Source organism: Syntrophorhabdaceae bacterium, from assembly GCA_036504895.1.
Classification (GTDB): Bacteria; Desulfobacterota; Syntrophorhabdia; order Syntrophorhabdales; family Syntrophorhabdaceae; genus PNOM01.
The window spans coordinates 57,672-160,360 of sequence record DASXUJ010000088.1 but is presented as its reverse complement, the minus strand read 5'-3'; the positions used below and the strand labels follow the sequence as shown (position 1 = coordinate 160,360).

At 55.5% G+C, this 102,689-nt stretch carries 93 protein-coding genes and 1 tRNA gene (1 of these 94 only partly in view); 59 read left to right on the top strand and 35 right to left on the bottom strand.

All coding sequences use genetic code 11. The annotated features are described in order from the left end of the window. From VGJ94_13055 to VGJ94_13040, 4 genes are all read right to left on the bottom strand, one after another. A partial coding sequence (locus tag VGJ94_13055) for an ATP-binding protein (GenBank protein ID HEY3277542.1) occupies positions 1-1,995 on the bottom strand: 1,995 nt, incomplete at its 3' end. Between the two features lie 2 nt (positions 1,996-1,997). Further along, a complete protein-coding gene (locus tag VGJ94_13050; GenBank protein HEY3277541.1) occupies positions 1,998-2,558 on the bottom strand; it encodes a YfiR family protein in 561 nt (186 codons plus the stop codon). 10 nt (positions 2,559-2,568) lie between these two features. Then, positions 2,569-4,635 (bottom strand): TonB-dependent receptor, encoded by a 2,067-nt coding sequence (locus VGJ94_13045; protein HEY3277540.1) that lies wholly within the window; start codon positions 4,633-4,635, stop codon positions 2,569-2,571. Positions 4,636-4,812: 177 nt separating this feature from the next. Next, complete coding sequence (locus tag VGJ94_13040; GenBank protein HEY3277539.1) at positions 4,813-5,871, bottom strand: tRNA-dihydrouridine synthase family protein; 1,059 nt, start codon at positions 5,869-5,871, stop codon at positions 4,813-4,815. A gap of 125 nt (positions 5,872-5,996) precedes the next feature. On the opposite strand from VGJ94_13040, the gene VGJ94_13035 reads away from it, so the two are divergent. Both VGJ94_13035 and pbpC read left to right on the top strand, forming a co-directional pair. After that, positions 5,997-11,723 (top strand): MG2 domain-containing protein, encoded by a 5,727-nt coding sequence (locus VGJ94_13035; GenBank protein ID HEY3277538.1) that lies wholly within the window; start codon positions 5,997-5,999, stop codon positions 11,721-11,723. Positions 11,724-11,880: 157 nt separating this feature from the next. Further along, a complete protein-coding gene (gene pbpC, locus VGJ94_13030) occupies positions 11,881-13,980 on the top strand; it encodes a penicillin-binding protein 1C (GenBank protein HEY3277537.1) in 2,100 nt (699 codons plus the stop codon). Here the strand turns inward: pbpC and VGJ94_13025 are convergent. From VGJ94_13025 to VGJ94_13000, 6 genes are all read right to left on the bottom strand, one after another. Further along, the gene (locus VGJ94_13025; protein ID HEY3277536.1) at positions 13,964-14,449 is read right to left on the bottom strand and encodes a DUF192 domain-containing protein; all 486 of its coding nucleotides are present in this window, start codon (positions 14,447-14,449) and stop codon (positions 13,964-13,966) included. The genes pbpC and VGJ94_13025 overlap by 17 nt on opposite strands. Further along, on the bottom strand, positions 14,446-15,096 hold the full coding sequence (locus tag VGJ94_13020; GenBank protein HEY3277535.1) for a DedA family protein: 651 nt from the start codon (positions 15,094-15,096) through the stop codon (positions 14,446-14,448). The genes VGJ94_13025 and VGJ94_13020 overlap by 4 nt, the downstream gene beginning before the upstream one ends. A 271-nt stretch (positions 15,097-15,367) precedes the next feature. Beyond that, positions 15,368-16,639 (bottom strand): fibronectin type III domain-containing protein, encoded by a 1,272-nt coding sequence (locus VGJ94_13015; protein HEY3277534.1) that lies wholly within the window; start codon positions 16,637-16,639, stop codon positions 15,368-15,370. A gap of 440 nt (positions 16,640-17,079) precedes the next feature. Then, positions 17,080-18,246, bottom strand: a complete 1,167-nt coding sequence (locus VGJ94_13010) for a hypothetical protein (protein HEY3277533.1) — start codon at positions 18,244-18,246, stop codon at positions 17,080-17,082. 230 nt (positions 18,247-18,476) lie between these two features. After that, positions 18,477-19,679, bottom strand: coding sequence for a Xaa-Pro peptidase family protein (locus VGJ94_13005; GenBank protein ID HEY3277532.1), 1,203 nt, complete (start codon positions 19,677-19,679; stop codon positions 18,477-18,479). Beyond that, complete coding sequence (locus VGJ94_13000; protein ID HEY3277531.1) at positions 19,654-21,363, bottom strand: proline--tRNA ligase; 1,710 nt, start codon at positions 21,361-21,363, stop codon at positions 19,654-19,656. The genes VGJ94_13005 and VGJ94_13000 overlap by 26 nt, the downstream gene beginning before the upstream one ends. A 661-nt stretch (positions 21,364-22,024) precedes the next feature. Between VGJ94_13000 and VGJ94_12995 the strand changes: the two genes are divergently transcribed. The 5 genes from VGJ94_12995 (at position 22,025) to VGJ94_12975 (ending at position 27,946) form a co-directional block, all read left to right on the top strand. Beyond that, positions 22,025-22,888, top strand: coding sequence for a helix-turn-helix transcriptional regulator (locus VGJ94_12995; GenBank protein HEY3277530.1), 864 nt, complete (start codon positions 22,025-22,027; stop codon positions 22,886-22,888). A gap of 346 nt (positions 22,889-23,234) precedes the next feature. After that, positions 23,235-24,053 carry a 50S ribosomal protein L11 methyltransferase gene (locus tag VGJ94_12990; protein ID HEY3277529.1) on the top strand — a complete coding sequence of 273 codons (819 nt, stop codon included), beginning with the start codon at positions 23,235-23,237 and terminating at the stop codon, positions 24,051-24,053. A gap of 270 nt (positions 24,054-24,323) precedes the next feature. Continuing rightward, on the top strand, positions 24,324-24,971 hold the full coding sequence (locus VGJ94_12985; protein HEY3277528.1) for a hypothetical protein: 648 nt from the start codon (positions 24,324-24,326) through the stop codon (positions 24,969-24,971). A gap of 26 nt (positions 24,972-24,997) precedes the next feature. Further along, complete coding sequence (locus tag VGJ94_12980) at positions 24,998-26,839, top strand: PEP-utilizing enzyme (protein HEY3277527.1); 1,842 nt, start codon at positions 24,998-25,000, stop codon at positions 26,837-26,839. 42 nt (positions 26,840-26,881) lie between these two features. Next, a complete protein-coding gene (locus VGJ94_12975; protein ID HEY3277526.1) occupies positions 26,882-27,946 on the top strand; it encodes a PEP/pyruvate-binding domain-containing protein in 1,065 nt (354 codons plus the stop codon). A 311-nt stretch (positions 27,947-28,257) separates the two neighbouring features. Here the strand turns inward: VGJ94_12975 and VGJ94_12970 are convergent, their stop codons facing one another. From VGJ94_12970 to VGJ94_12960, 3 genes are read right to left on the bottom strand one after another with little or no spacing between them, the layout of a single operon-like run. Further along, on the bottom strand, positions 28,258-28,503 hold the full coding sequence (locus VGJ94_12970) for a type II toxin-antitoxin system HicA family toxin (protein ID HEY3277525.1): 246 nt from the start codon (positions 28,501-28,503) through the stop codon (positions 28,258-28,260). Then, positions 28,500-28,709, bottom strand: a complete 210-nt coding sequence (locus tag VGJ94_12965; GenBank protein HEY3277524.1) for a hypothetical protein — start codon at positions 28,707-28,709, stop codon at positions 28,500-28,502. Before VGJ94_12965 ends, VGJ94_12970 begins: the two co-directional genes overlap by 4 nt. Positions 28,710-28,716: 7 nt before the next feature. Beyond that, positions 28,717-29,253, bottom strand: a complete 537-nt coding sequence (locus VGJ94_12960; protein HEY3277523.1) for a ferritin — start codon at positions 29,251-29,253, stop codon at positions 28,717-28,719. 525 nt (positions 29,254-29,778) lie between these two features. Between VGJ94_12960 and VGJ94_12955 the strand changes: the two genes are divergently transcribed. Beyond that, a complete protein-coding gene (locus tag VGJ94_12955; GenBank protein ID HEY3277522.1) occupies positions 29,779-29,958 on the top strand; it encodes a DUF1059 domain-containing protein in 180 nt (59 codons plus the stop codon). 8 nt (positions 29,959-29,966) lie between these two features. Here the strand turns inward: VGJ94_12955 and VGJ94_12950 are convergent, their stop codons facing one another. From VGJ94_12950 to VGJ94_12910, 9 genes are all read right to left on the bottom strand, one after another. Next, entirely contained in the window at positions 29,967-31,064 is a 1,098-nt protein-coding gene (locus tag VGJ94_12950) for a DnaJ domain-containing protein (protein ID HEY3277521.1), read from the bottom strand. Positions 31,065-31,322: 258 nt separating this feature from the next. Beyond that, positions 31,323-31,883, bottom strand: a complete 561-nt coding sequence (locus VGJ94_12945) for a hypothetical protein (protein ID HEY3277520.1) — start codon at positions 31,881-31,883, stop codon at positions 31,323-31,325. Positions 31,884-31,939: 56 nt separating this feature from the next. Beyond that, positions 31,940-32,314, bottom strand: coding sequence for a glycine zipper domain-containing protein (locus VGJ94_12940; GenBank protein HEY3277519.1), 375 nt, complete (start codon positions 32,312-32,314; stop codon positions 31,940-31,942). Between the two features lie 134 nt (positions 32,315-32,448). Further along, on the bottom strand, positions 32,449-33,399 hold the full coding sequence (locus VGJ94_12935; protein HEY3277518.1) for a permease: 951 nt from the start codon (positions 33,397-33,399) through the stop codon (positions 32,449-32,451). A gap of 43 nt (positions 33,400-33,442) precedes the next feature. Continuing rightward, complete coding sequence (locus VGJ94_12930) at positions 33,443-34,144, bottom strand: cytochrome c biogenesis protein CcdA (GenBank protein HEY3277517.1); 702 nt, start codon at positions 34,142-34,144, stop codon at positions 33,443-33,445. A gap of 18 nt (positions 34,145-34,162) precedes the next feature. Next, the gene (locus VGJ94_12925; GenBank protein ID HEY3277516.1) at positions 34,163-34,582 is read right to left on the bottom strand and encodes a thioredoxin family protein; all 420 of its coding nucleotides are present in this window, start codon (positions 34,580-34,582) and stop codon (positions 34,163-34,165) included. 17 nt (positions 34,583-34,599) lie between these two features. Beyond that, a complete protein-coding gene (locus tag VGJ94_12920; GenBank protein ID HEY3277515.1) occupies positions 34,600-34,974 on the bottom strand; it encodes a putative zinc-binding protein in 375 nt (124 codons plus the stop codon). Positions 34,975-35,043: 69 nt separating this feature from the next. After that, the gene (locus VGJ94_12915; protein HEY3277514.1) at positions 35,044-35,274 is read right to left on the bottom strand and encodes a thioredoxin family protein; all 231 of its coding nucleotides are present in this window, start codon (positions 35,272-35,274) and stop codon (positions 35,044-35,046) included. A 39-nt stretch (positions 35,275-35,313) separates the two neighbouring features. Continuing rightward, a complete protein-coding gene (locus tag VGJ94_12910; protein HEY3277513.1) occupies positions 35,314-35,637 on the bottom strand; it encodes a metalloregulator ArsR/SmtB family transcription factor in 324 nt (107 codons plus the stop codon). Positions 35,638-35,844: 207 nt separating this feature from the next. On the opposite strand from VGJ94_12910, the gene VGJ94_12905 reads away from it, so the two are divergent. From VGJ94_12905 to VGJ94_12835, 15 genes are all read left to right on the top strand, one after another. Further along, positions 35,845-36,216 (top strand): metalloregulator ArsR/SmtB family transcription factor, encoded by a 372-nt coding sequence (locus VGJ94_12905; GenBank protein HEY3277512.1) that lies wholly within the window; start codon positions 35,845-35,847, stop codon positions 36,214-36,216. Positions 36,217-36,220: 4 nt separating this feature from the next. Continuing rightward, the gene (gene arsB / locus VGJ94_12900) at positions 36,221-37,315 is read left to right on the top strand and encodes an ACR3 family arsenite efflux transporter (protein HEY3277511.1); all 1,095 of its coding nucleotides are present in this window, start codon (positions 36,221-36,223) and stop codon (positions 37,313-37,315) included. A 16-nt stretch (positions 37,316-37,331) separates the two neighbouring features. Then, on the top strand, positions 37,332-37,769 hold the full coding sequence (locus VGJ94_12895; protein ID HEY3277510.1) for an arsenate reductase ArsC: 438 nt from the start codon (positions 37,332-37,334) through the stop codon (positions 37,767-37,769). A 140-nt stretch (positions 37,770-37,909) separates the two neighbouring features. Then, on the top strand, positions 37,910-38,119 hold the full coding sequence (locus VGJ94_12890) for a hypothetical protein (protein ID HEY3277509.1): 210 nt from the start codon (positions 37,910-37,912) through the stop codon (positions 38,117-38,119). Positions 38,120-38,613: 494 nt separating this feature from the next. Beyond that, entirely contained in the window at positions 38,614-38,808 is a 195-nt protein-coding gene (locus tag VGJ94_12885; GenBank protein ID HEY3277508.1) for a hypothetical protein, read from the top strand. Between the two features lie 51 nt (positions 38,809-38,859). Continuing rightward, positions 38,860-39,366, top strand: coding sequence for a putative zinc-binding protein (locus VGJ94_12880; GenBank protein HEY3277507.1), 507 nt, complete (start codon positions 38,860-38,862; stop codon positions 39,364-39,366). Positions 39,367-39,395: 29 nt separating this feature from the next. Continuing rightward, positions 39,396-40,010: an RNA polymerase sigma factor gene (locus tag VGJ94_12875; GenBank protein HEY3277506.1), complete on the top strand. Its 615-nt coding sequence runs from the start codon at positions 39,396-39,398 to the stop codon at positions 40,008-40,010. Between the two features lie 273 nt (positions 40,011-40,283). Further along, positions 40,284-40,595: a cytochrome c3 family protein gene (locus VGJ94_12870; GenBank protein ID HEY3277505.1), complete on the top strand. Its 312-nt coding sequence runs from the start codon at positions 40,284-40,286 to the stop codon at positions 40,593-40,595. 15 nt (positions 40,596-40,610) lie between these two features. Next, positions 40,611-41,171 (top strand): 4Fe-4S dicluster domain-containing protein, encoded by a 561-nt coding sequence (locus VGJ94_12865; protein ID HEY3277504.1) that lies wholly within the window; start codon positions 40,611-40,613, stop codon positions 41,169-41,171. Positions 41,172-41,179: 8 nt separating this feature from the next. After that, a complete protein-coding gene (locus VGJ94_12860) occupies positions 41,180-41,452 on the top strand; it encodes a hypothetical protein (GenBank protein ID HEY3277503.1) in 273 nt (90 codons plus the stop codon). Between the two features lie 10 nt (positions 41,453-41,462). Then, positions 41,463-43,811, top strand: a complete 2,349-nt coding sequence (locus tag VGJ94_12855) for a molybdopterin-dependent oxidoreductase (protein ID HEY3277502.1) — start codon at positions 41,463-41,465, stop codon at positions 43,809-43,811. Then, complete coding sequence (locus VGJ94_12850) at positions 43,702-44,676, top strand: molybdopterin dinucleotide binding domain-containing protein (protein HEY3277501.1); 975 nt, start codon at positions 43,702-43,704, stop codon at positions 44,674-44,676. The genes VGJ94_12855 and VGJ94_12850 overlap by 110 nt, the downstream gene beginning before the upstream one ends. A 102-nt stretch (positions 44,677-44,778) precedes the next feature. Then, positions 44,779-44,852 (top strand) — tRNA-Arg (locus VGJ94_12845). A 189-nt stretch (positions 44,853-45,041) separates the two neighbouring features. Continuing rightward, positions 45,042-46,760 (top strand): hypothetical protein, encoded by a 1,719-nt coding sequence (locus tag VGJ94_12840; GenBank protein ID HEY3277500.1) that lies wholly within the window; start codon positions 45,042-45,044, stop codon positions 46,758-46,760. Between the two features lie 124 nt (positions 46,761-46,884). After that, entirely contained in the window at positions 46,885-47,190 is a 306-nt protein-coding gene (locus VGJ94_12835) for a hypothetical protein (GenBank protein HEY3277499.1), read from the top strand. 39 nt (positions 47,191-47,229) lie between these two features. On the opposite strand, the gene VGJ94_12830 is transcribed toward VGJ94_12835, so the two are convergent. Next, on the bottom strand, positions 47,230-48,441 hold the full coding sequence (locus tag VGJ94_12830) for a hypothetical protein (protein ID HEY3277498.1): 1,212 nt from the start codon (positions 48,439-48,441) through the stop codon (positions 47,230-47,232). Positions 48,442-48,710: 269 nt separating this feature from the next. Between VGJ94_12830 and VGJ94_12825 the strand changes: the two genes are divergently transcribed. From VGJ94_12825 to VGJ94_12815, 3 genes are all read left to right on the top strand, one after another. Beyond that, complete coding sequence (locus tag VGJ94_12825) at positions 48,711-49,970, top strand: aconitase X catalytic domain-containing protein (protein HEY3277497.1); 1,260 nt, start codon at positions 48,711-48,713, stop codon at positions 49,968-49,970. Positions 49,971-49,993: 23 nt separating this feature from the next. After that, positions 49,994-50,506, top strand: a complete 513-nt coding sequence (locus tag VGJ94_12820) for a DUF126 domain-containing protein (protein HEY3277496.1) — start codon at positions 49,994-49,996, stop codon at positions 50,504-50,506. Between the two features lie 408 nt (positions 50,507-50,914). Further along, positions 50,915-51,373 (top strand): cache domain-containing protein, encoded by a 459-nt coding sequence (locus VGJ94_12815; GenBank protein ID HEY3277495.1) that lies wholly within the window; start codon positions 50,915-50,917, stop codon positions 51,371-51,373. Between the two features lie 60 nt (positions 51,374-51,433). Here the strand turns inward: VGJ94_12815 and VGJ94_12810 are convergent, their stop codons facing one another. Both VGJ94_12810 and VGJ94_12805 read right to left on the bottom strand, forming a co-directional pair. Beyond that, entirely contained in the window at positions 51,434-51,949 is a 516-nt protein-coding gene (locus VGJ94_12810) for a DUF2284 domain-containing protein (GenBank protein HEY3277494.1), read from the bottom strand. 132 nt (positions 51,950-52,081) lie between these two features. Next, positions 52,082-52,633 carry a hypothetical protein gene (locus VGJ94_12805; GenBank protein HEY3277493.1) on the bottom strand — a complete coding sequence of 184 codons (552 nt, stop codon included), beginning with the start codon at positions 52,631-52,633 and terminating at the stop codon, positions 52,082-52,084. Positions 52,634-52,800: 167 nt separating this feature from the next. On the opposite strand from VGJ94_12805, the gene VGJ94_12800 reads away from it, so the two are divergent. From VGJ94_12800 to VGJ94_12740, 13 genes are all read left to right on the top strand, one after another. Further along, complete coding sequence (locus VGJ94_12800; GenBank protein ID HEY3277492.1) at positions 52,801-53,373, top strand: proline iminopeptidase-family hydrolase; 573 nt, start codon at positions 52,801-52,803, stop codon at positions 53,371-53,373. After that, on the top strand, positions 53,370-53,678 hold the full coding sequence (locus VGJ94_12795) for an alpha/beta fold hydrolase (protein HEY3277491.1): 309 nt from the start codon (positions 53,370-53,372) through the stop codon (positions 53,676-53,678). Before VGJ94_12800 ends, VGJ94_12795 begins: the two co-directional genes overlap by 4 nt. A 180-nt stretch (positions 53,679-53,858) precedes the next feature. Continuing rightward, positions 53,859-54,686 (top strand): DUF6599 family protein, encoded by an 828-nt coding sequence (locus tag VGJ94_12790; GenBank protein ID HEY3277490.1) that lies wholly within the window; start codon positions 53,859-53,861, stop codon positions 54,684-54,686. A 9-nt stretch (positions 54,687-54,695) separates the two neighbouring features. Continuing rightward, positions 54,696-55,586, top strand: coding sequence for a DUF362 domain-containing protein (locus tag VGJ94_12785; GenBank protein HEY3277489.1), 891 nt, complete (start codon positions 54,696-54,698; stop codon positions 55,584-55,586). A 130-nt stretch (positions 55,587-55,716) separates the two neighbouring features. Then, on the top strand, positions 55,717-57,744 hold the full coding sequence (locus VGJ94_12780; GenBank protein HEY3277488.1) for a urocanate hydratase: 2,028 nt from the start codon (positions 55,717-55,719) through the stop codon (positions 57,742-57,744). A gap of 3 nt (positions 57,745-57,747) precedes the next feature. Continuing rightward, positions 57,748-58,644, top strand: a complete 897-nt coding sequence (gene ftcD / locus VGJ94_12775; protein HEY3277487.1) for a glutamate formimidoyltransferase — start codon at positions 57,748-57,750, stop codon at positions 58,642-58,644. A gap of 80 nt (positions 58,645-58,724) precedes the next feature. Further along, positions 58,725-59,930: an imidazolonepropionase gene (gene hutI / locus VGJ94_12770; GenBank protein ID HEY3277486.1), complete on the top strand. Its 1,206-nt coding sequence runs from the start codon at positions 58,725-58,727 to the stop codon at positions 59,928-59,930. Continuing rightward, the gene (locus VGJ94_12765) at positions 59,915-60,550 is read left to right on the top strand and encodes a cyclodeaminase/cyclohydrolase family protein (protein ID HEY3277485.1); all 636 of its coding nucleotides are present in this window, start codon (positions 59,915-59,917) and stop codon (positions 60,548-60,550) included. Before hutI ends, VGJ94_12765 begins: the two co-directional genes overlap by 16 nt. Positions 60,551-60,559: 9 nt before the next feature. After that, positions 60,560-61,426 (top strand): branched-chain amino acid ABC transporter permease, encoded by an 867-nt coding sequence (locus VGJ94_12760; GenBank protein ID HEY3277484.1) that lies wholly within the window; start codon positions 60,560-60,562, stop codon positions 61,424-61,426. A gap of 6 nt (positions 61,427-61,432) precedes the next feature. Beyond that, positions 61,433-62,317 carry a branched-chain amino acid ABC transporter permease gene (locus VGJ94_12755; protein HEY3277483.1) on the top strand — a complete coding sequence of 295 codons (885 nt, stop codon included), beginning with the start codon at positions 61,433-61,435 and terminating at the stop codon, positions 62,315-62,317. After that, positions 62,314-63,081, top strand: a complete 768-nt coding sequence (locus VGJ94_12750) for an ABC transporter ATP-binding protein (protein HEY3277482.1) — start codon at positions 62,314-62,316, stop codon at positions 63,079-63,081. Before VGJ94_12755 ends, VGJ94_12750 begins: the two co-directional genes overlap by 4 nt. Next, positions 63,071-63,781 carry an ABC transporter ATP-binding protein gene (locus VGJ94_12745; protein ID HEY3277481.1) on the top strand — a complete coding sequence of 237 codons (711 nt, stop codon included), beginning with the start codon at positions 63,071-63,073 and terminating at the stop codon, positions 63,779-63,781. Before VGJ94_12750 ends, VGJ94_12745 begins: the two co-directional genes overlap by 11 nt. Before the next feature lie 24 nt (positions 63,782-63,805). Beyond that, a complete protein-coding gene (locus VGJ94_12740; protein ID HEY3277480.1) occupies positions 63,806-64,963 on the top strand; it encodes an ABC transporter substrate-binding protein in 1,158 nt (385 codons plus the stop codon). A gap of 81 nt (positions 64,964-65,044) precedes the next feature. On the opposite strand, the gene VGJ94_12735 is transcribed toward VGJ94_12740, so the two are convergent. Beyond that, on the bottom strand, positions 65,045-65,380 hold the full coding sequence (locus VGJ94_12735; protein ID HEY3277479.1) for a hypothetical protein: 336 nt from the start codon (positions 65,378-65,380) through the stop codon (positions 65,045-65,047). Positions 65,381-65,703: 323 nt separating this feature from the next. Between VGJ94_12735 and VGJ94_12730 the strand changes: the two genes are divergently transcribed. After that, positions 65,704-68,397, top strand: coding sequence for a UPF0182 family protein (locus tag VGJ94_12730; protein ID HEY3277478.1), 2,694 nt, complete (start codon positions 65,704-65,706; stop codon positions 68,395-68,397). Positions 68,398-68,493: 96 nt separating this feature from the next. Here VGJ94_12730 and VGJ94_12725 read toward each other — a convergent pair whose 3' ends face one another. Beyond that, positions 68,494-69,105: a DedA family protein gene (locus VGJ94_12725; protein HEY3277477.1), complete on the bottom strand. Its 612-nt coding sequence runs from the start codon at positions 69,103-69,105 to the stop codon at positions 68,494-68,496. A 152-nt stretch (positions 69,106-69,257) separates the two neighbouring features. Further along, positions 69,258-69,425: a hypothetical protein gene (locus tag VGJ94_12720; protein HEY3277476.1), complete on the bottom strand. Its 168-nt coding sequence runs from the start codon at positions 69,423-69,425 to the stop codon at positions 69,258-69,260. Positions 69,426-69,621: 196 nt separating this feature from the next. Here VGJ94_12720 and VGJ94_12715 point away from each other — a divergent pair, with 196 nt between their 5' ends. Then, the gene (locus VGJ94_12715; protein HEY3277475.1) at positions 69,622-71,214 is read left to right on the top strand and encodes an HD domain-containing phosphohydrolase; all 1,593 of its coding nucleotides are present in this window, start codon (positions 69,622-69,624) and stop codon (positions 71,212-71,214) included. 35 nt (positions 71,215-71,249) lie between these two features. Here the strand turns inward: VGJ94_12715 and VGJ94_12710 are convergent, their stop codons facing one another. Further along, positions 71,250-71,984, bottom strand: a complete 735-nt coding sequence (locus tag VGJ94_12710) for a S24 family peptidase (protein ID HEY3277474.1) — start codon at positions 71,982-71,984, stop codon at positions 71,250-71,252. Between the two features lie 436 nt (positions 71,985-72,420). On the opposite strand from VGJ94_12710, the gene VGJ94_12705 reads away from it, so the two are divergent. Together VGJ94_12705 and VGJ94_12700 are read left to right on the top strand one after the other, a co-directional pair. Further along, entirely contained in the window at positions 72,421-72,924 is a 504-nt protein-coding gene (locus VGJ94_12705; GenBank protein ID HEY3277473.1) for a host-nuclease inhibitor Gam family protein, read from the top strand. A gap of 46 nt (positions 72,925-72,970) precedes the next feature. Next, a complete protein-coding gene (locus VGJ94_12700; protein ID HEY3277472.1) occupies positions 72,971-73,249 on the top strand; it encodes a Mor transcription activator family protein in 279 nt (92 codons plus the stop codon). Between the two features lie 142 nt (positions 73,250-73,391). Here the strand turns inward: VGJ94_12700 and tpx are convergent, their stop codons facing one another. Continuing rightward, on the bottom strand, positions 73,392-73,901 hold the full coding sequence (gene tpx / locus VGJ94_12695; protein ID HEY3277471.1) for a thiol peroxidase: 510 nt from the start codon (positions 73,899-73,901) through the stop codon (positions 73,392-73,394). A 151-nt stretch (positions 73,902-74,052) separates the two neighbouring features. Here tpx and VGJ94_12690 point away from each other — a divergent pair, with 151 nt between their 5' ends. From VGJ94_12690 to VGJ94_12645, 10 genes are all read left to right on the top strand, one after another. Then, positions 74,053-74,532 carry a pentapeptide repeat-containing protein gene (locus VGJ94_12690; GenBank protein ID HEY3277470.1) on the top strand — a complete coding sequence of 160 codons (480 nt, stop codon included), beginning with the start codon at positions 74,053-74,055 and terminating at the stop codon, positions 74,530-74,532. 164 nt (positions 74,533-74,696) lie between these two features. Then, positions 74,697-74,900: a hypothetical protein gene (locus VGJ94_12685; protein ID HEY3277469.1), complete on the top strand. Its 204-nt coding sequence runs from the start codon at positions 74,697-74,699 to the stop codon at positions 74,898-74,900. A gap of 12 nt (positions 74,901-74,912) precedes the next feature. After that, positions 74,913-76,016 (top strand): FIST N-terminal domain-containing protein, encoded by a 1,104-nt coding sequence (locus VGJ94_12680; GenBank protein HEY3277468.1) that lies wholly within the window; start codon positions 74,913-74,915, stop codon positions 76,014-76,016. 425 nt (positions 76,017-76,441) lie between these two features. Then, the gene (locus VGJ94_12675) at positions 76,442-76,588 is read left to right on the top strand and encodes a hypothetical protein (protein HEY3277467.1); all 147 of its coding nucleotides are present in this window, start codon (positions 76,442-76,444) and stop codon (positions 76,586-76,588) included. 80 nt (positions 76,589-76,668) lie between these two features. Next, on the top strand, positions 76,669-77,895 hold the full coding sequence (locus VGJ94_12670) for an ABC transporter substrate-binding protein (protein HEY3277466.1): 1,227 nt from the start codon (positions 76,669-76,671) through the stop codon (positions 77,893-77,895). A 230-nt stretch (positions 77,896-78,125) separates the two neighbouring features. Further along, on the top strand, positions 78,126-80,012 hold the full coding sequence (locus tag VGJ94_12665; protein HEY3277465.1) for an AAA family ATPase: 1,887 nt from the start codon (positions 78,126-78,128) through the stop codon (positions 80,010-80,012). Positions 80,013-80,027: 15 nt separating this feature from the next. Next, positions 80,028-81,542 carry a hypothetical protein gene (locus VGJ94_12660; GenBank protein ID HEY3277464.1) on the top strand — a complete coding sequence of 505 codons (1,515 nt, stop codon included), beginning with the start codon at positions 80,028-80,030 and terminating at the stop codon, positions 81,540-81,542. After that, the gene (locus VGJ94_12655) at positions 81,539-83,470 is read left to right on the top strand and encodes a vWA domain-containing protein (GenBank protein HEY3277463.1); all 1,932 of its coding nucleotides are present in this window, start codon (positions 81,539-81,541) and stop codon (positions 83,468-83,470) included. The genes VGJ94_12660 and VGJ94_12655 overlap by 4 nt, the downstream gene beginning before the upstream one ends. 137 nt (positions 83,471-83,607) lie before the next feature. Continuing rightward, positions 83,608-86,283 (top strand): GNAT family N-acetyltransferase, encoded by a 2,676-nt coding sequence (locus VGJ94_12650; GenBank protein ID HEY3277462.1) that lies wholly within the window; start codon positions 83,608-83,610, stop codon positions 86,281-86,283. A gap of 126 nt (positions 86,284-86,409) precedes the next feature. Beyond that, the gene (locus VGJ94_12645) at positions 86,410-87,531 is read left to right on the top strand and encodes an HD domain-containing phosphohydrolase (protein ID HEY3277461.1); all 1,122 of its coding nucleotides are present in this window, start codon (positions 86,410-86,412) and stop codon (positions 87,529-87,531) included. 19 nt (positions 87,532-87,550) lie between these two features. Here the strand turns inward: VGJ94_12645 and VGJ94_12640 are convergent, their stop codons facing one another. The 3 genes from VGJ94_12640 to VGJ94_12630 all read right to left on the bottom strand — a co-directional run bounded on the left by VGJ94_12640 (position 87,551) and on the right by VGJ94_12630 (position 93,410). Next, positions 87,551-88,879 carry a metallophosphoesterase family protein gene (locus tag VGJ94_12640; GenBank protein HEY3277460.1) on the bottom strand — a complete coding sequence of 443 codons (1,329 nt, stop codon included), beginning with the start codon at positions 88,877-88,879 and terminating at the stop codon, positions 87,551-87,553. A gap of 43 nt (positions 88,880-88,922) precedes the next feature. Beyond that, positions 88,923-90,683 (bottom strand): alpha-glucan family phosphorylase, encoded by a 1,761-nt coding sequence (glgP, locus tag VGJ94_12635; GenBank protein HEY3277459.1) that lies wholly within the window; start codon positions 90,681-90,683, stop codon positions 88,923-88,925. A gap of 120 nt (positions 90,684-90,803) precedes the next feature. After that, positions 90,804-93,410 carry a PAS domain S-box protein gene (locus VGJ94_12630; GenBank protein HEY3277458.1) on the bottom strand — a complete coding sequence of 869 codons (2,607 nt, stop codon included), beginning with the start codon at positions 93,408-93,410 and terminating at the stop codon, positions 90,804-90,806. A gap of 229 nt (positions 93,411-93,639) precedes the next feature. Here VGJ94_12630 and VGJ94_12625 point away from each other — a divergent pair, with 229 nt between their 5' ends. From VGJ94_12625 to VGJ94_12615, 3 genes are all read left to right on the top strand, one after another. Continuing rightward, positions 93,640-96,600 carry a DUF748 domain-containing protein gene (locus VGJ94_12625; protein HEY3277457.1) on the top strand — a complete coding sequence of 987 codons (2,961 nt, stop codon included), beginning with the start codon at positions 93,640-93,642 and terminating at the stop codon, positions 96,598-96,600. A gap of 10 nt (positions 96,601-96,610) precedes the next feature. Next, positions 96,611-97,960 (top strand): YihY/virulence factor BrkB family protein, encoded by a 1,350-nt coding sequence (locus tag VGJ94_12620; GenBank protein ID HEY3277456.1) that lies wholly within the window; start codon positions 96,611-96,613, stop codon positions 97,958-97,960. 69 nt (positions 97,961-98,029) lie between these two features. Then, a complete protein-coding gene (locus VGJ94_12615; protein ID HEY3277455.1) occupies positions 98,030-99,064 on the top strand; it encodes a tetratricopeptide repeat protein in 1,035 nt (344 codons plus the stop codon). 58 nt (positions 99,065-99,122) lie between these two features. Here the strand turns inward: VGJ94_12615 and VGJ94_12610 are convergent, their stop codons facing one another. Next, complete coding sequence (locus tag VGJ94_12610; protein HEY3277454.1) at positions 99,123-100,121, bottom strand: GGGtGRT protein; 999 nt, start codon at positions 100,119-100,121, stop codon at positions 99,123-99,125. Positions 100,122-100,132: 11 nt separating this feature from the next. Then, a complete protein-coding gene (locus VGJ94_12605) occupies positions 100,133-100,825 on the bottom strand; it encodes a hypothetical protein (protein ID HEY3277453.1) in 693 nt (230 codons plus the stop codon). A 228-nt stretch (positions 100,826-101,053) separates the two neighbouring features. On the opposite strand from VGJ94_12605, the gene VGJ94_12600 reads away from it, so the two are divergent. The 3 genes from VGJ94_12600 to VGJ94_12590 form a co-directional block, all read left to right on the top strand. Further along, positions 101,054-101,902 (top strand): sugar phosphate isomerase/epimerase family protein, encoded by an 849-nt coding sequence (locus VGJ94_12600; GenBank protein ID HEY3277452.1) that lies wholly within the window; start codon positions 101,054-101,056, stop codon positions 101,900-101,902. Between the two features lie 294 nt (positions 101,903-102,196). Further along, a complete protein-coding gene (locus VGJ94_12595) occupies positions 102,197-102,535 on the top strand; it encodes a circadian clock KaiB family protein (GenBank protein HEY3277451.1) in 339 nt (112 codons plus the stop codon). A gap of 136 nt (positions 102,536-102,671) precedes the next feature. Further along, a protein-coding gene (locus tag VGJ94_12590) for a response regulator (GenBank protein HEY3277450.1) crosses the window boundary here: on the top strand, positions 102,672-102,689 show its 5' portion. 273 nt of this gene lie beyond the right edge of the window; the window shows 18 of its 291 coding nt (coding positions 1-18); it begins with the start codon at positions 102,672-102,674; its stop codon lies off the right edge, out of view.

Genomic DNA, 102,689 nt, shown 5'->3' with positions numbered 1-102,689 from the left:
GGTCTCTCTTCCTCCTGACGGCACTCTCCTTTCGCCTGCCTCATCGTCTTCCATCCCGGACTTCACGAGAGGGAGATAGATCTTGAAAGTCGTGCCCGACCCGGGTTCGCTAAAGACTTTTATATTTCCATTATGCTGCTTTATGATGCCGTAGACTATGGAAAGGCCGAGACCGGTGCCTTTGCCGACTTCTTTCGTGGTGTAAAAAGGCTCGAAAATGTGTTCGATGGCCTTTTTACCGATTCCTCCCCCCGTATCCGATACTGTGACAAGGGCATACTTCCGGTTCCGTTCATGTGCTCCTTCCTCTCCGAACTCATCGGCCCTCACGCAGCTCGTGGTGATGGAAAATGAGCCCCCGTCGGTCATGGCGTCCCGCGCATTGGTGGCGAGGTTGATGAGTACCTGTTCCATCTGGCCCTGATCGGCAAATACCATCATGGGGTTGCCGTCGCAGGCGGTGATGAGCTCGATATCCTCGCCCATGAGCCTTACCAGAAGCTGCTCCACTTTCTTGATTGCCTCGTTGAGGTCCACGTTCTTAGGCGCGATGACCTGCTTTCGGCTGAAGGCCAGAAGGCCCTGGGTGAGGTGGGTTGCCCGCTCCGAGGAGCTGAGGATCGATTCGACATATGATCTATGAGGATCATGGGCCGTCATATCCATGCGGAGCAAACTCGCATATCCTATGATCGTAGTGAGGAGATTGTTGAAGTCATGGGCCACACCTCCCGCAAGCTGCCCCAAAGCCTCTATCTTTTGTGATTGAAGAAGCTGGGCCTCCAATTTCTTCTGATCCGTAAGGTCGAGAAAAGAGCCTACCGCCTTAGTGGAACCGGGGATGAGTGCGGCGCTCACATAGACATCGTGCACCAGCCCCTCCCGGTCGATCAGGTGGGCCTCGTAGCCTTTCGGCATGAATTCCGAGTGTTCCCTTTTCCGGGCGTGGACGCTTTTACTTTTCATCTTCTCGAGTTCTTCTCCCCTGAAGAAATCCATCCACGTCATCCTGCCCTCGAGCTCTCCCCTCGAATATCCCGAAAGATGTTCAAAAGTGGAATTGGTCATGAGGATAATGCCGTCTTTCTCGACCATGATATTGGCGGTACCCGATGTCTCGAAGATGGTGCGGTATTGATGTTCCGATTCGACAAGGGCCTTTTCGGCTTTCAGGCGATCGAGGAGCTCCTGATGGAGCCTGTTATTGGCATCCGTCAACTGAGCAGTGCGTTTCCCCACGAGGTCCTCGAGGTTTTTACGGTACTGTTCGAGTTCTGCATCCCTGGCCTCTATATTTGCGACCATCCGGTTAAAGCCTTCAGCCAGGGACCCTATTTCGTCCTTCGCGCTCACGGGCGCCCTGAGGGAATAATCTTTCTTTATGGAAATAGTCTTCATTAACCGTGAAAGCTCGAAGATCGGTCCGGTCACCGACGTCTGAAGCCGGGTGAAGAGAAAATAACTCATAATGAGGCAGACGATGATCACAGCCAAAAGGGTATAGGCGTAACGGACCACCCGGGCATAGAAATCTTTTGTATCCGACCGCAAATAGACGGTGCCGATAATCTCCCGGTCCAGCATAACCTGGCGATAAAGGTCGATATAATGGAAACCTACACGATCGAGATTTTTCAGCGGTATCGGCGCGGGAGGGACCGGGGTGGTGCCGTTCCTCCGGTAGAGTGCAAAGACTCTGCCGTCTTTGTCATAGACTGCCGCAATTATGATACTGGACTCGGACCCCAGGGTTTTGAGGACCTCCTCGGCATCTCCTTTGTCGGAAAAGGCGAGTGCCGCTTTCACATTCGATCCGACCGTATCCGCAAGGGCGATGAGCCTGTTTACCATTGAATATCGAAAGGAGACAAGCTCCGCGGCGATAAAGATAAAGCTCGCAAAAAAAAGGGCGCAGGCAGTAGTCCCTATGCAGATGAGAACCAGCTTTGTCCTTATGGAAGCATCCCTGAGGAATCGCAATCCTGTCATACCCATACCTAATCGCTCCGTACGATCCTGGCCAATTTCAAAAGCTGGGCGCTGATGGTGAGGCCCGAGCGTTTGGCGGAATCGGGATTGGCTTCAAAACGCACTTTTTTTCCGTCCATATAAAAATTTATCATCACGCCCCGTTGTCCATAGCCGCTCGTATCTCCCATGGTGAGAACGCCCGTGCCTTTCAGGCTGTCCACAATGTCGGGCACTCTTTCTTTTTCAGAACCGCTTATGAATACAATATTGCAGCCTTTTGAATTTTTTATTGAAGAGATCTGCCGCACGGACAACCTTCTTCCCTTCACGAATTTCCCATTGATCTGGTCGAAGACACCGCTGAATTGATCGATGCCCAGGAGGCAAAGATCGATGCCCTCCCGGGCATCGGCTGCTCCTTTCTCGGGCCATTCCACAAATTTTGCCATGTTGAATACAAAGGCGGCCTTTACCTCGTATTCCGTAAATTGTTGTTCCCTTCCGTAGCCGGGGGAGCCGGCGAGGAGCAGAGAAAGGCAGAGCAACGAAAAGATGATCGACCGGATTCTTCGTGGCGGGTCTTTCATTCCATCACCGTTAGAACCTGTAGGTGAACTTTAATCTGAAAGTTCTCCCATCCTGACCTATGATATTCTGCCGGTGCTCATTCGATGCCGGGTCGCCGTAATCCCTGTCGAAGAGGTTGTAAATGCTCCCGGAGATCTCCAGGTCCTTTATCAGCTCCCGGCTGAGAAGGGTCAGGTTTGCGACGCCGAAACCTCCGGTAGTCTGATTCTTGTAGGTCCGTCGCGAGCTCGTGTATTGGACCTCCAGGCCCGCGGAGAGTTTCTGCCCGATAAGAGGCACAAAGATATTCAGTTTCCCGAGATGCTTCGGCGAATTGGTAAGTATCGCACCCGTATCCTTGTCCGTGCTTTCCTGGATCGAGTAGCTCGCCCGGGCGGCAATGCCGTTTGCCCATTTCCCTTCGGCCTCTATCTGGCCGCCTTTCGATTCAGTCTCGCCGACGTTCCGGAATACGAGAAGGCCGTCCGTCGGGTCCGTCTCCTGGGTGATAAGGTCTTTGGTTTTGTAGTAATATCCCGATGCGGAAAAACGGTAGTTCTTCACGTACTGTTCCAGCACGATCTCATAGGTCTTAATTTTTTCCGGATTGAGATTAGGATTCGCTTTTTGGGTCGAATTCCCGTCGTTATAGTAGAGCTCATATGCATTGGGCGACCTGAACGCTTCGCCGTAAAGGAGCTTGACCGTGGTATCTTTGAAAGGATTATAGATAAGGCCGAGCCTGGGACTTGTGCTGCCGCCGAAGGTCTTGTAGTAATCGTACCTTACCCCTGCGTTGAGAATCAGGTTGTCGAGTATGGTGAATTGGTCCTGGAAATAAGCGCCCCAGTTGTAAGAGCTGGTGGAATCATTCAAATATTGCGAATAGGGGCCGATATCGTAATTGCGCTGCTTCTGCATGAAATAGTCCTGATACTCCACTCCCGCGACCACCTTATGTTTCTCGAAAAACTTCCGCGTCACTTCCACCTCGCCGCCCCACCATTTGCCCGTCGAGACGTCCTTGTTTATAGTAGCCGGAGGATAATTGAACGCGTAGTTGCCCTGGTACGAGTAATAGTCATAAAATGTCCTTGCCCGGACACGGGTATTTTCGCTTAATTCCTTGTTGTACTTAAGATCCACATAGCCGCGCTCGTCGGTATTCTTTGTCTTGTCGTCATTAAAGATCGTGCCGAAGGATCCGGTGGGTACCCCCTTCTCACGGGAGCCATAGGCGCCCTGGAGGGTAAAGTCGGCATATTTGAAGTTTGCGAAGATATCGTTATACTTCTCGTAGTCGGAGGAATCCGCCCGGCCGAGATTGGTGGCGGGAGCGGTATACTCCTTGAAGTAGAGGCTCTGTCCCTTACTGTTCGAGTTGGAGCCGGACAAGACCATCTCAAATCCGTTCCCATATTCTTTGCCGTAGGTGACCCTTTCCTTGTAGGTATCGAAGCTGCCTGCCGATCCCGATACCTCCACGCCGTTATAGCTGCGGGCCTGCCTGGTGGTCACGTTGATCACCCCGAAGAAGGCGTTGTTTCCATAAAGGGAGGCACCCGGGCCCCTGATGAATTCAACCCGGTCGATGAGGTCGACATCGAGTATGAAATCCGTCCCTATGGGCGCCTGGTCGTAGATGTTGTCGTTGATCCTGTGGCCGTCCACCAGGAGGAGCAGTCTCGTGCTGTAGTCGCCGGGCCGCGAGAACCCCCGCACCCCCGCATACTCGTAGGCGCGGTCGTAGGTGGTGTAAAACCCCGGAACGGACCGTAATATCTCGGCAAGGGTCCGGTAACCATATCTTTGAATATCAGTCCTGGTGACGATACTCACGGAGGCAGGGGCCTGGGTGACCTTCTGCTCGAATCTCGACGCGCCGTATACCGAATCCACCTCGATCTCCATAAGCTGCTCGATGGTAAGGTCGGTAATGGAGGTTCGGGTATCGGCGCCATCGGCTACTGCGGCGCGCACATTTTCGCCGCTTATTATGAAGAAGAGGGAGAGACAGAGGGGGACGATGCACACAACCCGCCGGATCAGTTGAATGGAGCATGAAACCAATATCTTCGTTGTGCGTGGCTCGGCCAAAATTAATGCTCAATTGTATTATCGGCTAATATTATGCGAATCAAAGATGGGTATTAATATAAATAATGTTTAACGCGATATGTCAAGATCGATTAACTCATAAAAAGAACAGGGAATGAATATTGCCGGTGATGTAGGCATCCGAACGGCCGGCCGGACCGGCTCTGCGTCTGCCATTTAAGCATCGTTTTCGTAGGTTTTGAAGAAAATACCTGCCCTTTCACTCGCTTCTTCCATATCTCTGCTGCTTTGGACCCCGGAGATGAGTACGAGTCCGAATTTGAAGTTCCCCGCAAAATAGTGGGTAAATTCCTTCAGCCTTCCAAGCCGGCGCTCGGGCCGAAAGAGCTCGTTTAAGTGATCTATGAAGGCGCCGTAGACCATATGAGGGGAGACTGCCGGTTCTGCAACGGCGCAGCCGTAGACCTCCCGGGCGATGTCAGCGAAGAGCCAGGGACGGGTCACTGCTCCGCGGCCGAGCATGAGCCCGTCGGCCCCTGAGGCGGCAAGACAATCGCGGGCGTCCTGTACGGTCAATATCCCGCCGTTGGCAACTACCGGTATCCGGAGCCATTCTTTAATCCTGGCGATCCACTCCCACCGGGGCGGTCTGGCGAAGGATTCCCGCTTCAGCCGGGCATGGACCGTAAGCATATCGATACCCTCATCTTGAAGCATGGTGCAGAAATCCTTGAGCGGCCGCTCGTCGAGTTCGACACCGAGCCGGATCTTGGCGGTGAGGGGCCCACGGGTATGTTTCCTCGCCTCCCTCACGATACGGCGGCCATTTTCCGGCTGCTCCATCAGGGCAAACCCACCACCCCGGTTGGTGACCGACCGCTGGGGGCAGCCCATGTTGAGATCGATCGCATCGGCGCCGAATTTGTGGAGGGCATCGATGGCGGGACCCGTGTCGCTTACCACAGGCACGAGGAGCTGGTAAGAGAGCGGTCTTTCGGAAGCGGTCCTGATGAGATAAGGAGAGATTCCGGGATTCTCGGAAGGCAGGCTCCGGGCCCGGAGCATCTCGGTCGACAGGAGCCCCACCCCTCCGAATCCAAAGATAATCTGCCGGAGCGCACTATGGGTAAGCCCCGCCATAGGAGCCAAAAAAAGGGGAGGATCGATGACAAGATCCCGGATTTGAATAGAATGGAGTGGTAATGTTTTAATCGGTCTTACACTGCCTTTTGGGTACTGGTTTACACGATCCCGGATTTCATGGCATTGTACCATAAAACCCCTGCTCCTTTCTCCAACCCCCCTCAAATTTTCTTTTCAAAACACCCTTTTTAATCTATTATTTTGGAATAGCATTCCTATCGCCAAACCAACTGAATGGTAAAATTTACGGGGGATATATGAAGAGAAATGCGCGTGCGCTGTGGATGTGGGGGATCCTGCTTTGCTTTGCCGGGTTTGCCTTTGCGGCCGAGCCGTCGGTCGAGCGGTTTACGCCTTCCGGGACGGTGAAGGACGTGCGGCAGGTCACGGCGCGCTTTTCGGACCAGATGGTCTCCTTTGGCTCCCCTGAATTGGGGGACCCCTTTGCCATAGACTGTCCCGCGAAAGGATCGGGGCGGTGGGCGGACCCGAAGGTCTGGGTCTACGATTTCGACGAGGACCTGAAATCCGGGCTTCGCTGCACGTTCACGTTAAAACCCGGCCTTACGACCCTCGCGGGCGCGAAGGTCACGGGGAAAAGCTCCTTTGCCTTTTCCACGGGTGGGCCCAACATAAAGGACAGCCATCCTGCGAAAGGCGGCTCCTCGATGGCGGAGGACCAGATCTTCGTTTTCAGGCTCGACGGCCCGGCAACGGAGGAGTCGATCCTCCGGAACTCCTCCTGCTTTATTGAGGAGACGAAGGAGCGCGTGGGTGTCCGGGTGGTGAAGGGCGCCGAGCGCGAGAAGGTGATGGAGGGGCTCAGGGAGCTGGACCGGGCGTGGACCCGGGGCAAGACCTTGCCGGAAGATATGTACGCGCTCCAATGCAAGAGGCCCTTCCCGAGCGGCGCAACGGTCCAGGTTAAGTGGGGTAAAGGCATCGCGAGCCCGAGCGGGGTGGCGACCACAGCCGACCAGGTCTTTACCTTTCAGGTCAGGCCCCCTTTCGAGGCGACCTTCGGCTGCAGCAGGGAGAGGCCGGAGTCCGACTGCATTGGGCTCCTGCCTTTCTCTCTCTCCTTTTCCGAATCGATCTCAAAAAACCTTGCCAGGAGGATTACCCTCAAAGGCAAGGAGAAGGGGTACCCGTCTCAAATCGAAGATGAAGGCGACGACCGTTACGTGAACAGGGTAACCTTTAAAGGCCCTTTTCCCGAAAAGGCCGCGCTTACGCTCAGTCTGCCCCGCGATCTCAAGGATGATTCGGGAAGGACCCTCTCGAACAGGGGCATATTCCCCCTCACGGTGAAAACCGGCATTTACCCGCCCCTTGCAAAATTCTCCTCCCGCTTCGGCATTATCGAGCGGGCGGACCCTGTGCTTCCCGTCACCGTACGGAGCATCGGGGCCATGGTGCAGGGTAAGATGCACGGCATGGGAGAGGAGGCGGCCAGACCCGGGGTGACGGGTCAAAAAGGGAACGCCCTGAAGGAGCAGATCACCGGCAGGATGCATGAAGCCTCGACCGACGGGCAGATCATATCGTGGCTCAAGAAGGTGGGCACCGTGGGCCGTTCGAGGTCACTCCTCACGGGTGACGCAGGCGCGAAAGGATTCTCCGTGCCGAAGCCCGCGAAAGATAAGGATATGGAGGTAATCGGCATACCTCTCGGTAAGACGGGGTTCTACGTGGTGGAGCTTAAGAGCGAGATCCTGGGCGCTGCCCTCATAGGGCCGAAGAAGCCTTTTTTCGTGCCCACCGCGGCCCTAGTGACCAACCTTTCCGCCCACTTCAAGTGGGGGAGGGATTCTTCCCTCGTCTGGGTGACCAGCCTCGACAAGGCGGAGCCCGTTGCTGGCGCGGCCGTGTCCATCAGGGATTGCAACGGAAAGGCGCTCTGGCAGGGAAAGACCGATAGCCGCGGCATCGCCTATGTGGGCAAGGCCCTGCCTCCCGCTGAAAAGCTTGCCCAGTGCGCGATGGAGCAGGACGAGGACGCCTATTACGACGGGCAGCAGATGCGGGCCCTTATGCCCATGAGCTCCGGCCTCTTTGCCTTCGCGAGGACCGCCGATGACATGACCTTCGTCCATTCCGGCTGGGACCAGGGCATAGAGCCGTACCGGTTCAAACTCTACTCTCACGAAAGTAACGATAAAATCATCGCCCACACAGTCTTCGACAGGACACTCCTTCGCGCGGGAGAGACGATCCATATGAAACATATCCTCCGGAAGGCCGTCATGTCGGGCCTCAGTTTTCCCAGCGCGCCTCTTCCCGATCTGGTCCGCATCGAGCACGCCCTTCAGGAAGAGAAATACGAATTTCCGCTGCGCTGGGACGTGTCGAAGGGGGTAGCCCTCACCACCTGGACCATCCCCAAAAATGCGCGCCTCGGAAACTATAGCGTCACGTTGCTGGGAGAAGCCAAGGAGGATATAGGGGACTGGGGAATAAATGTCCCCTCCGGTGGATTCCAGGTCGCAGAGTTCCGGGTGCCCCTCATGAAGGCGAGCCTCAATCCCCTTGATCTCCCCCTCGTAAACCGGCAAAGTATGGGAGTGGATCTCTTCGTGGAGCACCTCTCCGGGGGCGGCGCCACGGACCTCGCCGTAAAGCTCCGCTCGAAAGTCGAGCCCGGGAGCGTCACATTCGAAGACTACGAGGGCTTCACTATCGCCGCGGGGGACGTGTTGGAGGGAGTGGAAAAACGTACACGCGGATTCGATGAAGGGGAAGGGGAAGAAGCGGAGGCCGGCTCCCGCGGGAAAGAGCTCCCCTCTCTGGAGCTCAAGCTCGGCGCGGGCGGCATGGCGAGGACAAGGGTCGCGGGCCTTCCCTTATCGTCCGCCCCCCAGGACCTGATTACCGAGCTGGAGTTCAGGGACCCGAACGGCGAGGTCCAGACCGTATCGCGGCGGACCCCGCTCTTTCCGGCTGCGGTGCTCGCAGGCGTGGAGGCCGAGGCAGGGGAGACACAGGGCATGATCAGGATAAAACTCCTCTCCCTGGACCTTAAGGGAAAGCCGCTGGCCGGAACGCATATGAAGGCGGACCTTTTGAGCAGCTCCTATTATTCCCACAGGACCCGCCTGGTGGGGGGATTTTACTCCTATCAGAATGTGAAGGAAGTGAAGAAGATAGGCCCTGCCTGCGAAGGGACGACCGATAAGAACGGTATGGTGCGGTGCGAGGTAAAATCCCCCGTCTCCGGCCAGGTCATCGTCAGGGCTTCGGGGGCCGACGGGCACGGAAATAGGTCTTTTACCCATGATTCCGTATTCGTGCCGGGCAAGGACGAGTGGTGGTTCGACCAGGGCGGGAGCGACCGCATCGATCTCATCCCGGAGAAGAAGCGGTACGAGCCGGGTGAGACCGCTTCCTTCCAGGTGAGAATGCCCATGAGGGAAGCGACCGTGCTCGTCACGGTGGAGCGCGAAGGGGTGATGGAGTCCTTCGTCACCCGCATTTCGGGGAAAAATCCGACGATCAAGGTGCCGGTCAAGGGCTCCTATGCGCCCAATATATTCGTATCCGCCCTTTGCGTCAGGGGGAGGATTGGAGACGCAAAGCCGACGGCCATGGTGGACCTCGGCAGGCCTGCCTACAAGCTTGGCATTGCCGCCCTGTCGGTAGGCTGGGCCGCCCACGAGCTGAAAGTCTCGGTCACGCCGGGAAAGGCGGTCTACAAGGTGAGGGAAAAGGCCGAGGTGCGGATAAAGGTGACGGGGCCTAAGGGCAAGGAGCTTCCCAAAGGGGCGGAAGTGGCCTTCGCGGCGGTCGACGAGGGCCTCCTCGAGCTGATGCCGAACCTGAGCTGGAACCTCCTCGAAAAAATGATGCGGAAACGGGGGTACGAGGTTGCCACGTCCACGGCCCAGATGCAGGTGGTGGGCAAGCGCCATTACGGACAGAAGGCGCTCCCCAGGGGAGGCGGAGGCGGAAAGAAACCGACGAGGGAGCTTTTCGACACCCTCCTCCTATGGAAGGCGGCGGTTGCCCTGGACGAAAAGGGAGAGGCGTCGGTGACGGTGCCCCTCAACGATTCCCTCACGAGCTTCGCCCTGGTCGCGGTGGCAACCGGGGGAAAAGACCTTTTCGGCACGGGAAGGGGACGAATACAGACGAGCCAGGATCTGATCCTCTCCTCCGGTCTCCCGACCATGGTGCGCGAGGGTGATCGTTTCAGGGCGGGTTTCCTCATGAGGAACACGACCCAGGCGACCCTCGAGCTTGACGTTGCCGCCGGCTTCACCTCCGGGAAAGAGAGGACCGCCATGTCCCCTCTTCGAGAGCATTTGGGGGCAGGGGAAGCCAAAGAGATCGGCTGGGACGTGGTCGTGCCCGTGGGGGCTCCTTCCCTCGCGTGGGACGTGACTGCCCGCGCCGGGGACGGGTTGGAAGGCGACTCGCTCAAGGTAACCCAGAAAGTCCTGACCCCCGAGCCGGTCAGGGTGGGCCAGGCGACCCTCATGCAGCTCACCGGACCGCGCACCCTCAATGTCGAGGCGCCGAAAGACGCCATCCCCGGCAGAGGCGGGGTAAGGGTGGCCTTGAAGCCCAGGCTCTCGGATAATGTAAACGGCATCACGGAGTACATGGGGAGGTATGCCTTCACCTGTCTCGAGCAGCAGGCGTCGAGGGCCATAGCGCTTGAAGACCAGGCCATGTGGGCAAGGACGACGGCGGCTATGCCGACCTATCTCGATCATGACGGGCTCCTGAAATACTTTCCCTCTCAGGATGTGGGAAGCGACGTGCTCACGAGCTATATCCTGGCCATAGCCCACGAGGCGGACCGGGAGATACCGGAAGCAACCCGATCCCGCATGGAGGAGGGCTTGAAGGCATTCGTCGGGGGGAAGCTCATGAGGGCCCAGCCCATACCCACGGCCGACCTCGCCATACGGAAGATCGCGGCGGTCGAGGCCTTGTCGAGAAGAGGGGCCGTAGAGCCGAAACTTCTCGATTCCATCCCCCTGGACCCCAATCTGTGGCCCACTTCGGCGGTGCTGGACTGGATAAATATATTGACACGTGTGAAGGCCATACCCGAAAAAGATAAGAAACTTCGCGCTGCGGAGCAGATCATAAGGTCCCGCCTCAACTTCCAGGGGACGACCATGGGCTATTCCACGGAAAAAGGGGACAACCTCTGGTGGCTCATGACCTCGGCGGACGTAAACAGCGTGCGGACCGTCCTCACCTTCCTCACCAACGCCGCGTGGAAGCAGGATATGCCCGGCATCATGCGGGGCGCCCTCGGACGCCAGCGTTCCGGCAGGTGGGATACGACCGTGGCAAACGCGTGGGGAAGGATCGCCCTCAAGAAATTCGGCAAGGCCTTCGAGGCGGCCTCCGTCACGGGCGTCACGGTTGCCGGGCTGGGGAAAGAGAAGAAGGAGCTCGATTGGGCCGGCCACAAGTCTGGCGGCGCTCTTCTATTCGGCTGGCCAAGGGGGCAAGCAAGCCTCACCCTCTCCCATAGCGGGAGCGGAAGTCCATGGGCGACCGTAGAAAGCCTCGCGGCGGTCCCGCGGAAGAAGCCCTTTTCAAGCGGCTACACGATCAAAAAGAGCCTGATTCCTGTAAGCAGGAAGGTGGAAGGCAAATGGAGCGTGGGCGACGTGGTGCGGGTGCGTCTCGAAGGGGAGGCCCAATCCGATATGACATGGGTCGCCCTCATGGACCCCATCCCCGCGAGTGCTACCATCCTGGGCAGCGGCCTGGGAAGGGATTCGGCCATACTCACCTCAGGGGAGACCCTAAAGGGCACAACCCGGCCGATCCACGAAGAGCGCTCCTTCGAGGCATTCAAGGCCTATTACCAGTATATGCCGAAAGGAAAATGGTACGTGGAATACACCATGCGCCTCAACAACCAGGGCACCTTCCTGGTACCGGCAACAAGAATGGAAGCATTATACACCCCGGAGATGTTCGGCGAGATACCGAATGCCAGCTTCGAGGTGAAGCAATGACAGGTTCTTATTCAGCTCGCACCGCGAGCGAGAGGGGGAGCCTCACCCGGCTTTTGCCGGGCGACCAACAGAAGGCGCCTGAAGCGGGGGGGTGACGTGAGCCCCTTTAACTGCTTTGAGGTTAAGTAGAATAAAATGTTTTTTATACGCCGCGGGCTTGGTATCCCTGGCCGCGGCCGGGGTGCTCGTTGCGGTTTTTCTCATCTGTTCGTCCCCCCCGCGGATGGGCTCTTTTGCCCATGTCAGGGATACCTACCGTGTCTCCGAGGCAGTCTTAAGGGACAGAAATGGGGTCGTGATCCACGAGATGCGCCTCGACATGACGGGGAGAAGCCTTGAATGGGTCGGTCTCGAACGGGTGCCGAAGGTCCTTCTCGCCGCCGTGGTCGCCTCGGAAGACAAGCGATTCAACGAGCACGCCGGTGTCGACCTCAGGGCCCTTGCCGCGGCGTGCCTTACGAATGTCTCCGGGGGAGAGAAGCGGGGGGCGAGCACGATCGCAATGCAGCTTGCTTCACTGCTCGACAGGAAGCTCCGGCCTGAATCGAAGCGCCGGGGCTTGAGGGAAAAGGTCCGTCAGATCAGGGCCGCCCGCATACTCGGGAAATCGTGGCCGAAGCGCGAGATACTCGAAGCCTATCTCAATCTCGTGAGCTTCAGGGGAGAGCTGCGAGGCATTCACGCTGCCTCCAGGGGGCTCTTCGGGAAAGAGCCGGAGGGGCTCGACCGGGGTGAATCCCTTATCCTCGCCGCCCTGATCCGCTCGCCCAATGCGCCCGTGGATACGGTTATCGGGAGGGCCGCGGCCCTGGATCGGGCACTCCCGCCACCCTCCGGCAAAGAGGCAATCGAGGCGAAGGTGAAGGAGGCCCTGGGGAAACCCTATGATCTCAGGGCCCGGGCTGCTCTCGCACCTCATGCGGCCTCTTATCTTTTAAAGAATGATGTAAAAGACCTGCAATCCACCCTTGACGGAAGGCTCCAGGCGCTGGCCGCGGAGCTTTTGAGGGAGCAGCTTGCCTCCCTCAGAACGCAAAACGTTTCGGATGGGGCAGTGCTCGTGGTGGAGAACAGGACAGGGGAGATACTCGCCTACGTGGGAAACGGCGGTACCATGTCGTCCGCCCTCCATGTGGACGGGGTGCGGGCGAAGAGGCAGGCAGGCTCGACCCTCAAGCCCTTCCTCTACGGCCTTGCCTTCGATAGGCGCCTCCTCACCGCCGCCTCCCTTATCGAAGATTCGCCCGTGGAGATCGCCACGGAGAGAGGGATCTATAAGCCCGAAAATTATGACCACACGTTTAAAGGACTTGTTCCCGCGAGGGTGGCCCTGGCATCTTCCCTCAACGTGCCCGCGGTGAAGGTGCTCATGCTTACCGGTCCCGATGAATTCACGGCGAAGCTCGGGGAGCTGGGGTTCGCCGACTTGAGGGACGGCGGGTACTACGGCTTTTCTCTGGCCCTGGGCGCCCTCGACGTAAGCCTCATCGAGCTGGTGAATGCTTACAGGACCCTTGCGAACAACGGCACGGCAGGAAGCCTTACCCTATTACCACGGTCCGGGAAAGAAAGAGGAAGGAAGGTCTATTCCAGGGAAGGGGCATTTATCGTCTCCCACATACTCGGTGACAGGGCAGCCCGAAGCCTTACTTTCGGTTATGAGAATTCCCTCTCCACCCGTTTTTGGACCGCAGTCAAGACGGGCACGAGCAAGGACATGCGCGACAACTGGTGTGTCGGCTATTCGTCGCGTTATACGGTAGGAGTGTGGGTCGGAAACTTCTCCGGCAGCCCCATGTGGAACGTCTCCGGCATATCGGGCGCCGCCCCCCTGTGGCACGATATCATGACCTATCTCCACGCCAATGGCTCCTCTCATGCTCCGAACCCTCCGCCCGGAGTGGGGCCGCGCTCCATTTCCCGATATGCAGGCGGAAGAGGTGAAGAGGAATGGTTTATCCTGGGCACCGAGCCGATAAGTGTGGAGGCGGGCCCACGAATTACGGCGAGGCCCAGGATACTCTATCCCCCCGGAAACCTTATTGTCGCGATCGATCCCGACATACCGACGGCCAGGCAAAAAATCGTGTTCGAGGCTTCCGCCGAAGGCAGGGAGGTCCAATGGGTATTGAACGGCGAGACGATAGGCACGGGAGATACGATCGTGTGGAGTCCCGCCGGGGGCTCCCACATATTGACACTCGTCGATGAGCAGGCAGCCGTTCTCGACGAGGTGCGTTTTATTGTGAAGAAGTGACGATTTTTACCCTTGTCCCTGCGTTGATGCGGCACGTTGCCGCTTTGCCGCCCTTCACCTCGACGACATATTTTGCGGGAAAGCGGGAGCTGATGGAGGTTTCATCTTTGGGCTTTGCGAAATCGTGGACCGAGACGACTTTGAAACGGGAGTCTATGAATATGATGTCGAGGGGGATAAGGGTATTCCGCATCCAGAATGCCCGTTCTTCATCCTTGCCGAATATGAAGAGCATCCCCTCGTCATCGGCAAGCCGCTCACGGAACATGAGGCCCCGGGCCTGTTCTTCATGGGTCACTGCCAATTCCACCTTGAAGGTACATGACGGCTTCGTCCCTTCGGGGAAGAATGCGACCTTCCCGGGTCCGCGAGACGCGGCCAGGATCGTGCCGGGAAAGAGGGTAACCAAAAAAAGGCCTATTATTGCCGTATGCCGCCCGGCACGGACCAGGCGATCGCTCCTGCTCATCCGAGCTCAGGTCCTTTAAGTCGCTGACGCAGGAATTCGACGAGGCCGGGAAGGATGGATATGATGATGATGGCGAGTATGACGAGGGAAAAGTTCTCCTTCACTATATGGAGATTCCCGAAAAAATAACCCGCGAAAAGGCAGACGGCGATCCAGAGCACTCCGCCGATCACGTTGTAGCTGATAAAGCGCCCGTAGGTCATGCTCCCGATGCCTGCCACAAAGGGCGCGAAGGTGCGGATAATGGGAACGAAACGGGCGATGATGATCGTTTTGCCGCCGTACTTCTCATAAAATTGATGGGTGCGGTCGAGATATTGGCGGTTGAGGAAGCGGACGCCCTGGCCGCGAAAGACCTTGGGGCCGATGATGCAGCCTATCCAGTAATTCGCCGTATCCCCCAGGATTGCGGCAATTGAGAGGAGTACGAAGAGCCATGCCACGTCAAGGGCCCCCTTGGCCGCAAATGCGCCGGCTGCAAAAAGAAGGGAATCTCCCGGCAGGAGTGGGGTCACCACGAGGCCCGTCTCCAGGAATATGACCAGGAAAAGGATAAGATAAGTCCAGACGCCGTAGGCGGAGATGACGGCGCTCAGGTGCTTATCGATGTGCATAAAGAAATCAATAAAAGTCATTACCAATTCCATTCACCTACTCCTCGAAGGGGGCAATCCGCCGAAAAGGGGAACGCCTTTCTTCTGCATTCGCCCTTTTGCCGTCGGGTTACTATGTATACTACAGGGATATCTCCGGAGTCAATCAACCCCTAATGCATGAGGCGGGCTGGAATCGTGAGGCAGTCCCCGCCGAGGGATAGTGGCTCTCATTACGAGCGGTTTTAGAAGGGATGCAGGATTCCCCGTGCCCGCCGCACGTGCACATTACGTACGGCGGGCATTTCACGGGGAAGGGGGCGCTTTATTTGGTAAAGACCGCCCTGATGGAATGGTTCTTCTGGACGCCTGTAAAGGTGTAGGAAGTGACTGCGCCGACCGGATGGCCGTCCACGAAAACTTTCTCCACCGTATAACCTTCGTGGGGAGTGATCGTAAAGGTCTGGCTTCCGCCGTCCACTACCTTCACGGGTCCGGACGGGGAGATCTCCCCTTTTGCCCCGTGAACGGTTGCGATCCGGTAAATCGGGACGAATGTGGCGCTCACCGTCTGATCGCCGTTCATTGTCACGAAACAGACGGGGTCGGTACCCGAGCATACCCCCGACCAGCTCGCGAAGAGGGAATTCGGGGTATGCTTCGCCTCGAGGGTTACCACAGTACCGGCACGGAAACGTCCACCGCCGGGTTTGCGCACCACCCTGCCCGGTCCGGTCTTGGTGATGGTGAGCTTATGGAGTTCAGCATTGGCGCGAACGAAGTGGGCGGCAATAGTATGTTTCGCTTTTACATCGCTGAACGTGTAGGAGCTTATACTTCCCTGGGGCTTGCCGTCTACCACCACGTTTCTCACCCCATAGCCTTCGGAGGGGGTTATGTCAAACGTCTGGGATGCCCCGCCCACCACGGCGACGCGTCCCGCAGGCGATATGGCGCCTCCCGCGGTCGCAACGGCATTGATGATAAAGGATTGATCGCTGCCGCCGCCGGTCTGGGCTATCAGGAAAGACTGACTGGCAATAGTGAAGACCCCGGTGCGCGCGGCGCCGTCACTGGCGGCTACGGAATATGCAATGGTTCCGTTCCCTGTGCCGGATGAGCCGGAGGATATGGTGATCCATGAGATGGGGTTCGTTACTGTCCAGGAGCAGCCGGCAGGGGTTTTCACCGCCACGCTCCCCGGTCCCCCCGCGGCGCCTGTAGTGGCGCTGCCGGGCGAGATAGTGTAGGTGCACCCCGAGGTGGGCTTAAAAGTTGCCTCGGAAGAATAGCCGCTCTCCCCTCCGTCGGAGTAAGCGGTGAGGGCAAAGTAATAGGTCTGGCCATCCACTAGGTTCGTTGCCTGGTGGGCGGTGGTGTTTCCCACGTCGGTGACGGTAGTGTAACTATGGCTTGCCGTTCCATAGTGGACCTTAAACCCAGTGTTGTCGGTCTGGGCTTTCCAGGCGAGGGTCGCCTGGCCCGCGTACGCGTATCCCTGCATAAGGCAGAGGGAAAGCAAAATAAGACAAAGCCAGGGAATAGGGTGGGACAAAAGACGGGCCTTGCCCCTTTTACGTGAAAACTGATGTATCATGAATCCTCCTTGCGGCCGCAGGTCGGACATCCGTGGAGCGCTCGCTCCGAAGGAGTTCTGAGAAAATAGGGGAGCCGGTGGATTGATTCCTTTCAATGACCACCTGACTGTTCGACACAAATTGAAAAGACGAGTTGTGCGTCGCCGGTAACGTGTCCTTCTCAGAACGTGCTGATTATGTCCCCGTTGGCCAGTTTGCTTGCCCTACCTACTGCAAGCACGATGCCTCCGGGATATGATGCCCTTAAGCTACCAATATAAAAGGGGTTAAATGATTTGAAGGAAGAGAAGCCGGATATGGGTGTGTACGGATTTTTCAGACAATCAGACGGGAGACTCCGTCTGATAATCGCTTCCACTTTGTTATTCTATCGTCCAAAAGAACGCCGGGACCGAGGTCCCGGCTGCAGATCGGTTTTTGCCTATCCTCGATGGTTAATCTATTGGCTCAGAGCGAAGCCGGCAGTCACTGTGGTATCTCCCGCCATAGTGAGTGTGCAGGTGGCGGCCATGCCCGAACACGCGCCGCCCCAGCCGACAAAGGAGGAGCCCCTGGCGGGCCTTGCCGTGAGGGTCACCGACGAATATCTCACGAGATTTTTCGATCCTGTCGAACAGTTGGGCCCGCAAATCGTCCCTCCGGGCCTGCCGCTTACCGTGCCTTTTCCGAAGCCGCTTTTCTCCACTGTCATCCTATATCTGCTTGACCGGGAAAAATAGGCGGATGCCAGGGATACGGACTGGATGGTTACGGTAAAAGGACTATAGACGGGGGCCTTGTTCAGGACGAATTCACTCAAACCGACGGGGGTCTGACGGTTTCCCCAGTCATAGGTGTACCCGAGCCCTGTCCAGGGATAAGGAGCGCTGCTCAAGGAATAGGCGTAGACCCATTCACGCCGGTTCTGAAACCAGCATTTATAATCCATATATTGAGAGCCTGCCGCGCAGGTGCACGCGGGATCGGAGGAGGAGACACAATAATCGTCCCATACCTTATAGTCGTTGCTCGTATTGAGCGAGAGGAAATGGCTCGATTCCCACGGAAACGTGATGCTTCCTTCCTGGTAGGTGATCTGCGGGTCGGGCGCAGGCCGGAAGAGGTCCGAAGGGTTTGCCCAGTATTCCACGATATAGTTGTTCCCATAGTTGGGGGGCAGTCCCAGGAGCTGCTCGATCCTTAACGTGGAGAAAGGGGTGGTCTTGAAAAAATCAAAAAGCTCCGGGACTATGGTGACCCAGGGGCTTCCGCTTACGGGACAATCTTTAGGAAAGGGTACGCCGGGTTGACAGGTATTGAACGGCGGATTTTCCGGTGTGCCATACTTGTACGCTGCGACGAGCAGTTTCGAGCCCACCACGCCGTCTTTCCATATCAGGTTTCCGTTGTCGCTGACAATGGGGGTGAGTCTGTTCCAGAGCCTGCCCGCATTGAAATTGTCCCTCGTATCGATGACTGCTTCCTCGAAGAGGGCGCACTGCGCATCGGTGCCCTGGCAGGTCCATGCAAAGAGGTAACCCTGGCTGAAGACCGAGGTGAAAACCGTGATAATAACCGCGAAAAAGAGAAATGAGAATACAGACCTTTCCCTGCGCCTTGCCGCCATATGGTAGCCTCCTTTATGAATGCCGCGGGACGAACCGGTCCCCGTCGGCCGATTTACTCCTTTACTCCTCAGAGGTGAGACAGGCGATTCGACGGAGATGCCCTGTTGTAGTTATCGCCCGATTTCAGCCGGACTTAACCCCCGACCCCTCTGTTCATCTGATTATGAAATTATTTCTTCAGGCGCGCCGGAATGGGCAACGCCTTTCGTGCTGATCTTTCGGATATGGATCATACCCGTATAATGTCGATCGGTGCGTCGGTCACCCTTTCCAAATGGTCCTTTCTTACGATGAAATCGACCTCGATGCCGATCGCGCCCTCGCCGGGAAAGATGAACTTCGGCTCGAAGGCGAATACCATGCCTTCTTCGAGGACGATATGGTGACGCGGGGTGAAGACGGGGAACTCGTTGATCTCGAGACCGAGCCCGTGGCCGATGAATCTGACCTGCCCCTCACCATGGCCCATGAAGTATTCCGACAGGCCTGCGGCTTTTACCTTCTCGTCGGCCCGGTTGTAAAGGTCGGAGGAGATGACGCCTACCTTGCCCGAATCGAGGGTGTCCTCGATAATCGCCCGGGCCACGTTATAGGCCTTCACGAACTTTTCCTGAAGCTCCCCGGCTGCCACGACCCGTGTCTCGTCCGTAATGTAGCCGTTATAGCCCCCGCCGTAATCTACGAGGAGGGGGACCCCTCTTTCCACGCGGTTGATGGAGGAGCCCTGCCCTATGGCATGGGTAACCCCCGCACCCGATATGGGCACGTCCGCGCCGGACGTATAGGTGGCGGCATGGCCGTGGGTCACGTAGATATTCATCATCTCCTGATTGAAGCCCCTCATCCTCAAAAAGCCCTGGTGGCCGTGGGCCCTGCCTTCCCCTTCCAATGCCGTGGCGATATCGATCTCCCGCGCCCCTTCCCGCACCACGTCCCGGGCCTTTGCAAAAACCCTGGAGACGATCTCCCCTGATTTTTTTATCTGCTCTATTTCAAAGGGGCTTTTGATAATGCGAAGATTGGTGATGGCGGAGGAGATATCGATGAAACTCTCCTGGTCGAGGATGTGCCTCCATCGCTCGTAGACAGAGACGGGCACCACGTCGAGCTCCATCCCGCCCTTTCCCTTGAGCACCCCTTTGTCTTTGAGGATACTTTTTACGTCCCTGTCTCTCTTGATGGGTATTATTTTGAGGGGGGTCTCGGCCTGGGCCCTGTAAAGGCTTTTTTCCACGAAAAAGAATGGACCCTCGTCCACTGATACCACGAGCACGCCCTTCTGCACCGTGCCCGTAAAATAAAAGAGGTCCACATTCTGGAGTACGATCGCGAAAGGGATGCCTTTCGCAGCCATCCTATCCCTCAGCCGGTCTATCCTGCCTTCTATCTCCTCCCGTGGGGTGAGATCACATATGTGCAAGTCCTTCAACATGGGCTAAAACCTTTTCCACGATCTCATCTTTTTTTACCCGTACGGACTCTTTCTCGTGCCTGAGCTTAATCTCCACGAAGCCGTCTTTCAGGTTCCTCTCTCCGATGGTGACACGGATGGGGATGCCGATAAGGTCGCAATCCTTAAATTTTATTCCCGGCCTCTCGTTGCGGTCGTCGAGTACGGCGTCGACGCCTTTATCGAGGAGGGTCCGGTACACCTCTTCCGCGAGCGCCATCGTTTCCGCATGGGACGTGTTCACGGGCAGCACGTCCACCTCGAAAGGCGCGATGGCAATGGGAAGGATCATGCCGTTTTCATCATGCCCCTGCTCGATGGCGGCGGCCACGGTCCTGCTCACCCCGATGCCGTAGCAGCCCATCACCATGAATTGCTCTTTTCCGTTATTATCGAGGAAGGTCGCATTCATCGCCTTGCTGTACTTGAGGCCGAGCTTGAATATATGTCCCACTTCGATCCCTCTGGTGGAGGTATGCTTGTCCCGGCACCGGGGGCAAAGGTCGCCTGCCTCCGCAGTTTTGAGATCATAGAAGCCTTTCACCGCGAAATCCTCCACATTGACCCCGGTAAAGTGCACGTCCTTTTCATTGCCTCCCACGACAAAATCTTCCATGAAAAGGATATCCCGGTCCGCAGCGAGGGGGATTTTGAGCCCAATAGGACCGGAGAACCCGAGGGGGCCGCCTGTTACCTCGTAAATAGTCCGCTCGTCCGCGAGCTCCACCCATTCGAAGCCCAGGAGGTTTCCGAGCTTCGTCTCGTTCACTTCCCTGTCGCCTTTGACGAGCGCGCCGATTACGCCCTGGTCCGTATTATAGATGAGGGTTTTTACCAGTTTATCGGCCGCCACGTTGAGAAAGCGCGCCACTTCCTCGACCTTTTTCTGTCCCGGGGTCTCGACCCTCGTGTAGGCGCCTTTCTTTCGGGACACATCCCTCTCCACGAATCCGATCTCCGCCTTTTCGAGATTGGCCGCATACCCGCAGTTGCTGCAGGAGATGATTACGTCCTCCCCTGTATCGGCAAGGACCATGAATTCATGGGAAAAGGCGCCCCCGATCTGCCCCGTGTCCGCTTCCACGGCCCTGAAATGAAAGCCGCACCGTGTGAAGATGTTCATATAGGCATCGTACATGTCGAGATAACTCTGCTCTGCGGCAGACTCGTCCACGTCGAAACTGTACGCGTCCTTCATCGAGAACTCTCTGCCCCTCATGACGCCGAAGCGGGGACGGATCTCATCCCTGAATTTCGTCTGGATCTGATAGAGCACCAGGGGAAGCTCCTTATAGGAGCGCACCTCCCGCCGCACGAGGTCGGTCACTACCTCCTCATGGGTCGGGGCAAGGCAAAGCTCCCGGTTATTCCTGTCGGCGAACCTCAGGAGCTCTTTCCCGTATTTCTCCCATCGCGTGCTCTCTACCCAGAGCTCTTTCGGCTGGACGAGGGGCATGAGGATCTCCTGAGCGCCCTTTTTGTTCATCTCTTCCCGGATAATCTTCTCTACCTTACGCAGAGAGCGCAGCCCCAGGGGGAGCCATGTATAGATACCCGATGAGAGCCTGCGGATGAAGCCGGCCCGAAGCATGAGCTTATGACTTACGACCTCCGCTTCCTTGGGGTCTTCCTTTACCGTGGGAATAAACATTTTGGAGAATAACATTATACCCCCTCATGGCTTCCCTGACCGGCTACGCCGGGAGCCTGAGCATATTTTTATCACCACACGAGTCCGTACTGACTGCCTATGGCTATATATGAAAAGGTACCTTAAAACGGTAGGAATCTCAAGGGATTTGTGGGGCCCGGCGATGGAGCGACGATGCAATCGCGGATGAGGAATGGTGGGTCCGACCGTCCGAGAGTCCGTACAAAAACTTTTCCTCCGCCCTTATAACTATTTTCATCCATGACGAAAGATTCTATTCCATTCACCCTTCAACCCTATATCCCTGAAAAATGTGCGATTTTGGTCATACTATATGCCTGGTGAGCCCACAAGTGAACGTTCAGGCGTCGTAAAGGAATTATCTTCTCCTGTTTACTGCGACACGGCTCTGAAGAACATGCAGTATGGGGAGATGAAAATATTGTTTATCAAAATAATATGTGGGTGTTCATGTGAATCGACCACTCGAAAGGGAAGAATAGACCCTTCCCAAACCCCACCACTAAAAATTTCCATAAAAAAGTAAAATTATTCTTGAAAAAGTTATGACATATATTGAATGATACAAACCTTAACATACTAATAATAACCATAACATACATAGACTGAAAATTGAAAAATTACAAACCCTGTTGTATACTCTAAAATGGAAATAATGTCGGCAAGGGATCTTTCACGATACCTTAAAATCAACGAAAAGAAAATTTATAAGCTCGCCCAGGAATCGATGGTGCCGTCTATGAAGATAGGCGGAAAGATCGCATTCATAAAAGAGCTGATCGATAAATGGATGCTCGAGAATACGGAGAGGGAAAAGCAGATATATATCGCGGGAAGCGATGATTTCCTCCTGGGCAGCATCATCTCCGCCTACAACAGGGACCATGAGGGCCTCGTCTTCTATGCGCCCGTGGGGAGCATCAACGGCCTCAAGATCTTACGGGACCACGGGGCAACCCTTTCATGCGTCCATATCATCGACACCGAAAAAAAGGAAAGCAACCTCTCCTACCTGAATAAATATCTCGCCAATGATGAATATGTGGTGATCCACCTCTTTGCGAGAGATCAGGGCATAATGGTGCCTAAAGGCAATCCGAAAGGGATCGGCTCGCTCGAAGATGTGGTCGTGAAGGGGGCCACTTTCGTCAACAGGTCGACCGGCTCGGGCACGCGACTCCTCCTGGATTTCCTGCTCCAGGAAAAAAAGATCGACCCTTCGAACATGAAAGGCTACGAGGTGGAGCTCGACTCACATCTCCAGGTAGGGCATAGAGTCTTAAGCGGCGCCGCGGACGCGGGGTTCGGCATCGGACACGTGGCCCATGTGCTCGGCCTCGATTTCGTGCCACTCTACAGGGAAAATTTCGAAATGGTAGCCCCCCGGGAGCGATATTACAGTGCCCCTGTCAAAGAGTTTCTCACCTTTTTCCAGCAGCCATCGCTGCTCCACCGGGTAAAGGATTTTACCGGCTACGACACGGGTAAAATGGGGAGCGTCGTCTTCCCCCGCCCCTAATACAACCTCGGTTTTGACCCCTGTCTCACCCTACAGCCCCGTTTCCATACCACAGGTCCCGGTTGATTGACACGCGGACATCCCAATGGGAACTTGAGACCGTAAGTTCTTATTAGCTCGCACAGCGAGCGAGACCAACAGTAGGCGCCTTAGGCGGGGGGAGGCTCACCCGGCTTTTGCCGGGTGAGGGGGCGACGTGAGCCCCTATAGGAGTGTGGCCGGGAATGTGCTATACTGGAGGCGCGGGAAGGAGTAGCTGTCCGCCCCATTCGTCATGACCGAAAGAAAATTCATAAAAACTTCCAAAATAATCCCCTCTGGGGAGAACGCAAGCCCCTTACCCGTGATGCGCATCGAGCTTCGCCTTCAAAAAGGCATGGAAGAGCTCCTGCCGGAAGACCTCTACCGCCTTTCCCCCTCGGGAGTCTGGACCGAAGAGAAGGGCGATTCCGTGCTCGTGAGGTTTTATCCCGACAACCGCGATGCCTTTCTTCGGGCAGTAAAAGAATTACCCGTCCCTGTCCTCGAGATGAAGATCGAGGAGGAAGAGCCCAGAGATTACCGCGCCCTTACTCAGCAGTACTTCCGCCCCATAAAGATAGAAGAGCTGACCGTCCGGGCCCCCTGGAACAGGAGCCGGGCCAAGGGCCCGATGCTTGTGATCGAGCCGGGAATGGCTTTCGGGACCGGGAGACACGAGTCGACGCGCCTCATGATAAAGATCATGAACTCGATCGATTTTAAGGGAAAGAGCGTGATCGACCTCGGGTGCGGCTCGGCCATACTCTCCCTCTATGCCCGTCTTCTGGGGGCTGAAAGGGTGACTGCCGTGGATAACGACCCCGACACGGTGGAGAACGCGGAAAAGAACATAGCCCTCAACAAGGCGGACAACATAAAGGTGGTCTGCTCCGACCTCGCCCTCCTTTCCGGCCCCCGTGATGTCGTCCTCGCCAATATCGATATAAGGACCTTTACCGCCCACAGCCGCACGGTGATAGACCTGGCCGCGCCGGAAGGGTTCATCGTCGTCTCCGGAATTCTGGGCAGAGATGGCAAAAAACTTCTCAGCCTCTTCGAGCCTTATACCCCCGTGACCATGGAAAAAAAGAACGCATGGCGCGGCTTTCTCTTCCGAAAGTCCCATCATTTTCCTGAAAGCTAGCACCTTGTCGAAATACCCGGCAGACTTCCCCCTCCCCTGCCTGATCATGTAAAACACTTCAGCTCCACTATCTCGATCGATCACAAGTTTCACATAATTAATTCTTATGGATCATAAGATTAAATTAATTGACTTGCCCCATCTATGGGCTAGAATTGAAATACAACCCGTCGAAGTGTTATTGCCGGTCACTGTTCTGCTTATGAGGGGACGCAGCGCGGCTCGGGAAGTTATTGTGTGAACGCGAATCCGGATGGAAAGGAGAGAGGCATGCCCATTTTATTTGCTGAGAATTACGACATTATCCACGAGAAGGAAGAGGAATACGGCGGATTCATCTCCCGGGTCTACATTCCCGAATGTGCGGCCATGGGCCTGCCGTCCGTGGGCGGGTACTACGTGGAGATCGGCCACGGGCCCAGGATCATAGGGGTTATGGCGGTGGCGCAGCTCGAAGACCTGGCGCGCATCATGTCTCAGAAGAAATTCAAGGAGCTGAACCTCGCCTTGAAAGGCCTCGTCTACAATTATAAAAGCTCCGTTATGGAGCCCACGGGACGGGTCAAATACGAAGAGTACAGCATACAAAAGGGGGTGTGGAAGCTCAACCAGTATTATGATTTGCGGCCGGGCATGAAGGAGGCCTACGCCGAATTCATCATCAAAGAACACCTCCCCGTGATGGCCAGGATCGACTACGTCGACATAACAGGGGGATGGAACGTCATCCTGGGCGGCGCGAACGAGATCGTTGCCGAGTTCACCTTCAAAGACCCCGTTGATATAGGGCGTCTCCTCAATAACGAAGAATTCAGGAAAATCACTCTGAAACTCAGGAATCAGTTCGTACGAAACTATGCAAGCCGAGTACTCCGTTGCACCGAGCGTTTCGATGAACCTAAGTGGTTCAGACTATAGACAATCCTGAAAAGGGAGGAGGGCTTATGGCGACACGATTCACGGACCCCCACGATGTTCCGGCCATTCCGGGCACCGAGGGTTGGGAGAAGATGTACCCTTACCAGTACCAGTTCTCCAAAGAAGATCCTGAAAGAGCAGCCTTCGAAAGCAATCAGATCTGGTTCTATGACGGTCTCCATTATCCTGAGCCCCATTACCCCTTCGACCTCATATGGGATGAAGCATGGTCCCTCGCCCTGTCCCAGTACAATACCCGCCATTTCATGGTCCCGCCGGCCCTCGGCATCGACCACAGGGTGGTAAACGGCTACGTCTATATCAGTCCCGTGGGTGTGCCGAGCATGGAGGAGATCGGGAAGCGGGTGCCCCTTTTCGTGGAGCGCGCCGGTTATTACTATGAAAACTGGGACCGCCTCTACGAGAACTGGAAGAAGAAGATGACGAACGTAATCGACCAACTCGAGGCCATCTCCTTCACCGACCTTCCTGAAATGGAGGATATCAGCGTCATCAGGGACGGCGTCGGCAAGGGGAGCGGGTACGAACTGCTGAGAAAATATGACGAGCTCATCAACCTGGGGCTCCTCTGCTGGCAGCACCACTTCGAGTTCCTGAACCTTGCCTATGCGGCGCAGGTGACCTTTTTCAACACGGCGGACCAGATCTTCCCCGGCATCCCCATCTCCACCCTGGTGAAAATGTCCGCGGGCATCGAGGCAATCCTCTTCCGGCCCGACGCGGAGCTTATCCGGCTCGCCAAGCTCGCCCTCGAGGAAGGGGTCGATGAGATTTTCCTGAAACCGGTGAAATCGAAGGAGGTCATCGCCGAGCTTGAAAAGATCCCCGCGGGAAAAGAATGGCTTAAGGAGATGGAGAAGTCCCGTTACCCCTGGTTCTATATCTCCACGGGCACGGGATGGTACCACACCCATATTAGCTGGAACGACAATCTCGACATCCCCTTCGATGCCATACGGACCAATATCAAGACGATAAAGTCGGGCAAAGAGATCGGCAGGCCTACCGAGGCCATCCTCAAGGAGCGCGACAGGATCGCCGACGAATACCGCAAGCTCATCAAGACGGATGACGACAGGGCGGCCTTCGACCAGGGCCTCGCCGTGGCCCGCCTCGTGCTCCCCTACGCGGAAGACCACTGTTTTTACGTGGAGCACTGGTTCCACAGCATCTTCTGGGGCAAAGTGCGCCAGGTGGGCAAGATCCTCGAAAATGCGGGATTTATGAAAAACGCCGATGAGGACATATGGTTTCTCAAGAGGGACGAGATCAAACAGGCCCTCTGGGACCACGCCACGTCATGGGCAACAGGGGTAAGGGCACGGGGCCCCTCGTACTGGCCCAAGGAGATCGCCTGGAGAAAAGAGGTGTATGAGAAGTTCAAACAGTGGACCCCGCCGGCAGCGCTCGGCGTTCCGCCCGAAGTGGTGACGGAGCCTTTTACCATCGTGCTCTGGGGCGTGACCACGAGCTCACTCCAGCAGTGGCTTGCCGGTCCGGCGGAAGGCGAGACCTCGGACGAGATCCAGGGTTCTGCCGGCTCCTCCGGTGTAGTGACGGGGAAAGCGAGGGTCTTGAAGAACGTGGAGCAGCTTGCCGACCTCCAGGAAGGGGAGATTCTCGTCGCCACCACCACGTCGCCGAGCTGGGCGCCAAGCTTTGTGAAGATCGCGGGGGCCGTGACCGATGTGGGAGGACCCATGTGCCACGCGGCGATCGTCTGCCGCGAATACGGTCTGCCCACGGTAGTGGGCACCGGAAAAGGGACCCAGATCATAAAGACCGGCGACCTTATCCGTATCGATGGAGATACGGGACTGGTAAAGATACTGGAGCGGGCGAAGTAGCCGCGGTCATCCGAAAATAGACTGCACGTGCCGGAGGTAAGGATGGGTGAGAAAGAAAAAGCGTACACCATGTGGTATGACGAGATGGAGGGCTCCGATTTCACCTTCGTGGGAAAGAAGAACGCCAATCTCGGAGAAATGATAAAAGCCGGCATACCGGTTTCACCGGGCTTTGCCATCACCATCCTTGCCAACGACTACTTTCTCATCAAGACCTCGATCAAGGCGGAGCTGGAGAAGCGCCTCAAAGACCTGGGCCAGGTGACGTATGAAACGGCAAAGGAAGCGAGCGATTTTGCCATGAACCTCATCGAGAACGCAGAGGTGCCCGCCGACCTCGAGAAAGAGATACTTTCATGCTATCGCGGGCTCTGCGAGCGGACCAAAACGGGGATCTGTCCTGCGGCGGTCCGATCGAGCGGAGCCATATCGATGCCGGGCCAGATGGAGACCTACCTCAATATCAGGGGTGAAGAAGACCTGATCCGCTATATCAAGAAATGCTGGGCGAGCGCATACAATGTGGAAGCCATCATGTACAGGATGAACAAGGGGATGCCCTTTCTCTTCAACATCGGGGTGGGCATCCCCAAGATGGTCCGCTCCCGGGTATCGGGCATCATCTTTACCATCAATCCCGTGAACGGCGATCCCTCGAAGATATCGATCGATGCGAGTTATGGTCTCGGCGAGGCCGTGGTAAGCGGTCTCGTTACGCCCGATACCTTTCTCATGGATAAGATCACCCTCGACCTTATCAAGGCCAGTAAAGGGAGCAAGGAGACCCAGTGCATCTACCGGGAGGGCGGAAGCGACATCATTCAGGTCCCGGTGGACGAAGAGAAGAGAGGCGTGACCTGCCTTACCATCGAGGAGTTGAGGGAACTCTCCCGCATCGGAAAGCTTATCGAGAATTATTACGGAAAAGCATATGACATAGAATTCGGCATCGATGAGGATATGCCTTTCCCGGAGAATATCATCATCCTCCAGGTAAGGCCCGAATCGGTATGGAGCAAGAAAGAGGCCGCCCCCAGAACCGAGCGGAAGAAGGATGCAATGGACCGCATTGTGAGCCAATTGCTCACAGGGGTACGCCTCAAATAGCCTCAAAATCCCCTCCGAACAAGTCTCCCCTCTCCCCCGAGGGAAAGCTTTACCCCCACTACCTCCTCTGAATCCCTTGGGGGAGAAGATTTAAGCGTGTAAAGCGTTCATGCGTGTAATGCGTGTAATGCGTGTAATGCGTTAAAGGCGGGGAAAATAGGAAATCGGAAAAAGATAACGGAAAACGTATACCGTATATCGGAAAGGACACAAACCTTCGAATTTGGTTTCCAGCCTTTTGGCTTCTCCGTTATCCGATTTTCGTTTTTTAACCCATCACACGCATCACACGCTTTAACGCCTCACACGCCTCACCCTCGCCGCAGGCGCTCCACCACTTCTTCCTTCGAGAGGCCGAGCTGACCGGCCGCTTCCCTGAGGATGGAATCGAGGGTGCCGGTTTTGAGGCGGGTATGGTTGGGGATCGTGATGTGGTGCACGGGGCTTACGAGGGTCGTGAGTCTCATATGGCTTCCCGTCTGACGGGTGATATGATATCCGAGCTTTTCGAGGAGCCTTGCGGGTTCCGTGCCGTGGAGGTCCCTCGGAATTTTCATAGAGGCACGGCCTCGCCTTCCCCCACGCGAATGAGGATCGTCTCCGGTTTCTCTGAATCATCAAAATGGCAGCAGACCGCGTCCTCTATGGCCTCCTTCAGGGCTTCGAAGGAGTCGGCCTGGGTGCAGATGCAGTGGCAGAGGGCCTCGGCCTCGTAGCCGCCCTCCGCCGATTCATGCACGAGAAACTCTATCTCTTTGGCCATCGATGCATCAGGTCGCGAGATTATAGGCAGCGGGATCGAGGGGGGAGCCCGCGGTAAAGACGCGCGTGCCCAGCTCACGGTCGATCATAAGGAGGGCGTGCTTATCGTCCCCTATCATCTCGAGCTCGCGGGCTACCTTTTCAGTGCTCTGCTCTTCCTCGATCTGCTCCTTGGAAAACCAGGTGAGGATCGGGTCCGAGGAGTAGTCCTTTTCTTCGCGGGCGATCCCGATAATGTCGTTGATCTTTGCGGTGATGAACTTCTCGTGGGCGTAGGCGTCCTGCCATGCTTCCAAGGGAGATTTCCAGGCGGTCTTGATCTGCTTCAGGTCGAGAAGCTCGACCGTCTCCGAGCGGTCTATGATCTGGTCGAAGAATTTCATGGCGTGGATCATCTCCTCGTGGGCCTGGCAGCGCATCCAGTGGGCCATGCCGTCCAGGTTCTGAGAATGGAAGTAGGCGACCATGGAAAGATAGATGTAGTAAGACTCCAGCTCAAACTTGATCTGCTCGTTCATCGCGTCACGCACTCTTTTGGGAATCATCGTCTCCTCCTGTATTTGTATGTAATTGGGCGATCCCTCGGTTCCTGCCGATTGAAAAAAATATAAGACAGGAAAAGGCGGAATCACAGGGGACGGGACGTTTTTGGGGGATAAGGGTGTTCTTCTAAGAACTTGGACGGCCGGTGAATCGGTCGGGATGCTCCATCTCCGTCGCCCACTTCCGCTTTGGTCCTCTGGCGTATCAATATACGGCCGACGGCCTCAAATGCTTAGTGGACAACGAACCTGAATCATCCCGCCCGATTCACCGGCCACTCATCCCGGCACAGTTGAAATTTTATTAAAATGGGTGCCGGAGAAAGCCCGCTAGGCAGGGTGGAGGAAGTGGGCTCTATTAACGGTGACGCAGGTGGTTCGTGCGAAAAAGGAACGGTAGCATTCACGTATGTAAAGTGCAAAACTTCATTCCCGTGAAAACAGGGCCAGGCTCATAGGTAAGCCCCCTTGACACCTCATAAACGCGGCATTATTCATTGATTACTTTAACTTTAAGGAGGCAAGGCCATGGCAAAGATCGTGGAGTGCGCCAAGGTAGATCCATCGAGCGGGTGCAAGGAGGTCATGCGGGGCGAGACGGAAGAGGAGGTGCTCCGGAAGGTTGCCGAGCATGCCAGGGAACATGGTATCCGGGAAGTGACGCCGGAACTGATCGAGCGCGTCAAAGCGAACATCCGGGATGCATAGGCAGCCCGCTACTCTTCCTCTATGGCAAGGGGGTCCTGCTCGCTGTTATACCATTTGACCACTTTGCCGTTTTCGAATTCCACATAGGAGTAGCCGTAGGACCACCGGTTTTCGGTGAGTTGGGTGGGAGTGCCCTGGACGGCGAGTACCTCCTCTTTCGTCGATCCCACCCTGAAGAAGAAGCGTTCCGGCTCTGATTTGGGTGCTAATTTTATCCTCAGGGGGTCCATGGCGCTGTTATACCAGCCCACCACCTTTCCTCTCGCAAAATCTACGCGTGAAAAGCCGTAGCTCCACCGGTTTCCGGAAATCTGCGTGGGTGTGCCCTGGAGGGCGGCCACCTCCTCCTTTGTGGATCCGAGGGTGAAGAAGGATCGCTCCGGCTCCGCCTTCGCAATGACTTTTACCTTTAAAGAATCGAGGGTGCTGTTATACCAGCCGATGACGCGTCCTTTCGCGAATTCGACCCAGGACGGGCCGTAACTCCACCTGCTCTCGGATATCTGCTGGGGAGGACCCTGTGCGGCGAGGACCTCCTCCTTTGTGGAGCCCAGGGTGAAGGAGCCGGATCGGTCTTGAAATTGCTTCCCGGGCCGGAGGGTATCGGTCTTTTCCGGACTTTTTTGGGACCGGAGGGGCCTCTTCTTCGGCGCGCTTTCCGGGCCTGATTCCGGCGCGGGCGAAGGAAGGATTACCTTTACGGGGACTTCCGCTCTTCTCTGTTTCACCATAAGGGTGACGCCGATCAGGATGATCGCGATGGCGCACAGGGTCATGAGAATCCGGAAGAAGCCGTGGCGCTTTGGCATTTCACACATATTGCCCCGGGCCTCTTCATTCGGGGGAGGATATGCACGCCGGACTTCTTCCGGGCCATCCATCCCCCCTTCATTACCCCCTGCTTCATAAAAGGCGAGGAGGATCTCATAGGCCCGGTTTATCTCCGCGAGCTTCTCGGTCGCTTTTTTTTCAAGCCTTGAGTTGCCCGCGAAACGGTCCGGGTGCCAGACCTTTGCAAGGTCGAGGTAGGCCTCCTTTATTTCCCTGAGGGGGGCGCGCGTCGAGACGGAGAGGATCTGCCGGCATTTTTCGATAGAGGGTTCCAAGGAATGATGTCCTTGAGAAATCTACCATTACGGGAGAGAAAATTCTATGGAATTTGGCGGCAACGGCCGTGCAACTATAGGGACTCACGTCGCCCCCTCGCCCGGCAAAGCCGGGCGAGCCTCCCTCTCTCGCTCGCGGTGCGAGCTGGACACGAGAAGACGGGTCTGCGTTTCAGCTTCTCCCCCCCAGCACAGCTATAGGGACTCACTCGCCCCTCGTGGGTGAACCGGAACCGGCCGTTGCCCGTGACAAAACTGTTACTCTTTTAAAACCCAGGAATCGAACATCGCCTTGGCTATCGGGAGATAGACGTCGTACGCTGCTTCCGGGGCCGTATAAGACCACACGTAAAAAGAAGGTTTATTGCCGTCCGGCATCACCACCGCCCACTGTTTGAACCGTTCCTTCTTGATCGTATACTCGGCGACGCACTGGGTGCCCGTGAGATTAAAGCCGTCCTTGGTATATTTGAAGGGCTCGGGGTTAAAGACCATTGCCTCTGACGTGGAGCGGAGCTGGTTCTCCAGGTCTGTGATGACCCCATCGACCGCCCGGAACTTTCCGCCCTGAGACGCGGCGAGAAGGTTTTTTATCACCACGGTGGGGTAATTTTGCTTGGTCCCCTCCTTTCCGATGAACATGGCGGTATGGCGCCCCTCGGTATAAGAGAGCCATCCGTCGGGATACTGTATTACATACCCGAAGCCTGCCTTGTTGAAAGTTTTCGTGCCCCGGAGAGGCTCAGCGGCGGCCGCGCTCATGGTGAAGCCGCACATCATAAGGACAGCAGCTAAAATCAGATACTTCAATCCTTTCATGGTGTATCCTCCCTGTCTATCATGGCATCTCATGCTTCAAAAGAGCCGCACCGGAATTACGGGTTTACCGGCACCCAGACTTTGTGAGACGGCACCCATCTCCCGCCTGCCCACTGGCCCGGCACCTGGACCCATCGCCCCGGAGGAGGCTGATCGGGCCCGGGGGCCGCATAGGCGCGCTGCTGCCTTTCCCATTCGAGCCGTCTGTTCATCTCGTTCTGATCCACCGCGTTTCCTACGATCGCACCGACAAGGGTTCCCCCGGCAAGTCCTATCAACGTACCCGCCGTGTTGCGCCCTATGGCCTGGCCGATCAATGCCCCTGCTCCTGCCCCGACCATCGCCCCTGTCTGGGTATTATAGCCCGTGGACGTACAGGAGAGACCGCCAAAGACCGCGATACAAATGACTGCCCACGCAAGCACCTTCATTGTCTGCCTCCTTTTAAATTTGCCGTTCATGAAATATAGTGCCCCGACCGCCCCTATTCAAGGGAGGGGAGAAGGTACGCGGCTTTCCGGGGGCCGGGGATAAAGGGGCTCCGCGGGGCGACAGCCCCGCCCGATTACATGATAGCGTTAAAAAGGTAACCCACGGCCATTATGGCGACGGTCATGATGCCCGCAAAGACGGCGAGGAGCCTTATTTTCAAGACCTTGCGCAAGATGATCATCTCGGGCAGGGAAAGGGCGGTGACGGCCATCATGAAGGCGAGGGTAGTGCCCAGGGTCAGTCCCTTTTGCATGAGGGCGTATATGATGGGGATAACGCCCGCCGCATTGGAGTAAAGGGGCACGCCCAGGAGCACGGCGATAGGGACGGCAAAAATATTCCCGGGACCCGCGTACCTGACGAGAAAATCCTCGGGCACATAGCCGTGGATGAACCCGCCGATGCCGATCGCGATAATGACATAAAACCATATCTTTCCCAGGATCTCTTTGGTGTTCGACCGGGCATAGTCTATGCGGTCCCGAAACGTCAGCGGCGCGAGCTCGGCGCCCTCTCCCATATGCATGGTATAGACATACTCCTCCACCCATTTTTCGAGGTTCAATTTCCCGATAATATACCCGCTCGCTATGGCCACGCAGAGGCCCGTGCCGATATAGATGGCCGTGACCTTCCACCCGAAGAGACCCCAGAGCAGGACAATGGCGACCTCGTTGACCATGGGCGACGAGATCAGGAAGGAAAAGGTAACGCCGAGAGGCACGCCCCCTTCCACGAAACCGATAAAGAGGGGCACCGCCGAACAGGAGCAAAAAGGCGTTACCACGCCGAGCAGGGCGGCGACTATGTTGCCTATGAACTCCCGCTTACGGGCGAGGATTTTTCGTGTCTTTTCCGGAGGAAAGAAGCTCCGTACCAGAGAGATGGCAAAGATGATGACCATAAGAAGGAGAAAAATCTTGATCGTATCGTAGATGAAGAACTCGAACGCGCCCGAGAGGCTGGTATTCGGGGTCAGCTTGAACAGATCATAGACCACGTATTTTGAAAAACCGCTCAACACGGGATACCTCCTTATTTCTGCAACCGCCTCACCAAAAAAATGATCAGACGGTGGTGTAGATCAGATAAAATCCTCCCAAAATCACAAAGGCGCCGCAGACCCGCTTCACAACGAGAGGTCCCTTTGATTGCCCGTTCCAGTTCAGATAGCCCTGGACCAGCTCCGTGCAGGTTCCGGCCAGCACGATAATGGAGCAATGGCCGACGGCATAGGCAAGAAGAAGGAGCATGCCGTACCAGCGCTCCGCGGCGGCAAGCTGGAAGGTAATGGTCAGCATGGGCGCCATATAGGCGAAGGTGCAGGGGCCGAGGGCGATGCCGAAGATGAGTCCGAGGATGAAGGCCGCAAAGATACCTTTTCGTTTCATACCGATCTGTCCGGGGCCCGACCAGGGCATGGGAATAAGGTCGAAGAGGTGGAGACCCACAAGAAAGAAGATCCCCGCCACAATGTAGTTCCCGTACCGGCCCACGTCTCCCATAATGCGACCCGCCATGGCGGTAACCAGGCCGATGGCCGCAATACTGACCATTATGCCTGCGGAGAAGAGGAGGGAAATGAAAAAGGCCCTTTTCGTTGCGATGCGCCCCTGTTCGTCGATGAAGCCTACGATGAGTGGAATGCTCGACAGGTGGCAGGGGCTAAGGACCATGCTCAGTATTCCCCACAGGAACGCGGCGCCGAGGGCGAAGGTAGGTGTCCCCTCTACGGCCTGGTTAAGCGTTATGAAGAGCCTCTCTACCATCAATAGCCTCTTTTATCCCTATTTCGACGCCTTCTTCAGTGCGATCCCATGCTTTCTGAAGGTGTCGAGGATCTGTTCTTTTGAAAAAAAGCCCATGTGACGGTAAAACTCCTTCCCCGAAGCATCGTAGAAAATCTGGGTCGGTATGCCACGGACGCCGTATTTCTCTCCGGCCCCCGGATTCTCCCACACGTCGATGAAATCGACCATGAAAATCCCCTCGTATTCCTTTTTCAGCTCCTCCAGGATGGGCGCCATCATTTTGCAGGGAATACACTTCTTCGCCCCCACATCCACGAGCAGCGGGATCGACTTTCCCGGAGCGGGCGTATTCGCGCTTTTTGTCTCTCCGCCCGCGGGGCCTGAAAGATAAAATCCCGCGAGGAGAAAGGCCGCCAGGAGGACCCACAGATGCTCTTTTCTCAGTCGAACCTTCATGCTGTCCATTTCCGGAATCACCCATTCCCCACGATCTGCTCCACGGCCTGCCCTGTCTCCTCAGCCAGGTCGTGAAAGTCGTGCCTCTTTTCGATGCCGAGCTCGGTAATCACATAATAGCGGGTAGGCGTGATCCCCTGTCTGCCGAATATCTTTTTGCCGCATCCCACGGGGCAGCCGTCGATGAGGATGGTCCGGCCCGCCCGGGCGCTCTCCACGAACCCCGAAAGATCGGCACCGGCTCCCGCAAGGCAATAGGCATTGCCCATCCCCTTCTTATCCATTTCGATCATCACGTTGTTCGCGATCTGCCCCACATTGGAGCCCCCGGAGCAGCCGAGGATGAGGGTCTTGACGGTCGCACCACTGCACGTATCTTTTTCTTCCACCATGTGGTACCTCCTTTATTGAATTTCTCCTCCCTGTCCCGAGGAGCCTTTCGTTTTCGTTCCGGCACCGGTCTAGAGGAGTTTTCTGATCTCCTCAGCCGACAGGACCTTTCCTACGGTCTTCACCTGCCCATCTATGACGAGGGCAGGGGTCATCATGACCCCATAGCCCATGATCCCCTGAATATCGGTCACTTTCTCGATTTCAACATCGATTCCCGCTAATTTAGCCGCCTCCGTGGCATTGGCGGCCAGCTTCGTGCATTTCGTGCATCCCGGCCCCAGAATCTGAATCTTTTTCAAACCCATACCCCCGTTTTTAATTTGTTCTTCTCCAATTCTTCAAGACTTCTTACAGAGACAGACCTGCTGCCTCTTGACGTTATTTTCGATCACCCCGGTGACGCAGCCAAAAAAATCGATGACGCATGGCGTCTCGAGGCGGTAGATCATGTCCGCCCCTGCCTTTCGCGAAGAGAGGATGCCCGCATCCTTCAACACGAGGAGGTGTTTCGAGATGGTCGACTTATCGGATTCGAACATCTCGTTAATCTTCGCAAAGGTGGTTTCCCCATCCTTGAGCATGTCCACGATCATGAGACGGACAGGATGGGCCATGGCCTTTATGATCCTGCTTCGTATTTCAGCTTCTTCAAAAGTGAGCATGTGTGCCTCCATTAGCTTGTTGGCAATTATACCAACACGCCAATAAACATGTCAATAATTAATTTCAATTTCTTTGACAGAGGCCCCTGGAGGTGGTATATACTCCTATATCCGCATATGCGGTTATAACGATACAAGGAACTTCGGGTAACGTGAAACAGGGGCCTTATGCAGAGCGACGCAAGCCCCATTAAATGGAGTTCGTGGATGGAAAATACCGTGCAGCTCTATAAGGCCCTCTCAGAGGAGATGAGGCTCAGGATCTTGATGCTCCTTACCCACGGGGAGCTTTGCGTGTGCGACCTCATGGCGATCTTTGAAGAGCCCCAATCGAAGATCTCCCGCCATCTCGCCTATCTCAAGCACTCCGGGCTCGTGAGCAGCGCGCGCAAGGGCACGTGGATGCACTACTCCATCAAAGAATCACTCGATGAGCTTGCAAGAGCGCACCTCGACTTCATGCGCTCCCATTTGTCCGGCATGAATTGGGCCGGGGCGGATGCGAAGAAGATGGAGGAAGTGAAGGCCCGGAAACTGTGCGAGACGGGCAGCGCGGGACATGGCAGGAAAGGAGGATAAAGGAATGGCCGAAGAACAGCTCAGCAGGAAACTCTCATTTTTGGACCGCTTTCTCACTCTATGGATCTTTCTGGCCATGTTCATAGGTGTGGGCTGGGGGTACCTTTCTCCCGGGGTGGTCGATTTCTGGAACCAGTTCCAGTCGGGGACCACCAATATTCCCATCGCCATAGGGCTTATCCTCATGATGTATCCGCCGCTCGCGAAGGTGAAGTATGAGGAGCTGGGCGAGGTATTCACGAATTTCAAGGTCCTGGGTCTCTCCCTCGTGCAGAACTGGGTGGTGGGCCCCATCCTTATGTTCCTTCTCGCCATCGTATTCCTCAAGGGCTACCCCGAATATATGGTGGGCCTCATCATGATCGGCCTTGCCCGCTGCATCGCCATGGTCATCGTCTGGAACGATCTCGCAAAAGGGGATACGGAATACTGTGCGGGTCTCGTGGCCTTCAACTCCATATTCCAGGTCCTCTTCTTTTCCGTCTACGCCTATATCTTCATCACGGTTTTGCCTCCCCTTATCGGGCTTAAAGGGGTCGTCGTCGATATCACCATAGGCCAGATCGCGAAGAGCGTCTTCATCTATCTCGGCATCCCCTTCATTGCGGGCGTTATCACGAGGTTTGTCCTCATTAAAATAAAGGACAAGACGTGGTACCACGAAAAATTCATACCGAAGATCAGCCCCCTCACCCTGATCGCGCTCCTCTTCACCATCCTCGTCATGTTCTCCCTGAAGGGTGAGTATATCGTGAAGATCCCTCTCGATGTGGTACGGATCGCCATACCCCTGCTCATCTACTTCGTCATCATGTTCCTTGTCTCCTTTTTCATGAGCGCGAAGGTGGGCGCCCATTACGGACAGGCCGCGACGCTCTCGTTCACCGCCGCATCGAACAATTTTGAGCTTGCCATCGCGGTGGCGGTGGCGGTTTTCGGGATCAATTCGGGCGCTGCCTTTGCCGCGGTGATCGGCCCCCTCGTGGAGGTGCCCGTGCTCATCAACCTCGTCCACCTCTCCCTCTGGTTCAAAAAGAAATATTTTCCCTTTGCAGTGGAGACGCCGGCAGGAGTCTGTTATTATACCTGCAAGGATTGAACGCCGGGAGGAAAGCATGAAAAAGAGGGTATTATTCGTCTGCGTCCACAACAGCGCGCGGAGCCAGATGGCGGAGGCTTTTTTAAAGTCCCTCGCAGGGGACAGATTTGAGGTAGTCAGCGCGGGTCTCGACCCGGGACCGATCAACCCCCTGGTCGTGGAAGTGATGAGAGAAGCCGGCATCGATCTCTCCCATAACCAATCCAAAAGCGTCTTTGATCTTTACAGGAGGGGAGAGCTCTTTTCCTACGTGATTTCCGTCTGCGATCAGGCGAGCGCCGAGGCGTGCCCTGTTTTTCCGGGCCTTCTCACCAGGCAGATCCACTGGAGCTTCGACGATCCTTCGGGCTTCACAGGAACCCGTGAGGAAAGGCTCGCCCGGACGAGGGCCGTGAGGGACGCGATAAAGGCCAGGATCGAGGCATGGCTCCGGGAAGTCCCGGAAGACTGCTGAGCGCCGGATCTCCGATGAGGGGAATAATTTGAGGAGGTAACACTATGTCATTGTTCCAAATAATTGGCTGAACTACATGAGCCGACGACGAAACGCCGACAGTTAGCCGGCGCACGCTAAGATTTAATGACGGGAGCCAGGTGGCGGTCAACGGCCTGGACGAGATATTTACCCACCTTTACAATGAAGGAAGGCAGGCGAACGAGCAGACTGCCAGAGAGGCTATCGACCTGTTGGAAACAGCCAAAAACTTTATTCCCTCCTCGGAAGTCGTGCGCCGGGAATATGCCCATGTCCTGACGAAGCAATTCAGGGAATTCATCGAACGCCGGGCTGGCGAGAAAGACTGACGGGGCGCCCTTGCGGCGCCTCCTCCCTTAGGGCTCCTCAGCCTCTATCTCCCCATTCGGAATACCCGCCCAATCGATTTTTATCCCCAATTTATGAGACCCCGTATCCTTTTTGCGAGCTGCCTCGTCTAACCTGATATACGGGCCGGAAGCTGCAAGAGTCCGAAAGTAGAAACGGAAGGGAGGTGGCGAATATGTTCTGGTGCAATTCTTTTATGGCGGGTTGGTGGTGGATCTTCCCGGCGATGGGGATACTCTTTTTCCTCTTCATGATGTTTTTCATGACACGGTGCTTTTCAAGGGGACCTTCCTGTTGCGGGAATATGCCGTTTTTTACCACCACGGCAGATACGCAGCGTGGCGGCCCGGGGGGTGACGAGGGCACCAAAAGGGCCGAAGGAAAGGCAGATGTGGGGTCCGCGGCAAAAGGCTGAATACCCTCCCCGCACACGGCAGGTGCCGGGGAAGAGAGAAAAGAGGGCCTCCGTCCTGATGTGGAGCCCCTTTTCGGGGAATGGATGAAATCGATGGAGGTCTCCATACTCCGGCTGGTGAGCGAAAAGGGCCCGATCAGCCCCGAAGAGGCGGCGGAAGTTCTCGGGACTTCCGAGAAGGGTATGATGACCATTATGTGCAGGATGATCGAGGAAGGGAAGATTAAAATCACCGGGATCGGGGCAAAGCCGTAACAACACGTGGAGCGGGGGCCTCGAATTCCGGCAACAAGAGCTAAGGAGGAAATGATGAATAGTGAAAATCTTTGCGGTGTGGAAGGGAAAACGGACGGTACGACAACCTATGAAACGGTGCGCATAGAGAAGACAAAGAACGTGTGCCCCATGTGCGAAGACTATAGCCGGGCCAATGGAACGAAACCGATCGTGGTCATGAGCTGTGAGGGCGCGTGCCTCAGGGGCGAGGTGGCGAGGCGGGCGGCGAACCTCCTCTGTCACGAGCTTATTCCTGAAAAGACGGCACGCCTCTGCCTCGGGGGCGCCTTTACCAAGGACACCGGGCAGAGGGGGCTCGCACGAAACGGCGCAAAAGTCGTCGCCCTGGAAGGCTGTTTCATCGAGTGCGCGAGCAGGATGATGAAAGGGGTGATTCCCGAACTCGCGCCTGAGGTGATAATCGCGGACCGGCTCTACGATTTCGACCGGAGCCTCTTCGGGATCAATGATATGGCGGAGGAAGAGATTAAGGCCCATGCGCTCACAGTGGCAATGAAGGTCCGTGAGGGGTTATAATTAAGAATAATCCTTTAGAAGGTAGGACGATGGCAGAGGACGCGCTCGATTTCGGACAGATGTATGAAATGTATCGCAAAAGGATAGAGAGATACCTCTCGCGACTCGTGGGTGAGACCGAAGCGGAAGACCTCACCCAGGAGACATTTCTCAAGGCAGGCAAGAAACTTGAAGGGTTCAGGGGAGAGGCCCAGCCCCTCACCTGGCTCTACAAGATCGCTACAAATACGGCCCTCGACAGGTTGAAGAGCCCCTCGTTCCGGCAGTTGGTGCAGATCGAGCCTGCGCCGGGTCCTGCCGAAAATGCCTCTGTTTGTGCTCCTCTTCCCGTCGATGCCTCCCCCTCACCGAACGTGGAGCGGCAGCTCATCAGGGAAGAGATGAGCGCCTGCATCCGCCGGGTGATCGACCGCCTTCCCGAAAATTACCGGACCATCATCGTATTGAGCAACCTCGAAGGATTAAAGGACCGAGAGATCGCGGACGTACTGGGCGAGCGGACGGGTGCAATAAAAATACGCCTCCACCGGGCCCGGGAACAGCTCAGGAAAGAGCTTTCCTCCACGTGCGTCTTCTATAGGGACGAGGAGAATGAGCTGGCCTGCGATCTCAAATCCTTATCCGTTGGTTCCCCCGGTTCATAGAGCGCCCGGGGCGGAGGCTCCATCCTCCTTTGCAGAGTTTCGACAAATGGCTTTACCGTATACAGCCCACTTGCGATTTACATGACCTCACGCCCCGTCACAATCTGCGACGCCCGCGCACGATTCCTTTGAAATCTTGAAGTTTGTGTGATTTTTCACGCCCTCATTTTTGTATTGCTATTGCCCCCATGTAAGCTATATTTTCTCATATGTACCCGTTACCCTGGGGAAACAGGTCTTCCCCACAGGGTTCTCACGGGCATGAAGGGGGTAATGATGAAAAGAGCAGGCATGGCAATGTTTCTGCTGCTGGCCTTCGCCTCGATCGGCGCGAGCAGGATCGGCGGGGGCGACATCACCTATGAGGTGAAGAAGGCCGGCAAGGTCGTCTTCAGCCACGATTTCCATGTGAAGAGCGCCTCCCTCGGGTGCACCCAGTGCCACCCGTCTCCCTACGTCACGAGGGCACAGGACGAGCCGGTCACCATGGCCGGGATGCAACAGGGGAAGTCCTGCGGGTCGTGTCACAACGGGACCGGGGCCTTTTCCGTGAAGACGAACTGCGTCCGATGTCACGTAAAATAAAAAGGAAGGTGATCCATGTATCTCGGCAGGGATGAGCTTTTTGTGATTCAGGATGATATCAAACGCGCGTTGAAGCAGCGGAATCCCCAGTGGGCGATGCTCATAGACTTAAGAAGGTGTACCGCGTGCAAGGCGTGCACCGTGGGGTGCATGGCAGAACAGAAGAGCCCGCCCGGCATTATCTACCGGCCCGTCTATGAAGAGGAATTCGGCACCTTCCCCCACGTAAAGAGGCGTTTCACGCCGAGGTTGTGTAACCAGTGCGACAACCCGCCGTGCGTGGCAGCCTGCCCCCACAAGGGGGAAGGGAAAGCCACGTGGAAAAGCACGAAAGGCGTGAGCGCCGGCATTGTGATGATCAATTACGAGCAATGCATAGGCTGCGGCAGGTGTGTGATTGCCTGCCCCTATAAGGCGAGAAATCTCGATGGGGGAGCGTTCTACACGGAAGGCACGCCCCTTCTCGAGGAATATGAAAAGGGACCGACCTGGGAATACGGTCGCAAATGGCTGCGGGAGAAGAACGAAATCCCTGTCGGGGTGGCAAGAAGTGCCATTTCTGCCTTCACAGGATAGGCCTCGGCATGCTCCCCATGTGTGTCAGCACCTGTCCGTGCCGTGCGAATTTCTTCGGCAACCTCGATGACAAGGAGAGCCTTCTCTATAAGATGATGAAGAGCAATCCGACACAGGTGCTCAAGTCGGTCAGGGCCGACAAGGCAGACGGGCCTATGTCCCGGGACCTCAGGGGCAAGACGGCAGCGCAGATAGGGCAGACTATAGGGTATCCCGGAAAAATACCGGTCTTTGCCGAAAGGGCAGGCGCGAAACCGCGGGTATTCTACATACTGCCATAGGGGGACGGAGATGAACGAGAAAGATAAAAAGCTGACAAGGCGGGATTTCATAAAATGTTCGGCGGTTCTGGGAGGGTCGCTCCTCGCGTCCCAGGCGGACTGGGCCCAGGGCCTTCTCCGGAGGGCGGAAGCAGGGACCCTCACCGGCGAGGAGGAATACGAGCTGACGAAGGCCGGGAACATCCTCTATACGACCTGCCTCCAGTGCAACACGGGCTGTGGGATAAAGGTAAAATTGATGAGGAATAAGGGCGCGGCCATTGCCTTAAAGATCGACGGCAACCCTTATAATCCCTTCGTGGCCGTGCCTCACCTTCCCTATGCCACTCCCCCGGAGAAGGTCAACGCCATCGATGCGGCCATCTGCCCGAAAGGTCAGGCAGGGATCCAGACCGCCTACGACCCGCACAGGATCACGAAAGTGCTGAAGAGGGCAGGCAGGCGGGGCGAGAACAAGTGGGCGACGATACCCTTTGACCAGGCAATCAATGAGATCGTGAACGGGGGCAGACTCTTCAGCCACGTTCCCGGCGAGGAAAACCGCGTCGTGGAAGGGCTCAAAGACATCTATGCGCTGAGGGACCCGAAAATCGCGAAGGAGATCGCCGCCGATGTGGCCGGAGTTATTTCCGCCAAGGACAAGAAGCAGGCGGTGGGGGAATTCAAGGCAAAACATGGGGCCAACCTGAAATACCTCATCGACCCGGACCATCCTGATCTGGGGCTCAAGAACAACCAGCTCGTGTACTGGTGGGGCAGGCTGAAAGGGGGGCGGAGCGATTTCGGCGCCCGCTTCTTCGGCGACTATTTCGGAAGCGTCAATACACACGGGCATACGACCGTCTGCCAGGGCTCCCTCTATTTCACGTGCAAGGCACTGAGCGAGCAGTACGAGTACAATAAATTCACGGGAGGCCCGAAGTTCTACTGGCAGGCAAACGGAGAGAATGCAAAATATATGCTCTCCGTGGGCTCCAACCTCTTCGACGCGAATTACGGCCCTCCCAACCTCAATGCACGGATCTCTCCCAACCTGGCGGAAGGGAAGACGAAGCTCGTGGTGGTAGACCCGAGGTTCAACAAGGCGGCAGCCAAGGCATACCGGTACATGGCGATAAAGCCCGGCACCGACGGCGCCTTCTTCATGGGCCTCATTCAATGGATCATCAAAAACGGCAGGTATGACGCGAAATATCTGTCCAATGCGAATAAGGCCGCGGCAAAGGCAGCGGGAGAGCCCACCTGGACGAACGCGGTCCTCCTGGTAAAGATCGACAAGGAAGGAAGACCGGGAAGGTTCCTGAGGGCCCACGAAATAGGCCTTGCGGGGCCGGAGGAGCGTAAAGACAAGGCAGGAAAGGAGCACGCCTTCGAGTACCTGGTGGCCATGAAAGGGGGCGCGCCCGTGGCGGTGGACCCGAACGATGAAAAGAGCCCTGTTACGGGAGACCTGATGGTCGATATGGAGATTAAAGGGATCAGGGTAAAGAGCGGCCTCAAGGTGCTCGCCGATTCCGCAAATACGAGGACCATGGCGGAGTGGTCGGCCATTTGCGGCATTCCCGCGGAGAACATAGAGCTCACCGCAAAAGAGCTGACGAGCTATGGCAAGGAGGCCGCCGTGGACGTGCACCGGGGCATCGCCCAGCACACGAACGGCTTCTACAATGTCACTGCCGCCATGACCGTAAACCTCCTTTTAGGCAATTATGACTGGAAAGGCGGGATGACCGCCCTGTCAGCCTACAATACCACAGGCGGCAAGGAAGGGCAGCCCTTCGACTTTGCAAAGATGGCGCCCGGCAAGCTTCCGAAATCGGGGATCAGCATCATACGTCACGACATCAAGTATGAGGACTCCACCCTGTTTGAGGGGTATCCCGCAAAACGCAACTGGTATCCCCTTGCCAGCGACGTCTATGAAGAGATCGTGCCCTCCATGGGAGACGCCTATCCTTATCCCGCAAAGGCGGTATTCAGCTACATGGGCACCCCTGCCTATTCCCTGCCCGCAGGCCACACCAATATCGAGGTCCTCGCCGACACGGCGAAGGTCCCCCTCTACTTCACCACGGACATCATCGTGGGGACGACCACCATGTACGCCGATTATATCTTTCCCGACCTCAGCTATCTGGAGCGCTGGGAATTTCAGGGATCCCACCCGAACATGCCGGTAAAGGTCCAGCCCGTGAGGCAGCCCGTCATCGCCCCCCCTTACGGAGACGGTGAAGGTATTCGGGGAGGAGATGGCCTGCTCTTTCGAGGCGGTGATCATGGCCCTGGCGGAAAAGCTCAACCTACCCGGATTCGGCAAGGACGGCTTCGGACCGGGCAAGGATTTTATCAGGCCCGATGACCTCTACATCAGGATGGTGGCAAACCTGGCAACCGACGGCGCGCCCGTACCGGACGCCGACAACGGGGAGCTAAAACTCTTTCTCGAATCGAGGAGCCATCTGCCGAAGACCGTATTCGATCCCGCACGGTGGGAGAAAATAGCCGGTCCTGCCTGGCGAAAGGTCGTCTACGTCCTTAACCGCGGGGGAAGGTTCCAGGATTACAGGGATATCTACAAGGGCAGCCAGGTGGCGAACAAATATGGAAGGGCCATCAATATCTACCAGGAGAAGACGGCAGGCACGAAAAATGCCTTCACGGGAACGCCCAATCCCGGGTATGCCACGTACCTCCCCGTTTCCACAAGCCTCGGCAAAACCCCCGAGGAGGCGGGATTGGTGGAGGGATACCCCTTGAGCCTCATCACCCAGAAGGATATCCTCATGACCAAGTCGAGAACGATCTCGAATTACTGGCTCCAGGCGCTCATGCCGGAAAACGGCATCATTATAAATGGTGAAGACGCGAGGAAACTGAACCTGAAGGACGGAGACGTGGTAAGGGTGGTCTCCGCAACGAACCAGGAAGGCGTCTGGGACTTGAAGAACGGGACGAAGAAGCCCATGATCGGAAAGGTAATGGTAACCCAGACCATCATGCCCGGCGTCATCACCTTCACCCTGGGCCACGGCCACTGGGCCACGGGCGCCGCGGACGTGACCATCGACGGCGCGGTGGTCAAGGGCGATCCCCGAAGGGCCAAAGGGGTCCATGCGAATGCGGCCATGTGGGTCGACCCGTACCTCAAGAACACCTGCATGCTCGACCCCGTGGGAGGAAGCGTTTCTTTTTACGACACGAAGGTGAGGCTCGTAAAGGTGTAAGCCCCGACGGGAAGAAGGGCAGGAAACAGAGAGGACCGCGCCCGGGCGATGATTTACTACAGTTTTGCCCCTTTCCTGTGGTATGCTTTCCTGAAACCGCACGCGCCCATAGCTCAATTGGATAGAGTGTTGGACTTCGAATCCAAAGGTTGCAGGTTCGATTCCTGCTGGGCGCACTTGAGTTAAGAGTCTGCGAGTATCCGTTTTGCCGTAATTTCGCCGAAATAGAATATCCCCACCCTGTTCCTTTCTTGAAGCCACACCGAGTCATCACCGAATTTTGCTTGATATTTTATGTGCGCTGGAACAGAATAGACCTAGGCGTCCTTGTCTTCGAATATTGACCGGTGTTATTGGATAAAATAATGAAAGAGATTTTGTCGGCCTCCCTTATTCTGTTTTTCAGTCTGAGCCTCCTGGGCGCGGCCAAGTCTGCGACGGCCGAAAGCGCCGCCCTATCCGATCCCGAGGTACAGTCCGAACCCGCACCCGGCCAATCGATGGCAATAACCGGAAGGCCCTTCACCTATGCCCTTGACGCCAACGCATCCGGCATAATCAGGACGATCAACAATATCGCTACCATGACCGTGGTGTCCAGGGACGCCAACGATCTCAGGGCCGAGTATCGGGCCGGATTCGTCCAGGGCAGGCTGCAGGATAGGACTATTCACGCGGCCAGGGACAATTCGTGGGATAACTCCTATTTGATCGACCCTTCCCACACCTTTCCCGCCCAGCCCGGACCCACCGGGGCTGAGCTTAATGAGGCGGCCGGCTACCTGAATGCCAACTATGTCTCTTTCCTGCAGTATCTTACCGCCCCGGCTACCGACCCTGTCACGGCGCACCGGCTGAAAAGGCTCCTCTTCCGGATGCTCGGCATTTATCATGGCGTTGCCCTCGATCAGCCGGCCGAGCTTGATTTTTCCGGCAACTGGCTGCCCGGCGACGGTTATTTTCAGGCGTCGGAGCTTGCCCTGGGGTACGAGACCGGGGGTCTCACCTTTATGGATGTCTATTTCCTGAATGCCTACTGCGACCTCATGGATGTCATCTCCTATCGCGGGGTGCCCCCCGGAGGGATGAGGCCCGGCAATTATCCGGACAGGTGCTCCGCCTTCCTGAAGCGTCTTCGCAGGGAGGTCATTCTCGCTCACAATACCTGGATGGGGTATCTTTCCCAGACCATGGCCCAGACGCTCTCGATAAACGGCGACCTGGTCACCTTCAATGGCGCGACCCCCGGCCTTATCGGCTCCTATACCGATTTCGGCTATAACAACAAGGGGATCCTCTTCACCGAGACGACCCTCAGGGCGGCCACGAGCCAGGTCAAGCCCCTGGGCCTCTGGACCTTCTGGTTGGCAGCCATGGCAGAACAGTTTGCCGGCTCCATCAGCGAATTCTTTGACGCCCTATCCCTCGACAATACCGGCACCTACCTGAACGGCTACATGCTCGTCGACGCCAAGACCAACGAAACGGCCCTGGTGGAGATGTCCTACCGGTGCTTCGTCTATTACCGCTCAACGGGCGGCCCTTACACGGTGACCAGCAGGTCGCTCGACGGCAACCCCTGCTCGACCGAGTACGACGGGGAAATGGTCACCCCCGACTACCTGATGGGAATCAACTATCCCGCCTCGCTCCAGATCAGAAGCGACCTTCTCTCCACCGATAACCGTCCGGCAAGGCGGGAACAGTTTAAAAGGCTCCTGCCCAGGGTAACCGATCTGGCGGGCGCCAGGCGCGCCATCACCTATAGGGACCCGAAAAACCCCCTCTCCATATTCGGGCGCTGGGACCCGGGTTACGGAGAGACCGACGATCCGAAGCAAATACCGGACGGGGCCGTTGACGCCAAGGCAGCCTCCACGAGCATGGTCCGCTCTTTCATGAAGTTGTCCGGCACCCTCAACATTCACGCCGGCGCCCACGGCTTCTGGATGCTCTACGGCACCCCCTTCGTGAAAGGCAGGCCCTTTATCTGGAGCCGGTCACTATGGAGCTGGCAGAAGCTGCGCGATGTGCCCGACAGGCTGACCGGCAGTTTTACATTGATTCCGCTCTATCTGAAGTAGCTCCGGCGGCGTTGATGGACGTGGGCAGCGGGACGAGGGGAGGAATTGTTTCATGCTCCTCGTAGACATATGTGAAAAACAGACTTACCCTAATATTACGACAAAGACGAAAGGAAGGGTCAGAATGAACGACGTCATAGGAATTGCCTGGTACAAAGATGAATCGACATACCGCAGGGCGCTTGAGATCTTTGTTGACTCCAGGAACATGCCCGCCAAGTATGAAGACTGGAAAGCCATTGTCAAAAGAGAATTGGAAGAGATCAAGCGCATCGGCAATATCGCCCTACGCATAGACATCAATCCGGAAACATTTACCGATTGGTGCAACCTTCACGGATTACGACCCGACGGTCAGGGCAGAACGGCGCTCGTCAGCCACGAAGAGCTCGAATACCGGAAGACGGGCAAAGGAACGGTTATCGAATAGGCCGTAGAGGTTGATATTCAGGGCCCGGGCGGGTGGCTTTCAGCGCCCGACACTTCTTTGCTTCTTTGCGGACGGCCCCTTGGCCCCTTTCGGAGTGAGTTCCCAGCCGCGGCCCGGGCCTGGCGACGGTTCGATGAGGTCCTGTTCTTCTGCGAGCTTCCTGGCGGCTATTATGTAATATTTCCATTTCGGAACTCCCGGCGACGTAAGCTCCTGGTAAAAAGGCTCCTGAAAGATGTTCTTGAAGAATTCGAAGACCTCTTCCACTATCTGGGCTTGTTTCGCCTGACCGCCGTGTTTTGAAAGAACGGCGACTACATGGGGGACGAGATCGTTCGGGGCCATTCTTTTGATGAATGGGGATTGATGGGGAGAAGCAGCGGCCGGCGCGGTCGGGTTATACCATGTGGCGGTTCCGATTCCCTGGGGGGTTTGGGTGGTCTCAACGAAGGCGTTTACCTGGTCCGTGGTGATCAAATTCTCCGATAAGAGAGACGTTTTTTCGATCTTTTCGGGTTCTTCGAACAGGTTGAGAGATAGGAGCCTTATGTCTCCGTAAGGGCTTACGAAACGGGCCTGGTCTTCTCCCACGTCTTCAATATGAAGGAAAGACCTCCCCGACTGCCTGTTCCGGTAGACGACCATGGTGGTTTCCTGCGGGAAATCCTTCTTTGTGTGCCGAACGATAGTCTCGGTGCGCCGCGCCCCCGGGATGATTCGTCTCGGCTTTCTCACATCGGCGCCGGAAGCAGCGGATGGGGAGGTCTCTATTTGTGCCGTGCACCCTGCAGCCCCCGGTGCATTTTGCCTGTCCGCCCCGGCCCGTGATGCGGCGGCGGGGATATTCAGCAGCCTGGAAAGGATCTCAAGGATTGCGCGGGCATTATCTTTCGCTTCCCGATCCGCCGTTGTCGCCTGAGCCGATCCGTTCTCTATCTTTACCGCCCGCCGGAGGTCCGGCACATCTACCCGGACTGTTCTGACGGGATCGACATAGAGAGGGAACATCCCCTTCTTCCGGCAAAGGTCAACCAATTCGGCAAGGGCCATGTAGTCGACGGAGCTTTTTCCGCATGACAACAGGTGCTCCTTTACCACGGGGTCTTTCCCCGCGTTTTTCCCGAAATGCCTGAAAAATGCCTCCAACATGAACGCTTTCATCGTTGCGGCGCACTGCTTCACGCACCGCCTGTATTCGCCGCGGCTGAAAGAATCATCCGCCTGCTTGAACTGAATATCAAAGTCTGCCATGGTCCTCCTGTACTGGGGCAACCATTCTACCACATTAAGCTTCGTCCCTCCAAATGGCGGCCGCACTGCTTCGGGAACTGCGCCTGACCCCGAAGATTTTCCCTCGTGGCCACCTGTTCCTTGCCGTCCATATCCCGCCATTCCGTCAGGTCGGTTTTTTGTCTTGACACCTTTTGATTCGTCGGATACCATTGGATATAATGTTCCCAATTCAGAACATGCTCCCCACAATGCAGAAAAAAGTGAAAGACCGCTCGTAAGGAGGAACCATGGAGCTTACAAAGAGAGAGCAGGGGTGTTTAGCGGGCAAGGAGGGGAAGGGCGCTCAGAAATGCATGCAGCTTCTTGTTGCCATGGGTGAGGTGGCGGGCGCAAAGCGCATGGTCCCCATCGTGAGCGGCCATATTGCGGGAAATTACGCGGTCATGGAGGACGAAGGCATTGCGTGGGTCGAAGAGATCGTCCGGGATGGGGCGAAGCTGCAGATCTATACCACGAAAAATCCGGAGATGTATGATTTTGACAACCCCGAGGAGCTGGGAGTGCCCGTAAGGATCCAAATGATCCAGAACAGGATGAATTCCGCACTGAAGGCCCTCGGCGTGACCCTTACCTATACGTGCCACCACTACCTTGTAGGCAACGTGCCGCGCTTCGGGGACCATATCGCCTGGGCATCCTCGGGAAGCCTCTGTTACGCGAATTCCGTGATAGGGGCGCGGTCGAACCGTGACGGCGACCATGTGGTCATTTCCGCGGGGGTGACGGGAGTGATCCCGGAGATGGGTCTCCATCTGACGGAAAACAGAAAAGGACAGGTCCTTGTAAGCACGAAAAATCTCCCTCTTTCGAAGTTCGATTATGCCCAGTGGCAGGCCATGGGCTATAAGATGGGTAAGATCATCGGTCCCAGGATCCCCGTCTTTATCGATCTGCCCCCGGAGTACATGCCCTTCGAGAACATCAGGGCCCTCTTCTACAGCCTTACGACCACGGGCGCCATGCCCATGATCCACCTGGTGGGCATCACGCCTGAAGCGCCCACCCTGGAAGCGGCGTGCCAGGGCAGCGCGAAAGGCCTCGAGGTTATCTCCATCAGTGAAGAGGATGTACGCCAGGGATACAAAGAGGCATCCAGCGCGAAAACGGACAAGGTAGACCTCGTGATCTTCGGATGTCCTCAGTGCAGCATTCAGGAGATGACCCAGGCCGTCGCGTTATTGGAAGGGAAGAAGGTCGCGGCCGGCACGGAGCTTTGGTTCTGCACCTCCAACTGGGTAAAGACCCTCTGTAAAAGAATGGGCTACGAAGAGAAGATAAAAGCGGCAGGCGGCAGGATCGTAGCCGACGTGGGCGCCGGCGATGGCCCCTTCATCTATCTGAAGGAGCGGGGCATCAAGACCATGGCCATAAACTCGGTGCGGGGCAGCTACTACGCGACCAACCTGTGGGGCATGGGCACCTGGTTCGGCACTACTGAAGAGTGCATTAACTCGGCGATCGCGGGCAAATGGCAGGGACGGATATAGAGAATAAGGATAAAGGTGAAATCATGGCAACTACAAGAAGAGAATTCTTGAAAACGGCAGGCGTCACCCTCGTCGCCTCGGGTATGGTCATGTCCGGTCTTAACGAGGCGGCAGCTCAGTCGGGCTCCGTGATAAGGATAAAAGGTAAGGCCATAGTGCCGGGGGTGGTGAAGGGTGAAGCCCTTGTCTCTTCCATGCCCATCTCCTTTACCGGCGGCATGAACCCCCAGACAGGGGTAATCCGGGAAAAGGGCCATGTCCTTTTGGGACAGAGCGTGGCGGGAAAGATACTCGTCTTCCCTCAGGGCAAGGGATCGACCACGGGATCGTGGCAATTCTGGGTTGCCTATAAAAAAGGCAAGGCGCCCATAGGCCTCATCAACGTAAAAGCCGAAGGGATCGTCACCTGCAGCGCGGTGATTACGAATACACCCATGATCCATCTCCTTGAGAAGAACCCTCTCGAGATGATCCGTACGGGAGATATGGTCACCATTAATGGGAACGAAGGTTGGATCGAGGTGGTCCGGGCGTAGGGCAGGGATCGTGAGGTAAGTTCCCGCGCGGATAAAGAGGGGAAGCCTCACCGCGCGGGGTCGGTTTATCTGCTCCTAAGCTTTTCGTGTAATACCTCCTGCGACAATTCTTACGAATTTTCCTTTACTTTTTGACATTTCCGCCGATATATATTGTATACAATATATCAGGACAATATAAGCCGGACGACGGGGCCACACGATCCGCTGATCCTTGATAATACAGGAAAGATTATCTTTTAAGCGGACCGGTAACCGTCATTGTGGGGGCACGGTGAAGTCTGGTTTTTTCAAAAATAGCGCTTCATAATTTTTTTTACGATTCGAAAAGACTTTTCCTTAACCTGCTTATTATGCGGCAAGGCCCGGTCACGGGCTTTTCTGCAAATCTATAAGGGAGGGTTATATATGAAGAAGAACCTGTTTTTTCACCTATGCGTGTTGGTTGCGGCACTGGGGATGGTCTGTGCGGCCGGGGCAGCCTCACAGGAGGAAGCGAAAATATTTGCGGAAAAGGCGGCTGCCTTCGCGAAGGCGAATGGAAAGGAGAAGGCCGTGGCGGAGTTCAATAACCCCGGCGGCCAATTCGTCAAGGGTGATCTGTATATCTTCGCCAATGACTTAAACGGCACGTGCCTGGCGAACGGGGCAAGCCCCCAGCTTGCGGGAAAGAACCTCCTGGGGCTCAGGGACTCCGCCAATAAGCTCTTCTTTAAGGAGATGACTGACGTGGCCGCGGCAAAGGGGGGCGGATGGGTGGAATATTCGTGGACCAATCCTGCGACGAAAAAGGTGCAGGCCAAAATAACCTGGATCAAAAAGGTCGAAGGTGCAGACTACTATGTGGGGTGCGGCGTCTATAAGTAGGTGCCTCTCGTAGCGGCAGGGGGCCTTCCAAGGGCCTCCTGCATGAGAAAAGCTCGCCGGCTACTCCACCAGGAGAAGGCCGTAAAGGTTTTTCTCATCCCCTTTCACCCGGACCGTCTGGATGGGGAAGCCATTCTCCCGGGCAGTCCTGAATACGTCTATCCCGCAGCTTTCCATCGAGGGGCGGGCCTTCATCGGGTTTTTGCAGCTTCCCGTGGGGTCGCACTCGTTGCATATCCTGCACGGGCCGCTTCCAAGGGCAAGGGCCTTGTAGAAGCCGTCGAGAAAAAGGGTTCTTTCCAGGTCCACCAGGGTTTCATTAAAAGCCTTGTCTAAGCCGCTCGTGCCCTGGCGGTGGAGAAGTATGGCCTGTTCGTATGAATCGAGGACGGCCCGCGTCTCAACCCAGGTGGGCGTGAAAGGAGGGCAGCAGAGTCCTTTGCCGTGCATGGGGCAGCCGAACCTGCACTTCATGCGCACCCAGGGCGCGGTAAATACTGTCGACGGATTGATAACCTTCGCCTCCTTCGCCCCTTTACCGATCGCCTGCTCCATATATGCATCGAGTCGCGTCATTTCCCCTTTTCCTCCCGTGATTGATGAGATGAATAGTTCCCGACGACATTCTAACTTATTTTAAAGGATTTGTAGCCGGTCAATCAGAGTTAAAAAAAATCAGGAAGTCAAAGGCGGCGCAGACCGGGCAGTTCAGGGAGCCCGTTCGCGGAATCCCGTCAGGGTCTTCTTCCATTGCCCCACCTCATCCTCGTATTTTGTGGCCTGGTCATCGACAAGGACTTCCAGCAGCACGAGCTCGACCTTTCCTTTCTCGAGCATTTCCTGCTCCATGCTGATGGTCCTTAAGGGGTAGAGGTGGCTGTAGAGCTCGATATAATCTTTAAGTGCTTCGAAACCGGCGGCTTTTTCGTTTTTTGCAAAGAGCACCAGGGTCTTGTATCCCGCGATGCGCAAGGCAAAAAACCCTTTTCTCTCCAGCGTGTCCGCCTGGTTTATGTACCCTTCGGCACGGGCCAGGTCGCCTGCCTTGTAACTGGCGGTTGCCGCATATGCGAGGGAGCCTGCGTCAGGCTGCTCAGCCGCGGCCTTTTCGAATGAGGCGAGGGCGCGGGCATATTCCTGCTGCTCCAGAAAGTTCATGCCCTGGAACATATCCGCCCTGTAGGCGGTGAAGGTTGAGGAGCATGACGACGCACCGATGAAGAGCAGTGCACACACCGCTGAATAAACTGACCTTTTCATTCCGATTATCTTATCCCCCGAGAATCTGTACCTTCTATTATAATGTGAATCCGCGCGTCCCATTGTCAAGGCTGCAAAAGCGCGTTCAATGGGAGAAACCCCGCTTCTCTGCTATAATATATGGCATGGCGGCCGGTTGAATCGCGAGTCTCGAGGAAGATGAAGAAATGAAAATAATGGAAGAAGGCTTTATAAAGGTACCCGGAGGCAAGGTCTGGTTTAGGATAGCAGGGGCGAGTGCCTCTTCGCTCCCCCTCCTCGTTGTCCATGGCGGGCCCGGTGCTCCCCACGACTATCTGGAATCCCTGGAGGCCTTATCAGCCAAGCGTCCGGTCATATTCTACGATCAGCTCGGCTGTGGGAATTCGGAGACGCCGGAGGATCTGTCGCTCTTCACCCTTTCCCGTTTCGTGGAGGAGCTCTCCCTTCTCCGGAAGGCCCTGGGGCTCACAAGGCTCCATATTCTAGGCCAGTCATGGGGCTCTATGCTCGTTGTGGAGTATATGCTTACCCGAAAGCCCGAAGGGGTGGCGAGCCTCGTCTTTTCCGGTCCCTGCCTTTCGGCGCAACGTTTTATCACCGACCAGAGGCAATACCTTTCAGCCTTCCCCGACTCTCTCCGGAGGATCATCAACCGGAGCGAGGCAACAGGGGAGTTCGCGTCCCAGGCCTACCAGGACGCCATGAAGTCTATTACAGAACTCATGTATGCCGCCTTGACCCATGGCCGGAAAGCATGAAAAGGACCTTCTCGAAATTCGGACACTTTGTCTACGAGTATATGTGGGGTCCAAGTGAATTCACGCTCACCGGCACGCTCAAGGAGTACGACCGGACCGCCGAGCTTAAGGAGATCACCGTGCCCGTCCTCTTCACCGCCGGTCGATATGACGAGGCGGCGCCCGCTACCATGGAATACTATCGCGACATGCTTCCCGGCTCGGAGATGATTATTTTCGAAGAGGCCTCCCATATGCACCATCTGGAACAGCCGGAGGCTTATATGAAGGCCGTGGACGAATTCCTTCTTCGCCATGATACATAGTTTATGTGCCCCGGATTCGATTTAAACGGGCACGGAAGTATGATAGATTAACCGGAGGATTCCAACAGCATGGAATATATGACAAAAGCTCGGTGTATGGCAATCGGCGCAGCCTGTCTTTTTCTCTTATTGTCAGGGTGGTTCCCTGAGCGAACTGCATGTGCCGAAAAGGGGGCGGTGGTGGAAGGAAGTCAACTATGGCCTTCGAAGATGGAAGACTGGAAGATCACGGAGGGCCCGATCGGTTACACGCCGACCACGGCCTATACATATATGAACGGCGCGGCCGAGCTGTTCATCGCCTATAACATGAAGGGTCTCACGGTGGTGCGCTACGGTCATGCGAAGCGGCCCGATATCGTGGCGGAAATTTATACCATGGCCTCGCCGGAAGATGCCTATGGGCTCTTCACCTTCGAGAGCGACGACCCCGGCGGCCATATCGGCCAGGGCTCCGAATTCGGGGGAGGTCTCCTCAGGTTCTGGAAAGGTCCCTATTTTGTGAGCGTCTATGGGGATGGGGCAGGAGACGACGTGGAGAAGGCGACCCTGGCCATGGGGCGTCATATCGCATCGGCCATTACCCGAACAGGTAAACCCCCCTCGATCCTGGGCCTCCTGCCTTCCGGCAAAAGCCCTCTTGCCAAAACCCATACATGGTTTCTCCACAGCCACATCCTCCTCAATCAGCGTTTTTTCATTGCCCATGCGAATATCCTCAATCTGGGCGGTGACGTGGAGGCGGCCTTGGGGAGGTACGGCGCCGGCAATCAGAAGATGCACTTCCTGCTTGTCAGCTATCCGACCGGGGAGCGGGCGAACATCGCATTCGACTCTTTCGTCAAATCTTATATGCCCGACGCAAAAGGCAAATCATCGGTGAAGACGGAAGACGGAAAATGGACGGTTGCGGAGAAGCGGGGCGTCTATGTGGCCATTGCCTTCGATGCCCCCGATGAAAAATACGGATCGAAAATAGTAGAGACGGCACTGGCGAAGGTGCCGTAAGGAGGGAATATGAAAAAGACCGGGATGATTACCCGTCGTGATTTTCTTAGAGGAACCGCAGGCGTGGTGCTGGGAGCAGCCATAACACCCGTTTTGCCTCATTCGGCAAAGGCCCAGGCGCGGTCGAAGGTGGTCCTCATAAGGGATGAGAGGGTTCTGGGCCCCGACGGCGATATCCAGGCGGGGGTGCTTCAGGCCATGCTCGACGAGGCGGTTCGGCTCGTGGCAGACCAAAAGACGCCGATGGACGGCTGGAAGAGCCTCTTCAAAAAAGATGACCGGGTAGGCATCAAGACCAACGCATGGCGCCACCTTTCGACTCCGAAAGAAATGGAGCAGGCCTTAAAACGTCGGATTATGGATGCGGGAGTGGCCGAAGCCCTTATCGGCATAGACGACAGGGGCGTACGGACCAATCCTCTCTTCGTCGATGCCACGGCGCTCGTCAATGTCCGCCCCGTCAGGACCCACCATTGGTCGGGTGTGGGCACGTGCCTCAAGAATTACATCATGTTTACCCCTGTGCCGTCGGAGTATCATCCGGACGGGTGCGCGGACTTGGGGAAGATCTGGACCCTTGCCCCTGTCAAAGGGAAAACCCGCCTCAACATACTCGTAGCCTTGACCCCCCAATTTTACGGCCGGGGCGCTAATTTTTTCGACAGGCGCTACGTGTGGCCCTATAAGGGGATCATCGTGGGCACCGACCCGGTGGCGGTCGACGCCATAGGCGCCGAGCTTTTGAGGCGAAAGAGGGTCGCCCATTTCGGCGAAGACAGATCCCTCGATACCGCACCGGTCCACATCACCGTGGCAGACAAGAAATATAAGCTCGGCACCTCCGACCTCAATAAAATAGAGCTCGTGAAAACAGGGTGGAAGGAAGAGGTGCTGCTTTAAAGGCAGGTTGAGGTTGAGACAGGTAGAGGTTGAGGGAAAAGAGGACGGAAAAGGCTAATCCCGTCGCGTTTCCTATATACGATATACCATATACTATATACGATTTTACCAATTATTTCCGGAGGAAATCATGATCTCGAATGATGCGATCTCCCGGGCGATGAGCGTGAGGCTCGAGGACCTGTTCAGCGAATTGCCGGCCATGCCCGCTTTCGTGGCGGGGGTGCGCAGGGCGCCGAAGCGGAACCTCACCCTTTCAAGAGAGGAGATCATCCTTGCCTTGAAGAACGCGTTGCGTTACGTGCCGGAGAAGTGGCATGCGGCCCTTGCCCCTGAATTTCTCGAAGAGCTCAGGACCCGCGGGAGGATTTACGCCTACCGTTTCAGACCTGTTGGGGCGATCAGGGGAAAGGCGATCTCATCATATACGGGAGAATGCATCGAAGGCAGGGCCTTTCAGATCATGATCGACAACAATCTCGACTTCGACGTGGCCCTCTACCCTTATGAGCTCGTCACCTACGGCGAGACGGGCCAGGTCTGCCAGAACTGGCTCCAGTACCGCCTTATTGTCGAATATTTGAAGTGCCTGGACCATGAGAAGACCCTGGTGGTGGAATCAGGCCATCCCCTCGGGCTTTTCAGGTCGAGCGCCCACGCCCCGCGGGTGATAATTACCAACGGCCTCATGGTGGGCTGCTTCGACGACCAGGAGAACTGGCACAGGGCCGCGGCCCTCGGGGTGGCGAACTACGGCCAGATGACCGCAGGGGGTTGGATGTATATCGGCCCCCAGGGCATTGTCCACGGCACCTATTCCACCCTCCTCAATGCGGCCCGCCTCAAGTTCGATCTCTCCGACAGGGCGGATATGACGGGCAGGCTTTTCGTCTCCTCAGGGCTCGGGGGTATGAGCGGCGCCCAGGGGAAGGCCGCGGAGATCGCCAACGGCGTCGCCATTATTGCGGAGGTCGACCCTTCACGGATAAAAACGAGGCAGTCTCAGGGGTGGGTGAGCCGGGTGGTCGAGACGCCGGAAGAGGCATTCCGCATGGCGGCAGGCCTTACGGAAGAGAAGACCAAAGGCTCCATCGCCTTCTACGGAAATATCGTCGACCTCCTCGAACACGCGGTGACCCACCGCGTGCCCATCGACCTCCTTTCCGACCAGACCTCCTGCCATGCGGCCTACGACGGGGGTTACTGCCCCCAGGGCCTCACTTTCGAGGCCCGGACTGAGCTCCTCAGGACGGACCACACAAAGTTCAGGGCCATGGTCGATGCCTCCCTCAAAAGGCATTACGAGCTCATCAAGACCCTTGTTGCGCGGGGCGTCTATTTCTTCGATTACGGGAACAGCTTTTTAAAAGCCGTCTACGATACGGGCATCGCCGAGATATGCAGGAACGGCCGGGACGCCACCAAAGGGTTCATTTTCCCCTCCTACGTGGAGGACATCATGGGGCCGCTCCTCTTCGATCTCGGGTACGGGCCTTTCCGCTGGGTCTGTCTGAGCGGTCTGCCTGAAGACCTGGAAAAGACGGACCAGGCGGCCATGTCGTGCATCGATCCCGAAGGAAGGTTCCAGGACCGGGACAACTATAACTGGATCAGGGATGCGAAGAAGAATAACCTCGTGGTGGGCACCCAGGCCAGAATACTCTACCAGGACTCGGAAGGGCGCATGAATATTGCCCTCAAATTTAACGAGATGGTGAGAAAGGGTGAGATCGGGCCCGTCATGCTCGGACGGGACCACCACGACACGGGCGGCACCGATTCCCCTTTCAGGGAGACGGCCAATATTAAAGACGGCAGTAACATCATGGCCGATATGGCCACCCAATGTTTCGCGGGCAACGCCTGCCGCGGGATGAGCCTCGTGGCCCTCCACAACGGGGGCGGCGTGGGCATCGGGAAGGCGATCAACGGCGGCTTCGGCCTCGTCCTCGACGGAAGCGAACGGGTGGACCGGGTCATCAGGGAGGCCATTCCCTGGGACGTGATGGGCGGCGTGGCGCGCAGGGCCTGGGCCCGCAACAGGGGCTCCATCGAGACGGTGATACGCTATAACGAGGCGAATAAGGGGACGGATCAGATTACCCTCCCCTATCTCGCCGATGAAGAGATGATTACAAAACTGATTGACCGAGGGTGATAAATGAAGAAGATCGTTGAATGCGTGCCTAATTTCAGCGAAGGCAGGGACATGGAGAAGATAGAGCGCATCCTCACCCCTTTCCGCGGGAAAGAGGGGGTAAAGCTCCTCGATTATCAGAAGGACGAGGACCACAACCGGCTCGTGGTGACCGTGGTGGGAGAGCCGGAGCCGGTCAAAGAGGCGGTCGTGGCCGCGGTAGGCGCGGCCATCGACGTGATCGACATGAGGCTCCACAAGGGGCAGCACCCCCGGATGGGCGCGGCCGACGTGATCCCCTTTATCCCCGTGCGGGATGTGACGGTCGACGAGGCGATAGACCTCTCGAAACGCGTGGGGAAAGCGCTCTGGGAGACGTACCGCCTCCCTGTCTTCCTCTATGAATCGTCTGCATTGGTGCCCGGACGCATTGACCTCGCCGCCATACGGAAGGGCCAATTCGAGGGCATGGCGGAAAAGGTGAAATTACCCGAATGGAAACCCGATTTCGGCGAAGACCATATTCACCCTACCGCAGGGGTCGTGGCAGTGGGCGCCCGGATGCCCCTTATCGCATTCAATGTGAACCTCGCGACGGATAATCTCGAGATCGCGAACGCGATCGCAAAAGCGGTGAGGCATATAAGCGGCGGGCTCAGGTTTTGCAAGGCCATGGGAGTAGCCCTCCATGAGCGGGGCATCACCCAGGTCTCCATGAACATGACCGACTACACGAGGACCCCCCTCTACCGGGCCTTTGAGCTCGTGCGGACGGAGGCGAAGCGTTACGGCGTCAACGTGATAGGGAGCGAGATCGTGGGCCTTTCGCCCATGGTTGCCCTCACCGATACGGCAGCATACTACATGGGCCTCGAGAATTTCTCCCTCGACCAGGTCCTGGAAGCAAGGATCATGGAGTAAGGGTGGGGGGAAACCTACTCATTATACACGCGGCTCAGCTTGTGACCCCGAAGGGTCGGGGTCCGATTGCCGGAGCCGATATGTCCTCTCTCGCGATCATCCCCGACGGCGCGCTCGCCATAGAAGAGGGAATCATTACCCGGGTGGGCAGGACGGAAGAGGTGCTGCCCCACGTGGACCGGGAAAAATTCGTCGTGATCGATGCCGCGGGCAAAGCGGTGCTTCCCGGTTTTGTCGATTCCCATACCCATTTCATCTTCGGCGGCTACAGAGCCGAGGAATTCTCCTGGCGCATCCGGGGCGAGAGCTACATGGAGATCATGAAACGGGGCGGCGGCATTATTAGCTCCGTGGAAGCCACCCGCGAGTCCTCAAAGAAAGAATTGAAGAGATCCGGCAGGGCCCGCCTCGACCGTATGCTCGCCTTCGGGGTCACCACCGTGGAAGGTAAAAGTGGCTACGGACTCGATCGCGATACGGAGATAAAGCAGCTCGAAGTAATGGGGGAACTTGACACAGTTCACCCCGTCGACGTGGTGCGGACCTTTCTGGGCGCCCATGCGGTGCCTCCGGAGTTTGGGGGAAAGGGGGACAGGTTCGTCGATTTTCTCATAGAAAAGGTGCTTCCCGAGATAGCCCGGTTCTCCCTCGCCGAATTCGCCGACATCTTCTGCGAGAAGGGGGTATTCTCGGTAGACCAGTCGAGGCGACTCCTTTTAGCGGCACGGGCGGCAGGCATGAAGATAAAGATCCATGCGGATGAGATCACCCACCTCGGCGGGGCGGAACTGGCAATTGAGCTCGGGGCACAGTCCGCGGACCACCTCCTCCACGCCTCGGACGTGGCAATAGACGGCATGGCCCACGCGGGGGTCGTGGCGACCCTCCTGCCCGCCACCGCCTTCAGCCTCCGCGAGCCCTATGCAAGGGCGCGGTTCATGATCGACAGGGGCTGTGCGGTGGCGCTCGCGACTGATTTTAATCCAGGAAGCTGCTTTACCGAATCGATCCCACTCCTCTTTGCCCTTGCGACCCTTCATATGGGAATGACCCCTGAAGAGGCGCTCACGGCCCTTACGCTCAACGGGGCGGCAGCTTTGGGGCGGGCCGGGACCACAGGAAGCCTGGAAGAGGGGAAGGCAGGGGACGTGGTGGTGCTCGAGTATCCCTCCTACCTCTATATCCCCTATCATATCGCAGTCAACAGTGTGGAAAAGGTTGTGAAAAACGGTGAAATTGTGGTAGACAGGAAAGGGACTGCAGGGGGAATATGCTATCGGAATTGAAAATTAAAGAATTCCTGGAACGGGTGGGTTCAGGTGAGCCCGTCCCCGGCGGAGGAAGTGTGGCCGCCCTCGGTGCGGCAATTTCCGCAGCCCTGTCCGCCATGGTCGCCCGCCTTACCTTGGGAAGATCGAACGAGGCGAGTCTCGACGGGCGGATGACCGCGATACTAGGGCGGGCGGAGGAGATCGGGGCGCGGCTCACGGTCGATATCGACAGGGATTCAGCCGCATATACCGAAGTGATGAAGGCATACCGGATGGTGAAAACCACGGATGGGGAAAAGGCTGCGCGGCAGCAGGCGATTCAGGCAGCCCTGACCGAGGCGGCACGGGTACCGATGTCCGTGGCCGAAGCAGGGGTAGAGCTTCTCGACCTCTCGAAAAGGGTTATCGTCGAGGGGAACGTGAACGCCGTCACCGACGGCGCGGTGGGGGCTTTGATGGCCCGCTCCGCGGTTCTGGGGGCCCTCCTCAACGTGCGGATAAACCTCTCGTCCCTTAAGGACGAGTCTTTCGTCTCCGCCATGGCGGAAAAGGCGGATATTCTCGAAATAAAAGCGCGGGAGATGGAGAGCGAGATTCTCTCCCACGCCCGCGCCATAATGGAAAGAGAGGGTTAAGGAGTCCTCATGCGTTTATTTATCGAACAACTGCTGAACGGTCTCGCCATGGGCTCCATCTATGCCCTCATAACCCTGGGGCTTGCCCTCGTCTATGGCATCATGAGGATACTCCACGTGGCCCATGCGGCAGTCTTCACCGTGGGGGCCTATGCGGGGCTCCTCCTCTATGGCCTTACCGGAAGCCTTATCGTCGGCTTCTTGGGCTCCATGGTGCTCTGCTCAGTCCTGGGGGTGCTCATCGAGAGGTTCATCTACTATCCGCTCATGAAATATCCGCCCTATGTACCCCTTATCGGAAGCATCGCCGTCATGCTCTCCCTCGAAGAGGTGCTCCGCCTCGTTGCCGGTCCCTATATCCTCACCTTCCCGGCAAAGCTTCCCTTCCCTGACCTCACGGTGGGCGGCATCAACATATCCTCCACGATCCTCGCTGTGTACGCCATTACCGCCCTCGTGCTCCTCGTGCTCTGGTATATCACGACCCGGACCGAGCTTGGCCTCGCCATGCGGGCCACCTCCCAGGATATCGCCATTTCCGGGGCTATGGGCATAAACAGCCACAGGATCATATCCCTCACCTTTGTCATAGGCTCGTCCATCGCCTCCATCGCGGGGATTCTCGTGGGGATCTATTATAACCAGGTATATCCCACCATGGGGACCGTCCCCGCTTACAAGACACTGGCACTCATCGTGGTGGGCGGCTTAGGCTCCGTGCCCGGCGCCGTGATCGCCTCGCTCCTTCTCGGCACCGCGGAGACCCTCCTCATCGGCTATGCGAATATCCCCCTTCCCAGGGACGCCCTCGCCTTTATCGCCATGATAGGGGTTCTCATGTGGCGCTCGGAAGGGCTTCTCGGCTCATCGAGGTAGGCGGGCATGAGCTCCTATGTCATCACCATCGGCACCCTCATCGTGATACAGGCCATTGCGGTCTGCGGGCTCAATGTGATCGTGGGTTATGCGGGCCAGATCTCTCTCGGCCATGCGGCCTTTTTCGGCATCGGCGCCTATACGGCTGCCATACTCTCTACCAAGCTCGGCCTTTCCTTCTGGACCGCCCTGCCCCTGGTACTCGCCATAAGCATGTCGATCGGATTCCTCCTCGGGCTCCCGAGCATCAGGGTGAGGGAGGATTTTCTCGCCATCACCACCATCGGCATCAACTTTATAGTGGAGGCGGTCTTCCGGTACGTGCCCTTCTTCGGCGGCGCCCTCGGCATCGGAGGCATCCCCCGGATCATGTTCTTCGACATCCGGCTGAAGGGCATCTCCTTTTTTTATCTCTGCCTCGGCTTTCTCGCCGTGACCCAGCTCATCTGCTGGTGGTTCACCCGCTCTTGGGCGAGCCTCGCATGCTATGCCATACGGGAAGAGGAATCGGCGGCCTCTGCCATGGGGATATCTCCTGTCAGGTTCAAGCTCCTTGCCTTTGTCATCGGCACGGCCATGGCGGCCCTCGGAGGCTCCCTTTACGCCCATTACATGCAGTTTATCAGTGCGGGGGACTTCTCCTTCCCTGTCTCCGTGATGCTTTTGAGTATGCTCGTACTGGGCGGCATGGGCACCTTGTGGGGCCCTGTGGTGGGGACCGTGATTTTGGGCATCCTCCCCGAGCTCTTCCGTCCCCTCGTCGACTATCGTATGCTCTTCTATACGGTGCTCCTCATCCTCGTGATCCGCTTTCAGCCAGGCGGCCTTCTGGGCGAAGAAAGCGCCATGCGCCGCGTACTCGACCCCATTCTCAGAAGGAGCAAAGGATGAACGAACCGCTCCTCTCCGCACGGGGGGTCTCCAAATATTTCGGGGGCCTGAAGGCCGTGGACGGGGTCGATTTCGACCTCTTTGCAGGTGAGATACTGGGAATTCTCGGTCCCAACGGCGCGGGTAAGACCGTGCTCTTCAACCTCATCTCCGGCGCCTATGAGCCGAGCGGAGGGGAGATTCTCCTCCAGGGAAGAAGGATTTCCGGCCTTCCCTCCCATGTGATCGCTCGGGAAGGGATAGGCAGGACCTTTCAGATCGTGAAGCCTTTCGCCACCCTCACGGTCCTGGAGAACGTGCTCGTGGCCCTCGGTGTCATGCGCTATGGACGGCTTGCCAGAATATGGTCGTCCTCCCGCTCGAAGGCGGATCGAACAAGGGCGATGGAATGCCTTGAAAAGGTAGGACTCGCCGAGCTCGCCGACAGGAAAGCGGGGCTTTTACCCCTGGGCAACCTCCGCCGTCTTGAGATTGCCCGCGCCCTGGTGGTGGGCCATACCCTCCTTCTCCTGGATGAGTCCTTTTCCGGCCTGAGACATGAAGAGATCGCCCGTCTGGAGTCGCTCATCAGGACCATACGGGGCGAGGGACGCACCGTGATCCTCATCGAGCACAATATGCGGGTCACCATGGGTCTCTGCGACCGCATCGTGGTCCTTGACCACGGAAGGAAGATCGCTGAAGGGCCACCTCAGGTGATACAGGAGGACGAGACGGTGATCGAGGCCTATCTCGGCAGGAAGGGGGTGGCCTATGCTCCTTGAGGTGAAAGGTATTCACATCGCCTACGGCGATATCGAAGCAGTCTCGGGTGTCAATTTCCGGCTCGAAGAAGGAGAGCTCGTCTCCATCATCGGCGCGAACGGGGCGGGTAAGACCTCGATTTTGAGCGCCCTCATGGGCATACTGCCGGTGAAGGCCGGGGCGATTTTTTTTAAGGGACGGGATATTACCACCATGGCCTCCCATGAACGGGCGAGAATCGGGATAAGAATGGTGCCGGAGCGCTCCCGACTCTTCCCGAGACTTACCGTGTACGAGAACCTTCTTACCGGTGTTTACGGCCTTAAGAAGAAGATACCGGTGGATAAGAGGATCGATTGGCTCTACGGCATATTCCCCATCCTTAAGGAGAGGAGCGGCCAGCTCGCGACCACCCTTTCAGGGGGCGAGCAGCAGCAGTTGTCCATTGCCAGGGCCCTCATATCGGACCCTGAGCTCCTGCTCGTTGACGAGGTTTCCATGGGGCTCATGCCGAAACTCGTGGAGCAGGTCTTCGGGGTCCTGGAACAGTTGAACCGCGAACAGGGCCTCACGATTCTCCTGGTGGAGCAGAATGCCTTCGCGTCCCTTTCCATTTCGAAGAGAGGCTACGTGCTTGAGACGGGCTCGTGTGTGCTCGAAGGTCATGCCCGGGACCTTCTTGTGGACCCGCGGGTGAAGGAAGTATATCTGGGCAATTAAAAAACTGTGCAGGAGGTGCGGGACATGAAATCGGTGAAGCTTTTCTTTCTTATTCTTTTAGGATGCCTCATTATTACAGGTACGGCCGGAGCGGCCGATACCGTAAAGATCGGCCTTCTGGTCCCTCTTACCGGCGCGGCCGCGGCGGACGGGGCGAGTGCCTTGAATTCGGTGAAGCTCGCCGTCGAGCGGGTCAATGCCGAAGGGGGCCTCATGGGCAAAAAGGTGGAGCTTGTCTCCTACGATGACAGGGGCGACGCAAAAGAGGCCGTGGCCCTCGCACGAAAGCTCATCGAGCAGGACAAGGTCGTGGCGGCGGTAGGCGGCTCCTACAGCCAGCCGAGCAGGGCCGTGGCTCCCATTTTTCAGGAAGAGAAGATACCCTTCGTGGCAGCCTATGCGGTCCATCCCGATATCACAAAAGCGGGAAACTTTTGCTTCCGTAACGGCTTTCTGGGTCAGGTGGAAGGCAAGTCCGCGGGCTACGTGGCAGTCAAGATGCTGAAGGCAAAGAAGATCGCCCTGCTCACGAGCGACAATGACTTCGGCCGCACCCTCGCCGACGGCTTCAAATATTACATCGACAAATATGCCAAGGGGACGGCTTCAATCGTCTCTCAGCAGGTCTATCCCATGGCTGAAAAGGATTTCAAGGCGTACCTTTCGAAGATCAAACAGGACAGCCCTGACCTCATCCTCGCAAGCGGCTACTATTTCCAGACCGGACCGATCGTAAAGCAGGCAAGGGAGATGGGCATTACCGCGCCCATTCTAGGAGAAGAGGGCGCCGATTCCCCTAAATTCGTGGAGATCGCGGGCATCCAGGCTGCCGAGGGCTTCATCATCGTCACGAACCTGAACAGGGACGATAAAAGGCCGGAGGTAAAGAAGTTCCTCTCCACCTACGAGCAGAGATTCAAGATTCAGCCCGACATGGTGGGCGCATCCGCCTATGACGGCTTCATGATCATCTGCGACGCCATAAAGCGCGCCAAGAGCGTGAAGGGAGCCGATATACGGGGCGCCATCGCCTCGATCAAGAACTTCAACGGCCTGACAGGCGACATAAAGAGGTTCACCCCTGAAGGGGAGGTCGTAAAAGACGTCCAGGTCCAGATCGTGAAGAAGGGCAAATTCCGCAATCTGGGCGTAGTGAGCGATCCGGAGCTTATTACCCCGTAGAATCGAAGATTGCCGAAGGGCGCGAGCCGGCTTCGTGACGGACGGCGCCCTTCAGTGATCAAGGAGCCGAAGCCTTCGGGTTTACTTAAAGCCCCTGAATTTTGCTTCAACAGCGCTTATGTCATCGAGCCGTATAAGGGCATCGTAGAAATCCTTCCCGGCAATCTTCTCCAGGTGAAGGAAGGCGTCCCCCACCGATTTCACGTAACCCTGGTATACTTTGCCCGAACGGAGGCTCACGTAAATATCCTTACCGGCAAAAGAGGTGAGGTTATCCTTTAGAGACACCCCGACATTGTAATTTACGGGGGCAGCCGTGCCCCCTTCCGCGAATAATTTCGTTGAAGGCGCGAGAAACAAGACGCAGGCGAGAATGACGGGCCCCGCCCAGACCGAATATTTCCTAACCTTTCCCATAAGGCCTCCTTCTTGTTTTATACATATCATTCTAGGGTTTCGATGGAGAAGATCAATAAAAAGAGACATCTTCACGAGCGATACCGCGACGATACCGGCAGCAGTCTGCCCGAAACATAGTGCCTGACGAGGATGACTTAGAGGCCTATCCTCCATATGGGGCAGGTCTTTCGCCGCCCCAGAATGTAATTGCATATTTCTTTCCATAAGATTAGAATCACTCAGAATAGGCTTCCGAAAGGCTATTGAAAAAGAGAGGGTCCCATTGACCCCGCTGCGGTGAAACCAGGGAAATCCGCCCCAAGCGGAATTGGAGGTAAAGTATGACGCGCAGATTCGGCCGTGCCATTATGGTAGCCGTACTTATAATAATTCTCTATAGCGCTTCCAAAGGGGTCGGCATCTATGTCGATTGGCTCTTTTTCTCCGAGCTCGGCTTTCAAAGCGTATTCGCCAAGGCCATGTCCGCGGAGGTTGCTACAGGGGTCGGTTTCGGCGCCCTCTTCCTTTTCTTCGTGGGTATCAATGTGCTCCTCGCGTGCAGGGGAAAAACGCCTTCCATTGATGTAGTGCTCATGAATCGCATGAGAATTGCCGTAGACCCGAGCAAGTTCGTGGGGGTATTGCAGCCCGTAGGCCTTGTGATCGCCCTTCTCGGAGGGGTAATGGCCGGTCTTTGGGGGGCAAGTCTTTGGACCCAGGCGCTCCTCTTTTTCAATTCCGTGGCTACGGGCACAAAAGACCCCCTCTTCGGCCTCGATCTGAGCTTCTATCTCTTCAGGCTGCCTTTCTGGGAGGCACTGAACGGATACGTGGGATTCCTCCTCTTCTTTACCCTTCTTATCACTGCGGCGATCTATACCATGAGGGGCGGGGTCGTCCTCTTCGGACGGACCATCTCGTTTCTGAGGCAGGCAAAGACCCATCTCGCGGTTTTGGCGCTCCTTTTTTTCATAAAACTTGCCCTCGGCTTTTACCTGGAACGGTTCGGGACCCTCTACGGGAGCCACAGCGTCATTACAGGCGCCGGATATGCCGATGTCTACGGGAGGCTTATTGCCCTGGGCGCCCTCGTGCCCCTCACGGTGGCGGGAGGTCTCGTCTTTGCCTATGGGCTGTGGAAAGACAGGTGGAAGCTTGCCCTCTATCCTTCGGTGATCCTTATTGTGCTCTATATAGTAGGGGCGGGCATTTACCCGGCGGCCCTCCAGAACTTCAAGGTAGCCCCCAGCGAGCTTGCCCTGGAGGAGCCTTTTATCGCCCACCACGTGGCCCTCACCCAATACGGGTATAACCTCGGCAAGGTGCAGGTCGTGCCTTTCGACGTATCCTTCAACCTTACTCAAAAAGACCTCAAAAACAACGAAACTACCCTCAAGAACGTGAGGCTCTGGGACGAGTCGCCCCTTCTCAAGACTTACAGCCAGCTTCAGCAGATCAGGACCTACTACCGGTTTCACGGGATCGACAACGACCGGTACACTATCGGAGGGGAGTACCGCCAGGTAATGCTCTCCGCCCGCGAGCTTTCTTATGACGATCTCCCGAGCAGATCCTGGATCAATGAAAAACTGGTCTTTACCCACGGAAACGGCGTGGTAATGGGCTATGCGAGCAGGATCTCGAAGGAAGGCCTCCCGGAGTTTATCATCAAAGATATACCGCCCGTCTCCAACGTAGGCGTGAAAATCACCACTCCCGAGATCTATTACGGGGAATTGACCGATGATTATGTGATCGTAAATACTAAAGTCCCTGAATTCAGTTATCCCACCGTCGACGGGAACGTCTACACCTCTTACAAGGGCAAAGGAGGAATACGACTCGACTCCCTTCTGAAACGGGCACTCTTCGCCGCCTACTTCAAAACTGCCAAAATACCTCTTACCGGCGAGATCACAAGCCAGAGCAGGATACTCTACAATAGGAACGTGGTTGAGAGAGTGCGGATGATCGCCCCTTTTCTCCTTTACGATTCGGACCCTTACATTGTGGCATCCGATGACGGCACCCTCCACTGGATAATAGACGCCTACACGGTTTCGGACCGCCTTCCCTACTCGAAGCCGCTCAAAAACGGCATAAACTATATGAGGAACTCGGTCAAGGTGACCGTAGATGCGTACAACGGCACGACCAGGTTTTATCTAAGCGACCGTGAAGATATGGTCGCGAAGGTCTACCAGTCTATCTTTCCCCACCTCTTCACGCCTCTCGCGGAAATGCCGGCTGCGCTCCGGGGGCACGTGCGCTACCCCAAAGATTTTTTTAAGGTCCAGACCTCTCTTTATGCTACCTATCATATGAAAGATCCGAAGGTGTTCTACAATAAAGAGGATCTGTGGGAGATACCGGTCCGTGGAGAGAAGGCCATGTCGCCTTACTACCTGATCATGAAGCTGCCCGAGGAAAAACGGGAGGAATACGTTCTTCTCATGCCCTACACCCCTTCGAAAAGAGACAATCTTGCGGCCTGGTTTGCCGCACGTTGTGATGAGCCCAACTATGGAAGGCTGATCGTCTATACCTTTCCGAGAGACAGGCTCGTATTCGGACCCCGCCAGGTCGATGCGAGGATCGATCAGGATTCCTATATTTCTCAGCAGCTCACCCTTTGGGGTCAGCGGGGCTCCCAGGTAATACGGGGAAGCCTTCAGATCATCCCGATAGAGAAATCACTCCTCTATATTCAGCCCCTCTTTCTCTCAGCTGAAGACAAGGGAGGACTTCCGGAGCTGAGACGGGTGGTCGCGGCATATGAAAATCATGTGGTCATGGAGGAGAATCTCGAGCAGTGCCTCGCCTCTCTTTTCGGGAATGCGAAGGCCCCTCCCCCTTCCGCTTCTCCTGAAAAGGCGTTCGCTCCTCCAGCAAAAACAGGCATTCAGGACCTTGCCAGGGATGCGGCACAGATCCTTGAGCGTGCAAAGACCTTACAGAGGCAGGGCGACTGGGCTGGATATGGAGAGCAGCTTAAGAAGCTCGAACAGACCCTGAAGCAGATGTCGGGGAAATAGCAAAGGCCCACGGGCCCTTTCTCGCAGAGGCGGTCCTGTTCCTCCCGGTTGCTCTTACCGGGCAAGAGCAGTTGAGGGCCCCATATCACGCCGACTTTAGCCTTTTCCGGTGGAACGTGCTCTCAGACGATAGATCAGGGCTGCAATCGAGGCGATAAAGAGGACGGCGAGAAGGACATATCTTATTTTTGTGAAGGTCAGGTGCATGTCCTCTATGCCATAGCTGAACCCGAAGGCGAGGCCGGCGCAACACCCCACCCAAAGAGCCGCCCCCAAAATATTATATATCTGGAACTTGAGAAAAGGCATGGAGGTGAGACCTGCTACCACGCCGTTCAGTTGGCGGAACACGTCCAGGAATCGCGACACCAGGATGATCACGCCGCCATATCGAAGAAAGAATTTTTCCGTTCTCCCAAGGCCTGCGTCCGTGATCAACAGAAAACGGCCGTAACGCAGGACCAGGGGTCGCCCCCCGTAGAAACCGAGACCATATCCGATAGTGTTGCCAAGGGCGGCTGCCGTAAATGCGGCAGCGATGATAGGAAATAAGGAGATGCGATCTTTAGCTGCCACAAGACAGGCTGCGATCAATGTCGACTCTCCCGGCAGGGGAATGCCGAACCCTTCCGGGAGAATGGCTGCGGCCACGGCCCACCAGCCGTAACGGTAAATGTAAGGCGCCATATGGGCGATAACCCCGTTCACCGGCTCACCGTGCGGTCCCGGGAAAGAAGGGCTGAATAAATGATTTTACGGGGAGAAGAGTGAGGACAGTGAATCAATGGATGGTGGGAGAGCGCGCCATGCTCGCATAGCCTTTTTTCCGATAGCCCGTCCCCCTGTTTCAACAGAACAACCTAGGGGTTAGGCTTGCACTCCGGTTCGGTGCCGCCGGTCCATGTCGAATGCTCAAGTTTCTCTATTTCATCACTTTCACATTCAGGGCACTCGGGAGGCTCTTCGGCTCCCGGGATCGCGCTGAACTCTATGCCGCATTTTCTGCAAATATATTTTTCCTGAGTCATAAACCATCCTCCTTATCGATTCGTCTATTCCTTCTGTAAGTATTCAATAGATTTTTGTCAACGAACGGCTACTCACGCCTCACCGGAGGAAAGGCATCATACGACTTACCCTGCCCGGCCTGAACCGTGTATTTTTTAATTGTAATCCAGCTGCCTTTGTGAGAGAAAGATTCAACGGGATCGCACGGGGGGAGTGATGACAAAGGAACAACTCATGAAGGAATTAACCGAGGCACGAAATATCGCTGCCCGGGCTCAGGAATCTGAACGGCGTCTCAAAAGGGCGGCAGATGGCCTGAAAAAGAGCGAAGCCCGATACCGCGAGATGGTGGAGCTTGCGAACAGCATAATTCTCAGGCTTGATCCGGATGGAAACATACTGCTCCTCAATCAATTTGGTCTAAAGTTATTCGGATATACGCAGGAAGAGCTCATAGGGAGAAACCTCATAGGAACCCTCGTGCCCCTGATCGAATCCTCGGGCCGCCAGACGGTCCATCTCGTGGAATCTATTTCGAAAAACCCCGACATGTATATGGAGCATGAAAATGAGAATATATGTAAAAACGGAAAAAGGGTGTGGGTGCTTTGGACAAATAAGGCTATTTACGATTTGAGTGGCAGGATTACAGAAATAATCTGCATCGGAAATGATATAACGGGCAGGAAAGAGGCAGAGCAGGCACTGGTGGAAGCCAGGGGGGAGCTCGAAACTAAGGTCCGGGAAAGGACGGGGGAGCTAGAAAAGGCGTATGAAGAACTGAAATACGAGGTGGTGGAGCGAAAAATAGGAGAAGAAGAACTAAGAGAAAGCGCTCGTAAATACCGGACTATCGTGGAAGAGGCGGTAGAAGGGATTTTTCAGATCAACGGGGATGGGGTCTGCATAATGGCAAATGCAGCCCTCGCGCACATGCTGGGATATAATTCCCCCGGAGAGTTTATCAGCACCGAAATGAATGGGGAGGGGAAACTATTCGTCGATCCCCGCGATTACCGGGAACTCCGAAGACGACTTAAGAAAGACGGCTATGTGAAGGGGTTCGAAACCCAATATCGCAAGCGAGACGGGAAAGCTATCTGGGTCTCGATGAACGTGCGGGCTGTGTATGACGAGCGGGGCAGTTTCGTATGGCATGAAGGGACGGTCGAAGACGTGAGCGCCCGCAAGAAAGCGGATGAACAGCTGAAAGAGAGTTATGTGAGGCTTCAGCGCGTAATGGAAGGGACGATCAAGGCTCTGTCTATGGCAATTGAAATAAGGGATCCTTATACCGCCGGGCACCAGATAAGGGTTACCCGCCTTGCAGAAGCAATAGCTCTCGACATGAAACTTACCGAAGATCATATAAAAGCGATCCGGATTGCTGGTTTGGTTCATGATATTGGAAAGATTACCGTACCTGCCGAGATCCTCGCGCGGCCGGGCAGAATCAGCGTGCATGAATATGCGGTCTTGAGGGATCACTCGGAGGCAGGATACGAGATACTAAAAGACATCGAATTCGATTATCCCATTGCTGAAATTGTACTCCAGCACCACGAACGCCTTGATGGCAGCGGATATCCACACGGTCTCAGGGGCAAGAAAATAAACTTAGAGGCGAGAATAATATCGGTTGCCGACGTGGTCGAGTCCATGGCGTCCCATAGGCCGTACAGGCCGTCTCTCGGAATTGAAAAAGCACTCGATGAGATAAAAGAAAACAGAGGTACTCTGTACGATCGGCACGCAGTAGATGCCTGTCTCAGGCAGTTTGCCGGAAAGAAGTTCACCTTCGGCCCATGACGGCCCTTCTCTTCAGTGGTGAGGTGATCGGGGTATTATCTCTCCAACTCCCTCGCAAACCAGATCACTTTTCCGTTCACTTTTATTCTATCTGAAGGGACATCAAAGGCCTCATATTTGGGATTATCGCTTAGAATCTTTACCCTGTCGGTGAGAATTTGAACGCGTTTAATCATGATAATATCCTCGAGAGCCAGAGCATAAATGCCCCCTTGGGGATCGATAAAATCGCGATTACGATCAATGAGGACCAAGTCTCCCGACATAAGAGACGGCTCCATGCTGTCGCCATCGACTTTTATAAGAACCATGTTCTCCGGTCTGCCCTTCCTTTTGATCCACTCTCTTCTGAAGGCAATCTTTACGTCTACAGAATTTTCGGGAATACGGCCCTTGCCTGCGCTGATCCTTCCCGTAACCTGAGAAATATAAACGAATTCATCATTGCCGGGTGCATAAGCTTTCGCCCTTTCCTCTACTCCGGCGACGCCGCCTCTGGAAGGCGCATCACCCATCACCCCCACTGAGTCACCGAAATAAATAGGGCCCCTGCCTGATATGATGAAGTCAAGAGTAAAGCCATCTTGTTCACATATTGAAAACAACATATCATAAGGGATTGTCCCCCTGGTGCGCCAATTAGAAATAATTGCGGGCCGCACCTTCAAGTATCGGGCTAACCCCGCATCATTTTTAAGGTTTTTTACAGTTATAATCCTATCCAGTATCTCGCTAGAAGAAGGGGTCATAAAAAAGTTCCATGATGACAACTTTCATCTTGACAATGATTGTCAAAGTGATGGTATAATATACTTGTGAGCACGCATACAGGAAAGAAAAAGAGCATGGATTTCGCCGTATTCATAATAAGACCTTGCGTAATTTTAAATTGTTTTTTAAAAAATCGCAATCTGAAAATACCAGATTCATTCGAGGCGCGGCTGTGCACACAAATGGCCGCATTGCCTTCCTGCCTTTCTTCCCTCCCCTTTCCTCGACGTGCCCCCCTTCGCATCCTGCCGCACCGTAATCACACGCGAGGAATCGTTACTCCGATTTTGCGCGTGCGGCAGGGTTCCCGCCTTATTGTCAGGAAGCATTACGATATGCCCACAAGCGTCGTGATATTGAAACATAGATCATGGAGAGCCGGGGATTTGAAACAGAGGCCGGGATTAACGCAATAAACGTGAGAATGAGGAGACGATGATGAAAAAAGAATCGGCAGCGAGCGAATACCGGGATTGGAACGATGTGGATCGGGCATTGAGAAAATTGGGGGAGATCGATATCAGGCTTGCACGCCTGGAAGGAGATATGACCCTCAGGGTCAACGAAATCAGGGCCGATTATGAGAAGAGGGCAGAGGGATTGAAAAGGGACAGAAAGAACATGGAGGCCGGAATTGAGGCCTTTGCCCTTGAGAGAAAGGAGGAGTTTGCAAAGGTGAGATCGAAGGAACTCACCTTTGGCACCATATCATTCAGGGTAGTGCACCGTATCACCGTCAGATCGAAAAAAGCGACAGTGGCCGCCCTGGAGGCAATGGGTTTAGCCGCATTTCTGCGCATTTCGAAAGAGCCGGACAAAGAAGCTATGAAAAGCCTTGACGCCGGCACCCTTGCAAAAGTTGGTGCCTTGCTGAAAACGGAAGATCAGCTATTAGTAGAGCCTAACACCGAACGAATAGCTGATAAAGAGGCGGCCTGACCGGCTCGTGTCGCTGCCTCAGTATAACCAAGGAGGGCGTATATATATGAAGAAATGGATGTCCCATGTCGTAGACCAGGTAACCCTCGAGGACCTTCCCGAGAGTTACCGTGATGTAGCCATGGTGGTGGGGGTGGAAAATGCCGTCAAACTGTCGGATACACTTGGCGGCCTCGGGTATTATTTTCAGCAACTGGATAAGGTGCTCATAAAGAAAAGGGATGCCCTTATACGGAGTGAGTTCACCGGTGCAAACCACAAGCCTCTCGCCAGAAAATATGGCCTGAGCGAAGTATGGATCAGGGAGATCGTCCAAAGGCCCTGACCTTTCCCCTATCAAAATTGTCGGCGCAAACGATTTTGCAGATAATGAAACAGTGTATCTCCCTTTTTCCGGGCACCGGGCTGTTCTATACTGACGGTCCCGGGGGAAGGGAGATATGCGTAAATCTGCTTTACCTTCGACCTCAGATATTTTTGACGGCGGCGAGGGCCTTGCTATAATCGGGCTCCTTCGTCATCTCCGGTACAATTTCAATATATCTGATGATATTGGATTTATCGATGACGAAAATAGCGCGCGCAAGGAGCCTCAGCTCTTTCACAAGGACACCGTAAGCGTTTCCGAAAGAGGCATCCCGATGGTCGGAGAGGGTCTCCACTTTATCGATCCCTTCGCTCGCACAAAACCGTGCGATAGCAAAGGGAAGGTCCATGCTCACGTTCAGGACCGCCACATCTGCGGAAAGTGCCTGGGCCTCTTTATTGAATGTCTTTGCCTGAAGATTACATACCGGGGTATCGAGGGAAGGAGTGACGCTTATGATTTTTATTTTTCCTTCGTAGTCAGAGAGGGTCACCTCCTTTAGTTCCTTATCAAGAACCTTAAAGGACGGCGCCTTGTCGCCAATTTTCACTTCCATTCCCACCAGGGTAAGCGCGTTTCCCGCGAATGTCACCATGCCTTTTCTTTCCATGCCTGATCTCCTTTTCCGTCATTATGTGTATTTATGATCATCATCCACTCAAGGAATGTCAATGAGCTGACGCGAGAGGAGATAAAGAAAACTTACGTATTCGCCGCAAAAGACGATAATAAGAATGATCTTATCTTTCGGGAGGTGTAGTGTGACCAGAGCGAAATTCCTATCGTCGATCTGTCTCATCTCGGTGTGTATGCTCATGCCTGCTGCTGCGCAGGCATTTCGCCAGGCAGACATGGAGAAGCTCTTTGCGATGAACAGCTGCCAATGGTGCGATCTCAGGGGCGCCGATCTCTCCGGGTCCCAGCTTCAGAGCGCGGATCTTTCGGGCGCCAATCTTTCGGAGGCGCGACTTTCGGGCGCCGACCTCTCCGGGGCGAACCTCTCTACCGCTTATATTAAAAATGCGGATCTTTCGAACGTGAATCTATCCAATGCCTATCTTGCCGGGGCTAATCTAAATGGAGCGAACATGGACGGTGCCAAAGTGGCCGGGGCGGAGTTTTCGGGTTCCACCTGGACCGACGGGACCAAGTGCGGACCAAAATCGACGGGCAAATGTGTGGAGAGCACGGTACTGACTCCGGGAGACGAACGGCCATCCCTTTTTCCTTTCGATTATTGAACACTTTCCCCCAATTCTTCCTCCCGACGAAGACCGGTTGGAGACCCTTAAGCCAAAGCTTATCTTTCCGATAAAGATCACGGTAAAACGCAGGGGACAGGAACTGCCGCCCCGGGTTTTCTCTGTGGTATGCAGGATATTAATGAACAGCAAAAGGAGAGGATATGGCCGGTAAGATCAAACTGATGCTCGATTCAATCATTTCACAAAGATCCAAAGGAAGTTCGGTTGTTGCAATGACCACGAAAACAAAGATCGTTCTCAAGGGTATAGACCCGGACAGGTATAATTCCGCCTCGCCGGATGACCCTGCAATTATCGATAAAATAAGAGAGATCGCGCGGGAATTAAGCGTTTCATTACAGTAGGAGGGAAGAAAAATGACGATTAGAACAGCATGTTCGGAAAAAGAAATTTCAGGTATAGGCGCAGATATTAAGGCTCAAATAGGGCAATTTAACCCCACTTTTATAGTATTTTTTGCCTCCTCGAGCTATGATCCGGGAGAGATAAGCGAAGCCATGAAAGTGGCCTTCGGCGACATTCCCATGATCGGCAGTTCCACTGCGGGGGAGATAGGGGCCGGGAAAATGCTGCAGAATTCGATAGTAGCCATGTTTTTCGACGGCGCCACAATCTCCGATATGACCCTGGAGGTGGTGGAAGACGTCAGGTCCGAAGACGCGATCCCCAAGGTGTTTGCGCGATTCGAAAACCATTTCGCCCTACCCATGGCGGCAATGGACATAGAAAAATATGTGGGCATCATCCTCGTCGACGGATTGACCGGTGCGGAAGAGAGACTGATGGAAAGAATTGGAGACCTGACCGATGTAATCTTTATCGGCGGCTCGGCGGGAGACGACCTTAAATTTACAAAGACTTTTGTATATGCGAACGGGAAGGCATACGACAACGGCGCGGTGCTGGCCCTCCTCAGGCCAACGAAGGGTTTCGACATAATTAAGACACAGAGTTTTACATCTCTCGGTGTGAATCTTATGGCGACGGAAGTGGAAGAAGAGAAAAGGAAGGTAATTTCCTTTAACGGCAAACCGGCGGTAGAAGCCTATGCCGAAGCCGTAGGTGTAAGCCCCGAGGCCGCGGCAGAAAAGTTTATGAGTCACCCTGTGGGACTTTCGGTAGGAAATGATTTTTATGTGCGGAGCCCACAGCAGGTCCAGGATAGCTCGATTGTCTTCTATTGCAATATAAAAGAGGGGATGGATCTCAAGGTTCTCTCGTCCACCAATATTGTGGAAGACACAAAGAAGGCAGTGGAGGACAAGATCGAAGAAATGGGAGGCGCAGCGGGGATTATCAACTTCCATTGTATCCTGAGGACCCTCGAGCTTATGCAAAAAGGCCAATGTGAGGCGTACGGAAAGATCTTCTCCTCCATCCCCACGATAGGCTTCAGTACTTACGGGGAGGAATATATGGGCCACATTAACCAGACCTCCACCATGCTGCTGTTTAAATAAATAAACACAGCGTGTGGTGGTCAATCTCAAAAATCAATACATTCACGGGGAGATAGGACTATCCCTTTTTTCTTGACATGACAGCCATTTATAGGTAAATCTGAATAGGGACGATGGGTGTTAGCCTACCGTCCCTATGGAAAAGGGAAGGGACCCGATATGCTGAATACGGATGCCTCTCGCATGACGCTTACCGCCCCCTGCGCAGGGCGGCATTTGCATACTCTCCTTTCACCGGTCAGCGGGGGTACCGGAACATCTCCTATGAGCATCAACCAAAGGGATGAGAACCAATCATGAGCGAGCCCGATTCCTCCCCGAGGACTCACTTTATTTACGTTACGAGGACAATTGGTTTTCAGGAGGAAAGAGAAGAGTGGAAGCGGCCCCCAGAGATATGATGTTCAATCACATAGAGGTAGGATATGAAGAGGATCACCCGCAATCCAAGCCGGGGGATCGTGAAAATAGGGGTTTCCGTTACCGAGAAAAGGGATGAAGTGGTCCTCGAGGCTGGAATGGACCTTCCTGGTCAAGGTAATTCCGCCCCATGGCACCTTGGAAACGGCTAAGCGCCGCCTCTTGTGGTCAGAGAGATACGGCCATTCGGCACAGTGGCTGCACGAGTCACATACAACATTAGGAGGGATCCATGAAAGGTATTAAAGTCAGTTTTTTTGTTTTGGCAATAGCAGTTTTCTTCTGTATTGCCTCTACCGCGTTCTCGGCCAATACCATCAAAGTCGGTATCGTTGATACTTATTCCGGACCGGCCGGAGTATTTGGCGTCGATATGCGGGATGGATTTAAAATGGGGATCGATGCCATCAATGCCAAAGGCGGAGTGATCGGCAGAAAGATCGAATTCGTGTCGAGAGACGAGAAATTCAAACCCGATATCGCCCTTTCCATGGCAAAAGAGCTTGTCATGAAAGAGAAAGTCGATATCCTGATGGGCACCATCAGCAGTGCCTCCGCCCTCGCCATCTCGGATTTTGCAAAGAAGGAAAAGGTTCCTTTTTTCTGCACCTATGCGAAAAGTGAAAAGATCTCGGGCGAGAAAGGCCATCGCTATGTATTCGACATGGCGGAAAACACCGCCATGGCCGGAAGGGCCGCCGCCGCGGTTCTGGCCAAAAAGCCCTACACCAAGTACTGGATTGCCGGAGACGACATGGAGTACGGTCATGCAATCACTGATTCCGTATGGAACAATCTGAAGGCATTGAACCCGAAAGCACAGCTTCTCGGCCAGACCTGGTGGAAAGTGGGCGAGACCGATTTCGTGCCCTACATCACCCAGATTATGGCAGCTAAACCCGATTTCCTCATCATGGGGAACAGCGGCGCGAGCGTGATCGGATTCCAGAAAGCGGCAAAGGCAACAGGCCTTATCTCCAAGATACCCATTTACCAGCACACGGCTATTGAATTCGCAGTACTCTCCTCCCTCGGTCTCGAAGGACCTGAAGGCGTGGTAGGCACGGCAAGCTACATGTTCTACTATCCTCAGACGCCGGAGAACAAGGCGTTCGTCGCAGAGTATCGCAAGATTTACAAGAGATATCCCACCATGCCCGCCTTCTACGGCTACACGGCAGCCCAGTTTATCGCGAAGGCTTACACCAAAGCAGGCAAATTCGACAAAGAGAAGTTCATTGACGCCCTTGAAGGCATGGTACTTGAGACCAGCGCCATCGGCCGCCTCGAGCTCCGTGCATGCGACCACCAGCTTCTTCTTCCCACCTTCTACGGAGTGACCAAGAAGGTGCCTGAGTATAAAGATTTCCTCATAGGCACCGACATCGTCACTGTTCCTCCAAAAGACGGCGTACCAACCTGTGAAGAAGTAGCGAAGGCAAGAAGCAAAACAAAGTAATCTATAACATCGGGAGCCGCCTCGTAAATGGGGCGGCTTCTTTTTTCGGAATCAAGCCGGCGCGGCTCCCGGACCATCACCCATTATTCTTAATGAACTATAATTCTGCCTTTCCTCCGGATTTTACTAAAGTACTTTTTAGTAAATGTATTGATAATACATGTATTGAATATACGTATATTTACTATCATCTGGTGTGATGATATAATTAAAAAGCACGTAAAGACAGGATGGAGAATCGACCATCAGAGATAGAGAGGGTAAAGATCGTGAAAGAGGTAAGGGAAACTACTGCCGATGACATAGCCGAGTATCTGGTTAAAAGGCTCGAGCGAGCGAAAAGAAAGGAGGAGGCGAAAACGCCGCAATACGGCAGTCGGATGGACGGGCCGGAGAAGAAATGGACCGGACGTGTGGGGATGGATGGAACTCTTTCCGAACTCACAGATCTTGTGCTTGAAAAGGAGGATTTACTCAAACAGATCCTCTCCGATCGGAGGTTTTTAAAAGGCGAATCCAGATCGGTCAGTCAATCTGAGGTGCTCGCCGCAGTCAGTGAAACTAAGGCGGTTACGAGCGGCGAGCTCAGGCGACTGGCCCGGGAGATAAGAACACACCAAGGGATTGATTGCTCGATGGAGAAGGCGGGAAGACGGCTCGAAGAGGTCGTCGCCAGAATTCATGAGCTGATAATGGATCCGGAAACAAGAAGCGCCTACCGGAAGATACTTTCAGGAAAGATAGAGACTATCCGCTCGGCGAGATCCATTGGAAGCCTTGAGCGGCTGATCGAGCAATCGGAGTTGGCCCGGATGGAGCTTCTGGCACGCCGCAACAGTGAGAATATGACCCTCACCGCAGGGGACAGGGAGACGATAGAAAAATACGAGGTCATTACCCACTACGGCCGACAACGTATCGACGTGCTGCTTAAAGACGAGGGAGTTTATTATGAGACGAAAAGACGGCTCCTCCTCGAGTACAGGCGCCAACTCCTGAGCGATGGTTTCGTCGAAACTCCCGGCGTAAAGATGGAGATGATGAGGATCATCAGCCATTTGAAGCTGGGCATACCTGTCCTTCTTCGCGGCCATCTTGGCGCGGGCAAGACAGAGATCGCCCTTCACGTGTCGCGGAAATTTTTCGGTCATCAGCCGGAATTTATCTCGGGATCGGAGGAGGCGACCAAGTACGACATTTACGGAAGGACCCAGATCGGGCTCAGGCCGGAAGAGGATAAGGTCAGGGAATTCAAGATGAGAATGGACGATTTTCTCAAAATGAACCCCGATGCCACACGAAAAGAGATAAAAGAGGTCGAGCGGCAATACTACCAGACTATTGTCGTAAAGGGCCTGACCACGAGTTTTTTTCAGTACGGACCGCTCATAAGAGCCATGAGGGAGGGTAGACCCCTGCTCATCGATGAAATGGACGGCATCCCCCATTCCATCATTATGCGCCTGAATCACGCCCTTACACGGCGTCCGGGCGACAGCATCAGGGTACAGGAAAGCAGCGGTGAAGAGATCATCGTGAAGAAGGGTTTTTGCGTCATGGCTACGGGAAATATAAAATCTTCGAGATACAAAAGAGAAGAGCTGGACGCTGCTTTTTTGTCCCGTTGGTGGTCCGATGATATTGTGTACCCTCCTCAGGAAGAGACCTATGAGATATTGGTTGCCTCTCTCCTCGACAAAAGGGGAAACATGCAGGTGAAGGACCCCCGTGATCTCGATGCCCTCAAAAGGCTTACCCATGCCGCGTCGGAGATTCAGAAGATATTCTCAGGGGAGCACCTCGATTATTTCGGCGAAGGCGCGGACGCGGCCCGCCAGGTGCCCGCGAGCCTCAAAAAATCAGTCCTCTCTCTGAGACACCTCTGGAACGTGGTGAGGCCATGGAAGGCCCACAATTTCAATAAACCGCTGGAAAACTATATACTCGATGAATTTATTAAGCCCTCCGTGGCCGAAGATCAGGTGTATCTCGTCCAGCTTCTGTGCAGATACCGTTTTTTCAAGACATGGAAAAACGATCAATTCGGGATTCCCAGTTTGAACGAGGGGAAGCTCACTGCCTTTCAGGGAAAGAGCGCGCGACAGGCGACGGTCTGACCGCGGGAGATTTTCATGATTAAAATAAGCTCGAGACAGGTGGTGGAGGATGTTTTCGGACGCCCGAATGCGGCAAGGGGAAGACTTTCCATCGAGGCGTTTCTGCGGAAGGGTATCAAGAAACCTGAGCAAGTGAAAGAGGTCCTTTTCTCCGGAGACAATGCCTCCTACCGGATCGATCTCTCCTTATATGAGGCGGTAAATAAGCCACGGGACATCAATGGCCGGATCATGTTCAAGGCAAAGAAAGAGACCACCGAATTCGTGGTGAACGAAAAAGGCGAGATCATCGGAAGGGAATACGATGTAGCGGGGGACCCCGTGTCGGTGAACGGCAAGGCCTATTTCGAGGCCGGTCTCGGACAAAAAATCTTTCTCATGAAAGAGGGCGGCCGGAGGATAGGGGGAAGATACGATGCGGTAGGCATTCCAAGGCCCATAGGATCGGGCGTCGCCTTCAAGGTGAAGCAAGGGTCGAAGGAATTGATTATAAATGAAAAAGGAGAGCGGGTGAGCGAAGAATACGACTTCGTCGGCGACCCCCGGGAAATAGAGGGACATATCGTCTTTCGCGCCGGCCTTAAGGGCAGGCAATATATTTGCATCGAGAAGGGGGAGCGGATCAGCGCGGCGTATGATTCCGTAGGCGACCCTCAACCGATAGCCGGCAGGATCGTGTTTCAGGCGGCCCTGGCAGGCAGGCAGTTCATCATGACCGATAAGGGAGAGAGAATCGGGGGGGATTATGAATTTGTCAGCGTCCCCCGGGACATCGGCGGCCGGATCGCCTTCTGGGCAAGAGAAGGGATAAAATATTTCATTGTGAATGAAAGGGGAGAAAAGGTCGGCGGAGAGTACGATTTCGTCGGCGACCCGAGAGACATCGGAGGCGAGATAGTATTCAGGGCGAAGGCGAAAATGAAATGGTTCGTCATTACTGAAAAGGGGGAGCAGATCGGGGAAACCTACGACACAATCCGCGATCCCGTGAGCATCGGCGGCCGGATCGCCTTCTGGGCTTTTCAAGGCAGCCAGTATGTGGCAGTCAAGGATGCGAAAGACTCCCTTGCCGGGGAGTATATCGCTGCCCGCCAGGCTTTGCCTTCCCAGGAAAAAATTGATTTCTGGACCTTTCAGGTAGGGCAGTATTCGATAATCAACGATAAGGGCAAGTCCGTGGGCGGGAGGTTCGACTCGGTGGGAGATCCCCAGGATATCGGCGGAAGGCTGGCATTTAAGGCAATCAGGGGAGACAGGGAATTCGTGGTAAATGAAAAGGGAGAGAAGGTCGCAGGCGAATACGATTATGTGAGCATCCCCAGGGACATCCATGGCAGGATAGCCTTTTGGGCCAGAGAAGGGTCCGGCTTCTTCATCGTGAACGAAAAAGGGACGCGCCATCGCGGCCTTTATGATGACATATATTATCTTAACCCCCTGTCCGGGGGGCGGGCGTACGTAATCGCAAGAAAAGAGAACCATTACGTGAAAGAGATAGTGGAAGCCTCTTTTTTGAAAGGTCAAGGATGACTCACGAGACGGGACATATAAATCCGGTTGCGGGAAATGAACGCACTCTATCGGAAAGGCGACAGGCAGAGGATAAGGAGCGGCAAGGGGGCGCTCGATTTTTCTTCGAGCACGAGCAGGCCATCGCCGACTACGCGGGACACGCGGGTCTCATCTTCGAGCCCGGAGAAACTTGGACTTTCGACATGCACACGCGCAAGGGAACTTTCGACCCTGTTTTTTTCCTCAACAGGAGCTTTACCGGGGCAGAGATCATGTGGGCTGCATGTCACGAAATAGAGCACTTTCTGGACTGGCTTCGGGACCCGGAAGGCTACGCGGCGCTTTTTGCAAGGACGGAAAAAAAGAGAAGGCTCGATCTCCTCTACCATTATATCAACGATATCCTTGCAAACCGGGAGGAAGACCGGCGGTTTCCCGCCCATTGGGAGACAAAGGAAGAGCTCTATACGGGCAAATTCTTCCCTCGTGTGGATTATTCGACTACGCCCAAACATCTCCAGCTCATTACTGCCATGGTCCGGGAACGAATGGTTCCCGGAGAGCCTATCTTTCTTTCACCCGATGTCAATGCGGCCCTTTCGACTCTTAAGAATATCGACGGTCAGGGGACGGACCTCATCGATCTCGTCACCGATCCTACCGCCAGGCCGCGCGACCGCTTCGGCTTGATTCAGGATTATATAGAGCCTGTATACGAACGTTTCTTTCTCGAAGATGTGGCAGCGAGAAAAGAGGCTGAGAATAAGGAGAAGGCGCGGGAAAGGTCATCGATCCCACAGGAGAGCGTGGAAGGCGGGTCGAGGGGGAGCGATAAAGGCTATGTTTCCCGGGATGCGACCTCGAAAGAGAGGAGACCCAGGGAGAAAAGAAAGGAACCGGCGGATGAGGCCTTGTTCGCACCTGAATATGATGAATCGATGGAGAAGATGGCCAGGGTATTCTCCCCCCGGCAGGCGAAAGAATTGATCGAGGAAGAGATAAAGCGGCGACGGGAGGAGAATAAATCGGCGGAAGAGGTCGCCAGAGAGCAGTTCCGGTCCCAATATGGCGTCTCTGCCGAAGAAATCGAAGACTACGGGGAAGAATACAGGAAGATCGAGCGCCACATCGAGCCGCTACGAAGCGTATTCGAGAGGATCATCTCCACCCGTAAAGAGACGAGGCGGCTCCTCAAGGAAAGGACCGACCAGGGCGTAATCATCGATCCTTCCCTTATTGCTCAGGCATATATCGATGCGGAAAGCGGCATCCTCAATTCCCGTACCCAACTCAACATGGTGAAACAGGAGTTTGATGAAAACAAACCAAAGGATTTCGAATTTACCCTGATCTGTGACCTTTCCGGATCGATGAATGAAAACTGGCCGGGCGGAAAGAGCTATGAGCAGAAGTCTTCCGCCGTCCTCATCAGCGAAGCCCTCGACGAATTCGAGAAGAGGCTCAGAGAGGAGAGGTTCGAGAAGATAGTGGACCTCCACGTGAGGAGCGAAGTCCGTGGATTCCACGCAGGAGATGAGGAACTGAAGCCCCTGACCGATTCGATCGATTTCGAGACACGGGTGAAGATCTCCCGAAGGCTTGATGCCTGCATAGGGGGAAGAACGGCCGATTTCAAGTCCCTCGCCCAGGTTGCGGCCGCCATAGACGGACAGGTGGGGAAACGCCTCAAGGACCGGGACCTGAAGAAGGTGCTTATCCTCATTACCGATGGAGGCAGTGACGATCCGCTCCTCGCATGGGAGGCGAAGAAGCGACTCGTTGACCTGGGGGTGATTGCCAAGGCAATCCAGATCGGGAAACCGAGCAATCAGGATATCGCAAAATTCAAGCAGGTGTGGCAGCGCGACGGCTCCCCCTGCCGTGACGTGTCTCAACTGGTCGGCGCCATAGAAAGGCTCCTGGTCGACTTTCTGAGAGATTTATAAGGTCAAACGCGAGCCTGTCGGCGTTACGGGCCCGCGACGGGAGCCAAAGGCATTGCGGCGCGTTCTCTCGTGAAGAAGGAAGACCGGTGAGTTATACTTGAGGAAGAAGTTTCTCCGCCGAGAAGGAGGATGTTTGGATGACAACCCACAGTCTCAAATCGATGTTCAGCCCCGGCAGCATCGCACTTATCGGTGCGAGCGACGAGGAGGGCTCCCGAGGTAGGATTATTCTTCAAAACCTCACGGCTTCAAAGGTTAAGAATATATTCGTTGTCCATCCCGAACGGGAGGCCCTGCTCGATCTAAAATCCTATCCTACCATCCTTGACGTGCCGGGTCCCATCGATCTTGCCCTTATTGCGAGCCCGGCCCCGCTGGTCCCGGAGTTGGTGCTCGAATGCGCCCGCGCAAGCGTTCGGGGCGTCCTGATTGTCTCCACGGGGTTCAAAGAGGCGGGGAAAGAGGGGAGGGCCCTGGAGGAGATGATACTCGATATAAGGCGCAAGACGGGTATGAGGATTATGGGCCCCAACTCCGTGGGCATCATACGGCCCCATACGGGTCTTAATGCATCTTATCTCCGGGTGAACCCCCCGGCGGGCAACATCGCCTTTATTTCCCAGAGCGGCGCCCTCGGGGCGGCCATCCTCGATTGGGCCATAAGCGCTCATGTAGGCTTCAGCATGTTTACCTCCCTGGGGGCAATGATAGATACCGATTTCGGCGATCTTATCGATTACCTCGGCGGCGACTACCGTACCCGCAGTATCATGATCTATATGGATAACGTGGGGACGGCGAGGAAGTTTATGAGTGCCGCCCGGGGTTTTGCGCGAAGCAAACCGATCATAATCGTCAAGCCGGGAAGATACAGGGAGAGCGCAAGGGCCTCTTTCTCCTACACGGGCTCCCTTGCGGGCGACGACCTCGTCTATGATGCCGCATTCAAGCGGGTGGGCGTCATTAGAGTAAAGGAGTTCTCCGGGCTCTTTAATTGTGCGTCCGTCCTTGATTCGAATAACCTTCCCAGCGGGCGCAGGCTCGCCATCGTTACCAACGCCCGTAGTTTCGGGGCCATGGCCGTCGACACCTTAATCGATCTGGGGGGAGAGCTTGCCGGGCTTTCGGGGGAGACCGTTCACGAATTGAATACTTCCCTTCCCTTTCTTCCCGACAGGGAGAACCCTCTTGACCTCCTGGGTGACGCAGACGGGAACCGGTATGCCGCAGCCATGAAGACTTGTCTCGGTGACCGCGGCGTGGACGGCCTCCTCGTGATCTACGCTCCCCAGGCGGACCTCGATGCCCCGGATTTCGCGAAGGCCGTGGCAGAGGTCGCTCACGGCAGCCGGAAGCCCGTGGTTGCCGCGCTTATCGGCGGGGAGTCGGTCCTGAGGGCGAGGGAAGCCCTTCTCGCGACAAATATCCCCACCTATGAAACTCCGGAAGAGGCGGTGAGGACCTATCTCCACATGTACTGGTACCATAGAAACCTCACCCTTCTGTATGAGACGCCTTCCGAGCTTCCTCTCACGGAAGCCCCTCCGAAAAACCATCTCAAGGCCATGCTCAGGCGGACCGTGAAAGAGGGCAGGACCATCCTCACCGAGGAAGAGTCGAAGGCATTTCTCGGGAATTACGGCATTCCGGTGGCGGCACCTTATCTGGTGCGGGATGTGGAGGCGGCGGTCTCCCAGGCGGAAAAAATAGGATACCCGGTGATACTGAAAGTAGTCTCCCATGATATTACGGATAAGAGCGCCGTGGGGGGCGTGCGGCCCGAGATCCGGTCCCACGAAGAGCTGCGGATGGAATATGGCCGGCTCTTTCAGGAGATAAAGGAAAAGGCTCCCCAGGCTTCCATCCTTGGGGTCACGGTCCAGAGAATGGTGCAGAATATCGATTATGAGCTCATCCTCGGTGCAAAAAAAGATAAGGATTTCGGGACGGTCATTATTTTCGGGACAGGCGGGGCGGGCACCGAGGTTTTCAGGGATGTTGCCGCCGGTCTTCCGCCGCTTAACCAGACGCTTGCGCGCAGACTCATGGAAGATACCCACGGGTATGCCATGCTTCAGGGCTACAGGCAGAAGCAACCCGCCAACATGAAAGAGCTCGAGCAGATCCTCGTCAACCTGTCTAATCTGATCGTAGATTTTCCGGAAATCGCGGAGATGGACATAAGTCCCCTGGCCATATCCGAAGGCGTCGCCTGCGCCCTCGATGCACGTATCGTAATAGACAAAGATTCCATGCAATACGCCACCCAGTATCCCCATCTGGTCATCTCGCCCTATCCTACCCGCTATATCATGAATTATGAGCTGCCCGGGGGTATTGAAGTGACCCTCAGGCCCATCCGGCCGGAGGACGAGCCCCTTGAGCACGAAATGCTCACCACCCTCAAAACCGAAACCATGAGGACGAGGTTTTTTTCCGTGATCAAAGACATTACCCATGAAATGCTCGTCCGGTTCTGCAATATCGATTATGACAGGGAAATGGCGATCGTGGCGGAAGTGAGGGACGGAGAGCGGAAGAAAATCGTGGGTATAGGCAGGCTTATCAATGATCCGGACGAGCAGGCCGCGGAATATGCAGTCCTCGTCCACGATTCTTTTCAAGGGAAAGGTTTGGGCTATAAGCTCCTCGACGTACTCATCGGCATTGCCCAGGACAAGGGGTTGGAGGAGATCCACGGCACGGTACTTTCCGAAAACAGCAAGATGCTCCGTATGGCACGGAAGCTGGGTTTCTCCCTCGAGCGGCAGGCCCACGACGAGACCACTCTCGTGAGGCTGGTCTTAAGGTAACGGCCTCCGAGGCCGGGACCGGAATTTCTCAACACCCCTTCTTTCCATTAAAGAAAATCCTGTAAAAGACGATAAGATTAAAGGATTGCCGGGAGGCGAATACACTGAGCGAAAAGAGAAGGACCAGTGCCTGTTCTTCGCTCCGGCACGATTATCAAAAGGAGTATGATTTACATGGACGACAACAGGTTTATGACCATACCGCCAGGGGCCATCATTCCCGGCAGTTTGCCTAAATTCAAAATTTATATGCGTTCTCCCAAAGGGCAATACATGCTCTGGGCCAGAAACGGCAACGAAGTGACCCAGAAGCAGCTCGCAAAACTGACTGAGAGCGGTATTAAAGACGTCTTCGTTCATCTCGAGGAGGAAGTGAAGTACGAGGAATACCTCGAAAACCACCTCGGGACAATTCTTGAAAATAAAGCTTCTTCAAACGAGCAGAAGGCATCCATATTCAGTAAGGTATCCACCCATGTGGTGAAGGATGCATTTGAGAACTCTCTCGGATTAGGGACAATGAGCCAGGACGTCCTGCAGAGGACGCACGCCATGGTTACCAATGCCCTCATGTTCATCACCCAGGCCGGATCCCTGCAGGCCCTGGCGAAAATGATAGGCCATGATTACCAGACCTATGAGCATGCTACCAAGGTGCTCTGGTTTACCGTCGCTTTTTTGAAAGACAATCCTTTCATTCTCGAGCGTATCGAGCCCGAATATCCGAAATTCGATCCTCAGCAGAGGATGGAGATGCTGAGACAATGCGGTGTGGGCGCGCTGCTTCACGATATCGGGAAGGCCTTTGTGTCCGCAGATATACTCAATAAGAACGAGGTCCTCACCCAGGTCGAGTGGGAGATCATGAAACGCCATCCCCTGCATGGCCTCGCCATGCTCCTCGATACGGAGATTCCCGAATTCGTAAAGAAGGCGGTGCTCCATCACCACGAAGATTTTGCCGGAGGGGGTTATCCCATGGGCCTGGAGGGGGCCAATATCTCGCTTCTCGCCCGAGTCATCCGCATAGTGGACGTCTTCGACGCCATGACCTCAAGAAGACCCTATAAAGACCCTATCCCCCCGGGAAAGGCGGTGCAGATCATGGTGGGTACGCCCCCGAACAAGGAGCCGGGAGAAAACGGCAACGGAAAGGTTGATCGCGATGACGGCATGAGGCGCTGTTTCGATGAAGAGCTGCTCCGTAAATTCATCGTATTTCTGGGGAATGTGAGACTCACTTTCTGAGCCTCACGAAATCCTGTCTTCACTTAACCTGTTTTACTATCTCTTTGTTCAGGGAAAATGTCTCTATTACCGACCCGTCGGATTTCATTACCCTAACGGTCATCGTGGTGCCCGAGACGTCGAAGCGGACAAAGTGACGCCCTGCCTCGGCCTTCACCAGAAAAGGCGCAAAGGGAGCGCTGCAGGAAACCGCGCCCGAGGAAGGTACGCTTCCGCCGCCCAGGGTAAGATAGGTGATCCCGTAGGCGCCGTTCGTCTTTTGTACATGTGAGTAGTATGATTGCCTCCCCTGCAGTACCAGGCGCACATCCGTTGCGGGCGACTCGATTATGGGCAGAAGCACATCCTGAAGCTCCCTCGATTCAAAGGAGCAGTCCCTGAGTGGCGTATGTATGAGAACCACCTTCCACGGCTTTTTCGATACCTTGAGGTCGTCCTTCAGCCACTCACGCTGCCTTGCGTCAGGGATTCCATCTCCTGTGTTCCCTGGATAGGTCCAGGTATCGAGTACCGCCACATGGACCGGACCATAGTCGAAAGAATAGAAATACCGGTTGGCTAGCTTATACATGGGGTAGGGGAAATATTTTCTGAAGTATTGCCCCATGTTCTGGCGGAGAAGACGGCTGTCCCCTGCGGGCCGGCTATGACCTTCGCGACTCCCGAGGGCGCCGATGAGCGGAAGACCGGCGAGCGATTTTGCGGCGGATATTGACGCAGGATCGAAAAAGCCATCCCAGGAATCTTCGGTGAGACCGTCGGTCACATAATTGCCCGTATGAAGGATCATGGTCTGGCGATGATCGGGGTCTGTCCCCATATCTTCCAAAAGCGCTTTCATCAGGTGGTCGCGCTCCTCCTTATCAGGCACGCCGTTCCCATATCCGTAAAAAGATACGGAGGGGGACGATGCCTCCGGCGGAGCGAGAAAAGAACCGGTGTAGGACTCCTCATTTACGGTAACCCGCCAGAAATATCTCGTGCCCGGAGTAAGGCCGCCGATGGTATAGGCGAACTGGTGCCCGTCGACCACGGAGCTGTGTTCCACCACTGTAACCGGTCCGTGCCCGAGGGAAGGTGAAGGACCCCATTCCACTTTCGCCTTGAGAGGCGTCTCGAAAGTCTGCCAGAGCAGCGTCATGGTCGTATTCTTGTTGTGGTAAAGGAGATAAGGCCCTTTCCTCATGAGCCGTTCCGTGGCTGCAGGGGGGGACGCTGCTTCAACGGTGGGAACACCCATGGAATCTGTAAATAAAGACGGACCTAATATGAATAGGAGAACCGCCGCAAGAAGAGGAAGAACCGGCGCCAGGGGCGGTCTCGCAGTTTCTTTGATGGCTTTTGTCATAATGTACCCCCTCAATGAATGCCGCCTTTCCGGAACCGTCTCATCAGAGAAAATAGGCATTGACCACGTACTGCTGCAGCATCCGGTGAGTGTTGAAGAAAGAGCCGTTTAACGCGATCGCATGACGCATGACGTCGATAAAGTCGTTGCGTCTGTCGTAATACGCCGGGACGATCACCTCCTCGAGCTTCGCATAGAGGGAGAGGGCATCCCGGGCACGGTCGTCATCCTTGGGGTCCTCACCCCTTTCTCCTATCGACCACCCCGTCACCCCCTCGATATGACCTTCTATCCACCAGCCGTCGAGGATGCTCAAGGAGGGGACACCATTCAGCGCCGCCTTCATGCCGCTCGTTCCTGAAGCCTCCAGAGGCGGCTTGGGCGTGTTGAGCCATACGTCCACCCCGGAGGTGATGAGCTTTCCGAGGGCGAAATCGTAGTTTTCGAGGTAGACGATCTTCATGTCCTTCTGAAGAAGGTTTTTGATGTTGAATATCTGTTGTATGAGCTCCTTGCCCCCCCTGTCGTTCGGATGGGCCTTTCCCGCAAACACGATCTGTATTCCCCCTGCATGGCCGCAAATGCTTTTGAGCCTCTCGAGATCGGTGAAGATAAGGTCCCCCCGCTTATACGTCGCAGCACGCCGGGCGAACCCCAGGGTGAGCACGTCGAAATCGAATCCACTGTTGGCCTGCCTGTTAATATAGCGGACGAGCTGCCTTTTTGCCTCCATGTGCGCCTGCCAGAGCTCTTCCCTCGGAATTGAGAGAGAGGAGCGAAGGCTGAAATTATCCTGCCGCCATCCGGCGATGTAGCGGTCAAAGAGGTCCCGAAAAGGCTTCGACGTCCATGTGGCCCCGTGGACGCCGTTGGTGATGGCATCGATATGGTACCCGGCGAACATGAGGCTCGATACCTCGCCATGTTTTTTTGCCACCCCATTTATATAGTGGCTCAGATTGAGGGCGAGGTACGTCATGTTGAGGGCGAGGTCTCCAGGTTTGACATCCTGAAAATCCTGAACTTTAGCGCCCATCCCGAGAATGCGGCCGAACACGTCGATACAGAGCATGTCCTTGAGATCGATGAAGTTGTCGTGGTGGCCGAGGACCTGGTATACGAGCTCCAGGGGAAACTGGTCGTGGCCTGCAGGCACAGGAGTGTGGGTAGTGAAGATGCATTTCCCCCTTACCGCATTGATATCGTCATGGTTGACCGATTCCCGGCCTGCTTTTTTTGCCTCCCTTTCAAGGAGCTCGAGGGCGAGGAGGCTTGCATGGCCTTCGTTCATGTGATACCGCTCGATGGCGTGGTATCCCAAGGCGTCGAGGATCCTTACGCCCCCTATGCCGAGGACCGCTTCCTGACAGAGCCTGTATTTCAGGTCTCCTCCGTAGAGAGAATCGGTGAGCGACCGGATCCATTCGGGGTTTTCCGGCAGGTTCGTATCGAGGAAATAGACGGGTACCGTCTTGCCTGAGACCCCGCAGACCTCATATTTCCATGCCCTCACCTGAAGGGCCTGACCTTCCAGTATTCCCGGGACCCTCTCCGGCATTTCCGCGAGGAGGTCTTCGACGATCCACTCGACGGGCTCTTCCTGCTGCCAGCCCGTGGGATCTATTCTTTGATAAAAATATCCCTTGCGATAAAGAAGGGTGACTGCCACCATGGGAAGGCCGAGGTCGGCCGCGGAGCGGATCGTATCACCCGCGAGGATGCCGAGTCCCCCGCTATAGGTAGGCACTTCCGGATCGACCGCGATCTCCATGGAAAAGTATGCAATTTTTCGTTCATCGACCATCAGGCCTCCTTCACCCTCACCCGGTCTACTCTCTTTTTCGTCTATGAGGGAGACGACGCAGATCCGTCGTGCTTTTTATTTTACAATTATAAAAACGAATATGGAAGAATTTGTGGATTTTTACCGGTCCAGGATGTTCCCGACCTTCTCGAGCAAGTCCCGTGGCGACAGGGGCTTTGGAATAAAGTCGAGGTGATGGCCCTTCAGGCCTTCGGACAATACTATATCGGCCGTATACCCGCTCATGAAGAGTGCCCGGATGTCCGGCTTGAGGCGCTGGATCTCGTCATAGGCGTCCCTGCCGTTTTTCCGGGGCATGACGGAATCCATGACCAGCAGGGAGATTCCCTCTGTTTCCTTGAACTTCTTCACGGCCTCGTGGCCGTCCACCGCCTCTATTACCTTGTAACCATATTGGCCGAGAATATCCCTTACGAGTTGCCTCACGTGATCGTTATCCTCCGCCACCAGGATTGTCTCTTTTCCCTTCCTTGAGGGAAAGCTCGGGAGCTGCGTTTCATGAACGGCAGTCTTGACCGCGGGCAGATAGACATGAAAGGCGCACCCGTGCGCAAGCTCGCTCACGACCGTAATATAGCCGTTATGCTGTTTTACTATGCCATAGACCGTGGAAAGGCCGAGACCTGTTCCCTTCCCCACCTCTTTTGTGGTAAAGAAGGGGTCGAAGATCTTCTCTTTCATCTCACTGCTTATGCCCACGCCCGTATCTTTCACCGTAAGGAGGGCGTAGGGGCCCGGCTCTCCGAAGCCGTGAATTATGATAAACTCACGGTCGAGCTCCACTCTTTTGGTGGAGATTGTGAGAGTCCCTCCCCGCGGCATGGCGTCCCGGGCATTGCTCACGAGGTTGAAGAGGATCTGGTCGATCTGGGTGGGATCTGCCAGGACCACTACGTCTTCCGGGGTAAGATCGGTCCTGAAGACGATATCTTCCGTCACGAGCCGCTTGAGCAGGTTTTCGCTTCCCTTTACGAGGCTGTTCATATTCTGGGCGGTCAGGCTTAAAGGCTGGCGTCTGCTGAAGGCGAGAAGGCTTTGGGTGAGGTTCGCCGCTTTTTGCGAAGCGGAAAGGATCTGGTCCGCATAGAGGCGTAAGGGGTTTGCCCCATCCATCTTCATCTGGAGAAGGGTCCCGTAGCCTATGAGAGCTGTAAGGATATTATTGAAATCGTGGGCAATGCCGCCTGCAAGGGTTCCCACGGCCTCCATCTTTTGTGACTGGCGAAGCTGCGACTCGAGTGTCACTTCCCGGGTAATGTCAATGAGGGTGCCGAAAGCAGCGGGTCTTTGATTATAGGTGAAATAACTGCCGAGAATTTTCACCGAGAGGACCTTTCCGTCCCTCCTCACGGCCCGCAGTCCATATTCGTTCTCAATCGCTTCACCTTTAAGCCGCTTCTCCAGGTTCATCTGCATCATTACCTGGTCGTCCGGGTGGACGAGGTCTTTGATGCCCATTTTATCCACGATCTCATCATAAGAATAGCCGCATAAGGCGCAGAAACGGGAGTTCACGAAACGGAACGTGCCGTCCTGGAAGATATAGGAGGCCACGAGAGAGCTTTCCACCACACTGCGGTATTTCATCTCCGATTCGTGGAGGGCCGTCTCTGTTGCCTTTCTCTTAGTAATATCCTCCGCGCTGCCCTCAAAGCATATTGGGTTGCCTTTTTCATCGCAGATCGTGCGAAGGCTCATGGCGACCCAGGCCGACGTGCCGTTTTTCCGGCGCATCCTCACTTCAAAGCCTTCTACGAATCCATCTTTTTCAAGGAGACTGCGCACCACCTTGCGGTCGGCGGGATCGACCCAGAACTCCCGTTCCATGTTATATTTGCACATCCTCATTTCCTCAGGGGAATCAAACCCCGCCATGCGTGCCAGAGAGGGGTTGATATTCTCCATCTCTCCATCGAGGGTGACCTGGAATATGCCTTCCACTGCATGCTCGAAGATGTTTCGGTATTTTGCCTCACTCTCCCTCAACTCACTCTCCGCGGCCGTCCTCATGGAGACCTCCGACCGGAGCCGCTCGTTTGCCAGGCTCGACTGCTGAAGAGAAGTTACCATCTTCTTCTGCATGCCGTTCACCGCAAGAATGAGGGGAATGGTATACAGAAGGAAACATGCGATCTGCACGATCCATGCGTGTGGTGCGGCGAGATAATTGACTATTTCAGGCCGAATGGCAATGGTGCCCGTACAGATAGCGGCCCCGATCAGGGAGGCAATGAGAGCCCCCGCCCCGACGGCGATTATCCCGGCTTTCATGCCGAGAAAGACCCCCGTAAAGACGCAGAAGACAACGAGGCTCATCATCCCATTGCTTGCGAGCCCGACGGCGCAGAGAAAGTGGATCGTATTCACGCCGATAAAGGTGAGCATGGTGTAAAACAGCCAGGAGACCGGCAGGTAACGGCGAAAAATAAGCATAATCACCGCGAGAAGGTACATGAGGGTGTAGCCGAAAAGGGTAGGGACCCCTCCGTAGCAGAGAGTGCCGATAATGGAAGCCGTGACGGCAATGCCCCCGAAAATTACTCCTACCGGATACATGACGTCAAAGAAGCGGGCCACGGCCAGCCTCAGCTCTTCGTGAAGACCGGACAAAAGAATGGGACCGGCCTGATTGTCCGGCGCCTGCCGGGCGTCGGATTCATGTCCTTTCTCTCTCGATGATGATGTTCCGCGTTGTATGAGGGACATAGGTTGCCATAGATAGTATCGGCATTACGGGAAAATTCTGAAGAATAACTTTCCTAATTTTTTACGAAGTTCCAGGAGAAAAAGGAGCTTACCCTTTCGCCCCCGTACTTTCGGTGGAAACACGGCCAATGTGGACGAAGGAGGCCTCGTGTGCTATATTTTGTAATATCAAGGATTAACCAAAAGGCCGGGTGGAAAAGAGCGCCGCAGAGTCGACGGGGGATAAAGCTTGAGAAAGAAGATATTTAAGGCGGCGGTATGGGTGGCGGGATTTGTTGCCCTCTTCACCATTATAGGGTTTCTCGTTGTTCCTCCCATCATGAAGTCGGTCCTGGTAAGTAAACTTTCCGAGGCCCTTCACCGGCAGGTCAGGATCGAGAAAATAAGGTTCAATCCCTACACCCTGCACCTTTCCGTAAAAGGCATCGATCTCACGGAGCGGGATGGGAAGGAGCGCTTCTTCTCTCTCGGCGAGCTCTCCGCGCGGTTAAGTATCGCATCCATCTACCGACTGGCGCCCATTGTAAAAGAGCTTAAAATCGACAGGCCCTACATCCGGGTTGTTCGCAATACGGATCAGTCCTTCAATTTTTCGGATATTATTGCGGAAGCAACCAGAGAAAAGCCGGTTGAGAAAGAAAAGAAGGCCAGGCCCTTCCTCTTTTCCGTGAATAACATCCTGATTAATGACGGCCGCGTCGATTTCCTGGACCGGGTCAAGAATATCGAGCACGTGGTGAAGGAAATCTGCCTGGGGGTCCCCTTCATTTCAAACATAGGCGACAAAGTGCATGTATACGTGGACCCTACCTTTGCGGCGAACGTGAACGGAGATTTTTATTCCTTCAAGGGAAAGACAAAGCCCTTTGAAGACTCCCTGGAATCCTTTGTGGATATCCATCTGAAGGATTTCGATATCCCCCGGTATATGCCCTACCTGCCGGTAAAGGCGAATTTCGTTCTCAAGTCCGCGGTACTCAATGTGGTCGCGCGGGCATCCTTCAGACGTTCCAGGGACAAGGGCCCGTCTTCCGTGGTGACCGGAACGGTGACGCTGAAGGATGTGGCAGCCGACGATCTGGCGGGGAAACCCCTGCTGCGCCTGGGTCTATGTGAGTTGTCGATTGCCGAGCTTAAGCCTTTTGAACCGTCCCTGCACCTCTCCAAGGTAGGTCTTGCAGGCCTTGAATTGATGGTCACGCGCAGTAGGGAGGGGACCCTTAACCTCGCATCACTCGTCTCCGGTGAGGAAAGGAAGGAGAAAAAGATTCCCCCGGCCCCCGAAAAGAGACCGGCGGAAGCGGAAGAGACCGGTCTTCCCCCTATTAAAGTGGATGAGTTCCGGATCGACGGCGGCTCGGTCTCCTTCGAGGACATCGCGCCGGGAGGGCCGGTAAAGCTCGATGTCACGGACCTCACAGTAAAGGGCGAAGGGGTCACCACCATACAAGGTGGAGAGAGCGCCCTTACCGCATCTCTCCTTCTCAACAAGAAGGGCACCGTCTCGGTAAGCGGACCAGTGTCGATCAACCCCCTCTCCGCCAATCTCGCCGTCACGGTAAAAGGGATCGATATCAGGGCCTTTCAGCCTTATTTCAGTCACAAAGTAAAACTGGCCGTGACCAAAGGGCAGGTCGAGACCAAGGGGGCCCTTTCCGTGGGGCAGGCCGGGAAAGGCGATCTCCGTATAAAATATTCGGGCAATGCCCTGGTTTCCAATTTTGCATCCGTCGACAAAGGCACAGGGGATGACCTTTTTAAATGGAAAGCCCTGTCTTTAAACCGCATAGACGCGGCAACGAGCCCTCTGCGCGTCCGTATCAACGGGATATCCCTTGCCGATTTTTATGCGGGCCTCGCCGTCGAGCCCGACGGCGCCCTCAACCTCAAGAAGATCGTTATGGAGGAAGGAGCGGCAGCGACGCCATCCGCGACGAAGCCCGGGGCTCCGGCATTGGCAAAGAAGACCGAAAAGGCGCCCCCGGGGAAAGAGACAGAGGATATTGCCGTCGGCGCCATTACCCTGCAGGGAGGATCGATCGAATTCATCGACAAATCGATTAATCCGCGCTTTTCGGCGAGCCTCGAGGAGATCGCCGGTCGTATTGCCGGCTTTTCACTCGGAAAGGATCAAAACGCGGAAGTCGATCTGAAGGGAAAGATAAATGAGAATATCCCCCTCGAGATCACGGGAACGGTGAATCCTGCGAAAGAGAACCTTTTTGCGGACCTGAAGGTGAAGTTCACTGATTTGGAGCTGAGCGACATGAGCCCCTATGCGGCGAAGTATATGGGGTACAAGATTGAAAAGGGCAAGCTCTCCATAGACTTGAAGTATCTCATCGCGAAAAGAAAACTCGATTCGGAGAACCGTATTTTTATCGACCAGCTCACCCTGGGCGAAAAAGTCGACAGCCCCGACGCCCTGAACCTGCCTTTCCGGCTCGCCATCGCGCTCCTCAAAGACCGGCACGGCCGCATCACCCTCGACGTACCCGTATCGGGGAGTTTCGATGATCCTCAGTTCAGCGTCTTCAGGATCATCCTCAAGATTATCGGGAATCTTATCGCCAAGGCGGCGACCGCGCCTTTCGCGCTCCTTGCCTCCCTGGTCGGAGGAGGGGAGGAGATGAGTTATCTTGAGTTCCCCTATGGCAGCTCCGCCCTCTCTCCCGAGAATCTCAAGAAGATCGATACCCTTACCAAAGCTCTCTACGAGAGGCCCCAGCTTAAAGTCGACATAGAGGGTCGTGTGGATCCCGGGAAGGACAAGGAGGCACTCAGGACTAACCTCTTCGACAGAAAGCTGAAAGTACAGAAAATGAACGTCATGGTGAAGAAGGGGTTGCCCGTGGAGTCGGTCGATGATATAAAGATCGAGCCGGCAGAATACGAGCAGTACCTTGCCATGGCATACAAGGCGGAGACTTTTGCCAAGCCCCGCAACGTGATCGGCCTTGAAAAGGGTTTGCCCCGGACGGAGATGGAAAAGCTCATGGTAACCCATATCAATATCACCGACGGAGACCTGCGCGCCCTCGCACGCCAACGGGCCCTTCACGCAAAAGACGCGATTGTAAAGTCGGGCCGGGTCAACTCCGACCGCCTCTTCCTGGTGGAGCCTAAAATAACCTCTCCGGAAAAGAAGGAAAAGGCCGGCGCCAACCGCGTTAATTTCAGTCTGAAGTAGAGGGGGAAGGGTGAAAGCCTGGGCAGAGACTTTTGTTGGACGGGTCCGCAACTTCTTTGAAAACGAGATGTGGACGGTCCGGCTCAGGGACCTTTCCCCCGCCAGGGCCTTCGGTCTCAGGTACCTCAGGATAATCGTTTTAGCGATAAAGGGTTTTATGAAGGACGATTGCGCGCAGACCGCATCCGTTCTCACCTACTACTCCCTTCTCAATGTGGTACCCTTTGTCGCCATGATCTTTGCCGTGGCCAAGGGGTTCGGTCTCGACAAATTCGTTCAAGACCAGATACTCCAGATGGCGGAGAATGCAAAATGGCAGGCCGAACTGACCAATCAGATCCTCCATTTCGCCGACGCCCTTCTCCGTCAGGCGAAAGGCGGGCTTATAGCCGGCTTCGGCTCGATCATGATTCTCTATACGGTGATCAGCATTCTGGGCAGGATTGAGGGGGTTTTCAATAAGATCTGGAGCGTACGGAAAGGGAGGACCATGGGGAGGCGGTTCAGTGACTACACCGCCATCATGGTCGTGGGCCCCATGCTCTTCGCCTTGTCCGGAAGTATGACCGTCCTGCTCACCGGCAGGGTGGGAGACCTGATCCGGGGATACGCGCCGCCGGGGATAATGGTCGATACCCTCTTTTTCCTGTTGGGGTTCGTGCCCTATCTCTTCATCTGGGCCCTTCTTATCGCCCTCTACAAAGCGGTGCCGAATACGAATGTCCCCATCCGCTCGGCCCTTATAGGCGGCATAGCCTCGGGCACCATGTTTCAGATAGTCCAGTGGGCCTACATCAGGTTTCAGATAGGAGTGGCAAGCTATGGAGCGATTTACGGAAGCTTCGCGGCCCTGCCGCTGCTTCTCGTGTGGCTCCAGACGAGCTGGATGATCATCCTCTTCGGCGCGGAGCTGGCCAGGGCCGAGAGCCACTATGAGACTTTCGGATATAAACCTTCCTACTCACGGATAAGTAATGCGTCGAGGAAGATTCTTATGGCAAGGATCATGAGGTTTCTCGTGACCGCTTTCCAGGAGGGAAGAGAGCCGCCTACGATCCGCACAATCGCGTTTCACGTCGAGATACCGGTTCTCCTCGTGGAGAGGGTCGTTGAAGACCTTCTCGCCTCCGGCTTTGCCGTGGAAGTGAAGGGTAAGGGTAAAGGCGGACCGGGTCTTCTGCCTGCCAGGGCCCCTGACAGGATCACGGTAAAAGATATTTTTGACGCCGGAGATCAGCTCGGGACGGCTATTGTTCCGGTAGGCTCTGCAGATGATCAGGACAAGATCTCCGCCTATCTGCGCGAGTTGACGGCGGCTATGGAGAAAGAGGGAAGGAATTTCCGGCTCAAAGACGAGTGACGGAAAGTCACCTCTGCGCCCATCCGCCGGTCTTGTCGCGTGCTCAGGATACTGGTACAATAAGGGGCGATGAAAAAAGGCCTTGTCACCCTCCTGTTTTCCGTCTTCTTTCTCGGTATCCTTTGCGCTCCGGCAATAGGGGCCCAGTATGTCGCATCAAAGACGTCCTTCCGGTACCACCTGCCCATGTGCACGAGGGCAGGGTTGATTAAGTCCGCCAATTTGATCAGGTTCAATAGTCGAGCCGAGGCGAAGAAGGCCGGTTATGTGCCCTGCTCCCTGTGCGGGCTTTCCGGGACGGCGGTCTCATCCCTTCCGGGGAAAGGGGGCGCGGCAGAGGGCAAGACTCGCGTCGTCGAAGAGGATTATGAGAAGGGCAAGGCCCTCGTGGGGGAGAAAAAGTACGGGGAGGCCCTGCCTTACCTGGAGAGGGCGGTCAGAGAGGCCCCGGGTAACGGTGATGCCTGGTTTCAATGCGGGGTATGCAGGAGTGAGCTGGGACACACACGGGAGGCGCTGGAGGCGTTCCGGAGAGTCGTCGCCCTTGACCCTGCTCGGGCAGCCGCCCATTTCAGCCTCGGCGTCCTTTACGGACGCCTTAAAAAATATGACGCGGCGATAGGGGAATATAGGCAGGCCCTCCGTCTGCAGCCGGACGACGGTCCCGCGCACTTTAATCTGGGCGTCGTCTACCTCACCCTCGAACGCTATGAGGATGCGGCAAGTGCCTTAAAAGATGCCGTTCGTCTGAGGCCGGAAGAGTCCCTCGGTTTCAATAACCTCGGCGTGGTCCTGAGCAACCTGAAGCGATACGAGGAGGCGGTGGATGCCTTCAGAGAAGCGATCCGTCTCAACCCCGGTGACGGATTCGCAGGGTATAACCTCGGGGTCATCTCCCTGGGGCTCGGCCGTTATAAAGAGGCTGTCGACTCCCTGAGCCGGGCGAGCCTGATAAACCCCGATGACGACGCTACCCGTTATCACCTCGGCGTGGCCTATCTGAAGGCAGGGGACAGGGAATCCTCGACCGGTCAATATAAGGAGCTGCGAAAGAAGAAGAGCCTTTTTGCGGCCCGCCTCTACGAGGAATTGCAGAAAGAGTAAGCCGGCCGAAACGCCTCAGGGCCCCGGAAAAGGCGCTTCGGCCGATTGATTGCCCCTTTTATTTCAAAGCCTGCTCGACTGCCACCGCCACGGCTACTGTAGCGCCTACCATGGGGTTATTCCCCATCCCGAGAAAACCCATCATCTCCACATGGGCGGGAACCGATGAGGACCCGGCGAATTGTGCATCGCTGTGCATTCTTCCCATGGTGTCGGTCATCCCGTACGAGGCGGGACCTGCCGCCATATTGTCGGGGTGAAGTGTTCTGCCTGTGCCCCCGCCGGAGGCGACGGAAAAATACCTTTTTCCCGCTTCATTGCACTCTTTCTTGTAGGTGCCTGCCACGGGGTGCTGGAACCGCGTCGGGTTCGTGGAGTTTCCCGTGATGGAGACGTCCACCGCCTCGTGGTGCATTATGGCCACCCCTTCCCTCACGTCGTCGGCCCCGTAACAGTTGACCGCCCCACGCTCGCCCGCTGAATATGCCTTGCGCTCCACTACCAGAAGCCGGCCCTGGGAGTAGTCGAAATTCGTCTTTACATAGGTGAAGCCGTTGATCCTCGCAATGATTTGGGCGGCATCTTTGCCGAGTCCGTTGAGGATGACCCTGAGGGGCGATTTCCTTACGCGGTTTGCCGACCTTGCGATGCCGATCGCGCCTTCAGCGGCGGCAAAAGACTCATGCCCCGCGAGAAAGGCGAAACATTGCGTCTCTTCCCTTAAAAGCATGGCCGCCAGGTTTCCATGGCCTAACCCGACTTTCCTGTCGTCTGCCACCGAGCCGGGAATACAGAAGGACTGGAGGCCCTCGCCGATCGTCTCCGCGGCGTCCGCCGCCCGGGAGCACCCTTTTTTTATGGCCATGGCCGCGCCGACCACATATGCCCAGCCCGCGTTCTCGAAACAGATGGGTTGGATATCCTTCGATATCCTGTAAGGGTCTATCCCTTTTACGTCACATATCTTCTTCGCCTCTTCTATTGAGCCGATGCCGCAGGCCGCCAGGGCGGCATCGATCTTTCCGATCCTTCGTTCATAGTTCTCAAATAGCGCCATATCATCCCCTCCTATTCATGTCGCGGATCGATGAGCCGTACCGCTTCGGAAACCCGGCCATAAGAGCCGGAGGCCTTATTGAGCGCCTCGTTGGCGTCCATGCCCTTACCGATCATCTCCATCATCCTGCCGAGGCTTACGAACTCGTATCCTATGATCTCGCCATGAGCGTCGAGGGCAATTTTTGTCACATACCCTTCGGCCATCTCCAGATATCTCGGTCCTTTTGCACGGGTGCCGTACATGGTGGCCACCTGGCTTCGTAGCCCTTTTCCAAGGTCTTCAAGGCCCGCGCCTATCGCGAGACCCCCTTCAGAAAAAGCCGATTGGCTCCTCCCGTAGGCGATCTGGAGGAAGAGCTCCCTCATGGCCGTGTTGATGGCGTCACACACGAGGTCGGTGTTGAGCGCTTCCAGAATCGTCTTTCCCGGTAAAATCTCCGCCGACATGGCAGCCGAATGGGTCATCCCCGAGCAGCCGATGGCCTCTATCAAAGCCTCTTCTATCATCCCCTCCTTCACGTTGAGGGTCAGTTTGCACGCACCCTGTTGGGGCGCACACCATCCTATGCCGTGAGTAAAGCCGGACACGTCCCTGATTTCCTTGACCCGGGTCCATTTTCCCTCCTGCGGGATCGGTGCGGGTCCATGATCGGGACCTTTCGTTACGGAGCACATATTCTCTACTTCATGTGAATACATCATAAGTCCACATTGCCTCCTGTGAGCGTATTTTACGGATGCGTGTATTCGAGCGGTTCCCGATAACCCCTGTTCGGTGAACCATGCCCTATATCATAAGGGCAAATAAATTTAATTTCAAAAATAAAAATAAGACAGCAGCCCGGTGGTTACAAAGGGGCGCCCTTTCCGGCTGTTGAAGAGGCCCCCCGTGAAGTTGACAAATATTATTTTATCACAATAATAGGAATTATGACTCGATTCGATACTCCGGCAGGGATCGAACCCCTGTGGCCCCTGGGGACTTACTCATATTTCGGCTATCCCCTCTCTTTTTCTCAGAGATGCGACGTGATAAGGGAGGCGGGTTTTGAGGTCACCTCCTTAGGGCTCGGCGACGAAGAAGACCTCGTGAGGGCAGGACAGGAGGATATGATGCCGGTCCTCGCCCGGGAGAGGGGGCTTGCCGTGGATTACGTCCACTGCGCGGAAGGCAGGTGCAATCTCCTCTGGTCACCATCGGAGCGGGAGCGTGAGGTCGGGCTCAAGGACCTTCTGAGGGCCGTCGCATTCTGTGCGAAACATTCCATAGCCATCGTGGTGGCCCATATCACGAGAAGCAAAGGTGAGCAGCCTCCGCCCCCGAACCGACACGGGATCGATGCGCTTAGCCGGGTGATCCAAAAAGCTGAGGACAATGGGATCCGAATCGCCGTGGAGAACACGCAAAAGCCGGGCCACCTCCATTACCTTTTCTCCCGTATCGCCTCTCCCTGCCTCGGTCTCTGCTACGACAGCTCCCATGACTTCCTCTACAGTGCCAGTCCGGGGGAACTGCTCAGGCAGTGGGGACATCTTCTCCTTGCCGTCCATATCTCGGACAACGACGGCCTCGCCGACAGGCATTGGCTGCCCGGTGAGGGCGTAATCGACTGGAAAAGGGTGATCTCTCTTTTCCCTCCGACCTACAGGGGCACTTTGAACCTGGAGATATTCCCGAAGGAGCCCGGCGTGGAGGCGCCTCCGGCGTTCCTCACGAGGGCATACGCCGGCCTACGCCGGCTTCAGGAGCAATTGAATGGCGCGCACAGGCCGGAATAGGGTTTTTTTCTTTTATTTTAACGGGGCTTCATTTTTTTGTTTACAAAGAAAAACCACGGTTTTAGAATTGGGGGAACGTCTTAGGAGGATAACGCATAAAACCCTTGCCGCACCCTGTAGATACGTAATATACCTGGCTCCCATCATCTGAAGGAGGTTCATAATGGAAGGGCACAACGGATCACTTTGTCAATTTTCGCTTCATGGGAATTTTTTCACCGTCACGCCTTTTTTTGAAATTATCGGGTCTAAACCCTCCAAGCCCGGAAATGGTCGAGTCGCGGAGGCAGGGATATGACGGGCCGGAAGAAACCCGTAATTCCACCGGAGAAGAGAGAGAAAGAATGGGAGCTTCGCCTTTATGTGGCAGGACAGACCCAGAAATCTCTTGCCGCTTTCTCGAACCTCAAAAAAATATGCGAGGAACACCTTGAGGGGAAGTACCAAATCGAAGTGATCGACCTCATGGAAAACCCGAAACTCGCCGAAGGAGACCAGATACTGGCCATCCCCACTCTCGTGCGCAAGCTGCCGGAACCTATTAAAAAAATTATCGGAGACCTGTCGAACATGGATCGCGTCCTCGTGGGTCTCGACCTCCGCGAGCCCGGCAGAACGAAGGGGGAAAAGTAAAAACAGATATGTCACTGAATCACGAAAGCGCTTTAAAGGAGGCGAAGGACTCAAACTACGTGTTCGGTCTCTATGTGGCATGTGCGACACCGAACTCGATGCAGGCGATCACCAATATCAAGAAAATTTGTGAGGAATACCTCGGCGGGAGAGA

What these genes read in the sequence shown, in the direction of transcription:
- VGJ94_12700 (HEY3277472.1), top strand. Translation starts at nt 72,971, where the DNA reads ATGAAGAAATGGATGTCCCATGTCGTAGACCAGGTAACCCTCGAGGAC.
- VGJ94_12655 (HEY3277463.1), top strand. Translation starts at nt 81,539, where the DNA reads ATGACTCACGAGACGGGACATATAAATCCGGTTGCGGGAAATGAACGC.
- arsB (HEY3277511.1), top strand. Translation starts at nt 36,221, where the DNA reads ATGGCCGAAGAACAGCTCAGCAGGAAACTCTCATTTTTGGACCGCTTT.
- VGJ94_12865 (HEY3277504.1), top strand. Translation starts at nt 40,611, where the DNA reads ATGTATCTCGGCAGGGATGAGCTTTTTGTGATTCAGGATGATATCAAA.
- VGJ94_12735 (HEY3277479.1), bottom strand. Translation starts at nt 65,380, where the DNA reads ATGGGAAAGGTTAGGAAATATTCGGTCTGGGCGGGGCCCGTCATTCTC.
- VGJ94_12650 (HEY3277462.1), top strand. Translation starts at nt 83,608, where the DNA reads ATGACAACCCACAGTCTCAAATCGATGTTCAGCCCCGGCAGCATCGCA.
- VGJ94_12745 (HEY3277481.1), top strand. Translation starts at nt 63,071, where the DNA reads ATGCTCCTTGAGGTGAAAGGTATTCACATCGCCTACGGCGATATCGAA.
- VGJ94_12985 (HEY3277528.1), top strand. Translation starts at nt 24,324, where the DNA reads ATGCCCATTTTATTTGCTGAGAATTACGACATTATCCACGAGAAGGAA.
- VGJ94_13035 (HEY3277538.1), top strand. Translation starts at nt 5,997, where the DNA reads ATGAAGAGAAATGCGCGTGCGCTGTGGATGTGGGGGATCCTGCTTTGC.
- VGJ94_12780 (HEY3277488.1), top strand. Translation starts at nt 55,717, where the DNA reads ATGATCTCGAATGATGCGATCTCCCGGGCGATGAGCGTGAGGCTCGAG.
- hutI (HEY3277486.1), top strand. Translation starts at nt 58,725, where the DNA reads ATGTCCTCTCTCGCGATCATCCCCGACGGCGCGCTCGCCATAGAAGAG.
- VGJ94_12680 (HEY3277468.1), top strand. Translation starts at nt 74,913, where the DNA reads ATGACGATTAGAACAGCATGTTCGGAAAAAGAAATTTCAGGTATAGGC.
- VGJ94_13010 (HEY3277533.1), bottom strand. Translation starts at nt 18,246, where the DNA reads ATGGCGGCAAGGCGCAGGGAAAGGTCTGTATTCTCATTTCTCTTTTTC.
- VGJ94_12850 (HEY3277501.1), top strand. Translation starts at nt 43,702, where the DNA reads ATGGCCTGCTCTTTCGAGGCGGTGATCATGGCCCTGGCGGAAAAGCTC.
- VGJ94_12870 (HEY3277505.1), top strand. Translation starts at nt 40,284, where the DNA reads ATGATGAAAAGAGCAGGCATGGCAATGTTTCTGCTGCTGGCCTTCGCC.
- VGJ94_12675 (HEY3277467.1), top strand. Translation starts at nt 76,442, where the DNA reads ATGAAGAGGATCACCCGCAATCCAAGCCGGGGGATCGTGAAAATAGGG.
- VGJ94_12805 (HEY3277493.1), bottom strand. Translation starts at nt 52,633, where the DNA reads ATGAAAAGGTCAGTTTATTCAGCGGTGTGTGCACTGCTCTTCATCGGT.
- VGJ94_12810 (HEY3277494.1), bottom strand. Translation starts at nt 51,949, where the DNA reads ATGACGCGACTCGATGCATATATGGAGCAGGCGATCGGTAAAGGGGCG.
- VGJ94_12640 (HEY3277460.1), bottom strand. Translation starts at nt 88,879, where the DNA reads ATGACAAAAGCCATCAAAGAAACTGCGAGACCGCCCCTGGCGCCGGTT.
- VGJ94_12970 (HEY3277525.1), bottom strand. Translation starts at nt 28,503, where the DNA reads ATGAAAATTCCGAGGGACCTCCACGGCACGGAACCCGCAAGGCTCCTC.
- VGJ94_12785 (HEY3277489.1), top strand. Translation starts at nt 54,696, where the DNA reads ATGAAAAAGACCGGGATGATTACCCGTCGTGATTTTCTTAGAGGAACC.
- VGJ94_12835 (HEY3277499.1), top strand. Translation starts at nt 46,885, where the DNA reads ATGAACGACGTCATAGGAATTGCCTGGTACAAAGATGAATCGACATAC.
- VGJ94_12760 (HEY3277484.1), top strand. Translation starts at nt 60,560, where the DNA reads ATGCGTTTATTTATCGAACAACTGCTGAACGGTCTCGCCATGGGCTCC.
- VGJ94_12715 (HEY3277475.1), top strand. Translation starts at nt 69,622, where the DNA reads ATGACAAAGGAACAACTCATGAAGGAATTAACCGAGGCACGAAATATC.
- VGJ94_12755 (HEY3277483.1), top strand. Translation starts at nt 61,433, where the DNA reads ATGAGCTCCTATGTCATCACCATCGGCACCCTCATCGTGATACAGGCC.
- glgP (HEY3277459.1), bottom strand. Translation starts at nt 90,683, where the DNA reads ATGGTCGATGAACGAAAAATTGCATACTTTTCCATGGAGATCGCGGTC.
- VGJ94_13040 (HEY3277539.1), bottom strand. Translation starts at nt 5,871, where the DNA reads ATGGTACAATGCCATGAAATCCGGGATCGTGTAAACCAGTACCCAAAA.
- tpx (HEY3277471.1), bottom strand. Translation starts at nt 73,901, where the DNA reads ATGGAAAGAAAAGGCATGGTGACATTCGCGGGAAACGCGCTTACCCTG.
- VGJ94_12910 (HEY3277513.1), bottom strand. Translation starts at nt 35,637, where the DNA reads ATGCTCACTTTTGAAGAAGCTGAAATACGAAGCAGGATCATAAAGGCC.
- VGJ94_12925 (HEY3277516.1), bottom strand. Translation starts at nt 34,582, where the DNA reads ATGAAGGTTCGACTGAGAAAAGAGCATCTGTGGGTCCTCCTGGCGGCC.
- VGJ94_12990 (HEY3277529.1), top strand. Translation starts at nt 23,235, where the DNA reads ATGCGCATCGAGCTTCGCCTTCAAAAAGGCATGGAAGAGCTCCTGCCG.
- VGJ94_12995 (HEY3277530.1), top strand. Translation starts at nt 22,025, where the DNA reads ATGTCGGCAAGGGATCTTTCACGATACCTTAAAATCAACGAAAAGAAA.
- VGJ94_12955 (HEY3277522.1), top strand. Translation starts at nt 29,779, where the DNA reads ATGGCAAAGATCGTGGAGTGCGCCAAGGTAGATCCATCGAGCGGGTGC.
- VGJ94_12815 (HEY3277495.1), top strand. Translation starts at nt 50,915, where the DNA reads ATGAAGAAGAACCTGTTTTTTCACCTATGCGTGTTGGTTGCGGCACTG.
- VGJ94_12880 (HEY3277507.1), top strand. Translation starts at nt 38,860, where the DNA reads ATGATGAATAGTGAAAATCTTTGCGGTGTGGAAGGGAAAACGGACGGT.
- VGJ94_12860 (HEY3277503.1), top strand. Translation starts at nt 41,180, where the DNA reads ATGCTCCCCATGTGTGTCAGCACCTGTCCGTGCCGTGCGAATTTCTTC.
- VGJ94_12740 (HEY3277480.1), top strand. Translation starts at nt 63,806, where the DNA reads ATGAAATCGGTGAAGCTTTTCTTTCTTATTCTTTTAGGATGCCTCATT.
- VGJ94_12720 (HEY3277476.1), bottom strand. Translation starts at nt 69,425, where the DNA reads ATGACTCAGGAAAAATATATTTGCAGAAAATGCGGCATAGAGTTCAGC.
- VGJ94_12685 (HEY3277469.1), top strand. Translation starts at nt 74,697, where the DNA reads ATGGCCGGTAAGATCAAACTGATGCTCGATTCAATCATTTCACAAAGA.
- VGJ94_12875 (HEY3277506.1), top strand. Translation starts at nt 39,396, where the DNA reads ATGGCAGAGGACGCGCTCGATTTCGGACAGATGTATGAAATGTATCGC.
- VGJ94_12940 (HEY3277519.1), bottom strand. Translation starts at nt 32,314, where the DNA reads ATGAAGGTGCTTGCGTGGGCAGTCATTTGTATCGCGGTCTTTGGCGGT.
- VGJ94_12825 (HEY3277497.1), top strand. Translation starts at nt 48,711, where the DNA reads ATGGAGCTTACAAAGAGAGAGCAGGGGTGTTTAGCGGGCAAGGAGGGG.
- VGJ94_13015 (HEY3277534.1), bottom strand. Translation starts at nt 16,639, where the DNA reads ATGATACATCAGTTTTCACGTAAAAGGGGCAAGGCCCGTCTTTTGTCC.
- VGJ94_13005 (HEY3277532.1), bottom strand. Translation starts at nt 19,679, where the DNA reads ATGTTGAAGGACTTGCACATATGTGATCTCACCCCACGGGAGGAGATA.
- VGJ94_12605 (HEY3277453.1), bottom strand. Translation starts at nt 100,825, where the DNA reads ATGATGTATTCACATGAAGTAGAGAATATGTGCTCCGTAACGAAAGGT.
- VGJ94_13020 (HEY3277535.1), bottom strand. Translation starts at nt 15,096, where the DNA reads ATGGAATTGGTAATGACTTTTATTGATTTCTTTATGCACATCGATAAG.
- VGJ94_12660 (HEY3277464.1), top strand. Translation starts at nt 80,028, where the DNA reads ATGATTAAAATAAGCTCGAGACAGGTGGTGGAGGATGTTTTCGGACGC.
- VGJ94_12765 (HEY3277485.1), top strand. Translation starts at nt 59,915, where the DNA reads ATGCTATCGGAATTGAAAATTAAAGAATTCCTGGAACGGGTGGGTTCA.
- VGJ94_12975 (HEY3277526.1), top strand. Translation starts at nt 26,882, where the DNA reads ATGGGTGAGAAAGAAAAAGCGTACACCATGTGGTATGACGAGATGGAG.
- VGJ94_12895 (HEY3277510.1), top strand. Translation starts at nt 37,332, where the DNA reads ATGAAAAAGAGGGTATTATTCGTCTGCGTCCACAACAGCGCGCGGAGC.
- VGJ94_12920 (HEY3277515.1), bottom strand. Translation starts at nt 34,974, where the DNA reads ATGGTGGAAGAAAAAGATACGTGCAGTGGTGCGACCGTCAAGACCCTC.
- VGJ94_12615 (HEY3277455.1), top strand. Translation starts at nt 98,030, where the DNA reads ATGAAAAAAGGCCTTGTCACCCTCCTGTTTTCCGTCTTCTTTCTCGGT.
- VGJ94_13025 (HEY3277536.1), bottom strand. Translation starts at nt 14,449, where the DNA reads ATGAGCAGGAGCGATCGCCTGGTCCGTGCCGGGCGGCATACGGCAATA.
- VGJ94_12730 (HEY3277478.1), top strand. Translation starts at nt 65,704, where the DNA reads ATGACGCGCAGATTCGGCCGTGCCATTATGGTAGCCGTACTTATAATA.
- VGJ94_12855 (HEY3277502.1), top strand. Translation starts at nt 41,463, where the DNA reads ATGAACGAGAAAGATAAAAAGCTGACAAGGCGGGATTTCATAAAATGT.
- VGJ94_12600 (HEY3277452.1), top strand. Translation starts at nt 101,054, where the DNA reads ATGACTCGATTCGATACTCCGGCAGGGATCGAACCCCTGTGGCCCCTG.
- VGJ94_12750 (HEY3277482.1), top strand. Translation starts at nt 62,314, where the DNA reads ATGAACGAACCGCTCCTCTCCGCACGGGGGGTCTCCAAATATTTCGGG.
- VGJ94_12670 (HEY3277466.1), top strand. Translation starts at nt 76,669, where the DNA reads ATGAAAGGTATTAAAGTCAGTTTTTTTGTTTTGGCAATAGCAGTTTTC.
- VGJ94_12945 (HEY3277520.1), bottom strand. Translation starts at nt 31,883, where the DNA reads ATGAAAGGATTGAAGTATCTGATTTTAGCTGCTGTCCTTATGATGTGC.
- VGJ94_12830 (HEY3277498.1), bottom strand. Translation starts at nt 48,441, where the DNA reads ATGGCAGACTTTGATATTCAGTTCAAGCAGGCGGATGATTCTTTCAGC.
- VGJ94_12630 (HEY3277458.1), bottom strand. Translation starts at nt 93,410, where the DNA reads ATGTCCCTCATACAACGCGGAACATCATCATCGAGAGAGAAAGGACAT.
- VGJ94_12705 (HEY3277473.1), top strand. Translation starts at nt 72,421, where the DNA reads ATGATGAAAAAAGAATCGGCAGCGAGCGAATACCGGGATTGGAACGAT.
- VGJ94_12965 (HEY3277524.1), bottom strand. Translation starts at nt 28,709, where the DNA reads ATGGCCAAAGAGATAGAGTTTCTCGTGCATGAATCGGCGGAGGGCGGC.
- VGJ94_12800 (HEY3277492.1), top strand. Translation starts at nt 52,801, where the DNA reads ATGAAAATAATGGAAGAAGGCTTTATAAAGGTACCCGGAGGCAAGGTC.
- VGJ94_12930 (HEY3277517.1), bottom strand. Translation starts at nt 34,144, where the DNA reads ATGGTAGAGAGGCTCTTCATAACGCTTAACCAGGCCGTAGAGGGGACA.
- ftcD (HEY3277487.1), top strand. Translation starts at nt 57,748, where the DNA reads ATGAAGAAGATCGTTGAATGCGTGCCTAATTTCAGCGAAGGCAGGGAC.
- VGJ94_13000 (HEY3277531.1), bottom strand. Translation starts at nt 21,363, where the DNA reads ATGTTATTCTCCAAAATGTTTATTCCCACGGTAAAGGAAGACCCCAAG.
- VGJ94_12840 (HEY3277500.1), top strand. Translation starts at nt 45,042, where the DNA reads ATGAAAGAGATTTTGTCGGCCTCCCTTATTCTGTTTTTCAGTCTGAGC.
- VGJ94_12980 (HEY3277527.1), top strand. Translation starts at nt 24,998, where the DNA reads ATGGCGACACGATTCACGGACCCCCACGATGTTCCGGCCATTCCGGGC.
- VGJ94_12960 (HEY3277523.1), bottom strand. Translation starts at nt 29,253, where the DNA reads ATGATTCCCAAAAGAGTGCGTGACGCGATGAACGAGCAGATCAAGTTT.
- VGJ94_12665 (HEY3277465.1), top strand. Translation starts at nt 78,126, where the DNA reads ATGGAGAATCGACCATCAGAGATAGAGAGGGTAAAGATCGTGAAAGAG.
- VGJ94_12905 (HEY3277512.1), top strand. Translation starts at nt 35,845, where the DNA reads ATGGAAAATACCGTGCAGCTCTATAAGGCCCTCTCAGAGGAGATGAGG.
- VGJ94_12610 (HEY3277454.1), bottom strand. Translation starts at nt 100,121, where the DNA reads ATGGCGCTATTTGAGAACTATGAACGAAGGATCGGAAAGATCGATGCC.
- VGJ94_12795 (HEY3277491.1), top strand. Translation starts at nt 53,370, where the DNA reads ATGAAAAGGACCTTCTCGAAATTCGGACACTTTGTCTACGAGTATATG.
- VGJ94_12820 (HEY3277496.1), top strand. Translation starts at nt 49,994, where the DNA reads ATGGCAACTACAAGAAGAGAATTCTTGAAAACGGCAGGCGTCACCCTC.
- VGJ94_12595 (HEY3277451.1), top strand. Translation starts at nt 102,197, where the DNA reads ATGACGGGCCGGAAGAAACCCGTAATTCCACCGGAGAAGAGAGAGAAA.
- VGJ94_13050 (HEY3277541.1), bottom strand. Translation starts at nt 2,558, where the DNA reads ATGAAAGACCCGCCACGAAGAATCCGGTCGATCATCTTTTCGTTGCTC.